The sequence below is a fragment of the Bradyrhizobium sp. UNPF46 genome (assembly GCF_006658625.1).
Classification (GTDB): Bacteria; Pseudomonadota; Alphaproteobacteria; order Rhizobiales; family Xanthobacteraceae; genus Bradyrhizobium; species Bradyrhizobium nitroreducens.
The window spans coordinates 1-115343 of record NZ_LFJB01000083.1 but is presented as its reverse complement, the minus strand read 5'-3'; the positions used below and the strand labels follow the sequence as shown (position 1 = coordinate 115343).

The window sequence follows — 115343 nt, the reverse complement described above, 5'->3', positions numbered from 1 at the left end:
GCGATAGGTCGTGCCGGGATTGAGCAGCATGTCGGCGATGCGCGCCACCGGAATGAAATCGGCGACGCCGTTGCGGCCCTGCCCGAGCGTCGGGCCTGGCACGTCGTTGACGCGGCGGCCGTAATAGCGATCGCCCCCAGCGAATAGGCGTAGCCGCCGCCGGCAAGGCCGATCTGGCCGAGGGCTGCCGCCAGCACCATGCCCATCCACACCGGCTGCTCGCCATGCTCGGCGCGCTGCAGCGAATGCGAGACGGTGATCAGCGCGCGCTTGCCGGCCGCGCGGCGCGCCAGCCTGCGGATCGTCTCGGCATCGACGCCCGAGATCGCGGCGGCCCATTCGGCATGCTTGGGCTGGCCGTCGCTCTCGCCCATGAGATAGCGCAGGAAGACGGGCCAGCCCTCGGTGTAGCGATCGAGGAAGGCCTGATCGTGCAGCCCCTCGGCAACCAGCGTGTGGACGATGCCGAGCATCAGCGCGGTGTCGGTGCCGGGCACGCAGCTCATCCATTCGGCGCCGGCTTCCACCGGCAGGTCGTCGCGCAGCGGGCTGACCAGGACGAAGTCGCAGCCGCGCTTGCGCGCCGCTTCCATCGCGCCGCGCTCGACGTGCTTGCTGATCGAGCCGCCGGCCACCATGGAGTTCTTCAGCGCCATGCCGCCGAAGGCCAGCACGATCTCGGTCTCGGTCGCGATCTGCTCCCAGGTGACGTTGCGCTTGGTGATGTCCTCATAGCCCGCCAGGATCTGCGGCAGCAGCACCGAGGATGCACCCGACGAGTAGGTGTTCACCGACCGCACATAGCCGCCCAGCGCGATGTTGAGGAAGCGATGCACCTGGCTCTGGGCGTGATGAAAGCGGCCCGCGCTCGACCAGCCATAGGAGCCACCGAACACGGCGCCCGGGCCGCGCGTGTCGCGGATACGGCCGAGCTCGTCGCCGAGCAGGTCGAGGGCCTTCTCCCAGCTGACGGAGACGAACTCGTCGCGGCCGCGGCGATGGTCGGGGCCCGGCCCGCGTTCGAGCCAGCCGCGGCGGATCGCCGGCTGGGCGATGCGTGCCTGGTGGCGGAGTGCGCCCGGAAAATTGCCGATGATGCCGTTGGGATCGGGATCGCCCGCATAGGCCCGGACCTCGAGGCCAGCTGTGCCCTGACGCGCGGAAAACACGCCCCAATGCGAGGTGTGCGGCTTGAAGCCGTCGGACAAGTCCAGACCGGGGTCGGGGAAGCCAATCGTGTCGTCCATGTCTGATCCTCGTTCCGGCGGCGGCCTGCAATCGGGGTGGTACTATACCGATCCGTTGCGGATATCGTCGAGATCAGCCTTGTCGGAAACGCCGGGCTGCCCCGCGCGGAGCCCGGCGGGCAGCCGAATCGCGGGGAACGAAGGCCCCGGCAGTTTCATTGATGTTGCAGACGGCATGAGCCGGCAAAGCTATTCGGCGCCGGGCAGCTCGTCACCGGTGGCCGCATCACTCGCCGACGCAGCAATCCACCAACAGCTCCCAGATCCGCTGCGCCTCGCCGCGCTCGTATCTGTCCGGCACCTTCTCCCCATTGCGTCGACCGTAGCCGCCGATGGCGCGGATTTCGCGAGGCACGATCCATCGCTCCGAGATCGGGTCGTACCATTTTCCAATGTTCAGCTCAGTCACGGCGATCAGCTCTCGGATATGATCAACGGTCGAGCGAGGCGCCTGCCGCGGCTTCGTGCGAGCCATTCGGCGAGGCGTCATCCAATTTACCAATCGTGAGCGCCCAGGATCGTTCCCCTCTTGGGCTCATCCCGGCCGGGCCGGATGCTGCGTGCGCGGATGCCGCTCGTGCAGCAGCCGCGCAAGCTCCTCACGCTCGGTCGCGCGTCTCTTCATGGCGGTCTCGAACAGCGCCTCCTGGATGTCGCGCGGCATGTCGCCCCACACATCCATCGCCGCGCGTCCGAGCAGGCCCGCAAGATGATCAACTCCAACACTCATTCGGCTCTCCTGGTCTCACCACGGAATGGAACAGCTGCCAGCGTGGAGCGTTCCAGTGCCATCATTGTGAAAAGGAGGCGTCCCTTATGGGTTTCTTCACCAAGGACATCAAAACGATGGAAGACCTGCTGCTGCATGGGCTGCAGGACATCTATTATGCGGAGCAGCAGATCCTGAAGGCACTGCCCGACATGATCGAGAAAGCGACCAACAGGGACCTCGTCGCCGGCCTGAAAGCGCATCTGGACGAGACCAACAAGCAGGTCGAGCGGCTCGACAAGGTGTTCGCCAAGCTCGGCAAGGAGCCCAGCGGCACGCAGTGCCCGGCGATCGACGGCCTCATCAACGAAGCCAACGCGACCGCCGGCGAGATCGAGGACAAGGCGGTGCTCGACGCCGCAATCGTCGCCAATGCGCAGGCCGTGGAGCACTACGAGATGTGCCGCTACGGCACGCTGATCGCCTGGGCCGAAGAGCTCGGCCACGACGACATCGTGCGCTTCCTCACGACCAATCTCAACGAGGAGAAGGCTGCCAACACCAAGCTGAACACGGTGGCGCTTCGCAAGGGTGTCAACGCCAAGGCGTCGAACGCAGCCTGATCGACGTGCGATCGACACGCGATCCGTCGATCGAGGTTGAGCTCGAGGACCTGGCGGCCCGGCGCGTGGGCCGCCATGGTCTATCGGACTAGACGGGGCCGATCTGCGGCGCCACGCCTTGCATGTCGCCCGATCGGCCGCGACGGTAGAGGTGCCCCGGCTCTGCCCACAAGAATCCATTCGAGAACGGGACACCGGGATAGGCCGCGGCAAGGCGGCGGTTGCCGCCGTCGGCATCGTCACGCCCGTTCAGCACATCACGAAAGATCCTGGCGATCTCGACCATGTCGCAATCCTGCGGCGACAGGCGCAGCGAGCCGACCTTGCTCTCGTGCAAGAGGCCGGCCTCCCCGAGCAGATTGGCGCAGGTGTGCGACAGGGTCTGCACGCCGTTGATGGTCAGGAAGTCCTGCTGCTCCAGCGTGTTCAGAAGCAGGCCATCCGGGTCCTTCTCGCAGACGAAGCGGCAATTGTCCTTGGCGAGCTTGTGCAGGCGCGCGTGATAGCAGCGGGCGGAGATGGCGAGCGGCACCCTGCCGAACGCAAACATTTCGGTCGTGACATCCGGAATAGCCTTCGCGATCGCCGCCACCGAAGCCAGCGGCAACTCCGGCGGCAGGCAGATGCGTTTCGCCCCGTGCGCAACGTGGAAGGCCGCGCTCGCCTCGTTGTAGATGTTGACGAAGGGCCCGATGGCGTGCGGCCGGCCCGCGAGCGCCCTGAGGCAGGTCAGATCATTCACCTCGACCATAGCGCCCTCGAGGGCAGCGAGCTCTTCGGTCTGGCGGCGCTCGCGCCGTAGCGAGATCAGGATCAGCGAGCCCAGCAGCACCTGCTTGCCTGCGTTCTGCAACCGCTCGACCACGGCCGGGATGTGGTCTGCGAAGAACGGGGAACGCTTCGAGCAGACGATCTCGCCCACGGATACGACGTCGAGCGGCGCTTCGTCGGCGATCCGAAAATAGAAATCGCGCCAACGCTCCGGCGCCCAATTGTACAGAACTGGACCGAGGCTGAGTTGCATCTTCCGGATCTCACATGTTCGACAAGATTAGCGCCAGGTCTTGCGATAGGCGCCGAGCGTGGAGGCCTGCCCTTCGGTGAACGGCTTCAGGCTCGCGATATCGGCCTCGCTCCCGCTCTCGAGTGCCGCGAGCGCATGACGGAAGTGGCGCACGACGCTTTCGACATAGGCGCGGCCGCGCTGGCGGCCCTCGATCTTGAGCGCGGTCACCCCGGCATCGCGCAAGCCCTTGAGCAGCGTCGTTGCGTCCAGGCTGACAGGGTCCTCGAAAATGTAGCCGGCGCCCTGCGCGGTCGAGAAGCGGCCCTTGCAGAGGGTCGGATAGCCCGCGGGCTCGGTCGCGGCGAACCGGTTGATGGCGAAGCCGCCGAGACTGGACTTGGTCCCCTCCGCCGTCTGTTCGTAAGTGACATGGCTCGGCGGGGAGCAGACGCCCTGCATGTTCGGCGATTTTCCGGTCGCATAGGAGGATAGCGAGCAGCGCCCCTCGGCCATCACGCAGAGGCCGCCGAACACGAAGACTTCGGTCTCGCAGGCGGACTCCCGGGTGATCTCGGCGATCTCCGGCACGCTCAGAACACGCGGCAACACGACGCGCTTTGCGCCGAAGGTTTCGGCGTAGAAGGCGATGGCATCGGGATTTGCGGCCGCAGCCTGGACCGAGACGTGCAGACGCTGGTTCGGATGGCGCCGCGCCGTGTAGTCCATCAAGCCGATATCGGCGAGGATCAGCGCATCGGCTCCGGCACTCACCGCATCGTCCACCGCGCGATGCCAGATCTCGACGGCGGAGGCGCGCGGGAAGGTGTTGATGGCGACCAGAACCCTCGCGCCGCGCCCATGCGCCAGCGCTATGCTCCTCCGCATCTCGTCGCGGCTGAAATTCAGTCCCGGAAAGTTGCGCGCGTTGGTTTCGTCGTTGAAGCCGCAATAGATCGCATCGGCGCCGGCGTCGATCGCGCTTCTGAGCGCCGCCGGCGTCCCGGCAGGACAGATCAGTTCCATCATCTCAACTGCTCGCTTGCCCGGACGAACCGATCAACTGGCCGCGGGCGGCTTCGAAGGCGCGCCTCACCGGCGCGCCCAGCGGACCGAACAGCGAGGACACTTCAGTGGCGAGATCGAGCTGGGCGTCGTCGATCGCATTGCGCAGCGCCAGCACCGCCTCGACATCGCCCTCGATGACGAGCTCGCGCGAGAACATCAGGGCATCGCCATCGACCCTGCCTTCGAGCAGAGCCAGCAGATTGACGAACGAGGCCGAGATCCGCGCATCCAGTCCCGGCGGCAGGTCTCGGACGACGGACAGGCGCGGCGGCGTCGCCTCGACCACGAAGGCAAAGGGCAGATCGATCGGCCTGATGCCGAACCGCGCGCGCGCGTGCGGGCCGAGCCGGTCGAATATCGCGGGGTTGCGCCGATGGATCCGCTGCAGGACGCCGCCGAGAACGAGCTGCAACGGCAGCAGAGGCAGGGGACGCATGGCCAATGCGACAAGCGGCGGAATCGTCGGCAACGGGCCGGGCGATGCGGCGGACGGATCATTCATGGCCGCACATCTGGACGGATTGCACGCCGCTGTATTTGAGCGGGAACAATGAAGAGCAAAATCAGGCCGGCTAGCTGTGATTTTTTGGGAGCCTGCTCAATTGCAACGTGATGTGCCGCGCTTTCGCGACCTGTCGGACTTCCTGCGCTTCATCGAAAGCCGGGGGCAGTTGCGACGCATTCGCGAGAAGGTCTCCGTCGTCCACGAGATCACGGAGATCCACCGGCGTGTGCTTGGGGCACACGGGCCGGCATTATTGTTCGAGCAGCCCGTCAAGGCCGACGGCCGCCCCTCGGAGATGCCGCTCCTCACCAATCTGTTTGGAACGGTCGAGCGGATCGCATGGGGGATGGGGATCGCGCCCGACCGTCTCGAGCAGCTCGGCGAGCTGATGGCCGAACTGCGCGCGCCGCGACCGCCGCACAGCATCAGGGACGCCTTCGACAAGCTCCCGCTCGCCCGCGCCGCGCTGGCGACGCGTCCGCGCACGCGCGCGGCCGCGCCGGTGCAGGATTGCGTCACGATGGGCCCCGACATCGATCTTGCGCGACTGCCGGTCCAGATCTGCTGGCCGGGCGAGCCGGCACCGCTGATCACCTGGCCGCTCGTGATCACCGTGCCGCCGGACTCCCCGACCGCCGACCAGGAGGAGAATGTCGGCGTCTACCGCATGCAGGTGCTCGGCCGCGACCGCGCCATCATCCGCTGGCTTGCGCATCGCGGCGGCGCTAGGCATCACCAGCAATGGAAGGCGATCGGGCGCGACATGCCGGTCGCGATCGTCATCGGCGCCGACCCCGCCACCATCCTCGCCGCCGTGCTGCCGCTGCCCGAGACCATGTCGGAGCTGCGCTTCGCCGGCATCCTGCGCGGCGAGCGCCCCGACCTAGCGCCCTGCCTCACCGTCCCGCTCGCGATCCCGGCCGAGGCCGAAATCGTCATCGAGGGTTTTGTCTCTGCGACCGAAACCGCACCCGAGGGTCCCTATGGCGATCACACCGGATATTACAATTCCGTCGAGGAATTCCCGGTGATGCGGGTGACGGCCATCACCAGCCGGCGTCAGCCCGTCTACCTCTCGACGTTCACGGGCCGGCCGCCGGACGAGCCGTCGCGGATCGGCGAGGCGCTCAACCGCCTGTTCGTGCCGCTGATCCGTCAGCAATTTCCTGAAGTGACCGACTGCTTTCTGCCGCCGGAGGCGTGCTCCTACCGGATCGCGGTCGCGGCGATCAGGAAGCGCTATCCCGGCCAGGCCCGGCGGCTGATGCTGGGCCTGTGGTCGATGCTGCCGCAGTTCAGCTACACCAAGCTCCTGATCGTGGTCGACGACGACATCGACATCCGCGACTGGCGGGCCGTGATGTGGGCGGTCTCGACGCGCAGCGACGCCTCGCGCGACCTCGTGACGCTCACCGACACGCCGATCGACTATCTCGACTTCGCCTCGCCGAAATCGGGGCTCGGCGGCAAGCTCGGCATCGACGCCACCACGAAGATTCCACCGGAGACGGATCGCGAATGGGGCATTCCGCTGGCAATGGATCCCGCAATCGTCGCGCGCGTCGATGCGATGTGGGCCAGCCTCGGCCTTGCCGGCACGGCGCTGCGCGCGCCGGTCCCGACATGAGCGGGCGGCAAGGCATCGTCGTCGGCATCAGCGGCGCCTCGGGCGCTGCGATCGGCGTGCGCATCGTCGAGCTGCTGGCGGGCAATCCGCACTACGCGGTCCATCTTGTGGTTTCGCCCGCGGCGGAGCGTACGCTAGCCGCGGAAGTGGGGCGCGATGCGCTGGCGCGGTTGCACGCGCTCGCTTTCCGCCATCACCTTCATTCGGACATCGGCACTGCGATCGCCAGCGGCTCGTTTCCGGTCGCCGGCATGATCGTCGCCCCGTGTTCGATCCGCACCCTCTCGGCCATCGCCTGGGGGCAGCTCGACAACCTTCTGACCCGCGCGGCCGACGTGCAGCTCAAGGAACGGCGCCGGCTGGTGTTGCTGGTTCGCGAGAGCCCGTTGCATCTCGGCCATCTGCGGACGATGCTGCAGGCAACGGAGATCGGCGCGATCATCGCGCCGCCGATGCCGGCCTTCTATCTCAAGCCGCAGTCGCTGGACGAGGTGATCGACCAGATCGCCGCGCGGGCGATCAACCTGCTCGACCTCCCAGAGCTTCGCGCACCCGCAGGGATCTGGTCCGGCCCGGGCGCCGAAAGCGTGTAGCCGGCGGCGCAGCTTCAGTCCCGGCCACATCGCCCGATCAGTTCACCTCGGCAAAACCGAGCGACGACTTCACACCCGGCGAGATCATCGAAGGCTGCCAGGGCGGCTCGAACGTCATGGTGACGTCGACCGTATCCACGCCCGGAACCAGGCTCGCGCTGTTGGCGACTCCTTCCTTGAGAAAGGACGCGGCGGGACAGCCGCGTGTGGTCGCCGTCATGGTGATGTGCGCGGCGCCGTCGTCGATGGACACATCATAGACGAAGCCGAGATCGACGATGTTGTGGCCGAGCTCCGGGTCGATCACGACCTTGAGCGCCTGCCTGATCCGGGCGACGAGGTCCTCATCATCGATCGTCATGCCTGCACCCTCACCGTCAGTTGATAGAATTCGTTCTGCGGCGTGAAGCCGCCGCGCCATTGATGGCCGCGCTTGGTCAGCTCCCGGAACAGGAAGACCGGCTCCCGGCTGAGCAAGGCGTGGAGCGTCTGGCCCGGTGCGAGCCGTTCCAGCGCCGCCAGAATCCGAACCATCGGCTCCGGCGGATCGAGGTCGCGATTGTCGAGACGAACCGCGGGCTCCGGCCAATCGTCATCGTTCGGCGCAGCAGAAGCTGGCCCGGCCGCTTCGACCGAGCCATCGTCCGGCATGAAGCGGATCTCCCATTCGCCGCCTTCGAGCTCGGCTTCCCGATGCGCAAAGCCCTTGCTCGCCATGACGTCGAACAGAGGAACCGGCTTGAAGGGCGCGTAGAGCCGCAGTCCCTCCCCGGGCGAGAGCCGCGCGAGAGCGGCCATGATGATCGAGAACGGCTCGCCGCCTGCGCGCAGGATCGGCCGGACATCGACGTCGATGAATTCGGTCATTGCAGTCTCCTTTCAATTCCGCGAGACCAGGAGGTGAGGCGCGGCTGCTCCCGTCGGCAGGCGCAGCGGCTCCGCCACGTCCGCAAGCCGCCTTGCCCTGATGAACTCCTCGCTCAGGCCAAGCGTAGCGAGCGTCACCACCGCCACGGCGAGACGGAAGCCGAGTGCCGCGTCGACCAAAAGCATCAGCGTCGCCATCCAGCTTCCGGCAAAGAACAGCACGAACCATTTCAACGCGCGGCGCTCGGCAACGAGATCCTGCACGCGAGGCGTCGGTACCCTGCCCATCACCGGACCGTAGGTCTCGAGCCAGGTCAGGAACGGCACGATCTTGTAGAGATTGGCGAGCACAAGGCCCGTGAGCCAGCCGAACGCGACCAGAAAGGCGAGCGCTCCGACATGGGACGCGAAAGAGCCGGCCGCAACGAACGCGGCACTGAGCATCGCTGCGGCGACGAAGCTCGCCAGCGCAACGAGACTCATGCGCGTGTTGAGCTCGAGCGCACGGCGCTTGCGGGCTCTGTAAAGGCCGAGCACGTCACGGCCGTAGGCGGCGAGCGACAGCAGCGCCGCTGCCGCCGCCAGCAGCAGCGTCAGATTGAGGCCCGTCATGCGCCAGAGTGCGAGCACGCCGCCGACCAACCCGACAGCCAGCGCTGTGATGCCGGCAAGCCAGGCGAGCCGGCCGAGTCGCGCATCGCTATCGGGCGCGAGCATGAACATCGCGAGCAGGCGATAGCTGACGCCCATGGCCGTGAATGTCAGCCATCCGCCAAGCCCCGCGAGCGCGTGAATCGGCACGCCCGAGACCAGCAGGTCCGGCCATTGCGCACCGATGGCAGTTCCGGACAGCACCAGCGAGAACAGGCCGCCGAAGCTCGCCGTGACGCAGATGCAGGCAAGCCCGGCTGCGACGAACCGCGCCGGCCCCGGCAAGGGGCGCGCCGACCAGAGCGTCATGCCGAGATTGGCAACGACCAGGGCGAAACCGGCGATCAGCAGGCTGGCGCCGACGGGAAGCAGCCAGCGTGGCCCGTTGAGGTGTCCGCCCAGTGTGAGAAAGCCTGCGAGCAGAACACTCAGGCCAAGCGTCAGCAGCACCAGAGCCGGCAACGTCCAGCGCTCCGCATAAAGCGGCCTTGCGACCAGCACCGGCACGAACTGGAACAGCGCGCCACACAGGGCCGTGCTCAACCAGCCGATGGTCACGATGTGAACGACGACGAGCGTGTCCGGACCGTCGATGTCGTGATTCGGAAAACCGAAGCCGGCGACGATCAACACTTCCGCGAGCAGCAGCCAGGCGATCGCGACCGCGAAGTAGCTGATAGCCCATCTAAAGAGGCTGGTTCCGATCACGGCTTCCTTCCCATCGCCCGCGCACGACGCCCCATGTCGGCACTCGACAACGGTAAGTGGCTGCAGTCGCTACCACTTTGTCGAGGCGCAAACTCCGGCGCCTTTCACGACAATGGGATCGGCACCGGCGCGGAGGCCCTGGAAGCATTGACGCAGCGCAAGAGAACGGCCCGCGGCGCTGATATTCAGACCTTCAATCAGCAGGGAATGGTCCGGATGACGCTGAAGAATTGGTGTGCGGTGCTGGCGATTTCGGCGGGTGCGGTGACCTCGGCGATGGCCCAATCCAGCCTTGCCCCCTCGCCGAATGCAAAACAGGATGCACCTCGTCTCGTCGAGGTCATGAGCATGGCGCAGCTTCAACACCTCAAGCTTTGGTATGCAGGCAAGGCGAAGAACTGGGACCTCGCGGCGTACGAGTTGCGGCAGTTGACCAATAGCCTCGCCGAAGCCGCGATATTCTACCCTTCTATTCCCATCAGCAATGTGACCACGATGAAGGAGCCGCTGCTCTCGGCCGCCGACGCGATCGCAGCGGGGGATGATCGCAAATTCGCCGTGTCCATGCGCGGGCTGACCGATGGCTGCAATGCCTGTCACAGCTCGATGGGCCGCGGCTTCATTGCCATCGGCGTGCCGAACGGCGGACAACCGCCTGCCAATCAGATCTTTTCGCCGTCTGGAGGCAGCCGGAAGAAGTGATGCGGCCTGCGCTTAACGCCTATTAAGCATTGCGCGGCGCCACCACCTGATCACGCCGGGTGAGACTGGATTGAGTTGCATCAACCCAGGGATCGAGCAGCCACGTACCTTGGCCTCGCCCCAGTGTCAGCGACAGCCGAGCCCTTGCATGATCGAACAATCTATCCCGGCCAAGGCTTTGGCCGCGGCGTTCTGGCAAATGCCAAAGGACGACCTCTATCGCGCGCTCGGTTCCGGCCCGGACGGCCTGTCGCGGGGCGAAGCTATCAGGCGGCTGGCGATCCACGGGGCCAACCGCGCCGACGCCCCGCAGAGCCGATCGGTCTGGCGCAAGCTCGGCCAGCGCCTCTGGAATCCGCTGATCGCGATGCTGCTGGCGGCGGCGCTCCTGTCCGGGCTGAGTGGCGACATCGGCAGCTTTGCCATCATCTCAACCGTGCTCTCGCTGTCCATCACGCTCGATATCGTCCAGGAACATCGCGCCGAGCTCACCGCCGAAGCTCTGCGGGAATCGGTTGCCATCCAGGCTGACGTCGTCAGGGACGGCAAGGACATGTCGATCTCGGTGGCGGCTCTCGTCCCGGGCGACGTCGTGAAGCTCCGGATCGGCGATCTGATACCGGCCGATGGCATCGTGCTCGATGCGCAGGACTTGCAGATCAATGAAGCCCTGATGACGGGCGAGCCGTTTCCGGCGTTCAAGACCGACCGCCCCTGCTCCGCGGCATTGCCGGCGGACGCCAGCAACGCTCTGTTCGCGGGAACCAGCACCGTCGGCGGAAGCGGCAGGATGCTGGTGGTGACGACCGGAGGCCGGACGCGCTTTGGCGCGATCGCCTCGGCGATGGCCGCCAACGCACCGCCGACGGCCCTCGAACAAGGTGTCCGGAAGCTCGGCCTGCTGATCCTTCGGCTGACGCTGTTTCTCACGCTTTTCGTGCTGATGGCTCATCTCGTCGCGCAGCGCAACGCAATGGAGTCCTTCCTGTTCGCGATCGCGCTCGCCGTCGGCTTGACGCCCGAGCTGCTGCCGATGGTGATGACGGTGACCCTCGCCCGCGGCGCCCTGCGCATGGCGAAGCGAAAAGTCATCGTCAAGCGGTTGTCGGCAATTCACGATCTGGGTGCGATGGACACGCTCTGCGTCGACAAGACCGGCACGCTCACCGAAGCAAGGATCACGTTAGCAGCTCATATCGAACCGCAGGGGCAATCGAGTGATCGGGTTCTGAGCCTGGCGCGCCTGAACAGCACGTTCCAGGCCGGCGTCAGAAGCCCGCTCGACGATGCGATTCTGTCAGCGAGCCGCGATGGTCTCGGCGGCTGGGTTCGGCTTGCGGAAGTGCCGTTCGACTTCGAACGGCGGTGCCTGTCGGTTCTGGCGGTCCGGAATGGCGAACACATGCTGATCGCCAAGGGAGCTCCGGAATCCATCCTGTCGCGCTGCGTGGCCGTGGAGATCGATGGCCTGGCTCATCCGCTCGACGCCGCCTGGCAACAGAAGATGGCCGATATCCAGGCGCGCTATGCCCGCGACGGCTTCCGGCTCCTTGCCGTCGCCATCAGATCCATTCCGGCCGCGCAGCAGACCATTGCCGTCAGCGACGAGACCAACCTGACCCTAATCGGCTTTTGCGTGTTCGCCGATCCGCCGAAACAGGATGCGGCTGCGGCCATCGGTGCGCTCAGCTCGCTCGGCGTGACCATCAAGATCATTTCGGGCGACCATGACGCCGTGGTCGCGCACGTCGCGCGCTCCGTCGGTTTGAAGGCAGACCGGATCATGACCGGCGCCGAGATCTCCGAGCTGACCGATGCCGCGCTCATCGCCCGGGTCGACCACGTCGACCTGTTTGCACGGATCGACCCAGATCAGAAGCGACGCATCATTGTCGCGCTCCGCCATCGCAATCACGTGGTCGGCTTCATGGGAGACGGCGTCAACGACGCCCCGGCGCTCCACGTCGCGCATGTCGGCATCTCCGTGACCGGCGCGACCGAGGTCGCCCGCGCGGCCGCCGACATGATCCTGCTGGCACCTGACTTGTCCGTGCTCGCGGCCGGCGTGCGCGAGGGCCGCAGGACCTTTGCCAACATCCTGAAATATGTCCGGATGGGAACGAGTTCGAATTTCGGCAACATGCTGTCGATGGCGCTCGCCTCGATCGTTCTTCCATTCCTGCCGCTACTGCCGCTGCAGATCCTGCTGAACAATCTGATCTACGATCTCTCCGAGATCGGCATCCCCTTCGATGACGTCGACCGTGAAGACGTTGCGCGGCCCGAAGCCTGGAACATGGCAAGCATTCTTCGCTTCACCATCATCATGGGAATTGTGTCGTCCCTGTTCGACGCCATCACTTTCGCCGTTCTCCTCAAGCTGTTCGATGCGGATGCGGCACTGTTTCAAACCGGCTGGTTCGTGGAATCGATCGCGACCCAGATTCTGGTGATCTTCGTGATCCGGTCGCGCAAATTGCCGTGGCGTGCGAACCGGCCCCCCAACATCCTGATCGCGACGTCCTTCGGCGCTCTGCTCGCCGGCGTGGCGCTGGCTCTCGGCCCGTGGCGCGGCGCGTTCGGCTTTACCGTGCTGCCCGCGGGACTGCTTGCGACGATCACCGCCATTGCCGCAGCCTATCTGATCTCGGCAACCATCGCGAAGCGGCTGGCGATCTCGGATCCGTAACGCCCGAAACCGAGGCTGGGTCACCCCAAGTGCCCCGGCCAATGCTCAGGTCGCGTCCGGATAGATCCGCTCTCGGTGGACTTCCCGGCCGCTTTCGTCGAGCACGACGATGCGGAGGCCCGGATGGCCTTTCGGCTTCTCCCGGCGCACCCGGTCGGCCAGATCCTTGCTATGCGCGATGGCGGCGCCGTCGCTCACGAGCTCCAGTCCGGATCTGTCCCGGACGGGCACGCCGTCCTTGATATCGAAATAATAGGTGCGCATGGACTCATTCCCGCGGTCTCGCGCGGCTCGGTTGAAATCATCATCCCGGAAATTGAGCGGCCGAAGCGGGGGATGATCCGCGGCGACGTCGGGAAACTGCATCTTAGGGAGGCAGGCATTTCGAACTCTTGACCCGGATCAAACACGGGAAAATTCGGCAAGTTTCCGACAGGGCCGCTCCAATCCTGCGGTATCATGACAGCGACTTCACGCCATCGCATGTCATCTGACGACGGAAATCATGCTGAACGCGCCCAGCGCCGTCAGGCGGCGACCTGCTCGCTTCCACCACCGCGCTTGCCGATCAGTGGCGCGAACTGCTCGGCCGTGACCGTTTCGTTCGCGATCAGCATCTCAACGCCGGCGTCGAGGTCTGCGCGCCGGCGCTGCAGGATCTCGCGGGCGCGGAGGTCGCCCTCCTCGACCAGATTGCGTACGGCGAGATCGATCTCGCGGCCGGTTGCCTCGGCCGCCGCGACGATCTTGTCCTGCGCCGCCATGAGAAACGCCTGCGGCTTGGCTGCATAGGTGCGTTGTCCCACCGTCTCGTCCATGCCGTATCTGGTCACCATTTCGATGGCGATCTCGGTCGCGCGTTGCAGATCATCGGCCGCGCCGGTCGAGATCGCCCCGTCGAAGATCAGATGCTCCGACGCGCGCCCTCCCATCAGCACCGCGATGCGGTTCTTCAGCTCCTCGACCGTCAGCAGGAACCTGTCCTCGGTCGGACGCTGAATGGTGTACCCTAGCGCGCCGATGCCGCGCGGAACGATCGACACTTTCTGCACGGGATCGACGCCGGGCAGGCTGGCGGCAACGAGGGCATGGCCCATCTCGTGATAGGCGACCCGGCGCCGTTCGTCCTTGCCGAGCACCCTGCTCTTCTTCTCGATGCCGGCGACGATCCGCTCGATCGCGGTGACGAAATCGTCGAACGTGACCTCCTCACCGCTTCGCCTGGTGGCAGCGATCGCGGCTTCGTTGATGAGGTTTGCAAGGTCGGCCCCGGTAAAGCCCGTCGTGAGACCCGCCACCTTGTCGAGGTCGACATCCTTGCTGATCCGGATCTTGGGGGCGTGCACCTTCAGGATCGCAACGCGCCCGATCTTGTCCGGCCGGTCAACCAGAACCTGCCGATCGAACCGGCCGGCCCGCAGCAGCGCGGGGTCCAGCACTTCGGGACGGTTGGTGGCCGCCAGCAGAATGACCCCGGCGCTGGGATCGAAGCCGTCGAGCTCGGACAGGAGCTGGTTCAGCGTCTGCTCCTTCTCGTCATAGCCGCCGAACGATTGCGGCCCGCGGCTGCGTCCGAGCGCGTCGAGCTCGTCGACGAAGATGATGCAGGGCGCTGCCTTGCGGGCCTGCTCGAACAGGTCCCGAACCCGCGCGGCGCCGACGCCGACGAACATCTCCACGAATTCCGAGCCCGAGATCGAGAAGAACGGAACCCCGGCCTCTCCCGCCACGGCGCGGGCCAGCAGGGTCTTTCCCGTTCCAGGCGGTCCGACCAGCAAAATCCCCTTGGGGACATGCGCGCCCAGGCGACCATAGCTTTTGGGATCCCTGAGGAACGACACCACCTCCTGGAGCTCGAACTTCGCCTCGTCCACGCCGGCGACATCGGCGAAGGTGACCTTGATGTCTTTCTCGACGTAAACCTTCGCGCGGGACTTGCCGATCGACATCAGCCCGCCCAAGCCCTGGCCGCCTCCGATGCCGCGGCCGAGCCAGAACCAGATCAGGAAAAAGGCTAGAAGCGGGAAGATCCAGGACAGCAACGTCTGCAGCGCGCCTCCGCCGGGGACGCCGGTCACACTGACGCCCTTCGCCGCGAGCTTGTCGGCCAGGGCCATATCGACCCGCGCGGTGATGAAGGCGGATTTGCCGCCCGGAAGCGGCTCTTTCAATTTCCCCTGAATCGTATCCGTGCCGACGGACACCTCGGCGACCTTGTCCTGGGCGAGCAGCTGCTCGAACTGGCTGTAGGGAATGGTTTCGGTCGAACTGTACGTGGCAAGGCCGAACTGCAGCATGACGAGCAGCAGACCACCCACAAGGATGGCCGCCATCGCGAGGCCCGGCTTCCGTGAACTTTGATCGGACTCCAACCTGCTTCTCCCATCACCATCAGCGCCAAGCCGAATGGTAATGAGGAACAGGCGGCGTCTGCTTGATTCAGCTCAACTGCGGCCAGCTCACATTCATGCGACCGGAACAGGGGCAAAGCCATGGTCTTGCCCCATTTCTTCCGAGATCCGCCATTCGGCGCGGCAGCCCGCGGCGTCAGGCGAAATAGTCCATGGGATGCGTGGCCGCGTCCTTGCGCCAGGCAAGGTCTGCGGCGCCCGCATTGGAGCCGAACGCAGACATCTCCTGCCGCATCAGCGCGAGCAGCGCCGGCGCCTGGTCCGTCCCCACTCCGTTCGCGACGTGGCCCGCCCAACTGTCCGGGCCGCTGCCCACCGCTGCAACCGGCTTGTCCGGCCCCATCATCGCATCCATCGCGTGCCAGAACTGCTCGCCGATGGAGGGCGCGGGATCTGCGGACAGGATCTCGAGCGCCGAGGCCAGCGTCTTGGCTGAGCTTGCGGCGTTCGGGTCGGCGGCGGGCGGTTGCGGCGTCGTCGCCTGTGTCAATACGGCATCGGCATAGTCCATCGTGTGTCCGTCGGTGCGGGTGTAGCTGCCGCGATTCACGACCACGGTGCTGCCGAACTCCCAGGACCCGTCCGTCGCCGACGCCGTCAGATCGATCGAGCGCACGCCTGCCGCGGCCAGCGACAGGATCTCGCCGTCCTCGACCGTGCCGTCGCCATTGCGGTCCTGCCACAGATTGAAGTCGGAGAAGCGAATGTCGCCGGCCGACAGCATTCCGTCGCGGTTGCTGTCGAAGGCGCGCAGCCCTTCGAGATCGGAACGGGCACCGGCCACATCGTCGGCGAAGCTCAGCTCCGAGATGCCGCTCACGGTACCGTTGCGGTCGCGATCGAGGAACAGGAAGGCCTCCGTGGCCCCGATCCAGCTGGTGTCGTCGGCGGTGCCGTTGCCATCGATGTCGAACCTCGCCGAGGACTGGTCGGCCGTCGTGGTTTCCACACCCCGCCCGTCGAGATCGAGGATGATCGGCGCTGCCAGCGTGACCGTTTCGCCGTTGCGGAAGATGAGCCTTTCGATGCTGGTGAGCGTGTCGACGCCGTCACTACCATTCGCCGTGGAATTGTCGGTGACCTGAACCGACCCGGCCGACGTGACGATCGAATAGGTCGACATCACACCGTTGTAATAGGCCGTGTCGGTGCCGTTGCCGCCGTTGATCGTGTCATTGCCGGCCATGCCCCAGAACGAGTCGTCGCCGTCATTGCCGTTGAGCGTGTCGTTGCCGATGCCGCCGGCCAGGCGGTTCGCGGCAGCGCCCCCGGTGATGACGTCGTTTCCACCGGCGCCATAGATGCTGTTCGGAGCGACCGCATCGCCGACCAATGTCTCGGAGCTGGCGGTCCCCACCACCCAGCCCTCGAAGGCGTTGGAGATGGTGAGGCTGACGGTGGCGGTCGCCGTGGCGACGCCATCGCTGATCGTATAGGTGAAGCTGTCGGTCCCCTCATAACCGAAATCGGGCGTATAGCTGACGCCCTGCCCATCGATGACGACAGTCCCCTTCGGCGGCGCGCCGACCGAGACGATGGTCAGATTGTCGCCGTCGACATCCGTGTCGTTGGCGAGCAGGCTTGCGCGCGCGATGGCGAGCGTATCGCCGTGGGTGACCGAGAACGGACCGTCATTGGCCGCGACCGGCTTGTCGTTGACGGGCGTGATCGTCAGGGTGAACACGTCGCTGGCCGTGAGCGAACCGTCGCTGGCCGTGACCTTGATATCGATCGCCCCATTGAAGTTGAGCGGCGGCGTGCCGGCGAACCTGGTGCCGGTCAGCGTCAACCAGGACGGCAGCGGGCTGCCATCCGCCAGCGTGGCGGTATAGGTGAGCGTATTGCCGTCGGGATCGGTGAAGCGGCCGGTCGGGATCGTGAACGAGACCGCGGCGTCCTCGGCCGAGTTGACGTCGGACAGCGGCACCGAAACCACCGGCGCGTCGTTCACCGGCGTGATGGTCAGCGTGAAGATGTCGCTCGCGGTCAGCGCGCCGTCGCGGGCGGTGACCTTGATGCTGACCGTGCCGTTGTAGTTCGCCGGCGGCGTGCCGGTGAAAGTGGTGCCGTCGAAGCTCAGCCAGGTCGGCAGCGCGGCACCCGTGGACAGCGTCGCGGTGTAGGTCAGCGCATCGCCGTCGACATCGGTGAAGCTTCCGGGCGGGATCGCAATCGCCAGCGGCGTATCCTCAGGTGAGGTCACATCGGGCAGCGCCACTGCCAGTACCGGCGCGTCGTTCTTCGGCGTGATGTTGAGGGTGAAGACGTCGCTGGCCGAGAGCGACCCATCGCTCGCGGTGACCCGGATGTCGATGGCGCCGTTGAAGTTGAGCGGCGGAGTGCCGGTGAACTTGGTGCCGGTCAGCGTCAGCCAGGACGGCAGCGGGCTGCCATCCGCCAGCGTCGCCGAATAGGTCAACGTGTTGCCGTCGGGATCGGTAAAGCGGCCGGCCGGGATCGTGTAGGAGATCGCGGTATCCTCCGGCGAATTGACGTCGGACAGCGGCACCGCGACCACCGGTGCGTCGTTCACCGGTGTGATGGTCAGCGCGAAGGTGTCGCTGACCGCCAGCGCACCGTCACGCGCCGTGACCTTGATGTTGAGCGTGCCGTTGTAGTTCGCCGGCGGCGTGCCGGTGAAATTCGTGCCGTCGAAGGCGAGCCAGGCCGGCAACGCGGCGCCGGTGGAGAGCGTTGCGGTGTAGGTCAGTGTATCGCCGTCGACATCGGTGAAGCTGCCGGGTGGAAGCGCGATCGACAGCGGCGTGTCTTCCGGTGACGTCACGTCGGGCAGCGGCACGGACAGCACCGGCGCATCGTTCTTCGGTGTGATCGTCAGGGTGAAGACGTCGCTGGCCGAGAGCGACCCGTCGCTCGCGGTGACCCGTATGTCGATAGAACCGTTGAAGTTCAGCGGCGGCGTGCCGGCGAACTTGGCGCCGGTCAACGTCAGCCAGGACGGCAGCGGGCTGCCGTCGGCCAAGGTCGCCGAATAGGTCAACGTGTTGCCGTCGACGTCGGTGAAGCGGCCGGTGGGGATCGTGTACGAAACCGCGGCATCTTCAGCCGAGCTGACATCGGACAGCGGCACCGACAGCACCGGCGCGTCGTTCACCGGTGTGACCGTCAGCACGAAGATGTCGCTGGCCGACAGCGCGCCGTCGCTGGCCGTGACCTTGATGCTGACCGTGCCGTTGAAATTGGCCGGCGGGGTGCCGGTAAAGGTGGTGCCGTCGAAGGCGAGCCAGGCCGGCAGCGCGGCCCCGCTGGAGAGCACCGCCGTATAGGTCAGCCGGTTGCCGTTGACGTCGGTGAAGCTGCCGGCCGGGATCGCGACCGAGACGGCGGTGTCTTCCGGCGAGGAGACGTCGGGCAGCGGGATCGCGACCACGGGTGCGTTGTTCACCGACGGGATCGTCAGGCGGAACACGTCGCTCGCCGTGAGCGACCCATCGCTCGCCGTGACCTTGATGTCGATCGCGCCGGTGTAGTTGGTGGGCGGCGTGCCATTGAAGGTGGCGCCGTCGAAGGCCAGCCACGAGGGAAGCGCGCTGCCGTCCGCCAGCGTTGCCGTCAGGGTCAGCGTGTCGCCGTCGAGATCGGCGAAGCTGCCGGCCGGGACCGGGATCGTGACGCGAACGTTCTTCGGCGAGACGATGTCGGCCAGCGGCTGCGCCAGCACCGGCGCGTCGTTCACCGGCGTGATGTTGAGGGTGAAGACGCCGCTGGCCGAGAGCGTGCCGTCGCTGGCGACGACCTTGATGTCGATCGCGCCGTTGTAGTTCGACGGCGGGGTGCCGGTGAATGTCGTGCCGTCGAAGCTGAGCCACGACGGCAGCGCGCTGCCGTCGGCCAGCGTCGCGGCATAGGTCAGCGTATCGCCGTCGACATCCGCAAAGCTGCCGGCCGGGATCGTGATCGACACCGGAGTATCCTCCGGCGACGACACGTCCGCCAGCGCCTGTGCCACGATCGGCGCATCGTTCACCGCTGTGATGGTCACGCGGAAGACGTCGCTTGCCGCGCGCGCGCCGTCGCTGGCCGTGACCAGGATATCGAAGCTGCCGTTGAAGTCGGCCGGCGGCGTGCCGGTGAAATTCGTGCCGTCGAAGGCGAGCCAGGACGGCAGCGCGCTGCCGTCGGAGAGCGTCGCCGAATAGGTCAGCGGGTCGCCATTGGGGTCGGTGAAGCTGCCTGCGGGAATCGCGATCGAGAGCGGCGCATCCTCGGACGAGGACACATCGGCCAGCGGCACCGACAGCACCGGCGCCTGGTTGACCGAGACGATGCTCAGCCGGAACACGTCGCTGGCGGCCAGCGTACCGTCGCTCGCGGTGACCTCGATGTCGAAGTCTCCGGCCGCGTTCTGCGGCGGCGTGCCGGTGAAGCGCGTGCCGTCGAAGCTGAGCCAGGCCGGCAGCGGGTTGCCATCGCTCAAGCGCGCGGCGAACGTCAGCGTGTCACCATCGACATCGGCGAAGGCCGACCTGTCGAGCACAATATCGATCGCCTCCCCTTCGCGGCCCGCCTGGTCGTCCAGCGGATGGTCCAGCACCGGCGCATCGTTGACCGGCAGCACGTTGAGCTGGAAGCCGGCGGAGGTCGACAGCGCGCCGTCGCTTGCCGTGATCGCAAGCGCCAGCGTGCCGTTGAAGTCAGCCGGCGGCGTGCCGATGAGGCGGCCGTTGGACACCGAGATCCAGGACGGCAGCGGCGAGCCGTCACCGAGCGTCACGGCGAAGGTCAGGGCATCGCCGTCGACATCGGCAAACGCGCCGGTCGGCAATGCGATCGAGAATGGCTGATCCTCGGTGACGTCGACATCGCCGATCGCGCTGACGATTGCCGGCGCGTCGTTGACCGGGGCGATCGAAACCAGCAGCTCGCGCACGGTCTGCGCGGTGCCGTCGGACGCCGCGATCTCGAGCTGGATCGTGCCGTTGAAGTTGGTGGGCGGATCGCCGCTCAGCAGCCGCGTCTGCGGATCGTATTGCAGCCAGGCCGGCAGCGCCGTGCCGCCCTTGCCGCGGATCTCGACCAACAGCGCGTCGCCGTCGACGTCGCTGACGAAGCCGGCCGGCAGGGTCACGCTGAAGCGCTGATCCTCGATCCCCTTGAGCACGGGTACCGTGGAGATGACCGGCGCGTCGTTGACTGCTGCGACATTGATGTTGACCCGCGTCGTCGCGGTCAGGCCGGTCGAATCCTCGATCTCGTAGTCGAACCACGCCGGACCGTTGAAATCTGCGCTCGGGGTGATCTGGAGTTGGCCGAAGCCGAGATCGGTGACCGTCACGCCAGAGGTCGCGACGATCCGGGTGAGCACGAACGCCTGCTGGTCGGCATCGCTGTCATTGGCCAGCAGCTGGCTCGCAAACAGCGTCAACGGCGAATCCTCGCGCATCTCGAGCGAGTCGGGCCGCGCGACAGGAGCGTCGGCGACCGGCAGCACGTTGATCGTGACCGTGGTCGAGACCGCGAAATCCTGCTCGTTCTTGACCGAATAGTGCAGCACCAGCTCGCCGTTGAAGTTGGCGGCGGGCGTGACGCGATACTTGCCGTTGGCGAGCAGTTCGGCGCCTTCGAGCCCGACGAAGGTCAGGGTCGATCCATCGGGCGTGACGTCGTTCGCCATCAGCGCGGCGGGATCGATGTCGATGAAACCGTCTTCGAGCACCTCGAAGCCGGCATCCGACACCGGGATCGGCAGCGGCACGTTGGGCGCGACCAGCAGCGTCACGAAGCCGACGCTGGAAGCGCCATGGCTGTCGGTGACGCGGTAGTGGAAGCCGGCATCGCCGATATAGCCGGCGTTCGGCGTGAAGACCGCGGTCGAGCCGACGCGAACCACCGTGCCCTGGTCGCCATCGAACACCTCGACGATCTCGAAGCTGTCGCCTTCGACGTCGCGGTCGTTGGCGATCAGTGCGGCGAAGTCGATCGTGATGGCCTGGTCCTGGGTCGTCCTGAACACACCCAGGGGATCGTTGGCCGTCCCGGCTCCGTCCGGATTGGCGATCGGCGCATCGTTCACGGCGGCGACGTTGAACGTCACGGTGCCGGTCGAGGTCTTGCGTCCGTCCGAGATCGTATAGCTGAAATTGACGGCGCCGCTGATGTTCTCGTTCGGCACGAACTGCCAGCGTCCGTCGGGCAGCTCGACGATGCGGCCGTTGGCGGCGCTGCGCGACAGCGACTGGAACGTGATCGTGTCGCCGTCGGCATCGCTGTCATTGCCGAGCAGATCGGCGGTGGTGAACTCGAACGGCGTATCCTCGACGGCCTCAAACACGTCGGTCGCGGCGATCGGCGTGCGGTTGGTCGAGGCGACGTTGATCGTGACCTTGCCCGTGCTCGAGCCGTTGGTGTCGTCGGTCACGATGTACTCGAACGTCGCGACGCCCTCGAAATTGTGGTCCGGCGTGAACACGATATGGGTGCCGTCGAAGCTGACGGTGCCGTGCGTGGCGTTGGCGACGTCGACGAAGCGGATCGGGTTGTTGTCGACGTCGTAGTCGTTGGCGATCAGCGTCGCCGGATCGATCAGCAGCGGTGTGTCCTCGATCGCCGCGACCGTGTCCTCGACCGTGGTCGGCGGATCGTTGACGGCGGCGACATGCACGATGGCCGAGCCGGTCGAGGGACCTTCGTGGTCGTCGGTCACGACATAGCTGAAGCCGTCATCGCCGGAGAAAGCATCCGCCGGCGTGTAGACGACGTAGGCCCCGGAATTGCCGTCGAAGCGCTGGCTCAAGGTCGCGCTCTGGCTGTCGCCACCGAGCGTCCGCGTGAAGCGGATGTCGAGGTTCGAAGCGAACGCCAGCGGGACGTCGCCGGAGAGCGCGCCGGTCGCGCTGTCGATCGTGAGCCAGCCCGGCAGTGCCGAGCCGTCCGCGAGCGTCGCGCTCCAGACCGCGCCTTCCAGCTGGCCGAGGCCGGCGGGCGGCGCGATATTGGCATGGGCGAGCTCGATGACGAGCGAGCCGTTGGCCGGCTGCCCCAGCGACAGGATGCGCAGGGCATCGCGATCGCGGTCGAAGTCGTTGCGCAGCAGGTCGGTCACCGCAAAGCGCGTGGTTTGTCCCTCGCGTCCCGTCAGATTGTCGACCGCTGTGTCCGGCCGCTCGCGCGTCGGCTTCACGTCGTAGAAGATCAGCGCCGGATTGGCGGAAACGCCGCCCTTCTCGTCGGTGGCGTCATAGCTCAGCACCACCGTGCCGTTGAAGTCGGTGGGAACGGTGACGTTGATCTGCCCGGGCGAGACGACCGTTGAGGCCGGGAACGGCGCAATCTTGAAAGTGTCGTCGACCACGGCTTCGGTGATGATCGACATCGCCGGATGACCGTTGCCGGCGGCGATATCGAGGCGGACCGGCACGGCGCCGACCCAGTTGGCCGGCGGCATGCCGGAGAAGGTGAAGGTGGCGGGGTCGAAGCTCAGCCAGTCCGGCAGCGGCGCGCCGCTTTCGCGGGTCGCGGTGATGGCACCGGCACCCTTCAGGTCGAGCGCAAACAGGCCCTGGCCCGCGAAATAGGCATCGCCTTCCAGCGCGTGGTTGATCGCCGTCATCTGGCTCGCGAGATCGCCATGCGGGTCAACGACGAACTCCAGCGTGAAGCCGCGATTACTCGACGCATAGGTCCCGTCGGGAAGCACGCGCGGCGCCGGCGTGAACACGACCTGCAGGCGCGCCAGCTGCGCATCCGCATCCGGCGCGAAGCCGCTCAGGCTGACCGTGCGCGTCGCGGCGTCGAAGGACAGCCAATCCGGCAGCGGGCGGCCGCCGATGATCGAGGCCGAAACCGTCCCGTTCTTGGTGTCGAGCAGCGCGAGCTGGCTGTCATAGGTGACGCCGGCCGGCAGCGCGGCCGGATCCAACGTCATGCTGTCGGTGAAGATCCCTGGATTGCCGCCGCCTGCGGCCGGATGCGAGAAGGTGAGCTGGACGCTAATCGGATCCGTCGTCCCCTCGGGCGGCGTTCCCGTGAACTGCAGCGTCTGGGCGTTGAAGCTGAGCCAGGACGGCAGCACGGAGCCATCGGCGAGCTTCGCCGTGACGGTCGTGTCCGCATCCAGATCCGAGGCATCGAATTCGTAGTCGACCGCGAAGGCGGAGCGAATCTCGTAACCCTTGAGGACATCGGTCCTGGCATCGAAGCCACCCGAGATATCGCCTGCCGTCAGCTCGAACCGGGTGTTGAAGATGCGTCCATTGGAGGGATCGCTCACCCAGACGTCGACGGAGAGCGGATCCATTCCGGCCGGCGGCGATCCCGCGAACCGCATGGTGGCCGGATCGAACTGCAGCCAGGACGGCAGGGCCGAGCCGTCGGCCAGGGCCGCGCTGACCGCGTAACCGGCCGACAGATAGCGGTGGTCGACCACACCGAGCACGGTGGAGCGCTTGAAGAACAGCACGTCGCCGTCGGCGTCGATGTCGTTGCCGAACGCCTCGCCGGGGATCACGAACAGCGGACCGTCTTCCAGGCCGCTGACATAGTCGTTGCGCAGGATCGGAGCTTCGTTGCGCGGCAGGACCGTGATCGCGACATAGGCGGTCGAGGTGCCGCCATGGCCGTCGCTGATCGTGTACTGGAAGCCGGCGGTGCCGTTGTAGTCCGGTGTCGGCCGGAACTCGATCATGCCGTCATCGCGCAGGCGGACCTTACCGCCATCGGCGAACCGGGCGATGCTGTCGAGCACCAGCGTGTCGCCGTTCTCGTCGGTGTCGTTGGCCAGGATCGTCGCCGGGTCGATCACGAGGATCTGGTCCTCGAGCGTCCGGTAGCCATAGTCGTTGTAGGCCTTCGGCGGGTCGTTGAGCGGCTTGACCTTGAAGTCGTAGGTCAGCGTCGCCGCGGCGCCGCGCGCATCGATCACGTCGTATTCGATGCTCGCCTGTCCGAGGGAGGCCGGCGTGAAGGTGATGGTGCCGGTCGCCTGATCGAACACCAGGGTGCCATTGTTGGCGGGGTTGTTGTCGAGACCGCCGTGCAGGCCGACGAAGGTGAAGCCGTCGCTCTCGATGTCGTAGGTGTTGGCCAAGAGGTCGGCGACCGTGACGGTGGTATCCTGGCCGAGACGGATCCAGCGATAGGTGTCGCGATCGCGCGGTGCGTCGTTGACGGGCGAGATCGAGATTTCGACCTTGGCGGTCGAGGTCGCGCCGCTGGCGTCGGCCAGCGTGTAGACGAACCCTGCCGCGCCGAAATAGTCCGGACGCAGCTTGAACTGGATGTAGTCGCCATCCAGCCGCGCGCTCACGTTGCTGGCTTCGAACTGGTAGTCGTTATCCTTGTAGCCGTCGATCGCCTGCCCGGACGTGTTGGTCAGCGGCGCGATCGAAACGATGTGCAGCCCTTCCAGACCGGCGTCGCCATCGACGTCGAAATCGTTGGCGAGCAGCGTGTCGATCCTGATCCGCAGGATCTGGTCCTCGACGCCATAGACCAGCGCATCATCGACCGCCGTCGGCGCGTCGTTGACCGGTGCGAGATCGACCTCGACCCGGGCCGTGGATTCGCGACCGAACTGGTCGCGGACGGTGTAGCTGAAGAAGGCATCGCCGTTGTAGTTCGGCGCGCCCAGGAACTCGATCTTGCCGTCCTCGCGTACGTGCACGGTGCCGTTCACGGCATTGCCAACGCCGGCGAGCGTCAGGTTGACCGCACTGTCGGCGTCGTTGGCGAACAGGGTCGCCGGATCGATCACGACCGGCTCGTCCTCGACGCCGAGATGCACGATGTCGTCGGCGGCATTGAAGCGGCCGAGCTGCTGCAGCTGATCGATGCGATCGCGATCCCAGACTGTGCCGTTAGCGAACACGATCTCCTCGATGCCGCTCTGGGCACCGAGGAAGTGGTCGGTCACGCGCACGGTGTCGACCAGGAAGCCGTCCTGCCGCTCGAATTCGAGCAGGAGGTCGTTGCCCTCGCGGATGACCGAGACGTCCTTCGGCGCGATCGCCGACGACAGCACCAGGCGGTCGGTGTCAGTCTCGGCCCCCTGCTCGGTGATGACGTCCTGGCCGTCGTCGAAGCCGAACACATAAGTATCCGAGCCGGCCCCGCCGGCGATGGCGTCGTTGCCGCGCAGGCCCTGGAACCAGTCGTCGCCGGCGCTGCCTGTGAACTGGTCGTTCCAAAGCGAGCCGACCACCATCTCGATCGAGGTGAGCTGGTCGCCCGCCGCCTCGCCGGCGGTGCCGAGGCCGGTCGCCAGATTGACCGCGACGCCCTCGTCGGCGCGGCTGTAATCGGCGATGTCGAAGCCGCCGCGTCCGTCGATGATGTCGGCGCCGCGGCCGCCGCGGATGCGGTTGTCGCCGGCGTCACCACGGATGGTGTCGTCCTGATACGAGCCCTGGACGATCTCGATCCCGGAGAAGGTATCTCCGAGCGCATCGCCGCCGCCGGCGGCGCCGTTGGCCATGTCGACGGTGACCCCTTCCGTCGACAGCGTGTAGTCGGCCGTATCGATGCCGTCGCCGCCGATCAGCTGGTCCGCACCGCGGCCGCCGATCAGGGTGTCGTCGCCGGCATTGCCGATCAGAATGTCGTTGCCGCGACCGCCCGACAGGATGTTGGCGAGCAAATCGCCTTCCAGCGTGTCGTCGGCGTCGGTTCCGGTCAGGTTCTGGATATTGGTCAGCACGTCGCCTTCGGCATCGCCGCCATGAGCGGTGCCTGACGCCAGCGAGATCGACACGCCGGTCGCGCCGAAGCTGTAGTCGGCCGTGTTGTTGCCGAGGCCACCGTCGAGCACATCGGCCCCCGCCCCGCCGGTCAGGACGTCGTCGCCCGCGCCGCCGAGCAGGATGTCGTTGCCGCCGCGGCCCTCCAGGATGTCGTTGCCATCACGGCCTTCGAGCCGGTTGTCGCCGGCATCGCCGCCGAGCTGATCGGCATATTGCGAACCAACCAACGCCTCGACGCCAATATAGACGTCGCCTTGGGCGTAGCCGCCCTGGCCGACGCGCGACTCGAGGTCGGCGCGCACCAGGAAGTCGGAGTTCTCGAAGCTGACGGTGTCGTAGCCGTCGCCGCCCGTGATGCGGTCGGCGCCGTCGCCAGCGTCGATCCAGTCGTCGCCGGCCCCTGCATCGATCTGATCGTCGCCGCTGCCGGCCTCGATCCGGTCGTTGCCGCCGCCGCCCAGCACGAAGTCGTTGCCGCCGAGCGCCTGGATCAGATCCGCGCCCTCGGTGCCGACGAGATAGTCGGCCTTCGCCGTCCCGCGCAGCAGGCCGTTATAGCTGTCAGCCACCGACGCCATCGCAAAGCCGGTGTCGGTCGCGCCATCGGTGTCGGCGATCCGGTACTCGACCGCGACCTGGCCGGTGAAGCCGGCCGAGAAATGCACGACGATGAACTTCTCGCCGTTCCAGTCGACCACCTCCGCGGTGCCGCGCGGCACGCGCTGGCCGAGCGCGAGCGCATCCGCGTCATAGACGCCGTCGACGCCAACGAAAGTCGGGCGGGCGCGGTTCGGATTGTCGAGATCGTCGTCGATCACGCCGTCGCCGTCGTGATCGGCCTGCTCGATGTCGTAGTCGTTCTTCAGGAGATCGGTGACACGCAACACGAGCGGCGCATCGAGCGGCGTGACAAAGCCCTCGTCCTGGCCGACGGTCGGATCGTCGTTGCTGGGGACGACGATGATGTCGACATAGCCTTCCGCCGAGCCGTCGGCATCGTCGGTCACCCCATAGACAAAGCCGGAGCTCTGGCTCGCGTCCCGGTTCGGCGTGAACACCAGGTTGCCGTCGGCGTCGAACTCGATGGTGCCGTTCAGCTTCTGGCCGGCATCGCCGCCGAACACCAGCGCATCCAGCGTCGTCGACAGCCGCCATCCCAGGAAGCGGAGCGGGTCGCGGTCCACATCCGTGTCGTTGGCGAGCAGCGTCGCAATCGGAATGACGGTCGGGATATCCTCGTTCACATAGATCACGTCGCGATGCGCGACCGGCGGCGCGTCGCCGACGTTCTCGAACCACATCGTGACGGTGGCGCCGTCGACCGCGCCCTCGTTGTCGCGGACGAGATAGCTGAACGACGCCTCGCCCCAGAAATCGGCATCCGGCGTGAAGATGATCGTGCCGTGATCGGTGACGGTGATGTCGCCATGCACCGCGTTGCCGGCGCTCTCGAACTGCACCGCGAAGCCTTCGGTGTCGCTGTCGTTCTTGAGCAGCTCGATGATCGGAATCTCGATCGCGTGGTCTTCCGTGCCGCGCAGGATCGGCAGGCTCTGGTCGGTGTAGCTGTCGTTGCGGGCATCCGGCAGGTCGTTGACCGGCTGATAGGCCAGCGTCGCGCGGGCCCAGGCAGTTCCGCCATGACCGTCGTCGACCTGATATTCGAACCAGGCATCGCCGTTGAAATTGGGCGTCGGCGTGAACAGGACTGTATTGTTCTCGAGCAGCACGGCGTTGCCGCCATGGCTGTTGCGGACGGCGGTGAGCGTCATCGTCTCGCCGTCGTGCTCGATATCGTTGGCGAGCAGCCGATCGGCGCCGATCACGATCGGGTTGTCCTCGCGGATCGGATCGCCGTTGTCGGTCGTCTCGAACCGATCGTCGTGCAGCTCTGGCGGATCGTTGACCGGCGTGACGGTGAAGTTGACCCGGCCGGTCGAGGTCGCCCCGCTGGGGTCCGCGACGATATAGTCGAAGTGCGCGTTGCCCCAGAAATAGGCGCGCGGGGTCACGTGGATCAGGCCGTCGTCGCCGATCGTCACGGTGACATCCGCGTTGGAGATCACCGACTGCACCGAGAGCCCGTCGTGATCGATGTCGCTGTCGTTGGCGCTCAGCGTGCTCGGATCGAGCGTGAAGGCGGTGCTTTCGAGCGTCGCGTCGACGGTATCGTCATGCGCCACCGGCGCATCGTTGACCGCGGTGACCTGGATCGTCACCTTGGCCTCGGCCCGGCCGCCTTCGGGCGTGTTCGCGACATAGCTGAACTCGGCGGTGCCGTTGAAATTGGCGTTCGGCGTGAAAGTGATGTTGCCGTCGCTGGCCAGCGCCACCGTCCCGTTGACGGCCTGATAGACCTGACCGACGATCATGCGGTCGCCGTCGAGGTCGTTGGCCAGGAGCCGCTCGACGCGGATCACCAGCGAGCCGTCCTCGGCGACGGTGAAGCCCGTATCCGGGTAGGCGGTCGCGACCGGGCGCACCTTGAGATCGACCGAGGCCGTGGCAAAGCCGTTATGGCCGTCGGAGATCGTGTAGCTGATCGAGGCGGAGCCGTAATATCCGTTGGTCGCGGTGTAGTGGATGTTGCCCTGGGCATCGATCGTGGCAACGCCGGAACTGCCGGCATCGACGCCGACGATGGTCAGCGCATCGCCGTCGGCGTCGAAGTCGTTGCGAAGCAGATCGGTCGCCTTGATGACGAGCTCGACGCCCGTCGTGACCGAGAAGAAGCCGTCCCCCAGGGCCGTCGGGGCGCGGTTGCCCAGCAGCTCGCGCAGGGTCTCCTTGGTCCAGACCACGCCGTCGGCGAAGACGTAACCCTCGATCCCCTTGGCATCGGTCGAGAGCGCATCGAACACGGTCAGGCTGTCGGCGCTGTTGCCGGTGAAGCGGATGACGACGGCATCCGAGCTGCGATAGAGCTGCTCGACATGGGCGTCCGTCGAGGCGAAGTCCGCAATCTGGATCCGGTCGGTGCCGCCCGTTCCGGAATCGACGACCGTGTCGTTGCCGGCTCCGCGCTTGAACTGATAGAGATCGTCGCCGGCCGCGCCCGAGAGCAGATCGTTGCCCGCCCGGGCGGCGAAGATGTCGTTGCCGTCGAAGCCGTAGACGTTGTCATTGCCGCTACCGTCGATATCCGACAGCGCGCGGGCGCGCATCGCGTCGCGATTCCAGACCGTGCCGTCGGCGAACCGGACCGACAGGCCGAACGCGGGATTGTTGGACGGACTGAGCGCGTCGGTCAGCACCACGCGATCGCCTGCACCCGAGAAAGTGAGCACGAGATCGTTGCTGTCGGGACCGGCGCGGACGGCGGAGACGATTTCAGCGACGTTGTAGTCGGTCAGGCTGAGGACGTCGGTGCCCTTGCCGACCGCGTTGATGCGGTCGTCGCCGTCGCCGCGGCGATAGAGATAGGTGTCGTTGCCGTAGCCGCCGTCGACGATGTCGTTGCCCTTGCCGCCCATCAGCGTATCGGCGCCGTCGGTGCCGATGATGATGTCGTTGCCGTCGGTGGTGAGGCTGGCGAGGATCGCCAGCTTCATATCGGCGACGGTGTACTGCGTGCCGTCGGCGAGCGCGATAGTCTCGACCCCGGCGGAGTTGGCGGCGAGCGCGTCGACGATGACGATCTGGTCGGTCGTCCCGGCAAAGCGGATCGCGACGTCGTCGCTGTCGGCGGCGATGCGGTGGAAGCTGATCTCCGCGGCGGTGTAGCCGCTGATCTCGAGCCGGTCGGCCGCGGACGACGCCTTGTCGTTGATGACGTCGCTGCCATCGCCGCGGGCGAAGCGGTAGATGTCGTTGCCGGCACCGCCGGACAAATGGTCGTTGCCGAGACCGCCGACCATGACGTTGTTGCCGGCATCGCCGGTGAGCACATCGTCGGCAAAGCTCGGCGCCCGCGCGATCAGATCGCTGGTTCCCCACACCGTGCCGTCGGCAAAACGGATCGATTCGATGCCGCCAGCGCCGAGCGCGCCTTCGATGGTGATGCGCGCGCCGGTCGACTTGACGATCAGCGTGAAGTCGGCCCCGTCCTCGCTCTGCGAGACCGTGATGTCGTCGGGTGCGATATCCGCCGCCAGCAGCAGCGTGTCGTTGCCGGCCGTATCGGCGATGCGGTCGTGGCCGCCATGGGCCGCGAAGCGGTAGGTGTCGTCGCCGGCACCGCCTTCGAGGCGGTCGTTGCCGGTGCCGCCGTCGAGATCGTCAGCTCCGCCATTGCCGATCAGCAGGTCATCGCCGGCGCCGCCAGCGAGCGTATTATCGAGCTCGTCGCCGCGAATGACGTCGTCGCCATCGGTCGCCGCGCGGGCGAGTGCGATCAGCGTCGGCGCGGTCCAGACCGTGCCGTCGGTGAAGGTGACGCGCGAGACGCCCATGCCCGGCGCCGCCGGAGAGCCGAGATCGACGCGGTCACCGGTGCCGATGATTTCGAGCACCAGATTGGCAGGCCCTCGCACGACACGGATGTCGCTCGCCAGGATCCCGGCCGCGAAGCTCAGCGTGTTGGTGCCCGATGCGTCGAGAATGACGTCCTGGCCGTCGCCGCGGGCGAACACATAGGTGTCGTCACCGCCGGCGCCCTGCAGCACATCGTTGCCGGTGCCGCCGATCAGCGTATCGGCGCCCGCGCTGCCTTGCAGGGTGTCGTTCCCCGCCTTGCCGTCGAGCGTGACGGAGTTACCCTGGAAGCTTGCGGGAACCGCGAGCACGTCGTCGCCGCCAGATCCCTGAAGGGATCGCGTGAGCACGTCGTTCCAGGTCCAATTGGTGCCGTCGGAGAAGGCGATCGTCTCGATGGCGCTGGCGCCGTCGAGCGCACCGGTTACGCGAATCCGGCCGCCCTCGTTGTTGACGCGCAATTCGACGTCGCGGCCGATCTGCACGACGCTGACGTCGGCGGCCGCGATGCCCGCGGCGAATTCCAGCCGATCCGAGCCGCCGAGGTCGGAGATGGTATCGCGGCCGTCGCCGCGCGCGAAGCGGTAGACGTCCGTGCCGGTGCCGCCCGACAGCTGATCGTCGCCCAGCCCGCCCTCGAACACGTCGGTGTCGGTCGTGAAGCTGCCGTCGCCATAGCCGGTGATCACGTCATCGCCGGAGCCGCCCGACATGATGTCGCTGCCGCCACCGCCGATGATCTGGTCGTTGCCTTCCTGGCCCGCAATCAGGTCGTTGCCGAGGCCGCCGTCAATCACATCGTTGTCGCCACCGCCGGCCAGCCGGTCATTGCCGCCGAAGCCGCTGATGACATCGTTGCCGCCATTGCCGAAGATGCGGTCGTCGAGCGCGCTGCCGTTGAGGACGTGGCCGGCATCGTCGTCATTGATGCTGATCGAATTGTCGATCGCGATCGGAACGCCGTCGAAATTGGCCGCGGTCAGCGTCGTGGCATTGACGCCGAGCAGGCGTACCAGCTCCTGGTCGGGCCCGGAACTGGCCCGCATCATGACGACCGCATCGCTGCCCGATTGCGCCAGGAAGATGCTGCCGCCCTCGAACGGATTGGGATTGCTGGTCATCAGGCGGATGACGTCGCCGCCCGCGCCCGCCTGGAAATCGGTGATGACGTCGGCGACGATGGGCGCCGCACCTTGCCGGACCGGCAGGTAGTAATAGGTGTCGCGGCCGGCGCCGCCGGTCAGCGTGTCGACGGAACCATCGGCGGAGATGTCGGCGAACTGATCGTTGCCGGCACCGCCCGACAGGATGTCGGCCCCCTCGCCGCCCTTCAGATAGTCGTCGCCGGCGCCGCCGGTGAGCACGTCATCGGCGGCAGTCCCGGCCAGGAACTCGCCGGTGACGGAGACGTCCTCGACCAGACGGGCGCGCACGTCGGCCAGCGACAGCGTGACGCCGTCGGCCACAATCTCGAAAGCGTCGACCAGATCGCTGACGCCACTGCCGAGGCCGTTGCGGACGACGATGCGATCGGCGCTTCCGGCGAAGCGGATGACCAGGTCCTGACCCACCGCGCCGAAGCGGATCTGCGACAGGCCATAGCCTTCGATCCGCAACGTGTCGTTCGTCGCATCGCCGCCGTCGGTGATCGTGTCGTTGCCGTCACCGGCGGCGAACACGTAGGTATCGGCACCGGCGCCGCCCGACAGCGCATCGTTACCGGGACCGCCGACCAGACGGTCGTCTCCCGTTCCGCCGTTGAGCGTGTCGTCGCCGGCGCCGCCAAGCAGCACGTCGTTGCCGCCGAGACCGGAGAGATTGTCGTTGCCGCCGCGCCCGTCGAGGCGGTTGGCGTCGCTGGTTCCGGTCATGGCGTCGGCGGCGTCCTCGCCGATGTACGACTGATCCCTCAGATCATTCATCGTCCAGACGGTGCCGTCGGCGAAGGCAATGCTCTCGATGACGTTGCTCGTGTTCGCGATCACATCGGTGAGCTTGAGCTCCTCGCCGGTGTCGCGAATCCGCAGGACGAAGCTGCGCCCATCCGGCGAGGTGACCTTGATGTCGCCGGGCGCGACGCCGGCGCCGATCTCGACGCGGTCGGTCCCGCCGGTGTCGGTGAGCGTGTCGCTGCCGTCGCCGCGGCCCCAACGGTAGACGTCGTCGCCTTGCCCGCCATTCAGCGTGTCGTTGCCGGTACCACCGACCAGGATGTCGGCGCCGTTCGCTCCGGTCAGGATGTCGTCGCCAGCTTCGCCGAGCAGCGTGGCTGCGCCGAAGGCGATCAGGCTGTCATTGCCCGCCCCGCCCGCGAGGGTTTCACCGTTCGTGGTGCCGAGAATGATGTCGGCGCCCGCAGTCGGCGTCTTCCAGCGCGCCGCGATGTCGGCGAAGGACCAGACGGTGCCGTCGGCAAAGGTGAATGTCTCTATGGCCCTGCCATCGCTGGCCGAGCCGTTGTTGATGGTGATGCGGTCGTCGCTGTTGCGGAAAGTGACGACCAGCGTCGAGGAATTGCCGACCAGCGCGACGTTGACGTCGGCCGGACTGATGCCCGCGCCGAATTCGATCCGGTCGGTTCCGTTCGCGTCGGTGATGGTGTCCTGACCGTCGCCGGCCGCGAAGCGGTAGACGTCGTTGCCCTGGCCGTCGACCAGATTGTCGTTACCCTTGCCGCCGACCAGGATGTCGTTGCCGGCATCGCCGTTGATGGTGTCATTGCCGCCATTGCCGTTGAGCGTGTCGTTGCCGTTGCCTCCGGAGATCACATCGTCTCCGGCACCGCCCCGGATGAGATCGTCGCCGTCGAGGCCGGACAGGACGTCGTTGCCGATCGCCGAGCTCGGAACGGCTTGCGCACGCGTGAGGCTCACATTGTCGAGGGAGGCGCCGACGCCGTCCTGGTTGCCGGTGCCGCGGAAGCTGAGCTGGTTGGTGCCGGCGGCTGCCGTCACCAGCACGCTGGAGCGCACCATCGCCGTGCCGGTATTGTTGAAGCTCGCGACCACCGTGCCGTTCCACAGCACGTCGAACGAGCCGTTCCAGTCCCAGGTGCGGTTGGCGTGGTCGAACTGCACCAGGAGCGTCTCGCCCTCGGTGAGGCCGGTCACGTCCTGGGCGATCTGTACGTTGGTGCCGCCGGAACCCGTCCCGTCGAGATCGAGCCAGTAATTGCCGTCGGTTGCGGTGACACCGTTGTAGCCGGACGTCATCTGCTCGATGCCCAGCGTCGTCCCCGGCTGCGTGCTGTTGATCCGGGCCCAGCCCGGCAACGTCGTCGCCGAATAGCCCCAGCTTTGCGGGCTGGCATCCGCGGCGAGCTGCTCGAAGCTGCCGTTGACGAGCAGGTTGGCGCCGACCGGCCGCCATTGGACCGATCCGCCGCCGTTGATGTCATCCGCGCCGGCCGTTCCGGTCAGGTTGTCGCTGCCGGCGGTACCGACCATCTGTGCGCCGGAGGCCGAACTCGTGATCGTGGGCCGGTTCGAATAGGTCAGGCGCGCCTCGATGTCGGCAGCGGTCCACACCGTGCCGTTGGCAAAACGAACTTGCGAGATCACGGCGTCGTGGGCGTAGCGCGAGACCCAGACCCGATCTTCACTGCCGGAAATGGACAGATAGTAATTGCCCGAGAGATTGGAGGCGTCCGACATGACGCTGACCTGCGCCGGGTCGATCGTCGCGTCGAACTCGATGACGTTGACGTCCGCGCCGTTCACCGAGTCGTAGATCCAGTCCTCGCCGAAGCCGGCAGAGAAGCGATAGGTGTCGCTGCCGACGCCGCCATATAGCTGATCGGACCCGGTCCCTCCGACCAGGATGTCGCTACCGCCGTAGCTGATGAGGCTGTCGTTGCCGCCGCCGCCTTCCATGACGTCGGCGTCGACCGAGCCGTACATGGTGTCGTTGGTGGCGCCTCCGATCATCGGAATGCCACCTTGATAGGGATGCTCGATCAGGCTCCAGCGTGCCCTGATGTCGTTCGAATTCCAGACCGTGCCGTCGGCGAACGCGATGTCGAAGTCGGCGGAGCCGAAGCCACCACCCCAGGTGATGCGGTTTTCGGTCCCCGCGACGCGCAGGATCACGTCGGCATAGGTGATGTCGCCGTTATAACCGGCCTCGTGCTCGATGATGATGTCGCTGGACGAGATCGAGGAGTCGAAGACGATGTGGTTGACCTCGGAACCCCACTCGTAGATCTGATCCTGGCCGAATCCCGCCGAGAAGCGGTAGGTGTCAGATCCCTGGTTGCCCTGCATCTGGTCGTCGCCGGTGCCGCCAACGAGGGTATCGTCGCCAATGGAGCCGTTGAGGATGTCGTCGCCGGCAAAGCCCATGATGGTGGACGCGACGCCGTAAGTGGCCTCGAGCTTGTCCCAGCCGCTGGTTCCGAGAACGTCGGTGCCCTGGTCGCCCTGCAAATTGACGCCCAGCCACGGCGCGGCGAGCGCGGCCATGTCGTCATAAGTCCAGATCGTGCCGTCCGCGAAATGGATCTCGGTGGACGCGTGCAGCCCGTTCAGCATGATCTGGTCGGTGCTGCCGTCGATCGTCAGCAGCATGCTCGGCGGGTATCCATCTCCTTCGAAAGTGAGATGGACATCCGCAGCTGCAATCGTCGCGTCGAACTCGATGACGTCGGTATCGTCTGCATAGTACGGCGTGACGTAAACCGTGTCAGAGCCGAAGCCGGCCGAGAAGCGATAGACGTCGTTGCCGTAGCCGCCGTCCAGCTCGTCGTGGCCGGCACCACCGATCAGGATGTCGGCGCCGTCTCCGCCTTGCAGGATGTCGTTGCCGGCACCGCCGACGATGGTTTCGTTTCCGGCATCGCCGTAGATTTCATCGTCGAAGGCAGTGCCGTTCAGCGTCTGATCGGTCGCGTCGCCCTGGATCAGGCTGCCCGGCATTGCCACCGCCGCCGCAACGAGCTGGCCGCGGGTCCAGATCGTGCCGTCGTCGAAACGGACTTCATCGACGCCAACGGTTTCATCGACGTAGCCGCCGCCGATGGTAATGGAATCGTCCGAGTTGATCGACCTCAGGATCAGGTCGCCGGACTGCGAGTAATAGACCGCGATGTCGGCGACCGCGATGGTCGAATCGAAAACGATCGCGTTCATCGAGATTCCGTCGCGGAAATCACTGACGTAGTCGTTGCCGAAACCGCTGGAGAACCGATAAGTGTCCGAGCCGGCATCGCCGATCAGCGAATCTCGGCCTGCGCCGCCATCGAGGATGTCGTCGCCTTCCGCGCCCCAGAGATCGTCGTCGCCCGCGCCCCCGATCAGCGTATCGTTGCCGCCTCCTCCCGCGAAGGAATCGTTGTACGACGTGCCGATCAGCGTGTCGTCCGAGATCGCACCCTGCACGTTGATGCCCGGCGTCGGCACCGCGGCGTTGATGATGTCGGCCAGCGTCCAGATCGTCCCGTCCGCGAAGCGGATGCCGGCAATGCTCTGGTAGGGGTCCGTCGCCAGCGTATAGCGGACTTCGATGACGTCCTCGGTGCCCTTCACGTGCACGAGCAGATCGTCGGTGAGGCCGCCGCCCTCGTACCGGTCATAGGGACGCAGCAGCTCAATGTCATCAGGCGTCAGGCTGGAGTCAAACTCGATCCAGTCGAGCCCGGTATCGCCGGTGTCGATCGTGTCGTGGCCGAAACCGGCCGAGAACCGATAGACGTCGGCGCCCGTGCCACCGGACAGGAGATCGTTGCCGGTCCCGCCGCTCAGCGCGTCAGCGCCGTCGCCGCCGTAGATGCGATCGTTACCCACGCCGCCGAGGAGCGTATCGTCGCTGCCATGGCCTTCGAGCAGGTCGTCCTTCGCCGATCCGTTCAGAGGGTTCGGAATCGGCATATCCGACGGGGAGATGGACCTGTCGTTGCTGTAGAGATCGACCGCGCGGGCCAGCATCTGCTGCCTGTCGAGGACGGTGCCGTCGGCGAAACGGATCTGTTGGATCGTATCGAGATCGGCGATCGTGATCCGGTCGTCGCTGCCGTTGAAGCGCAGCCGGGCCTGACCGAAATCGGAATTGCCGTTGCCGTCGGTCGAGACATAGGCTTCCAGCACGAAATCATCGATCGAGAGCGAGGAATCGAACACGATGATGTTATTGCTGCCGTTCGAGGTCGATTCGTCGATCGTGTCCTGGCCGAAGCCCGCGGAGAACCGGTAGGTGTCCGCGCCGGCACCGCCCGTCAGCACATCGTTGCCGGCGCCGCCGGTCAGGACGTCGCCATAGACGCTGCCCGTCAGCTGATCGTAGCCGCCGCGGCCATCCAACATGGCGCCGGTCGCATAGGCTGACGCATTGAGGAGTTCGGCGGCGTCGGTCCCGACGATGCCGTTGCCGAGCACCGCTCCGATCTGGGTCAGTCCGCTGCGGTCGTTGGCGTCGGCCAGAGCGAGCATGTCGGTGTAGTTGAGCGTGCTGCCGTCGGCGAAGCGCAGCAGCTCGATCCGGCTCCAGTCGGTATCGATACCTCGCTGGACAGTGATCCTGTCCTCGGTCCCCACGATTGCGATGATCAGATCCTGACCATTGCTGGCGCGCGTCAACGAGAGGTCGGCGGCGGTGATGCCGGCCCCGAACAAAATCGTGTCGTTGCCGTAGTTCCAGTCGCTGATGGTGTCCTGACCGTCACCCCGGTTGAACACATAGGTGTCGTTGCCGTTGCCGCCCCGCATCCAGTCGTTGCCGGTGCCACCGATCAGGATATCGTCGCCGTCGCGGCCATCGAGGATCGTATCGTTGCCGGCGCCGCCCGATATCGTATTGGCGAACTGGTCCCCGGCAAACGTGTCGTCGCCGCTGGTCGGTGTCAGCGAACGGTCAAGCAGCTGCGCATAGCTGAGCGTGCTGCCGTCGCTGAAGCGCAGCAGCTCGATCCGGCTCCAATCGGTATCGATACCGCGCTGGATCGTGATCTTGTCTTCGGTTCCCGCGATGGCGATGATCAGGTCCTGGCCGCTATTGCTTTGCGTCACCACCACATCCGCGGCCGTGATGCCGGCACCGAGCTGGATGGTGTCGTTGCCATAATTCCAGTCGCTGATGGTGTCCTGACCGTCCCCGCGGTTGAACACATAGGTGTCGTTGCCGCTGCCGCCGCGCAGCCAATCGTTACCGACCCCGCCGATCAGGGTGTCGTCACCTTCGCGGGCATCCGAGATCGTGTCGTTGCCGATCCCGCCCGTCAGCGTGTTGGCAAACTGGTCGCCAGCGAACGTGTCGTTGCCGGCCGTCGGCGTCAGCGACCGATCGACCATCTGCGTGTAGCTGAGCGTGCTGCCATCGGCAAAGCGCAGCTGTTCGATCCGATTGTAGTCGGCGCTGAGGCCGCGCTCGATCGTGATCCTGTCGTCGGTCCCCACGATGGTGACGATGAGATCCTGGCCGCTGTTGCCTTGCGTGACCACGACGTCGGCGGCCGTGATGCCGGCACCGAACTGGATGGTGTCGGTCCCGTAATTCCAATCGCTGATGATGTCCTGACCGTCACCGCGGTTGAACACATAGGTGTCGTTGCCGCCGCCGCCGCGCAGCCAGTCGTTGCCGGTCCCGCCGGTCAGGGTGTCGTTGCCGTCACGGGCATCCGCCACCGTATCGTTGCCGGCACCGCCCGACAGCGTATTGGCCGAATTGTCGCCGTTGAGCGTGTCATCGCCCCAACCGCCTTGAACGGGGGTCGCCCCAGTCGCGGTCAGGGTCTGGTTGGCAACCACGGTGAACGCGGCGCCGGCAAAGTTGACGCTGGTGAGGCTCGCCGGCGAGACGTTATCCAGTCGCAACAGCAGCCGCGCGTCGGCAAAGCTCTGCGTGCCCTGCTCCGCGAAATAGATCAGCGTGTCGGAGCCGGCCGCGCGCGCCAGCAGCGTCCCGGACATTCCCTCGGCGGTGGCGATGTTGAGACTGTCGCCAGCGTCACCGCTCTTGAAGTTGGTGACGACGTCGACACGGTCGCCCCAGCGCGACAGCGGCACGAACACATCGTATCTGTTCTGCGCGGCTGCACCGGCGAGTTCCCGCGCGAACAGGCCCGAGCCGATCTGCTCGATGGTCCCGACCGTCGACGGGTCGACGCCGGCCCCCTGCAGCGTGGTGACCGAGAGGATCTGGACCCGCTGGTCGTTGGTCGCACCGCCCGTGGCCGCGCCGAAGCCGTACCACACGTCGGAATCGCCGCCGAACAGGCTGCCGACGACATCATAGGTCTTGCGTCCGATCAGCGTGCCATCGACGCTGTAGCTGAAGGTCTTGCTTGCCGCATCCCAGCTGATGACGACATCGTGCCAGGCTGCATCCTCGAGCTGGCTGAAGTCGTGCCGGGGATCGAAATTGTCGTCGCCGGCCTGGCCATTGACAACGAACTGGCTGAAATCGGTCGCCTGTCCCCAGGTGTCGAAGATGATGCCGAACGAGCCGGAGACCAGGGTGCCCATCCCGCCGCCGCCCGACCCCGTCAGTTCGGCCGCGCTCTTGTTCTGAACGGCGAAGGAGAGGCCGTCGGCGCCGCCCTCGTTGGCCCCGAAGAACATCTTCGTGGTCCAGACCACGTTCTGCGAGAGGTCGATGCTGCCCCAGACCGCGCCGACCCTGCTGCCGGCATCCGGCGTCAATTGATAGGTGCCGCCGCCGATCTCCGAGGCCGAGCCGACCACCGCAAGGCCGGTGACCGGCCGCGAGACGGAATCGTAGCGGGCAAGGCCGACGGTCGAGGATCCCAGCGATCCTCCACCGCCGGGGCCCGACCCTGCGCCCGCGAAAACCGGGTCGGCGAACGGATCGGCCGAAGGATTGCCTGGATGCAGCACGTGCTCGGCTGCATCCGGCGTCAGCGCGCGCGAGAGCAGCGTCGCCGCACTCCATTGCGTGCCGTCGTTGAATCGCACGACGTCGATCGGCGGGGCACTTGCAATGGCCTGGCCGACGATCGTCAGCCGGTCGTCGCTGCCGACGAAGCGCAGCACGATATCGTTGCCGTCCCTGACGACGACGACATCGCTCGGCGCGATCCCGCTGTTCAGGCGCAGCGTGTCGCTGGAGCTGGTTGCATTGGATGCTTCGCGGATCGTGTCGCGGCCATAGCCGCGTCCGAAGACGTAGGTGGTGTCGCCGATACCGCCGGCGAGCACATCGTCGCCCGCACCGCCATCGAGCGTGATCGCGACGTCGAGCTGCGGACCGAAATCGATCGCGTCGGCGCCCGCGCCGGTCGACGCCGCCGCATGCGAGACGATGTCGGCGAGCTGCCAAACCGTGCCATCGGCGAATTCGAACTGCTCGATCCCATAGTCGGTCGCGCCGCTCCCGGCGCGGAACATGTCCTTGAGCGTCAGGCGGTCGTCGCTGCCGACGAGGCCGATCACGAGGTCGTTCGGACCGACCGAGAGGAAGCGGATATCGCTCGGCAGGATGCCCGCCGCGAAATGGACCTTGTCGACCTTGGACGCATCGGAGATCTCGACATCGGCGATCGTGTCCTGCCCGTCGCCGCGGGCGAAATAATAGAGATCGGCGCCGCTGCCACCTTCGAGCAGATCGTCGCCCTTGCCGCCGGTGATGACGTCGGCGCCCCGTCCGCCTTCGATGTGGTCGTTGCCGAGACCACCGGAGATGACCGAGCCGATGTCGGGATTGGCGAGATCGGAGGGAACGATGACGTGATCGTCGCCGTCGGTCGATGCGATTGCGGCGGCAAGCGCCCGGTAGCTGAGGCTGCGGCCGTCGGCAAAGACCACCTTCGCGATGACCGGATCGATGTCGCCGGCGGGATCGACCAGCGTGACGCGATCGTCGGTGCCGCTGATCGACAGCACGATATTGCCATCGGCATCCCGCGTCGTGACGATGTCCTCCAGCGCGATACCGGCTCCGAAGACGAGCGTTCCCTTGCCGTCGGCCGAACCGTTGCTCTCGATGCGATCCTGCCCGTCGCCGCGTCCGAACCGATAGACGTCGTCGCCGCCGCCGCCGATGATGACGTCATCGCCGGTGCCGCCGCTGAACGTCTCGCTGCGCGCGGAGCCGACGATACGGTCGTCCTGCCAAGTGCCGACGTCGGCCGCCATGTCGCGGAGCTGGTCGAGTGTGAACGAGGTGCCGTCGCTGAAACGAACCGCGTCGACGCCGTTCCAGCCCCAGACGTAGCGCAGCACGATCTGATCGGTCGAATCGGCAAAGGACAGCACGAGCTCGTTGCGCGCCGGGTCGATCTGCGAGACGCGCAGCTCCTCGGGCCGATACCCGGTGATGGCGAGCGTATCGTTGCCCGAGCTGTCGTCGATCACGTCGCGGCCGTCGCCGCGCGTGAAATTGTAGGTGTCGTCGCCGGCCCCGCCGCTCAGCAGGTCGTCTCCCGCGCCGCCGGCAATGACGTCCGCGCGGCCGCTGCCGACGACGATGTCGCTTCCCGCGCTCGCCTGCCCGGCAATTGCCGCCTGCACCAGCGCGGCCCCGTTCCAGGTGACGCCGTTGGCGAACTCGATGTTCGGCAGGCTGCCGTTGCCGAGCGCACCCCGGACGATCAGCTGGCTTCCCGACGAGAAGGAGACGACGAGGTCGGTCGAGTCGGTCGCGACGAGCCTGACCGTGGCATCGCTGGAGGCGTAGGCCTCGAGCACGACGGTCGCGCTGGTCACGCCTGATGGCATCTCGACACTGTCGATGCCTTCCGAGGCGCCGATGACGACGCGCGAATCCTGGGCCAGGATGAGGCGGTCATGCCCGGCACCGGGATGCAGGCTGCTGGCGGCCGGCAGCTCGCGGAGGTCGACGAGGTCCTGGCTGGCGTTCGACAGTCCGTCGCGGATGATGCCGCGCACGTCCTCGATCGACAGCGTGGTGCCGTCGGCGAAGACGAAACTCTCGACCGGCCGCGCGCTGTAGCCCGACAGGATGGCGAGCCGGTCGGTGCCGTTGCCGATCGAGATCAGCAGATCGCCGTCGATATTGCTGAAATGGACGAGGTCGGAGGTAATGCCCTCGCCAAACACGACCTTGTCGACGCCGCCGGCGTCGTAGACGCTATCACTGCCGTCGCCGATGCCGAACTTGTAGGTGTCGTTGCCGAATCCGCCCTCGAGCGCGTCCTGGCCGGCCCCACCCGACAGCGTATCGTTGCGGTTGTCGAAGCCGATCAGATGGTCGTCGCCGGCGGTGCCGGTCAGCATGCGGTCGATGATGGCTTCAATGGACAGAATCCGCCCGTCGGCGAACTCGAACTGCTCGACGCGGCTCGTCGACAGCCCGTCGACGATGGTCAGGACATCGAGGCCGCTGCCGAGATCGATGACGAGGTCGTTGCCGTTGCGGCTGACGACGATGTCCTCGAAGCGGACGGAGGCACCGAACACCACGCGATCGACGATGCCCACCGTATCAGGCCGCTCGATGATGCGGTCGAAGCCGTAGCCGGCCGAGAACGCGTAGGTGTCGGCGCGGTTGCCGCCGTACAGCGTGTCGTCACCCTGCCGACCATCCAGCACGTTCTCCTGATCGAGCAGGCCCGTGATGATGTTGTCGCCGCGGTTACCCCCGGCGATCTGCAGCAATTGCTCGACGTCCGAGATCTTGATGGTCGAGCCGTCGAAGAAGCGGAACAGCTCGACGCCGTCCTCGGCGTCGCGGAACTGGTTGCGGATGCGCAGCGTGTCGGTGCGGCCGGTGATCGAGATCAGGAGGTCGTCGCCGTCCTTGGTGAAGACGACGTTGTCGCGGGTGATGCCGCCGCCGAACTGAACGACGTCGTCCACCGGCACGTGCACGCCGCGCCGGTCCGACCAGCTCGCGCGCACGCGGCGGTCGATGATGACGTCCTGGCCGTAGCCGGCGTCGAACTTGTAGGTGTCGCCGCCGTCGCCGCCGATCAGCGTGTCGTTGCCGCCGCGTCCGTCGAGCGTTTCGGCGAAATTCGACCCGGTGATGGTCTCGTCGCCGTTGGTCCCGACGAGGTCGATGTCCTCCGGGTTGACGTCGAGGAACGAGACCGTGCGGTCGGTGAAGACCAGGCTCTCGACAGCATTGGTCTGGCCGTCGTCACGGACATACTGGTTCTCCAGCACGAAGCGCTGGCCGGTGGCGCGGACGGTGATGATGAGGTCGAGCGCGGTGCGGGAGAAGTCGACGTCAGTCGACGCGATGCCGGAGAGAATGACCTGATCGTTGCCGGAGCTGTCGAGGATGGTGTCGTTGCCCTCCCCGAGCGCGACGTAATAGACGTCGTTGCCGCCGAAGCCGACCAGGCGGTCGTCGCCGGCGCCGCCGTCGATCGAATCGGACAGTTCGTCATAGCCGTAGATCGTGTCGTTGCCGGCGGTCTTGGCGATGTCGATGTAGTGCTGGGCCAGCTTGAAGCCGGTCCACACCGTGCCGTCGCCGAACTTGATGTCCTCGATGACGTTGATGAAGCCGAGGATCGGAACGGTTGCGAGGAAGTCCTGCAGCACGATTTCGTCGGTCGTGCCCTTGATGCGCATGCGCAGCGTGTCGCTGGGGCCGTCGCGCAGGAAGTCGAGGTCGGTCCAGCGGATCTCGTCGACGAATTGCAGCTTGTCGTGCTGCGGCGGATCGAACAGGCCGGGAATGGAATTGTCGAGCACGACGTCGCGGCCGTAGCCGCGGCCGAAGATGTAGGTGTCGTCGCCCTCCTTGCCGGACAGGAAGTCGTTGCCGGCGCCGCCGTCGAGCGTGTTGGCATTGATCATGCCGTAGATCGCGTCGTCATTCGCGGTCTTGGCGTTCTCCAGCACCTTCTGCACGATCTGCGTGAAGTCGAGGCTGGAGCCGTCGTCGAAGACGAAACGCTCGATCAGGTTCGGCGCGACATAGTCGAGCCCGTCGCTCGAGCCGAGCGCGTCGGAGAACAGGCCGAGCCCGGTCTTGATGCCGGCGAACTGGCCCTTGATGACGAGTGTGTCACCGGTCGGCTGACCATTGTCGTCGAGGAAGACGATCTGCAGATCGGGGCTTTCGCCGTCGCGGATCAGCTTCAGATTCTCCAGCTTGATGCCGCCCTTGAAGCTGAGCACGTCGATGCCGGCCTTGACCGGCCCGAACGAGAAATTGCCGAGGTCGTCGATGACGTCCTGGCCGTCGCCGGCCTGGAAGACGTAGATGTCCCCGCCGGCGCCGCCGCTCATGTAGTCGTTGCCCTTGCCGCCCCAGAGGATGTCGGCCGAGCCCGAGCCCATCAGGCTGTCGTTGAACTGGCCCGCGGCACGCTCCCGGTCGAGCACCTCCATCGACATGCGGAAGCGGTCCCAGGCGACGCCGTCGGCGAACACGATGGCGCTGACGCCGGAATCGGCCCGCTTGCCATTGCTGAGGAGTTCGTTGTTCTCGCCGAGAAACTGGTCGGTCAGGCGGATGGTGTTGGTGCGGCCGCGGATCTGCAGGATCAGATCCTCGCCGTCGCGGATCGCCTTGACGTCGGTCGACAGCACGTCGGTGAGACGCAGCTCGTCGCTGTCGCCAAAATCCTTGTCGTCGATGACGTCGTCGCCGGAATTGCGCCCGACGAAATAGTAGTCGGCGCCTTTGCCGCCACGCAGGGTCTGGTTCCCCGCGGTCATGTAGAAATAGTCGGTCGCGTCGGTGCCGTTGACAATGGTATCACCGGCAGCATGCGTGATGATGCGCTCGTCGCTGATCCCGAGCGCATGCGCGACGCCGCGGATGTCGAGATCGACGCCGACGGTCTCGAACGCCGGCAGCATCATCTGCATGATGAAGGCCTGGTTGACCGCGAGCGTGGAGCCGCCGAGATTGCCTTCGCCGGAGGGATGATAGTCCGGATAGACCTGCGCCAGGATGCCGTTCCACTGCGCGAGGTAGTCGAACACGGCATCGCCAGCGTTGCTGGCCGGCGCGCCGGCGAAGATCGCCTCGAACATCGGGGCGAGCTCGCGGTTGGTCGTCGGCTTGTAGCTGTCGGAGGCGAGATCGTAGCTGACGCCGCGGAAGAAGTCCTTCAGGCCGCCCTGCATCGCGATGCGCACCGCATAGCGGCGCGAGGTCGCGATGTACTCGGTCATGACCGGCTGCAGCATGTCGATCATGGTGGCGATGCCGGAGACGTAGTGCGCCGGATCTGTGGACAGATTGGCGCTGCCGCCGGGGCCGACCGCATAGGCGATGTGGCCGGTCGTATTGTCGAGCTGCGCCGTCAGCATTTCGGGGCGGAAGTCGATGCCGCCGAGCGAGGTCGCGAAGTGGAATTGCGCTGGCGTCAGCATCTCGACGCGGTAGGTGGAGTCGTCGGTCGAATTCACCTCGTCGAGCGTAGCGAAGTCGATCGCGTAGTTGCGCAGGTTGAATTCCCGGGAATCGCCGGTCTTCCATTCCAGCTGCAGCGCGCGGTCGAGATTGCGCGCCCAGACGTAGAACGTGCCGTCCTGGTCGGTCACCTTGACGGTATAGTCGACCGCGATCCCGTCGGTGAAGCGCACCCCGATCTTGTCGACGGGAAGGTTGGCATAGGGGTTGAAGCCGAGCTGCTCGGTCCGCCACGCGGTGCCGGTGGGATGGGCGAGCGCGAGGATGGCGTCCTTGCTGGCGTAGCTGGTGGCGGCATCGGAGGCGAGCTTCCAGCTGCCGTCGGCCTGCTTGATGCCGTAGTCGAGGATGACGGCGCGCCCGTTGACGACGCTCATCAGATAGGGCGCTGCATCGCGATCCGTCAGCGCAGCGTCGCGGTCCGACGGCGACCAGGTCTGCTCCACGCGCCAGCTCGCGCCGGACGCGGCCGCCTGCGCCAGCACGTCCTGCATGGTGGCGCGCGCGATCGGTTGGCCCTGCGCGTCGAGCACCGGCGCGCCGGAGGCGAGCCTCCAGTACCCGCCCTGGCCGTCCTCGACATAGACGCCGCGGTCGAGCAGCACAGCCTTGCCGGCAGCATCCGTGCCGACCAGCACCGGCGTCAGTTCGCGCGTCTGTTCCAGCGCCTCGCCCCAGGCGCCGAGCACGTCGCCGACCTGCGCCACCAGCGTGCGCAGCTTCGGCGTCGTCATCGCCGCCGCCGTGGAGCTCACGAGCTCGCCGAACGCGATGTCGTTGGCGGCGGCGACTGCAAGGTTGGTCACCCGCCCAAAACCCTTGACGTCGAGCGTCGAGCTCGACTGCCAGGCCGCCCGGCCGGCCTCGCCGGCATATCTGGTGTCGGTGTCGTTCGAGGCCAGGATGGCGTCGTACATGTGCCTGACGGGACCGCTCTGGAAGGTGACGTCGCCGACGCCGGTCAGGTGCGCGCCGTCGGGCGTGGTGATGTCGATCGCGGTGGCGCCGAGATCGATGCTGATGATGCCGAGCTGATCGAGCGTCTTCAGCTCGCCGGCATCGGTGATGCCGTCGCCGTCGAGGTCCTGCCATACCCTGAGTTCGGACCACAGCACGTCCGCAGCCGTGATCTTGCCGTCACCGTTGGAATCGAGGGTAGCGAGCTGGGCAAAGCCGGATTGCCCGACCCCGCCGAACATCTCCGAGATATCGTCGATCCCGCCATTGCCGTTGAGGTCGCGGACCAGGAAGCCGTCGTTCCCGCTCAGCCAGCCGGTGCGCTCGGCGAACAGGTCGTGGTCGACGTCGAAATAGACCTGGCTGACTCCGAGGTCGGTCGTCTCGATACCGTTGCCATCGAGGTCGATCACCAGCGGATCGGCGCCGTCCGCCCATTTCACGCCCTTCGCGAACCGCGCCGCGGCGGCACTAAGGGTCACGGCCTGATCGATCAAAGTGTTGCCGCCATATTGGGCGGCAATGGCAATGCCGTACACCCCGAGCAGCGGCTCGAGCAGCGTCATCAGATCGGCGATCGGATTGGGCGCCTTGAACACCATGCCGAAGGTGCCCTGGCCCGTGAGTTCGGCCTGCTGGAAACCGATGTAGCTGCCGACCAGATCGAAGTTCTCGATCTTCATCCAGCCCTTCAGGATGCCTTGAGCATCGAGCGCCTGCTGCGCCTTGTAGGCGTCGCTCGCGGTGCCGCCGATGACAGCCGTGAACAGCTGGTCGAACTGGTTGGTAACGTACATGTCCAGCCCGCCGCGGGAATTGGGCCGGAACGCATAGGTCATCCACGGAAGCAGATGATCGAAATAGATCGACTTCGCCGGATCGTATTTGCCGCCATTCGCAGCAGCCGTAGCCAGGAAATTGGTGTAGCCGACGACGGCACCAACGCCGCCGAATGCCGCGAGCCCTGCGATGCCGCCTTCGGCATTTCCCCCGGTGAGGGTCAGTCCATAGAACTTGAGCACGTCATGGTGCTGCGCGTCCTTGACGATGGTGTTCGCCGAGTACCAGATATCGTCCGCGTTGGCCTGCGTATCCTCGACCTTGGTTGGTGTCGTTTTGGGGGATCCATCCGGATTGAGGACGGGATTTCCGTCCGCGTCGAGAACGGGCTTTTCGTATTGGCCGCCGACCGTATCCCCCCAGATGACGCCGCCCATCGAGGTGTTGTAGATCCAATCGCGGCCAAGCCCGCCGGCCGTCACGGCGCGGTCGCCGCCGAGAGCAATCACCCAATCGTTGCCGGTTCCACCATCCAGCGTCATTCTCAGATCGGTTTTTGCGACACCATTCTCTGGATGGGCCGGATCAAGCGGCGAGCCAGCCGCGATGAAGGTCGCCTTCCCACCCGCGAGGATGTCGTCCCCAGCCCCACCAAGCGCCGTCGTCGTATTCCTTACGTAAAGTTCGTCGTTTCCGCCTTTGGCGTCGATGTAAGCGTTGTTCTTGCCGTAGAAGCGGTCGGCCATTTCGCTGCCGTCAAGCCTGCCCGGCAGGACAGGATCGAGTGAATCGACCAGATACTTTGTGAAGAGGGATTGATCTCCTCCGGAGCCTGCGAAAACTGGCGCGCTGAAATCAACGTCCATCGCATTGGCAACAATGCGCAGGACGATCTGAACATTTTTCTCGAAATTCTTGGCAAATTCCTCGATCGTAGCTCCGATCTTGGGGATGACGACGGCAAGATCGGCCGAGATTTTGCCGATCAAGTCGGCGCCGCTCTTCACCGCCTCATAGAGGCCGTACGCGGCTAGGCCGGCCTCGGCGAACATGGCGACAATCGCCGCAAGCTCAGGCCCGACGAGCACCGTCAGGACTGCCGTTCCAACAGCAAACGTTCCGATGACCAGAGCGGCGCCCATGACCGCCGTCGCGCCAAATTCCTTGACCAGATCGTCGAACGGTTGCCAGTTGTCCGCCGTCAGGCCGAGCTTCAATGCATCATAGGCCTTATCGAGAAACTCGACTGCCGTTCCAGCGATCTGCAGACGGATACCGGTTATATGAGTCTGGAAGGTCTTCGCGATCTGCCCAACGGCAGTCTCGCCATAGGCCGAAAGAGTGGCGGCGAACTTGCCGCCGTATTCTTGCATCAGGGTGAAGAGCTTGGTGATCTTGTCCGAGAACTTTACAAGATCCTCCTCTGTCAGCCCACGACCGGAGCCAGACTCATCGGCACTGAACGCCGCGGTCACGACGTCTGCCATCTGGAGTATAGAATTCGGAACTTTGAAATAGGATGTCTTGACGTCGGAAAGCAGACCAATAATGGCGTTGGAAATATGTCCCGCCCGATCGAGAGTGCGCCCATCGCTCGTGCCGGCTTTGACGAGCTTTTCCATGAAAGTGCTATAGGACTTATCATTTATCATGCCCGCGGCACGCAGATTGTCAGCGAGCGCCTGTGCCGCCTTGTAGCGGGCGTCGGAGTTGCCGAGGCTCCCTCCGTCAACGATAGTCCTGTTGAGGGTGTCCGCGAAGCTCGTCAGCTTCTGAATCTTGGCCGTGTCCGGGCTTACCGGATCGAAGAGCCTGTATTCCTGATATGCAGCGAGCAAATCAGCGCCGCTACTGAGTGAACCGTTGACTGAAAGTGTCGCTCCGTTGAAGACCACCCTTCCTTCCGAAACACTCTTCGCAAAGTATAAAAGATCGTTGACGGCGAGACGTTCGTTAGCGGCCGAATAGCCTGCGGCCGCTATTGCGCGCAGGCTCTGCAGGAAGAAGTCATTGTAGCCCGGATGATTTCCGTAGTGCAGGCTTGTGCCCCACCCCGATGCGGTCAACACGTCCTTGAACGCTTGGCCCGCTCCTGCAAACAGAGCTTGCATCGCATCGCCCGAGGGTAGGGCAATCTTATTGCCCCACATTTCAAGCGAAATTCCGCTTCGACTCAGGAGCTGCCCGAATTGACCAAAGATTTCTTCTGGAATCAGATGATGAATCTGAAAATTGAAGAAACGGAACGGAACAAGCGTCGACTCCGAGCCCATGATCGCCCCTCAATCTTGATTCACACGATGGTGCATTTGGCTCGCCGCACATTGCGGGTGAGCTGGGCGGCTTTCAGCGCCGCTTCGAGCGGACCGCTCAAGAACAGTGCCCCGTCAAGCGTTGCGTCGGTCCAGAGATCGCAACCTTCAAGGGCGGACGCACTGACCGCAATCTCGTTGTCTTTGGGGTGACTAACCATCCACTTGTCCTTCGGCCAAAGCTCTGGATGGTTAAATCCACCAGTGGAGCGGTCGGGCCGAAAGGCCTGCTTTTGACATCCGAGATTGAGAAAATACCAATCACCCGGCACCAGTTCTGTGCGGTTGCCCTGGTAGAGTTCGATCTTTGACAAGCCGCCCTTTCCAAGGTCGAAGCCGCCCAGCACATTCGCGAAATCGGAGGACACGACGATGAATGCATTGACGCGAAAGAAATGAGGCAGCTTCTCAAACCGGAGTTCCTTGTACCTCGGGTGAGCTCGCTTTGGACGCTCCGCCTCCGTCAATGTGCCGCCGGCCTCGTGCTTGCGCATCAGCTTGTCCAGACGATCCATTTCTTCTCGAAATTCGGTGTCTTTCCAGTAGTCCTTGCCCTCGTCATCCGGATTCAGGTTGAATTTCGATATGTTCGAGGAATCCAGAAAGCAGTCGCTCACCCAGACTGTTTCGGTCGCACTAGTCATTTCTATCTCGTCTCTCTTGAGAGGATGGGCCTTGATAGTGCACGAACCGATCTTCCAAAGCGACCACGCTCAGGCAAGAAGCTAAGGGACTATTCTGCCCCCGCCTCCCCCACCGGCCGCACCTTCATCTTCTCCAGCACCGCCGGATCGACCAGCTGGCTCACGATCGGATGGATCCGCACCGGCTTGTCCTTCACCACCTGCTTGAAGTTCGCGAGCACGGCGGTGGCGACCTTCTGCGAGGGGGCGATGACGTCGAGCAGCCAGGTGGTCTCGCCGCTGGTCCAGTCCTCGGCCTTGAGGCGGACCGGAAACACGCGGGCCTGGATCTGCTCGCGGATCTTGGCGTCGACCTCGTCGGAGACGCTGGCCCAGATCGCGATGCCGGCGGTCTCCTCGACCTTGCCCTCGCCGCCGGCCTTGGCGATGGCGATGCGGTCGCGCGTCATCGGCTCGACGACGAGGTGCATGACGTCGGCCAGGGTCTGGTTGCGGTAGCGCGGCAGGTTGAGCATGGCGAGGACGACCTCGCCGACGCCGGCTTGGATCCGCATCTTGAACGCGGCAATTTGCGCCAGCACTTGCGGATCGAGCGCGCGCTCTTTCGCATCCGTCGGCCCGGCCGCAGCCCCGCCCTTGATCCCGTTCAATGCCGGCTTGGCGGCGGCCGCCGTTTCGTTCGCGCTCTTTGCCATGGCTCTCGCTCCCTAGTTTCGATCCGCCCAACGGGCGCATTGCGATCATGAGGAGTGAGCCTGCCGTGGCGGCCTGCAGCCCCGTCAGGGCCGCGTGTCTGCCGACGCAAAAAGACCGGTCATCTGCATACTACCCGCTCCGGTTGCACAAAAGTGCAATACGAGAGAGCGGATGTATAGTTCTGCCGCAGATAATCGGAAGCAGCCCCACTGCCCTCCTTCGGCATTCATAGAACGTTAACCCGCATACAACTTCAAGACGAAATCGCGATACGCCCAAAAAAATGTTTCGCGATGTGTCCGTCCGTTGCGATCGGCAACGATCGAAGTTTCGGAGAATGGAACTCGGCGCGGTTTCAGGAGATTGGCGGCGGACTGCTCAGCGCACATCGGCAAGGCGCGCTGCAAGCGAGCAACGGCCGCGAACGACACTGCGGCGTCACCGTGCCGTCATGCAAACGAGCCGGTCGCCGATTTGTATTCGGCGACGGAGACTTGGCTGCCATGGCTCGACGCATGCCGTGCGCGTCGGCTACGAGCCTATGATGTCAATTATCCAGCAAGCTCGCTTGGTCACCGCTCCCTCCCGGCCTCATCCAGCGACTGGGTGATCGGCGACAGCAGATACTGGATGATGCGCCGCTCGCCGGTCTTGATCTCGGCCTGCACGGAGAGGCCGGGGCCGAGCATCTGCTGGCGGTCGCGGATGCGGATGCTGGTCTGCAACAGGCGGATGCGCGCGGCGTAGACGAGGCCGGGCTGGACCGGCCGTCCCTTGTCGTCGCGCTGCGGCTGGCCGTTCGATTGCGACAGGTCGATCGCATCGCGGCTGATGCTCTCGACGATGCCCGGCACCAGCCCGTAATCGGTGAAGGGAAACGCCTCCAGCTTGACGCGGACCGGCTGGCCCTCGCGGACGAAGCCGATGTCCTTGTTGAGGACCTGGGCTTCGACCTCGATCTCGGCGCCGTCGGGAACCACGGTCATCAGCGGCTGGGCCGGCTGCACCACCCCGCCGATCGTCGCGACCACGAGCTGCTGCACCGTTCCGGCGACGGGCGCGCGCAATGCCAGGAACTCGCGCCGCCGCGTGGTCTTGCGCAGATCTTCGGCCGCGAGCTGCGCCTTGTCACGGGCCTGGACCATCTCGGTGACGGCGGTCTTGCCGAAGGTCTCGCGCAGCTTGCGGATCTCGGCCTCGAGCGCCGTCATTGCGGCGCGCGCCCGCGCCACATTGGCGAGCTGCACGTCGACGTTCTGGACGTGCTCAATGCGCTGCTGCTCGTATTCGAGCAGCCGCAGCCGCGCGAAATTGCCCTGCTCGGTGAGCTGCCGGCGCGCCTCGAGCGATTGATCGACGAGCGGGAGCGTGAGGCGCAGCTTGTTGATCTCGACCTCGGCGGAGGTCAGCTCGGCGGCGCGCTGCGCGATCTGCTGCTGCAGGCTGGCGACCTGCGCCTCGTATTCGGCGATGCTGGCGCGGACATATTGCTCCTCCACCGCAACCATCGCCGCCGGCGCGTCGTCAGGGGCGACGAAGCCGGTCGGCCGGCCGTCGAGATAAGCGAGGAGAGCTGCGTTGCGCGCCTGGATCAGCCTGGAGGCCTGCAGGTTCTGGCGCGCCTGCGCCTCGTCGGCGGTCGCGAGCGTCGGATCGAGCTCGACCAGGAGCTGCCCTTCCTCGACGTGCTGGCCGTTGGCGACATGGATGGCGCGCACCGAGCCGATCTCCATCGGCTGGATGGTCTTGACCTTGCTCGACGGGATGATCTTGCCGCTCGCCACCGCGACGACGTCGACGGTGCCGATGACGGACCAGACCAGCGCGGCCGTGAAAAAGCCGCAGGTCATCAGCAGCAGCATGCGCAGGCCCGGGCTCGGCGGCTTCTCCATGATCTCGAGCGCAGCCGGCAGGAATTCGTGGTCAGAGCGCGGCCGCCGGTTGCGGTCGGCCTCGTTCTGCATGGTCCAGCTCGCCCGCAGCACGGCCCAATGCCGGGCGAGGGTCGGGAAGCGCTCGGCGACCCAGGCCGTCACGTCGAGCGCCCCATCTGCTTGGTGTAGAGCTGGGCATAGCGGCCGCCCGAGCGCAGCAGCGTCTGGTGATCGCCGGTCTCGGTGATCTCGCCGGCTTCGACCGTGACGATGCGGTCGCACTGACGCACGGCGGAGAGGCGATGCGCGATGATGATGACGGTCCGGCCACGGGCGATGCCGGCGAGATTGTGCTGGATGATCTCCTCACTCTCGGCGTCGAGCGCGCTGGTCGCCTCGTCGAGGATCAGGATGCGGGGATTGCCGATCAGCGCCCGCGCGATCGCCATGCGCTGGCGCTGCCCGCCCGAAAGGTTGCCGCCGCGCTCGTCGATCACCGTGTCGTAGCCGTGCGAAAGGCCGAGGATGAACTCGTGCGCGCCGGCGAGCTGAGCGGCGGCGATGACCCGCTCCATCGGCATCGTGGTGTCGGCCAGCGCGATGTTCTCGCGCACCGAGCGGTTGAACAGGATGTTCTCCTGCAGCACGACGCCGATCTGCCGGCGCAGCCAGGCCGGGTCGACCAGCGCGAGATCGACGCCGTCGACCAGCACCCTGCCCTGCTCGGGAACGTAGAGGCGCTGCACGAGCTTGGTCAGCGTCGACTTGCCCGAGCCGGAGGGGCCGACGATGCCGATCATCTCCCCCGGCTCGATTGCGAGCGTGACGCCACGCAAGGCTTCCGGCGCATCGGGGCGATAGCGGAAACGAACGCGATCGAAGCTCACCGCGCCCTTGATCGGCGGAAGGCTCGCCCGGTTGGGATTGTGATCGGGTTCGGCCGGCGCGTTCAGGACGTCGCCGAGCCGGTCGACCGAGATGCGCACCTGCTGAAAGTCCTGCCAGAGCTGGGACAGCCGCAGGATCGGCTGCGCGACACGCCCCGAGAGCATGTTGAAGGCAACCAGCGATCCGACCGAGAGGTCGCCGGCGATGACCGCTTTCGCGCCGAAGAACAGGATGGCGACCGTGGTCAGCTTGGAGACAAGCTGGATCAGATGGCTGCCCCAGTTCGCGAGCGTTGCGACCTGAAACCCGGTGCTGGTATAGCCCGCGAACTGCTTCTCCCATTTCGCCCGCATCTGCGGCTCGACCGCCATCGCCTTCAACGTGCCGATGCCGGTGACGCTTTCGACCAGGAAGGACTGGTTCTCCGCGCCGCGCTTGAATTTTTCGTCGAGACGGGCACGCAGCGGCGGCGTCACGATCACCGAGATCGCCACATAGAGCGGGATCGACAGCGTGACGATCAGGGTCAAGAGCGGACTATAGGCATACATGACGCCGAAAAACACGATGGTGAAGAACAGATCGATCACCACGGTGACGGCATTCGAGGTCAGGAACTCCCTGATACGATCGAGCTCGCGCACGCGGGCCACGCTGTCACCGACGCGGCGTGCCTCGAAATAGGACAGCGGCAGGTTGAGCAGGTGCCGGAACAGCTGCGCCGAGAGCTCGCTGTCGACGCGATTGGTGGTATGGGCAAACAGCCAGTTGCGCAGCGCCGACAGGCCCGTCTCGAAGATCAGCACCGCCGAAAGCCCGATCGCCAGCACGTCGAGCGTTGTCAGCGACTGATGGACCAGCACCTTGTCGATGACGAGCTGGAAGAAGATGGGCGAGATCAGCCCCATCAGCTGCAGGAAGAACGACCCGATCAGCACGTCGCGAAGCGGCCCACGGTATTTCACGAGCGCCGGAATGAACCAGCTGATGTCGAAGGGGCGCGTCGCCCCTGCCATCAGCTCGCGCGTCGTCATGAGAAGCAGCCGCCCGGCATACCGGTCGCCGAAATCCTCCGCCGTCCACACTTCGGGACGCCCGCCATTGCCGCGCTGGACCAGGAAGCGCGATCCGGCCTCCTGCTGATCGACCTTGAGCAGAACGAGGGCCTCGCCGTCCTGCAATTCGGCGAGCGCAGGCAATGGAACCTTGTGAAGCGCTTCAGCCGCCGCGGGCTTCACCTTGGCGACGATCTTCAGGCGCTTGGCGATGCGGGCGAGATCCTCAAGCCGATACCGCTCGCCCGGCGAGCCATGGTCATGGGCGATCTGGCCGGCGTCGGCGGGGACACCGAGGAATTTAGCGACCAGAATGAAGGAAAGCAGCGACGCCGAAAGTTCAGGATCATTGCCGCTCGTGGTGTCCGCGGTCTCGTCCGGCGCTTTCGCAATCGCAATGGTCATGACCCAAACTTCAAACCCGGCCGAAACAGGCCGGGATCCCAACCGGGAACCACGCAGGATTTGCCGGGTCCCCCAACTCGCACAGCAGATCGAGACAACAACTTAACCACGGACTACACGATCGCTTACATCTAACGTTGTTCAATGGGCAAGCCAAGCCCCCCTTCGTCGCTCCCGACGAAGGTCTTGTGTCGATCGCCCGGGGCCAATCGACCGCGCGCTTCGGACAATCCGCTTCGGGTTTCTTCAGCAAGCACCATGTTGCACGGAGGCGAACAGGCGATCGGGGTCGTCGTCCAACCGGGCCGGCATTGTCCGGACGGCGGTTCTTCCCGGCCGCAGCGCCTGTCCTGGCGCCGGTTCGTCAGCTCGACGCGCTCACCGTCTTCGACGTGATCCGCTTTCGAAACAGGATCGCCGTGTCGGCGAAGCTCGCGACATAGTCGTGGCCGCGTGCAAAATTGCGCAGTCGGGCCGCCACGACGGCGTCATCGGAAAAGCGCAGACCTTGCAGATACTCCAGCGCCTGCTCCAGCCCCGCCGCCACGAGGAAATTCCGCTGGGACCGCAGCTTGCGGACGAAGAACTCGAAGACGGTAGTCTCGGTCTGGCCCGCTTCCAGATAGGCCTGCACCATGTTCAGCTGGTACAGGTCGGTCAGGAGCGCACTTGGCGACATATCCATGGGCAACCCAGGGGATCAGGAGGCTGGTGTCGCCATCTTCCTGGCCGGGAACCGCTTCAAGATTGCGATGACCTCCTCGTCGCCGACCTGAAGAAAATCACGGTAGTAGTAACCGATCGCGCCGAAGTCCCGTGGCGTATCCAGGCAGACGATCGCGTCGACCTCCCCGTGCAGTCGCTGCAACGATTCCAGTGGCGCCACCGGCACGGCGAGAACCAATTCTTTCGGCTCCCGCTTTCGCAGCGCACGGATCGCTGCGAGCGTCGTCGCCCCCGTCGCAATGCCATCATCGACGATGATCGCGGTCTGCCCTTTAATCTCGGACCGGACGCGATCGCCCAGATAACGTTCGCGCCGCCGCTCGATCTCAGCAAGCTCCTCCTTGCAGACCGCGTCGAATGCATCCTCACTCACGCCAGCCAATTCGATGACGTCCTGGTTGCGGACGATGAGCGGCTGCGTCCCGTCCACCACCGCTCCCATCGCAAGCTCGGGCTGCATCGGCACGCCGATCTTGCGGACAATAACCAGGTCGAGAGGCGCTTCCAACCGTTCGGCCACCTCTGCCGCAACCGGAACGCCGCCGCGGGGCAGCGCCAGGATAACCGGATGGCGGCTCCTGTACTTCACCAAGGCTCTCGCCAGCTGACGGCCGGCATCTTCCCTGTCCTGAAAGAGCATATCGGCGGACCCGCTTGAATTTCGGCCAGACTATTGCGTCGCCGCTCTGGATCGTTGATCGACGTCAAACCGTCTCGCTGCTCGTTTGGCAATAGGCGGCTATGCTGGACCGCCAGAACGAGCTTTCGACCGGGGATGCCGAGAACGACAGCGTCTCTGCCCTTGCTCGCAAGGTGGCATTCCTGAGCCTCCCCGAGACCTACACCCCCGCTCCTGGTCGCCTCCAGGCACGCGAGAGCCATATGTCCTGGGTCTTCATGAACGGCGCGAGGGTGTACAAGCTCAAGAAGCCGGTCCGTCTTCCCTATCTCGACTTTTCGACCCTGGCGCGCCGAAGGACGGCGTGCATGGCGGAAGTCAATCTCAATCGCCGGCTTGCACGCGACGTTTATCGGGCGTCGTACCCTTGACTGAAAGTGCCTCGGGGTACGCGATCGATGGTTCCGGTCCGGTGCTGACTGGCTCGTCGTGATGCGCAGGCTCGACGAGGACGAGACGCTGGAGGCCAAGTTGCGCAAGGGAAGCGCCCGGCGGGCCGATGGACGCAATCGCCTCGATGTCGTCCATGGTCGCATCCGATTCGGCTTGCTCGTCGAAGACGAATCTTGAGCTGGCCATCAGATACATCTGCGAATGTAGGGCCGGTTGATCTCCCACAATTCCTCGAGCAATCCTCGGGCCGCGTCCTCGGAATTGATTACGGGATCGACCAGCAATGCCTGCAGTGCAAGCTCCTTCGAGCCCTGCATAGCCGCCTCAACGGCCAGCTGTTGAACGTTGACCTGGATGGCCATCAGCTTGCTCACCGCATCTGGCAACGGTCCGAGGGAGACGGGGTGAACACCCGCCGCGTCTGCAACAAGAGGCACCTCGACCGCTGCGTTGGCGGGCAGATTCGGAATCACGCCCTGGTTATAGACCACTCCCGACTCGATCAGCTGTTTCCGGTCATGCAGTACAGAGCAAATGATCGTCGCGGCCCGCTCACCAGAGGGCTGCAACCACCAAGGCGGCATCGCGACTCGACCGGCAAGGACTTCATCAATCAATTGCAGGAGCTTCGCGCGTTCGCGGTCGTCCCAATCGAAGTTGTAGCCGTCCTCTCCCCCCTCCCATCCGAAGGAGAAATACTCGCCGACATGACTATCGCCGCAGCCTAACCAGTAGCCGAAGGCGCGCAGCAGCTTGCGGGTCAGCGGCGCAACAGACTCCTGAAGCCTCTTTTCCTTCTCTTTGAGCTGGGGATAGAGATCCGCGCCCGTGTCGCGATCGCGAATGTGCAGGAGACACTGGAAGTGGTTCAGGCCGGCGCCCCAGACGTCCACGCGCTCCTCAGGCAAGCCGAGGATCGACGCCACCTGCGCACGAGCCAGGAAAATGCCGTGGCACAAACCAAGGCTCCGGATCTTGGTATGCTGCCCCAGCGCTAGGACGATCCGACTTTCCGGGTTTGAGAAATTGATGAACCACGCCTCCGGGCAGCGACGCTCCATCTCCCGAACGAAATCGAAAACAACCGGCAGCGTTCTCAGGGTGAAGAACAAGCCGCCTGGTCCACCATTTTCCCCCAGCGTGTGGCGAATTCCATACTTGCGGGGAATCTCGAAATCCAGTCGCCAGAGCCGATTGCGGTCAATCGCGGTCGAATGAACGACAAAATTGGCACCATCCAGCGCCGCACGCCAGTCCGTCGTCGACTCGATCTTCAGCCCTGCCCCAGTCCTCTCATTGACCAGCCGCGCAACGCGCTCGGACCGGCCCAGCCGCTCGGCATCTCTGCCAACAAGAACCAGTTGGCTACCCGTCAGATCCGGCGTCGAGAACAAGTCCCGAAACATGCTCATGCCAAACGATGCGCTGCTCGCGCCTAAGAACACGATCTTGGTCACAGCAGACATGACTGTTTCCCGGTCTCGTTCGGAACGCTTCGGTGCTTCAAAATTGCATCTCTGCCGTATCCGAAGTTGAGAAAGATCAATTGCGGAGGCTTCCGGCAGCTGACCTGCGGCGATGACCGCCGGCAAGCAAATCCGCGCCGTATCGACCATGTGGAAAGCCTGCGATCAGTGCCATTCAGCGCCATCCGATCCATTGATCGGCTTGATGTCGACGACGTCTCCATCACGCACATGGCCCCGGATAGCCTCGACCTCAGCGGAGTTGATTTCAAGAAGCCACTACTTCCACTCCTGGGGATGTCCCTCGGGAGCGCGCCGGCCGCATACCGGTATTTTGCCAGCGCCCCCATGGCCCGTTCCATCGCGCTGCCGTCTTTCAGTGTTACAATGCACCTCATCGCGAACCTCGTCCGCTTCAACAGGCGGAAAAGATTCCGTCGCCATCGGGCCTCGCGTTGACAGGGATCAAACTGGAGCTGAGAAACGCGAAGTCTGACGCCAAGCCGATAGTGGCCGCCGCTTGCTAGACCACGCGAACCGTACCAGTTTCGGATCAGAAACAACGCATTGGAACGGCAAGATAGCGAGTTTCTTATGGCGATCGAGCCGTTGCTAGCTGTAGAAGATACCTCCGTCCACGTTGAGAGCCTGGCCGGTCACAAACGCAGAATCATCAGACGCGAAGAACGCCACGGGCCCGACGACGTCCTCCGGCTGCCCGAGCCGGTGCAGGTCCGTGACCTTCTCGAAATAAGCGACCCGCTCGGGATCGCGAAGATTGTTCATCCCCATCTCCGTCATGATGATGCCCGGGCATACGGCATTGACCGTGATGCCGAAGCCTCCGAACTCCATGGACGAAACCCGGGTGAAGCCGACCACGGCCGACTTCGACGCGGCGTAGTGGGACTGTCCCTGACCGCCCGTTCGAGCCGCGAGCGAGGCGATGTTGACGATCCGCCCGTATTTGCGCTCCTTCATGTGCGGCACCAAGGCCTGGGTCATCTGGAACACGCCGCGCGTGTTGACGGCGAACGTCTGATCCCAGGTCTCGGTGGTCAATTCGTCGATGGTCGCCAGCCTGAGTATTCCCGCATTGTTGACGAGGACGTCGACGTGCCCGAGACCCCGGACCGCCTCAGCCACGGCTCGCCTGCAATCGGCGGCGTCGCTGACGTCACCCAGCACCGGGATGCAGCGGCGGCCGAGCTCCTTGACCTCCGCAACGGTCTCGAGGAGGACCTTCTCCTGGGCCGCGATGTCAGTCAGCGCGAGATCGTAGCCGCGCCTGGCAAGACCAAGCGCTATCGCGCGACCAATTCCGCGGCTTGCTCCGGTCACGATCGCATGTCGGGCCATGTTGCGTTCTCCCCTGGTGTTCGGATGAATGTTTCTTGAGGTGTGAATGGATCAGACGCGAGCGGGCTTGCGGACCGGGAGGCTGTTCATGGCTTTCACGGTCTCGTCGAACGACACGAGATTGGCGCCCGAGCCCAGGCCCGTCGCGACGATCGCGGCCGTCGCGGTCGCGAGCTTGGCGCAGTCGAGCAGGTCCCAGTTGCGCGCGAGACCGGCGATGAAACCGCCCGTGTAGGAATCGCCGCATCCGGAGGTATCGCGGACCGCGACCTCGAAAGCCGGCACCGTGAATTGACGTCCGTCACGTGTCATCACGAAAGAGCCATCCGCGCCGAGAGAGATGGCGCAGGCCCCCGCTCCCCTCTCGATGAAGAACCGCGCACACGCGGCGGGATCATCGGTCCCGACCATGGCATTGGTCTCGTCGATGCTCGGCATGAAGAAGTCGACGTAAGGCAATAACGGCTCGACCAGCGCCAGCGTTTCGCCTCGCGCCTGGATCAGATCGAGCGTCGTCGTGCAGCCGGCCGCTTTTGCGTCCCGCAGCAAGGCAACGGATGGCGCTCCGTCCATCGCAAGCAGGGAGCCAACCCCGCCGAGGTGCAGAATCTTGCTCCGGCAGGCGGCCACTTGCGTTTCGGGCGCGATCCGCCAGCGGGCGGACGCACCCCTTGCGTGCATGACCGGACGCGATCCGTCGGGCCGGATCGGCAGGATCGTGGCCGAGGTCGGACTGCCGGCCATCCGCTCCATGAGGGAGATGTCGATGCCTTCACGCTCCAGCGCGTTCAGCATCCAGTCGGCCTTCTCGTCGGAGCCGACGGCGCCGACCGCGAGCGCCTTCAGACCGAGACGCGCGCAAGGGACGACCGTTCCGCCGGCAGTGCCGGCGACTGCGAGCCGAATTTCCTCGATCAGCAAGCGGCCGCCACCGGGCGGAATCTCGGTGACCGGGACCCCCAGAATATCCAGAATATAAGTGCCGCAGACGCTGACGTCGTGAGTGTTTGCCATGAGTTCTCGCAGAAAAGTGGTTTGAGCGGATTCATCTAGCCCAGTTGCGGGGATATCTTGAGCGTGCCGTCGTTATCGCGCAGGCCGTACTGTCCCCATCGCTTCAGGATGCTGTCGATTTCCTCGTCCGGCAGCAGCGGAGGAGAGCCAAGCTGAAGACAGCCGTGATACTGCTTGGCGAGCACCTCGACCTCCACCGCAAGCCACATGGCCTTGCGCAGGTTGGGACCGATGCAGATCAGCCCGTGATGTGCGAGCAGGCAGGCGCGGCGATAGCGAAGCGCGTCAAGGGCCGCCTGCGACAGCTCGGCCGTTCCGTATTGCGCGTAGGGCGCGCAGGGGATGTCGTTGCCGCCAGCCGCGGCGATCATGTAATGGATCGCAGGGATCGAACGATTCATGATCGCGATGATGGTGCAGAAGATCGGATGGGCGTGAACGACGGCGCCGACCTCCGGCTTCGATCTCAGGATGTCGAGGTGAAAGCGCCATTCCGTCGACGGGACGTTGCCGGCCGGCGCGGTCCATGAGCCATCCCACTTCATGGCCACGATGTCCTCGGGCTTCATGCGGTCGTATGGAAGGCCGGACGGCGTGAGCAGGATGCCGTCGCCGGTTCGGACGCTGATATTTCCGGACGTCCCCTGGTTGATGCCTTGCGCCGCCATCTCGCGACAGGCGTCGATGATGGACTGACGAAGCTCGAGCTCTGCTTCGCGTCTGGTCATGTGCTGCCCCCACTCTCGTTCATGCAATTGCTCCGCGCTGGACCTGCCGGTCGACCAGCAGCCACGTGGTTCGTGCGATCGCCAACACCTCCTGGTCCGAACTCAGCAAGGCGCTCTCGGCAAAGAGCTTGCGGCCCTCCCGCCCGGTCGGCCAAGCCGCAACCACACAACGATCGCCGGGGCGTGGCCGGCGATCGACCCGCGCCGCCATGCGTCCGAGCAGGGCCGTCTCGTCGCCCTTCAATCCCAGGTGACGGGCGCCCACGCTGCAATAGCCGGTCGGACAGTCGAGAGCGGCCCAGACGAATTCGGGCGCGACATGGCCATCGTCGCCGGACAGGCTGCCGTGAGGTATCCAGGACGCCGCGAACACCACGGGCTTGCCCGGGACTGCTCCCGCCCGCAGCGGACCTGCGAAGATGCGCAGACCATCGCCGTGGCCGCGCGCGGGGCCACAGACGAAGCATGTCGGCAGGTCGTGAGTTTGCTCGTCGTAGGGTGTTCTGGCGACGGCTTCTTCCGCCGCCTCGTAGCTCACCTCGGGAATATCCCGAGCGTCTATCCTCGTTGCGGACGCGGTCGCGAGCAGCCTGTCGTTCTCGCGCAACTCGATCCCGCCGTCGGCCCCCGTCAGGACGTCGAGCGGCCGCTCCAGCGGCGGCGGCGCACGCAACGTGACTTCGGCGTCTCCCGCGACGTGCCTTGCGAGACATCCGCATACATAGCCTCCGTTGCCGGAGTTCGGCGGTCCCCGGAAGCGTCTGTCGATGACAAGCGATACCATTGCAGTCTTCGTCCGAGGCGTTCAGCGGCCCATCGCGAAGAACTCGTCGTTCGGACGCATGCTGGCGACATTGGCGAGGCGGTTCGACATGCCGAAGAATGCGGCGATCGCGGCAATGTCCCAGACGTCCTCCTCCGTGAATCCGTGTCCTTCGAGATCCTCGATGTCGGCGTCGTCCACCTCATAGGCGCGCGCCGAGACCTTCATCGCGAAATCAAGCATCGCCCTTTGCCGCGCGGTGATGTCGGCCTTGCGATAGTTGACGGCGACCTGGTCCGCGATCTGCGGATTCTTCGCCCGCACGCGCAGGATGGCGCCGTGTGCGACGACGCAATAATGGCATTGATTGGCGCTGCTGGTCGCCACCACGATCATCTCGCGCTCGGCCTTGGTGATCGGGCCGGGCTTGTCCATCAGCGCGTCGTGATAGGCGAAGAACGCGCGAAACTCGTCAGGGCGATGCGCGAGCGTCAGGAAGACGTTTGGCACGAAACCGGACTTCTCCTGAACCGCCTCGATCCGCGCGCGGATATCAGGAGGGAGTGTCGCGATATCGGGGACGGGAAAGCGGCTGATGGCTGGCGCAGACATATTGCAAGCTCCTTTAGACTGCCGCGAGCGCGACAAGCATTTCCTGGTAGGCCTCGAACGCATCTCGCCGGTCGGCGGCGTGAGGCTCGACCCGTACGAGGCAGGTGTGGGCCGAACAGCCCTGGCCGAATTGAGACGTGCCGATGTCGAGCGTGAGCACGTTCGGATTGCCGGCAACGTCGAGGCCGCTATTGCCGGTCGGCGTGAACCAGGCGCCGGTCGGGAGCACCAGCACGCTCCGGCGAACCTTGTCCGTGACCTCGGCCGTCGCCAGGCACTCCCCGCGGCCGTTCCAGATACGGATCGTCTGACCATCGGCGATACCGAGAGCAGCCGCGTCGTCGGGATGCAGGTGAGCCCGTTCACGACCGTTGCGCTTCATGGCCCTGCTCGATGCGCCGGTCTCGAGCTGGCTGTGAAGACGGCCGACCGGCTGGTGCGAGATGAGGTGCATCTGGCCGGCAGCGGCGGCGTTGCCGAGCCATTCGGCCGGCTCGATCCACGCCGGATGCGAGCGACAATCGGCATAGTCCAGCCTGGCCAGAGTCTCGCTGCCAAGCACGATCCTTCCGCTTTCGGTCCTGAGTGGATGAGCCTCCGGCTCGTTGCGGAAGTCGGCGAGGAACGTGTGCTCGGCCTTGACCGGACAGCGAGCATAGCCGGCTTCCCAGAACGCATCGAAATCAGGCATCGTGAAATCGAAGCGTTCCAAGGCGTCGCTGCGGCAGGCCTCGTAGAGATGCCGGACCCAGCCCATCTCGTCCCGGCCCTCGTTGAAGCGATCGGCCACTCCGAGCTTGCCTGCAATGGCGTCGAATATCTCGAAGTCGGAGCGGGATTCGCCCAGCGGCTCGATGGCCTGCTTCATCGCCAGGATGAAGTCGGAACGCCTGTTGCCGGCAAGATCGTTGCGCTCGATCGACGTGGTTGCCGGCAGCACGATGTCCGCGCGCTGAGCTGTCGCCGTGAACATCGGATCCTGCACGATGATGGTCTCGGGCCTCGTCCAGGCGTCCGACAGGCGATTGAGATCCTGATGATGGTGGAAGGGATTGCCGCCCGCCCAATAGACCAGCCGCGTATCGGGATAGGTGCGGATCTCGCCTTCATAGCTGAATGGCCGGCCGGGATTGAGCAGCATGTCGGTGATCCGCGCCACCGGGATGAAGCTGTCGATCGGTCTGGTCAGTTGCGAGATGGCCGGAGACCGGGCCAGGTTGAGCGGCGCTCCCACGCCACCCAGGGAGGCGTAGCCGTAGCCGACGCCGCCGCCCGGCAGTCCGATCTGGCCGGCGATCGATGCAAGTCCGAGCGCCGCCCAAAACGGCTGCTCGCCGTGATGAGCGCGCTGCAGACTCCAGCTCACCGTCAGCATGCTGCGCGTGTCGACCAGGCGCCTTGCGACCTCAGCAATCTGGCTCGCATCGAGCCCGCAGATGCCGGCGGCCCACGCGGCGTCCTTGCGCACGCCATCGGCATGGCCTTCGAGATAGCGAAGCAGGCGATCCGCGCCGCTGGTGCAGCGCGCCAGGAAATCCCTGTCGTGCCGGCCCGCTTTCACGATCTCGCCGGCAAGGCCGAGCATCAGCGCAGTGTCGGTGTTCGGGCGGATCGGCCACCATTCGGCATTGACCCAGTCGGGCAGATCGTCCTTCAGCGGCGAGACATGAATGACCTTGACGCTGCGCGCGACGATTTTCCTGAGATAGGTTTCAAGCCGGTGGCTGCCGATTCCGCCGGCCTCGTTTTGCGCGGTTCGAGGCGAGAGCGCGCCGAACACCACCAGCGTCTCGGTGTGCTGCGCAATCGTGTCGAGCGTATTGGCGCGGCCGCCGCACGCATCGTCGCTGCCCAGCGTGTGGCGCAGGATCACGGGACCTGCCGCGATGGAATAGGTGTCGACGTGCCTGGTGAAGCCGCCAACCAGATTGAGCATGCGCTTCAGAAGCGACGAGGCATGGTGCAGGCGGCCCGAGTTGGTCCAACCGTAGGAGCCGGCGAATATCGACGCGTTGCCGAAGGTGCCGGCCACGCGGCGCACTTCATCCGCGACCAGCGTCGTTGCCTCGTCCCAGCTGACCGGCACGAACTTCTCCCGGCCGCGGCCTTGGCGATCGCTCTTCTCGCGCTTGTCCAGCCAGCCGGATCGGACCATCGGTCGCAGCACGCGGCGCTCCGGGTTGGCCCATTCGGCAACCGAATGGATGATCGGGGAAGGAGCCGGATCGTGCTCGAACGGCTCGACGCCCACGATGCGATCATCCTCGACGAGGATCGTGTACGCACCCCAATGGCTGCAATGCGGGACCCGCTTGACCTCGCTCATGCGTCGACCGTCCCAATCTCGCGCCGCATCTGCGCGGCAAATTCGGGATAAGTCTCGGCGAGTTCGTCGAAAACGCGGCCACGGAGCAGATCGAGCGTCGCGCGATCCGGCTGCGCAGTCTGCGGCGGCTCGGCGTCATGGGTGAACCGAAAGCCGGTCGCCTCCTCGATCTCCGCGAGATCATGTCCGGGATGGACACTCTCCAACTCGAAACCCGGCCGCGTCTTGTCGAAGCGGAAGAGGGCTTTGCCCGTCAGCAGGGCGATAGGACCGCCACTCCGGAACACCCCGTCCGGACTGACACCGGGGGCACTGATGAAGTCCACCTTCTCGACGAAAACACGCGGCGTATGCTCCTCGCGGAACAGGATGACGCGCGGTACGACGAAATAGAGATAGGCCGACCCGAACGAACCGGGCCAGCGCACGCTCGATCGCGGATAGTCGCCGGCGCCGACGAGATTCACGTTGCCGAAACCGTCGATCTGGCCACCACCGAGGAAGAACGCATCGATCCGACCTTGACCCGCGCAATCGAATAGTTCCGCCGAACCGTTGGTGAAGAAATTATGCTCGACGGAGCCGAGGATGGAGATGCGTGGGCCGACCGCGCCCTCCGCTTCCTTCATTGCACGCAGCAGCATCGCGCCGGCCGCGGGAATCGGAGACGAGGCGCCGACCGCGACATGCCTCACGCCATCGAGCAGCCGCGCGATCGTGCAGATCAGCACTTCGCGAGGGAGAACCTCGGCCATCACGCTGACTCCATCTGCGCCTGGCCCATATAGGTGGCGAAACCGTCAGCCGTTCGCGCGGCCTTCGCGTAGCGCGCGATCTCCGCGCTGTCGGTCGGATACTCGCCCCACAGGCCATAGGGCCACGCCCCCTTCGGAGCAAGCGCCACCGCCGTGACGTAGAGCGCGGGGAGCACGCCGGCAGCGGTCATCTCGTCCGCAAGCAGATTCTCCTCGACGATGCGCTCCACCGTGACGAGAACGAGCTGGGAAGCGTAAGCCATTGCGGCAAGCTCGCGCCGCCGTCCGATCCAGACGTTGCCGAAGCGATCGGCCATCGGCACGTGGAATATCGTGACGTCGGGCTTGATTGCGGGAATCAGCACAATCGGATCGCCGCCGTCCGCCAGCGGATTGTCGACGACGCGCCAGTCGTCGCGATGACGGAGCAGATCCGTTCCGATCAGCCCCCGCAGCGGCATGAAGGGGCTGCCCTTCTGGGCAGCCATCAGTCCGGCATGGATGGCGGGACACGTCGCGTCCTTCAATCGGATCGCGCCTTCCTTGACGGCAGCGTTGAACCGGGGGGCGCCACCCGCTTCGCCCAGCGAGACGGCGCTGGTCTCGACCGAGCGGACCAGACCCGCGCCGACGAGCTGGTCGACCTGCAATCCGCCGGTCGGCACGCACACGAGATCGAGATCGCCCGCGCCATGCTCGATGATCGGCCGCGTCATGGCCATGGAGACGCCGGCGTAATCCACCGGCAGCGCCACGCGCATGCCCGGCTCGATGTGCTTCGCCATTGCGCGAGGCTCGCTCAACACCACCATCCTCCCAAAGATTGTTCTATATTGTAGAACGCTATTCCAAATAAATGTTAGACGGATTTGAACGCGACTGTCAATCTCGCTTCACCGGATAGGCCTTTGTTTGCAGGGGATGTCGCTTGCGCACACGATCGCAGCGCGCGCGGCTTCGTCGCGGCTGAACGGCGCGACTTGACAAGTGCGCGCGCTGCGCCAACAATAATTGGAATAACGTTCTACAATATAGAACAAATGGGAGGAGAAGAATGGGTGAGCCCGCGGCTCTGCGCACAACGCGCTCCGGCGATGCAGGCGCTCGGACGTCGCCAAGCGGCCTCCCCCGCGAGCGTGGCACCATCGGATCGAGCATCGCCGTCCGCGACGCCGTGAAGCGATACGGCAGCTTTCACGCCGTCGACCGGATCAGCATCGACATCGAGCCGGGTGAATTCATCACGCTCCTCGGCCCTTCGGGCAGCGGCAAGACCACACTGCTCAACCTCGTGGCCGGATTCCAGAGCCTCGACAACGGCGAGATCCTCGTCGACGGCAAGCCCGTCCACAACGTGCCCACGCACAAGCGCGGCTTCGGCATGGTCTTCCAGAGCTACGCACTGTTTCCCAACATGACGGTGAGCCAGAACGTCGCGTTTCCGCTTCGCATGGCGGGCGTCGACCGGGCAACCACGGACCGACGCGTCGCCGAGACGCTGGAGATCATGCGCCTGACGGAGCATGCGACGAAGTCCCCCTCGCAGATGTCGGGCGGGCAGCAACAGCGCGTCGCGATCGCCCGCGCCATCGTCAGGAGGCCGAGGGTCGTGTTGATGGACGAACCGCTCAGCGCCCTCGACCGGCGGTTGCGCGAGTCGATCCAGATCGAGATTCGCGATCTGCACCGGACCATCGGCAGCACGATCCTGTTCGTCACCCATGACCAGGGCGAAGCCCTGACCATGAGCGACCGCATCGCGGTGCTCAACGCAGGCAAGATCGTCCAGATCGGCCGCCCCCTGGACATCTATCGACATCCCACCGATCGCTTCGTCGCCTCATTCATCGGCGAGAGCAACCTGATCGAGGCCGAGATTCTGCAGAAGCGCGGATCGACGCTGACGATGAAGAACCGCGCGGGATACGTGTTCAACGCCGAAAGCCGCGACACGATCGACGTCGGGCGCGCAACCGTGCTGGTGCGCCCCGAGCGCATTGCCGTGTCGAACGAGCCGACTGCGAATTCCACGCCCGTCAGCGTCACGTCTGCGATCTTCCTGGGCGAGATCTTGCGGATCGAAGCTCACATGGAGGGCGGAGAGCCACTCCTGATCAGGTGCACCGACATGGCGGACCGGCCACTGCCCTCCGTCGGGGATCGCCTGCACGTGAGCTGGGGTGCAGCGGATTGCTGGGTGCTTGCATGAGCTCGGCATCGATCAGCGTCCAGGCGCACCGTCCTGCGGGGCTTGATCTCGTCAGGAGATTGAAGGATCCGGCGCTGCTGCTGCTGCCGGCGCTTGCCTTCCTGGCCTTCATCTATCTCCTCCCGCTGATCGATCTCATCCGCATCAGCGTCAGCGGACCATCGTGGTCGTCGTATTTCGCGCGGGTGTTCGCGATACCGCTCTATTGGGATTCGCTCGTCCGCACGATGCAGATCTCGGTGACCGTCGCAGGCCTGTGCCTGCTGTTCGGATATCCGACCGCGCTGCTCATTCACCGCAGTCGCGGCATTGCCCAGGTCCTGATCGCGACCGCGATCGTGCTGCCCTATTTCATCGCCATCCTGATCCGGACCTACGCCTGGATGGTCCTGCTCGGCCGCAACGGGCCGATCAACAAGCTGCTGGTCTCGATCGGCATCTTGAGCGAGCCGGTGCAGCTTCTGTTCAATCGCGGCACGGTGCTGCTCGGCATGACCGCGGTGCTTCTGCCGCTGATGGTGCTGACGATCTATTCCAGCGTGGCGCGCCTCGACCAAAGCCTGACCCGCGCCGCGCTTGCCAGCGGCGCCGGTCCCATTGCAGCGTTCTGGCGCGTGATGCTGCCGCTGACCTTGCCCGGGATGGGCGCCGGCTTCCTGCTGGTCTTCGTCGCCGCGATCGGCTTCTTCATTACACCGACCCTGCTCGGGGGACCCGGCGATCAGATGTTTGCCATGCATATCACCCAGCAGGCGGACTCGGTCACGTCCGAGGGATTCCTGCAAGCCTTGGGCGTGGTGCTGCTGACGATCACGCTGGCGGTGGTCGCGGTGGCCGGACGTTTCCTCGGCTTCGAGTTCATCTGGGGCGGCCGCAAGCTGACGGAGGCCGCGCCGAGAGCCACGGACCGCCACACGGGCGATGCCGGCCGCCACAGCTTCGGCGCCTCGGTTGCCGATGCGATCGGCTGGCCGCTCCTGCGGCTGTTCGGGCGCCTGCCGGCGAGCTGCGGGACGTGGACCGTGCGCCTCATGGGCGGCATTGTCATTGCCGTTCTCATCCTCCCGATCATCGTGGTGATGATCATCTCCTTCAGCAGCGCGAGCTATCTGACCTTCCCGCCGCCGGGATTCTCGCTGCGCTGGTACGAGCAGTTCTTCTCCGATTCGAACTGGATGCGGGCGTTCTGGACATCCTTGGTCGTCGCGGCGATGTCGGCCGCCATCGCGATCGCGCTGGGCGCCTCGGCGGCCCTTGGCATCGTCAGGAGCAACATTCGCGGCAAGTCAGCCATCATGCTGCTTCTCGTCAGTCCGATCATCGTTCCTCCGGTCGTGCTCGGCCTGTCGCTCTACAGCCTGTTCCTGCGTTTCGATCTCGTCGGCTCCGTCTTCGGTCTTGCCGCCGCGCATGCGATCGGCGGCCTTCCCATCGTCGTGGTGATCCTGTCCGCCTCGCTTCAGGGCGTCGATACCAGGCTCGAACAGGCAGCCGCCGTCCATGGTGCGTCGTCATCGACGGTGTTCCGCCTGGTGACGCTGCCGGCCATCATGCCGGGCCTCGCCGCAGCGACGTTCTTCGCCTTCCTGCATTCGTTCGACGAACTGGTGCTGACGCTGTTCCTGTCGAGCGCGCAGCTGAAGACGCTTCCGCTCATGCTGTGGGGCGACGTCAACTATCGGCTCAACCCCGTTCTGGCCGTGGTCTCGACGCTGGAGGTGCTGCTGGTGGTCGCCGGGCTCGTCCTTGCACGCCCCGTTCTCGCGACGTCGCGGAAGGCGACGTCACAATGATCGATTTCAACTGGAGGAAAGAGAAGATGCTGGGAATGAAACGCTGGCGGCTATCCGCTTCCGTACTGGCCTCAGCCCTGTTCGTCGCGATGGGAACGGGTCTGGCTCAGGCTCAGAGCAACGTCGTGATCATGCAGGATCCGGGCGGCGGGTATGGCGATGCATTGCGCAAGGTCATGTACGACCCGTTCGAGAAGGAGACCGGCATCAAGGTCGTCACAGTCCAGGAAGCCCGTAGCGGCCCGCGCATCAAGGCTCAGGCCGACGCCGGCAAGGCCCAATGGGACCTGACGTTCATCTTCGACCAGGAGACGAAGCTGCTCGGCGACTGCTGCCTGGCCGATATCGACTATTCCAAGCTGTCGGACGGCGCGAAGCAGACGCTGGCAGCGATGCCGGACAATCTGAAGCGCAAGAAAGGCGTGGCCCTGCAGGTGATCGGCGTCGGCCTCGTCTACAACAAGGACAAGTACAAGGGCGAAAACGTACCGACGAGCTGGGCCGACTTCTGGGACGTGAAGAAATTCCCCGGCAGGCGCTGCATGCCGGCCTGGCCGCGTTTCGTGTTCGAAGCGGCGCTGATGGCCGACGGCGTCGAGAAGAGCAAGCTCTACCCGCTCGACATGGAGCGGGCGCTGAAGAAGGTCAAGGAGATCAAGCCGCACATCGCCAAATGGTGGACGACGGCCGCACAGCCGCCGCAACTCCTGCTCGACGGCGAGGCCGACATGTGCATGGCCTACACCGGCTCGATGAGCAAGCTCGCCCTGGAGGGCGCTCCGATCGAACTGACCTTCAACCAGGGCTTCGTCTACTACGACTTCTTCTCGATCCCCAAGGGCGCACCGAACTACGACAACGCGCTGAAACTGCTGTCCTGGCGGCTCGAGCCCAAGCGCGCGGCACAGCTGACGTCGACCTTCCCGGTCGCCCTGCCCTCCCGGGTCGTGTTCGAGGCCGCCACCGACAAGAAGCTCGCCCGCTACTGGGCCAACAACCCGGACAACATCTCGAAGGCAATCGAGTGGAGCCCGGATTACTGGGGCGGGCCTTCGCCGGCCGGAAACTCCACCAACGAAGAGTACGGGCAGGAGAAGCTCAACGCCCTGCTGGCCCAATAGGCCGGCTGATCGGCCCCGATCCGAGGAGGATCGGGGCCGATCCCAAACGCGGGCTATTGCCGATCGCGCGGCCATGCTAGATCGAGTGAAAGATCATCCTATTTTGGCTGGTGGATGGACAAGGCTTTTACCAAGGGACTGCGTCTCCTAGAAGCACTTGCTCTGAGCGAGCAGCCCCGCGGGGTCACGGACCTCGCGAGCGAGCTGAAGCTCACCAAGAGCAACGTGCATCGGCTGCTGACGACCTTGCAGTCCCAGGGCTATGTGCGCCAGATCCCCCCGCACAGCACTTACGAGCTCACGACCAAGATCTGGGCGCTCGGCAGCCATGTCATCCACCGGATGGATCTCATCAACGTCGCGCGGCCGGCAATGACCAAGCTCGCAGAGATCACCGGCGAAACCATTCACCTCTCCGTGCTCGAAGATACCGACGTCGTCTATGTCGACAAGATCGAAAGCGCGCACCATATCCGCGCCCATACGAGCGTGGGAATGCGGGCACCAGCCTTCACCATGGCGACAGGGAAGGCGATGCTCGCACATGTGCCTGATGACTACCTGGAACGGTTCCGACCGCATCTCAGGCGCTACACGGAGACGACGCGAACGACGATCGAGGAGCTGCGCGAGGACATCGAGTTGGCACGCGCGCAAGGCTACTCCTCCGTGCTGCACGGCGAGTGGCGAGAGGGCATTGCGGCCTGCGCCTGTGCGATCCTCGGTCGCTCCGGCGAACTCGTTGGAGCGATCGGCATGTCCGGGCCCGATACGCGCATCAAGCGCAAGCAGATCAGGGAGTATTCGGTTCACGTGATGGAGGCTGCCCGAACCATCGGCGCAGCCCTTGGCTATTCCAACAGGCCGACGGCGTACCCCGCCGTGAGAGGTGATCCTGCGCCTTCACATCAATCACGACGCGCCCCTTGATCTTGCCGGCCACGACGTCGGCAGCAAGCCGCGGCAGAGCGAGAGCGGCGCGGTGTATGGCAGACGGCTCATTCCGCTTCAAGCCTATGAAAGGTATTTTCCGATCTCTGCGACGGCGCTATGGGTCAACCACAAGGCGCGTCCGTCCGTCGGTTCCGACCACGAGGAGAACTTGGCAATCACAGTATGATTGGATCGATCGATGAACAGGTTCTGGCCATGGACACCCATGGCGAACAGCACCTGGCACCGTTTGAGCCACGCCAAGAATTAGGTTTCGTTCCCAATAATGATCGATCTGCCCGCGGTGTGGGCAGAGCGGTTCGAGCGCATGTCAGGGATCCCAGTCTCATCCGCGGCGATAATGCGCACCTGCACGTCCTTCGGCTTAGCTAGATAGGGCGACGACGTGACCAGGAGGTCTGCGCCGGCCTCTGCATAGGCTGCAGCATTCGCGGCATTGACGCCGCCGGCGGCAGCGATCACGGGGCGTTCGCGTGCATAGGCCATCGATGCCATGCGCTTGACCAGCGCGGCGATCTCGGCCGGTGAAAACTTCTCCGCCTGGATCACGTCGAAACCGGCAACCGCCCCGGCAAGTGCAGCGTCGACCGTCTTCACCTCGATCACAAGCTTCTTCTCCGGCGCGGCCCGTCGCAATCGTTCGACCGCCTGAAACAGCGGCAGCTTGCCGAGAAAGGCGCGGTGCTCGGGAAACACCAGCACGGTCTCGGACAGGCCGAGCCGATGCATCACGGCGCCGCCCGCCTTCACCGCCGCAACCGCAAAGCGCTTGGTGCCCGGCACGTTCTTGCGCGTGCAGGCAACCGGAATCTGCGGGGCGACTGCCCTCGCGGCCCCGACAATGGCGCGGGTCTCGCTGGCAACACCCGACCAGATTTCGATCAGGGTCTGCGCGACCTTCCAGCTCCGCAGCAGGCTGGCGGCCGGACCACGCGCCTCCAGGATCGGCGCGCCCTGCTCCAGCGTCGCACCGGATGCCGCGAACAGCTCGACCTCGCAGCCGGCCAGCGCGACGATCGCGGCGGCATCCTCGGCGAGCGCCAGCACCATCGGCGCGCGCGCGGCAAACTGCATGACGCCCCTGGCCGCGCCGATCCCGAGCGCCTCGGTGGTGAGATCGCCGTAAGGCACGTCGTCCTCCAGCAGACGCTCGAGCTCGGCGCGCGATGCAACGGTTGCCATATCGTGCCTTCCCTTCGTTGGTGTCGGCTTGCCGACGCGTTTGTCGCAAATCCGACAGGGATCGTCGGTCCCGCTGCCACACGGGGCAGCAAGTTCTGCTATTGCCGCTGATTTCTGCAAGGCGCGCACCAGACTCCGGTCGCCGTATCCGGCACGCCGATTGCTGAGCCCTCATGGCCGCCGCCTCGCGACGAACAGGCTGACGCGGAGGCGGTTACCGTCCGCTGGAGTTCATCATGAAACTGTTTCGCACGATCGCCGTCGCCGCAGGCTTACTGCTCGCAACCACCACCGCACAAGCCGCGCAGACCAATGTTGCCGTCGCCGCCAACTTCACCGATGCCGCCAAGGAGATCGCCGCCATCTTCAAGCAGAAGACAGGACACGAGGCGGTGCTGAGCTTCGGCGCGAGCGGCCAGTTCTACACGCAGATCACGCAGGGCGCGCCATTCCAGGTTTTCCTGTCCGCCGACGATTCGCGGCCGAAGAAGCTCGTCGAGGACGGCCTTGCGGTCGCGGACAGCCGCTCCACCTATGCGATCGGCAAGCTCGTACTGTGGAGCAAGTCGCCGGGGATCGTGACCGGCGAAGCGACGTTGAAGGCTGCGTCCTTCGCAAAACTCTCGATCTGCAATCCGGCCGCGGCCCCTTACGGCCTGGCCGCCGTGGAAACCATGAAGTCGCTGAATCTCTATGACACGCTGAAGCCGAAGCTGGTGCAGGGCGCGACCATCACCCAGGCCTATCAATTCGTCGAGACCGGCAATGCCGAGGTCGGCTTCGTCGCGCTGTCGCAATTGACCGGCAGCGAGGCCGGCTCGCGTTGGGTGGTGCCGCAGGCGCTCTATAATCCGATCCGGCAGGATGCGGTCCTGCTGAAGACCGGCGCCGGCAACGAGGCCGCCGCAGCGTTCATGACTTTCCTGAGGGGGCCCGAGGCGCGCGCCGTCATCGAGAAATACGGCTACGCGCTGGACGGACAGAGCTGACGCGCATGGAGGTCTGGTCAGCGGAGATCCGCCAGTCGGTGCTGCTCACGATCGAGCTCGCGACCATTTCGACCGCGATCCTGCTGCTGCTGGCCACACCGCTCGCCTGGTGGCTGGCACGCGCGCAGGGCTGGTGGACCGAGATCGTCGCCAGCGTGGTCGCATTGCCGCTGGTGCTGCCGCCGACCGTGCTCGGCTTCTATCTGCTGGTGCTGCTCGGTCCGGACGGGCCCGGCGGATGGATCGCACAATTGTGGGGCGGGCGCACGCTCGCCTTCACCTTCGAAGGCCTGGTCATCGGCTCGGTGGTGTATTCGATGCCTTTCGTGGTGCAACCGATCCGGAATGCCTTCACTGCCATGGGCGAGCGGCCGCTCGAGGTCGCCGCGACCTTGCGCGCCTCGCCCTTGCGGACGTTCTGGACCGTCGCCGTGCCGCTGGCGCGGCCCGGCTTCCTGACCGGGGCCGTGCTCGGCTTCGCGCACACTGTCGGCGAGTTCGGCCTCGTGCTGATGATCGGCGGCAACATTCCCGGCCGCACCAAGGTGCTGTCGGTTGCGCTCTTCGACTATGTCGAGACCTCGCGCTGGCGCGAGGCGAGCATGCTCGCAGGCCTTATGGTGATCTTCGCATTTGCCGTGATCCTGACCATGACGCTGGTCGACAAGCGCGCCGCGAGGGCTGCGGCATGAGAACGTCCAAACCCGGGCGCATCAACGCCGGCTTCCGCGGCCGGCTCGGCAATTTCGTGCTGGATGCCGAACTCAGCGTGCCCGCCACCGGCGTCACCGCGATCTTCGGTCCGTCCGGCTGCGGCAAGACCAGCGTAGCGCGCTGCATTGCCGGCCTGCAGCATATGACTGATGGTTTTTGCGCGGTGGACGGCGACGTCTGGCAGGACCATCATTCGTTCCGACCGGTGCATCGACGACCGATCGGCTATGTGTTCCAGGAAGCGAGCCTGTTTCCGCACCTGTCGGTGCGCGGCAATCTGCTGTTTGGTGCGCCGAAGATCGCAGGCGCGCAGATCGGCTTTGACGAGGTCGTAGAGCTGCTCGGCCTTGTCGCCCTGCTCGACCGTTCGCCGGACCGCCTCTCCGGCGGCGAACGGCAGCGCGTTGCAATCGGCCGCGCGCTGCTGTCACAGCCGAAACTGCTGCTGATGGACGAGCCGCTCGCGGCGCTCGACCGCGCCACCAAGAGCGAGATCTTGCCCTTCCTCGAGCGGCTGCACGATCGCCTGTCGCTGCCGGTATTCTATATCAGCCATGACATGACGGAGATCGAACGCTTTGCCGATCATCTGGTGCTGATGGAACAAGGCCGTGTCGTCCGCGAAGGCCCGCTGCATACCCTCCATCCAATACCGCTGGCCGGACGCACTGGTCGGCATGGAGATTGCTCGCCAGGACGGAAGAGCGTAGGAAAACCGACAAGGATGCCCTCCATGCCCACCGACCTCCACGACATCGACCCGAATCGAGTCGCCGCAATCCTCTACCGCGCCCAGCACGACGTCGACACCTTGCTCGCCGACTTCGCCGAAACTCTGGTGCGATCGGGCGAGCGGATCGGCGGAATCGTCCAGCGCAACGTCAAGGACGGCGCCGGCTGCCAGGTCGGCATGCAGGCGATCGATCTCATGACCGGCCGCGAGATCTCGATCCGCCAGCCGCTTGGCTCGGGCGCGATGGCCTGCAAGCTCGACGCCGCGGGACTGGCCGAAGCGGCGGTAGCCGTCGCCCGCGCGATCACGGCGGATGTCGATCTCGTCGTAATCAACAAGTTCTCCAAGCAGGAGGCCAGCGGCGGAGGCCTGCGCGACGAGCTGGCCGACGCGATCGCCGCCGGCATCCCCGTGCTGACGGCGGTGCCGGAAAAATGCCTGGACGCCTGGAACGATTTTACCGGCGGGATCGGCACCAGCCTGCTGTGCGAACGGAGCGCGATCGAGGGCTGGTGGCAAGACATGTCGTCGCGCATGAAGCGGGCGCGCCTGCCCGCCGATGCATCTGCGGCGCTACTTACCGATCATCACGTCGGATGACTTGATCACGGCCGAGACGGCGTCGCCTACCTTCAGGGCGAGGTCGTCCACGGCCTCGTTGGTGATCGCGGAAAATACGACCAAGCCCGGCGCGAGCTCGATCTTCACATGGGCCGTCGTCGTGCCCTTGGTGACGGCGACGATTCGCCCCGGGAGAATGTTGCGGGCGCTGAGCTTCATGACGGGTCAGCCGAACTTGAACAGCACGCCGTAGCCACCGCGCGGATAGCTCCACTCGATATCGCCGCTCTCCTCGCAGATCACGCGGCAGGTGCCGCACTCGATGCAGCCGTCGACGGTGATCTCGACCTGCCCCTTGTCGTTGAGCTCGTAGCAACGTGCCGGGCAGGCCTTCAGCATGCTGAGAAGCTCCGGCGACGGTTTGGTGTGCGGCCGCACCTTGATGTGGGCTCGTCCGGCATCGACCAGATAACGATTGTAGAACAGCTTGTCCTCGACACGCACGGATGGCTCGATCGACATGGTTTGGTCTCCGTCGTTGATGGTCTATGTGCTCGTCTCACCGCCAGGCGCGCGCGAGGCGGAAAGCGTCGCCGAACAGCCCGCTCCATGAGCGCGCCTTGATGAACGATCTGAACGTCGTCTTCTCCTTCTCCACCTTCGGCGTGCCGTCGACGCGAAGGAAGTTCTGCATCGCCCTGGAGACGAGTTCGGGATAGGTCAGGAAGAAGCTCTGCGACTGGGTGTGCATCAGCGCCGGCATGTCCTTGTACTTCTTCAGATCCTTGATGACGAAGGACTGGTCCAGCATGGTCTTGTAGAGCGACAGGTTGTCCGCCGTCATCGGATCCTTGCGCGACTTGACCTGGAAGATCGCCTCCGCCGCGATTCGGCCCGACGTCATCGCAAGGTTCGAGCCTTCGCGATGGATGGCGTTGTTGAGCTGGGCGGCGTCGCCGACCACGACCCAGCCTTCGCCGTAGAGCTGCGGGATCGCCTTGAAGCCGCCCTCGGGAATGAGATGCGCGGCATATTCCTTCACCTCGGAGCCTTCGATCAGCGGCGCGACCGACGGGTGCCGCTTGAAGCGGTCGAGCAGGCCGTACGGCGTCTCGCCGGTGCGCTGGAAATCGGAGACCAGGCAGCCGATACCAAGCGAAATGCACTCCTTGTTGGCGTAGATGAAGCCCATGCCGGTCATGCCGCGGGAAATGGTGCCGGCGGCTTCGATCACCACGCCTTCGTCACCTTTGAGGTTGAAGCGGGCCTCGATGGTCTCGCGCGGCAGGAAATGCATCTCCTTCACGGCAAGCGCGACCTTGTCGGGCTTGGGCCGCTCGCGCAGGTGAGCGCGGGTGCCGAGCAGGCCGTTGACGCCTTCCGCCAGCACCACGACGTCGGCGTGGATCTCGCCGTCAGCGCGGTCGGTCCGCACGCCGATCACCTTGCCATAGGCGTCCTGCGCTAGCTCGGTCACCGTCGTCTCGCACAGTACGGTGGCGCCGGCCTCGCGAACCTTCTGCGAGAACCATTTGTCGAACTGGGCGCGGATGATGGTGTAGCGGTTCGGCTTCTCCTCGTTGAAATCGTCGGAACGATAGTGCAGACCGGTGTGCGACCGGTCGTCCATCATCCAGAAGCGCTGCTCGACCAGATGCCGCTCCAGCGGCGCATCTTCGCGGAAATCGGGAATCAGCTTCTCCAGCATGTCGGCATAGAGGATCGCGCCCTGCACGTTCTTCGAGCCGGAATATTCCCCGCGCTCGAGCTGGAGCACCTTGAGCCCGCGCTGGGCCAGCGTGAGCGCCGCCGCGTTGCCGGCCATGCCGGCGCCGACGACGATGGCATCGAATTTCTCCTCGATCATGGCGGGTTCTCCCTGTTCTAGCTTGCGATCCGGTCTCGCGAATGCGGTGACAGCCGGGCGCGGAACGCCGCGGTCAGGGCGGGAAGCAGCCGGATGGCGTCGGTGACGATGCCCATATGGGCGAAATCGAAGATCGGCGCGTTCCTGTCAGTATTGATGGCGACGATGAGATCGGCGCCCTCGACCCCGACGCGATGCTGGATCGCGCCGGAAATGCCGGCGGCGATATAGAGCTTCGGCCGGATGGTCTTGCCGGTCTGGCCGATCTGCCGGTCGGATGTGACCCAGCCCTTCTGCACCAGCGGCCGCGAGCAGCCATATTCGGCGCCGAGGACGGTGGCGAGCTGGCGTACCAACTGGAAATTTTCCGGCGAGCCAAGCCCCAGGCCGCCGGCGACGACGACGTCGGCATAAGCGAGATTGGATTTTGCGGAATCGCGATCAGGCAGGAACGACAGCACTTTCGTCACGATGTCGTCCTCGACGAGGCCGAGCGGATGGCTGACGATGCGGCCGACCGGACGCACGACGCGCTCCGGCATCGGCATCACGCGCGGGCGCACCGTGGCCATCTGCGGCCGGTAGTTCAGCGTGTAGATCGTACAGAGCAGCGAGCCGCCAAAGGTCGGGCGTGTCGCGGCGAGTGAGCCGTCGGCATCGACATCGAGCTCGGTGCAGTCGGCCGTGAGGCCGGTGAGCAGCGTCGTCGCCACCGAACCCGCGAGGTCGCGGCCGAGCGTGGTGGCGCCGAGCAGGAGGATCTCCGGCTTGTAGGTGTTGACAACGTCGGTCAGCGCCTTGGTGTAGGATTCGTTGCGGTAGTCGGCGAGCAGATGGTCGGCGACCATGTAGACGAGGTCGGCGCCGTAGCAGAAGGATTCCGCGGCCGCGCTCTGTGTCGCCTCGCCTTCGGGTCCGATCACGACGGCCGCAAGGTCGACCTTGAGCTTGTCGGCAAGCTTGCGGCCGGCGCCCATCAGCTCCCAGGAGACGGGATGAACCTGGCCACGCTCCTGCTCGATAAAGACCCAGACATGCTTGTATGCCTTGAAATGCTCCGGCAGCTCCTTCTTGGTCGCGGCGCGGCCGGCGGCAGGAGCTGCGGTTTTCGGTGCGGTGCCCATATGCTTGCTCCCTCTCGCCTCAATAGCCGCGCGCCAACGCCGCGAGCTCGGTTTCGAGTGCCGGCTGGCGCTTGAGGATGGCGTCGATCAGCGCCTCGGCCGGCTGTTCGCCCCCCTCGATCAGTTCCGCCTTCTCGCTGCGCGCCGCGGGCGCGAAGACCCGCTTGACGATGGTGGGTGAGCCGCGCAGACCGCATTTCGAGATGTCCTCGACGCCGGCATCCTGAGCGCTCCATTTCACGATCGGCGCGCGCGCGGCGCGCAGGGCGTCCGCCATGGCGCCGCGCCGGATCTGGTTGGTCGCCTCCAGCATGGTGACGAGGCACGGCAGCCTGGTGCGCAACAGCTGGACGCCGCCCTCGGAACGCCGCTCGGCGTCGATGGTCCGGGCCGTCAGATCGAGTGCGCTGATCTTGGCGACATAGGTCAGCTGCAACAGGCCAAGCCGCTTGGCGATGCCGGGGCCGACCTGCGCAGTGTCGCCGTCAATGGTCTGCTTGCCGGTGAAGACGAGATCGGGCGCACCGAACTCGGTCGAGATCTTGCGGATCGCCGTTGCCAGCGCATAGGTGGTGGCCAGCGTATCGGCGCCGGCGAAGAATCGATCAGTCAGCAGCACGGCGCGGTCGGCGCCGAAGGTCAGCGCCTTGCGCAACGAATCCTCGGCCGAGGGGGGCCCCATGGTCAGCACCGTGACCTCGCCGCCGAACTGGTCGCGCAGCTCGAGCGCGGCTTCGAGTGCGAACAGATCATAGGGATTGATGATGGTCGGCACCCCCTGGCGCATGATGGTGTTGGTCACGGGATGCACGCGGATCTGCGCAGAGTCCGGGACTTGCTTGATGCAGACGACGATGTGCATGTGCTTCTCCAGGACTCGTCTTCAAAATTCGGTTCAGAGCAGGAACAGCAAGTGTCGTACCAACTGCGCGAGCGATGAAAAACGGATGTCGATGCAGCGACTTAGAAGAGCGACGGTATCGCTTGCATCCGCCTTAGGCAGTGGAGCCGACAACGCTGCTGCGACACGCGTCGCAAATGCGACAGAACACGGCTTCACTTCAGCGTGCCGATCTGCACCAATGTCGGCGTCTGCTTCGGCCGCGGCGCGACGGCGTCCTTCAGGACCTTGAAGACGCGCTGGTCGATCGGCGTCGAGGCGACGAAGTCCGCATAGGCGCGCTCCAGCACGGTCTTGCACCGTTCCGCCACGGTTTCGTCCGCTATTCCGGTAAAATCCTCTCCGGCGAGGTACTGACCCATGCGCCGCAGGATATGCAGCCGTGCCACGTTGACGATCTTCGGATCGTAGTCGACGCCGAGCAGCGCGAAGAACTCCTCGGCGGCAGAGGCCTTGTTGAGTTGGGTGAGAATTCCATCAGCCATTATCGGTCTCCATCGGGCTCTGCGGTACCATGCACGCAGTGCTCTGCGGCGCGGGGGCGCCGGCATCCCTGGCGCGCTTCTGCATGTGGGTGAGCCGTGCCTCCAGAAACTCGACACGGTCGAGCAGCACGGCAATGGCATCGCCGACGGGGTCTGGCATCAGATGATGATCGAGGTCGATCCGGCCGACGACACGGCGATGACCGAGTTGCGGGCGCACGACGCGCGCGGGAATGCCGACAACGGTGACATCTGGCGGGGTGCTGTCGATCACGACCGAATTGGCTCCGACGCGCGAGCCGGCGCCGACCGTGATCGGCCCGAGGATTTTTGCGCCCGCCCCCACCACGACGCGATCTTCCAGCGTTGGATGGCGCTTGCCGGGGAACCACGACGTGCCGCCGAGCGTGACGCCGTGATAGAGCGTCACGTCGTCGCCGATCTCGGCGGTCTCGCCGATGACGACACACGCGCCGTGGTCGATGAAGAAACGCCGGCCGATGCGCGCGCCGGGGTGGATGTCGACATTGCTAGCAAAGCGTCCGAACCAGGACAACAGCCGGGCCGGGAAGCGCCAGCCGCCGGTCCAAAACCGGTTGGCGATCCGGTACCAGATCACGGCATGAATGCCGGGATAGGTCAGCAGCGTCTCGAGCTGGCTGCGCGCTGCGGGATCGCGCTGGCGCACGCAGCCGATGTCCTCTCGGATCAACTTCAGCAAGGACGGCTTAGCCGGTCCGGGGGGCGACGGCTCAACGAGCGGAATGTCGACGACACAGGCCATGATACCCTCACGCGCAATTGAGGAGAGAACGCTCGCGCACCTCGCGCCAGATCGCCGTCACCGTCTCCCGGCCGACGGCGCCCTTGTGCTCGACGGCGTGCTGGCGAACGCGGGCGAGCACAGTCCTTGCCTCTTCCGCATTGACGGACAGCTGTAGCTCGGCGAGCAGCGCGGTAATCGCCGCGAGGCCCGAATGCTTGCCGATCACGATGCGGTTGGAGCGGCCGAGCAGCCGCGGATCCAGCGCCTGATAGGTGCGCTGATCCTTCAAGAGGCCATCGACGTGAATGCCGGACTCGTGGGTAAAGACATGCTCGCCCACGATCGCCTTGTTGAGCGGGATGGCGCGCGCGGCCGCAGCAGCAACCACGGATGCTACCTTCTCCAGTTCGGACAGCACCACGCCGGTATCGCAGCCATAGAGTTGCTTGAGCGCGACCGCGACCTCCTCCAGCGGAGCATTGCCGGCCCGCTCGCCAAGACCGATCACGGTGACGGAAGCGTGCGTGGCGCCCGCCTTGATCGCGGCCAGCGTATTGGCGGTCGCAAGGCCGAGATCGTCGTGACCGTGGAACTCGAGCTCGAGATCCGTGGTGGCGCGAAGTGCCGCCAGCAAGGCGAAGGCGGCATCGGGGTCGAGCACGCTCAGCGTGTCGGCGATACGGAAGCGTCGCGCGCCCGTGGCCTTTGCGACTGCAATCAACTCGGCCAGGAAGCCGACATCGGCGCGGGAGGAATCCTCGCCGCCGACGGCTACGTCGAGGCCTTTGTCGCGGGCATAACCGACCACCCGCCTGACCTGCTCCAGCGCTGCCGGCCGGCCGCCGCCAAGCTTGGCGGCAATCTGCACGTCGGAGGCCGGGATCGAAACATTCACCATGGAGACGCCGGCTTCGATGGCCGCATCGACATCCGATGTCCGCATCCGGCACCAGCCGATTGCGGTCGCCGACAGGCCGGCCTCGACGATGGCGCGGATCGCGCTCACTTCGTCGTGGCCCATGGCAGGCGTTCCGGCTTCGATCTCCGTGACGCCGGCCGAGGCCAATGCGCGCGCGATCGAGACCTTCTCCGCGGTGGTGAAGGCGACGCCCGGCGCCTGCTCGCCGTCACGCAGCGTGGTGTCGTTCAGGACGACGTGTCGGGGCCGACCGCCATCCAGCCGCTTCGTCGGGTCGGAAAACACCATCCGCGCACTCCAATCATTCATTCCGATCAGGAATTCAGCAACCCTCGTGCCATCAGCAGATCGACCGCCAAGCACTTGAAATCCATCGACTTATCGGCCGCGCGAGCTTTGTCGCAAATGCGACAGCGTCGGACAGGCGACGTGTCAGATGTCGGCAGACTTGCGGCGAATATGGATGATGATGTCGAGCCGCGAGATCTCGTGACCCGGCAAAGGCTCGGGCATCTGCTGGAGGAGAAGCGTCTCGGGGACGTCGATCAGCGTGTCCTCGCCGTGAAGGTAGAAATGCGGATGAACCGTCGTGTTGGTATCGAAGAACGAGCGCGAGCCATCCGGGCCGATGCGGCGCAACAGTCCGGCTTGGGTGAACTGGTTGAGCGTGTTGTAGACGGTTGCCAGCGAAAGCTGGATGTTCGCCTCGACCGACTCGGCAAACAGCGTCTCCGCGGTCACATGACGATGCCCCCGGCCAAACAGCAGTTCCGCCAGCAGCACACGCTGGCGCGTGGGGCGCAGGCCTGCATCACGCAGGCGGTGGAACGCCGAGCATTCGCCGTGACGGAGTTCGCGTTGCGCGGGCGGCTCCAAACCCAATGCATCGATAACGGATAGTTCCGGATACGCGTCCATGATCACCTTACGCCGTCGACATGATCGCTGGCGCCGCGCAAAAATTCCCGGCGACGCTCGGCCATGCGGCTCTCGCCGCTCTCCTCGCCGAAGCAGAGCTCGAAATCGTTGCATTGCGTGCAGACCGGCGTCGTGCACATCACGAAGCCGTCGTCCTCGCAGAGCATGCGGTAGAAGAAGCGTTTCCAGCGCATGTTCTTCGTGTTGCGGCTCGCCAGCGGCGCAAAATGGCGCATCAACAGGCGCGACAGCTCCGGCCGCTCGCGCAAGCCGAGATCTTCCCAGAGATGGTTCGGCTCCATCGCGCGCCGCGCCACCATCGCCGCCAGCCAATGGCCGACCTCGCCGTCGGTCGAGCGCTGCGCGCGCAAGAGATCGCGCACCATCATCGTCTCGTCGTCGATCTCGGAGACCGGCCTCGGCATCCAGGCGAAGGCACGGACCGTAGCCAACGGAAAATGGCGGGCGAGCAGATTGTTGAATTCCTGTTCCGAAAGGCCGGCGCGCTCCGCGATCGATCCGCCGTCCATCACTGCAGCGGCCAGGATCGAAGCCAGCACATGACGGTCGAAATCATCGTCGGCGCCGATGTCGGCTTCAGCCGGATCGCAGCCGGTCAGCAGGCGGTAGAACTCTATTCCCACATGCGGCCCATCGTTGTCGGACCCTGCCGGGAGTTGCGCCGTCGCTTCGATCGTCCTCGCTTGCACCGCAATCACGAAACGCTCCGCCGGTTATGCCGCAGGGGTCCTCGACATGTGCCGGCCTCCCCGATACGGGAGGCCGGCAGGATGGTCAGGCCGACATCGCGGCGAGCTCGGCGGCGGACTTGCCGATCTGGCTTTCGTCAACCGCTTTCATGATGCCGTGCTCCATCAGCATGTCCTCGAGCTCGTCCATCGTGATCGGAGTCGGGATGATGCCCTTGCCGCCGTTGTTGTGGATCTTGGCCGCGAGCTTGCGGTAGTGGTCGGCCTGCTGCGATTCGGGGGCATATTCCAGCACGGTCATGCGGCGCAGCTCCGCGTGCTGCACGATGTTGTCGCGCGGCACGAAATAGATCAGCTGGGTGCCGAGCTTCTTGGCCAGCGCCTCCGCCAGCTCCAGCTCCTTGTCGGTCTGGCGCTCGTTGCAGACGAGGCCACCGAGCCGGACGCCGCCGGAATTGGCGTATTTCAGAATACCCTTGGAGATGTTGTTGGCGGCGTACATCGCCATCATCTCTCCGGACATCACGATGTAGATTTCCTGCGCCTTGTTCTCGCGGATCGGCATCGCGAAGCCGCCGCAAACGACGTCGCCGAGCACGTCGTAGGACACGTAGTCGATGTCCTCATAGGCGCCATTCTCTTCCAGGAAATTGATCGAAGTGATGACGCCACGGCCAGCGCAGCCGACGCCCGGCTCCGGACCGCCGGACTCGACGCAGCGGATGTCCCTGTAGCCGACCTTCATGACGTCCTCGATCTCCAGGTCCTCGACGCTGCCGGCGTTGGCCGCGAGGCTGAGAATGGTGTCCTGCGCCTTGGCGTGCAGGATCAGGCGGGTCGAGTCCGCCTTGGGATCGCAGCCGACGATCAGGATCCTGTGACCCATCTCGGCAAGCGCCGCGAGCGTATTCTGCGACGTCGTCGATTTTCCGATACCACCCTTGCCGTAAAACGCGATTTGTCTCAGTGAAGACATGTTGCTCTCCATCAACCGATTGCCAATGACTCCGCGCTTCTCGCGCGAGATTGCTTCTCTCTCAGAAGCGTGGGCCCGCGGGGTTCGGGAAGGAGAACATCGCTCGCCAGCGGCGTCGGCGTGCTCTCAGCCCTCACTCGTTGTTGCTGCATCCAAATAGCAACTGGCGTGCCATTCGCTGCGAGCGCTCTAAGGCGCTGATCACGCTCGCGAAATATTTCGATGCGAGCGGCCGACAGAAGCTGTGTCGAACCCTACAGAGGTACGGCTACTGTCAGAAACCGGACAAGAATCTCGGCGATGGCGGTGCAAATGCACCGCGATATCGGCGGCGCGGATGCGGAACGGAAATTGCTAACTCCCATGTCGAAGCGATGTGAGGAGAAGGACAGATGCAGATCGGTGTCGAGACAGCCAAGGCCGTCGACCAGCGGCGCGTGTTCGTGGTCGACGAGGATGAGATCACCCGCGCGGCGCTGCAGTTCATGCTGCATGACGAGATCGAGACCCACGAGCTCGCGACGCCGGAGGAGGCTTATGAAAAGGGCGTGGACTGGCTGAAGCCCGACGTCGTTCTGCTCGGCGTCTCGTTCCTGAAGGCCCGCGGCCCGGCTTTGATCGGCGAGCTCGGCGCGCAATTTCCTGGCGTGCGCGTTCTCGTCGTCACCGACAAGTCCGACGAGACCACCGCTGTCGAGGCCATGAAGGCGGGCGCCGCCGGCGCGGTGGTGAAACCGCTGACGCTGGAAGGCGTGCGCAAGAAGGTCGACACCATCCTCGGCCGCGGCGGTGCCGCACCGCTGGTCCAGCTCAGCATGATGAAATAGGAGCGCAGGCGTGGCAACCGTGCTGTTCTACCAGAAGCCGGGCTGCGGAACCAACGCCCGGCAGATCCGCGCGCTGGAAGCCGCCGGTCATCAGGTGGTCGCGAAGAGCTTGCTGGCCGAGCCCTGGACTGCAGCGCGACTGCGCGCCTTCTTCGGTGCGACACCCATCGCGTCCTGGTTCAACCCGGCCGCGCCGCGCATCAAGTCCGGCGAAGTGAAGCCGGCGGAGATCGACACGGCAGACGCGATCGCATTGATGCTCGACGATCCCCTGCTGATCCGGCGTCCGTTGATCGAAACCGATGGCGCAAGATGCGCCGGATTCGACCGCGAGCCGGTTCCGTCATTGCTCGGCGGCGAGCGTGGCGACCTTCAGGGGTGCACGCGGCCGGAGGCGATGCCGCGTTGCGCGGAGGCATAGTGTCACGCGATCTTTCCCTCTCCCCGTGTGGGAGAGGGAGGCTCGCCGCGTCGTGGCGAGTCGGGTGAGGGGTTGTCTCCACGAACGCCTAATACGGTTGTGCGCGCGGAGAGAACCCCTCATCCGGCGCTTCGCGCCACCTTCCCCACAAGGGGAGAAGGAAGAATGCATCATTCAGCTCCGCGCCAGCACCATGACCAGGCGATCGACGCGGCGGCCCTGCTTCAGGTGCTCCTCGACGATCTCGTCGATGTCCTCCGGCGTGGTCGGCCGGTACCAGACACCATCGGGATAGACGACCATCAACGGACCCGCTCCGCAGAAGCCGAGACAGCCGGATGCGGTGAAACCGATGTCGGTGAGCCCTTTCGTCTCGATCACCTTGCCGAGCCGCTCCCACAACGGGCCGCCGCCGGCCACGCCGCAGCTGCCGCGCGGGTGGCCCGGCGGGCGCTGGGTGTGGCAGGCGAAGACGTGATGGCGATAGAGCTGCGGCAGCTCGAACTCCTCGGTCATGCCGTCGCTCATGATGCCGCCACCGCGACGCCCTTGTCGTTCAGCACCGCGGCCAGCTCGCCCAGCTTGAACATCTCGCGCACGATGTCGCAGCCGCCGACGAACTCGCCCTTAACGTAGAGCTGCGGAATGGTCGGCCAGTTCGAGAACGACTTGATGCCGTCGCGGATCTCGGGATCGGCGAGCACGTTGATGCCGGTGAAGGGCACGCCGAGGCCATTCAGGATCTGCACGACGGTGCCGGAGAAGCCGCATTGCGGCGCGGCCGGAACGCCCTTCATGAACAGCACGACGTCGCTGCCCGCGATGATGTCCTTGATCCGTTGTTCGGTCGGTTCACTCATGCCTTCGTCCTTCCTTGTTCACTTCGGCACCACCGTTTCGAGCGCGAGCGCATGCAGCGCCTCGCCCATTTGTCCCTTCAAGGCGGCGTAAACCATCTGGTGCTGCTGGATTCGGCTCTTGCCGGCAAATGCCTGCGAGACGACGCGCGCACCGTAATGATCGCCGTCGCCAGCGAGGTCGGTCACGATCACATGGGCGTCCGGGAACGCTTCCCTGATCAATTGCTCGATGTCCGGTCCCGCCATCGCCATGTCGCACACTCCTGCTCTGCGAACACCTCCATGCAAGCGTCAAACCAGTTTCGGAACCCGTGTTTTCCGAGGGACTTGCACACCTCGGCGCCGGCAACATGTCCGACTTCCGACAACGCCGCGCGTGTCCATGTCGATGACGTGACGAACCCCGATGGCCTCGCCCCGGACGCGACGACGACGGCTCGCGACGCCTCGAATCGAAGCACTTTCGCAGCGTTTCTCGTCCGGCCCGGCTTTTGCTTCGTAGGGATGCGCCCGTATTCCGATACGCAAGACGAGGAACTCAGATTGTCCCATACAGATTCCGGCGGCCTCGACGTTCGGTGCCGCATCCCGACGACGGAGAGTGGCGTATGACGGCCGTCCTCGTCGATTCCGACGGCATCAATTTCGGTGAGCTCGCACCCGAGATCGACTCGCTGCTGCAGCAGGGCGTCATCAGCTATCGGCGCGACCCGCTCGAAGCCGACCGCATCTTCCGCCAGGCGCTGGAGGCCGCGCCGACGGAGCTCGCGGTCTATTTCTGCCTCTACAAGACCCACACCTATCGCGGCCGCCTCGACGAGGCCCAGAGCATCGCCGAGCGCGGATTGCGCGAGGCCGCGTACCAGGCCGGCTGGAGCCGCGATTGGCGGAGCTGGCAGCCGCAAGCCGAACTGCCCGAGGGTGCCGGCCGCTTCGCGCTCTACACCTTGAAGGCGCTCGCCTTCATCCATCTGCGCAAGGACGAACAGATACAGGCGCGCGAGATGCTCGCGGCCCTGCGCCGGCTCGACCCCACCGGTGCGGTGGGCTGGCCGGTCGTCGCGGCGCTCGCCGAAGGGCTCCAGTGAGGTAGCGATGACGACCATAGCGCTTGCCGACACCGATACGCTGATCGCCGGCATCATCGCCGCGCTGCGGACGGTTCACGATCCCGAAATCCCCGTGAACATCTACGACCTCGGCCTGATCTACCGGGTCGAACCGAAAGACGGCGGCCTGGTCGACATCGACATGACGCTGACCGCGCCGGGCTGTCCGGTCGCCGGCGAGATGCTGTCCTGGGTGGAGAAGGCGGTGAGCGAAGTCGGCGGTGTCGAAAAGGTTGCGGTGCAGCTGGTGTTCGATCCGCCATGGGATTCGTCGCGGATGACCGACGACGTCAAGCTCGAGCTCGGCCTGCTCTAGGAACAACCGGAGACCATCGGAGAGGAGAGGATGCAATGATCGAACTGACCGCCAGCGACGGAGCGAGTTTCTCCGCCTATCGTGCCGAGCCCGCAGATACACCCAAGGGCGCCGTCGTCGTCCTCCAGGACATCTTCGGCGTCACGCCGGAGATCCGCAAGGTGGCCGATGCCTTCGCGGCCAAGGGCTATGTCGCGATCGCACCGTCCCTGTTCGAGCGGGTCAGGCCGGGAGTCAGTCTTGCTCACGATCAGGGCGGCAAGGCCGAGGGCGCCGCCATCAGCGCGCAGATCGGCAACGAGCAGGCGATCTCGGACATCCAGACGACCGTCGACGCGGTGAAGAACGCCGGCAAGGTCGCGGTCGTCGGCTATTGCTGGGGCGGCGACCTCGCCTACAGCGCGGCCAACAAGATCAACGGCATCGCCTGCGTGATCGGATATGACGGCAGCGGGACCGTCGCGGACTATCGCGAGAAGCGCAAGGTCCCGACGCTGCTGCATTTCGGTGCGAGCGATCCCGAACTGCCGCTGGAGGCCATCACGCAATTCCGCGCCTGGCGTCCCGACGTCAGCGCCTTTACCTATCCCGACGCCGCCCAGGGGTTCAGCTGCAACGAGCGCGGCAATTTCCGCACGAAGGCGGCGGAGAAGGCGCTGGAGCGGACCCTGTTCTGGATCTCGCAATATGTCGAAGGACAGCAGCCGATCCCGTTGAAGAATGCCGGCGCCTATGCCCAGGCCAAGACCGAGAAAAAGAAAAAGAAGAAGGACGACGACGATCTCGGACCTCCGATGGATTGAGGGAGCCGCGCCAGATGCTGCCGACCACCATCCTCATCGACGACGCGCCGCGCTGCGTGGTGCGGCCGACCGACACCAAGGACCTCAACCGCTTCCTCCGCAACGGCAAGGAATTCCTGCTGGCCGAGCGGCCCGAGGGGAAGATCACGCATCGCGCGGCGAACGAAACCGAGATGGGCAAGTGGCGGAGCGGCCTCGCCCTGCACAAAGCGTGGGGCGGCGCCGAGGAGGAGTTCTTTGGCTTGCCGCTGTCGGACTGACGCTACGCCCCTTCAGCCGTGCCCGCCGCGCGCATCGTGCGGATTGCCGGCCTGGTTGCGCATCCAGTCGGCAAGCCTGGTGAGCGCGGCATCGAGGTCTTCCCGCGCCGCTTCGTCGACCACAGTCTCCGCCAGCGCACCGCGCATGCACAGCAGCCACGCATCGCGCTCAGCGCTGCCGATCGGAAAACCGATGTGGCGCTGGCGGAGCCGAGGATGACCCTTCTCCGGCGAATATAGCTTGGGACCGCCGGTCCATTCGGTGAGATAGCGCTTCAATACCTGCTTGGTCGATGTGAGGTCGTCCGCATGCATGGCGCGAATGCCGATCGCGTCGGGAGCCTCGTCCATCCGGCGATAAAAGCTCTCCACAAGGCGGTCGATCACCACAGGCCCGCCGATCCGCTCGAACATCGAAACAGTGACCACGGTATCGCTCATGCCGATCCCTTCCGCTATGCGCCTACTCGTCCATGCTCGGCGACAGGATAACTTCCGCCGGCGCCCCGGGGCCTTGATCGGCGACAAATTCCAACCCCGACACGCGCGAAAGTCCGTCGCCGCTTTCCATCAGCACCACAGCGTCCTCCGGCAGTTCCTTCAGTCGATCGAGCAGCTGCGCAACGGTCACACTCGCTTCCCCCGCTAATCCGGATGGATCATGATCTCCATGGTCTCGTCATGGTCGTCGAAGGCGCTGAACGGGCGGTCGTCCTCGACCAGCCGCTCGCCGCATAGGCAAACTTCGCCGTCGACCACGGCCAGCGCGATCGGCTCCAGATTCTTGCCGCTGCAGGGCCCGGCGATGCAGAGCCCGCTGTCGATCTCGAACGTGGCGCCGTGACGGCCGCATTTCAGGAACGCGCGATCCTGCGTGAAGAAGTCGCCACTGCCGATATTGAGCCAGACCCCGTCATGCGGGCAGGCGTTGACATAGCCGACATAGGCGTTGTCGTGGCTCCGGATCACGACGATCGGGAACGGACGGCTCTCGCCGGATGCATCAAGGCGCGACAGGCTGAATGCCTTCGCGCCGCCGCGCTCGATCTCGTCGCTCGCACAGATGACGAATACGTCGATCTCTTCCGACCCCATGACGCGCTCCTCCGGCTGGTCAGGCCGCGACCGGCGCGGCCGCCTGCTTCAGCGCCGTCAGTTCCTCGCGCGTCAACCGGAACACGCCCCGCCCGCCCGCGAGCGTCTGGTAGACGTCGCCGGCCTTGTCGCTGAGAAAGTTGAACCAGGCCTGCGGCGTGAGGCCGTCGGGCCGCTCGCTGATCTCGACCACGGTGCCGTTCGGCGCAAACCGCGCGTGAAGAATGACGTTCTGTTTATCCATCGGTCCGCTCCCGCGTTCAAAAACCCGACGAGAAGCCGAGCAGCTCGATCTTGACGTCCTCGGTGCCGAGCACGGTGGCCTGGCAGGCGAGCCGCGACTTCGAGCCGACGCCGACGATCGAATCGAGCTTCTCGTTCTCGAGCTTTGCGATCTTCGACAGGCCCTTGCGCCCCTCCTGCACGAAGATGTGGCACGAGCCGCATTTGGCCTGGCCCTCACATTTGTGAGGTATCGCGATCTCGGCGCCGAGCAGCGCGGCGAGCAGCGTTGTGCCTTCGGCAACCTCGATGATCTTGCCTTCGGGCATCACGGTCAGTGTGGTCATGATCTTCATCCTCCTTGTTGTGCGTGTCGGTGGTTCAGTAGATTGCCGCGCCGGCGCCCACGTTGATCGAGGCGTCTTTCATGGTCTCGACGATGAATTCGATCTGGCTGTCCGTGAGATGGGTATGAAACGGGAGCGCGATGGCGCGATCGGCGATCTTCTCGGTCACCAGCAGATCGCCGCGCCGGTAGCCGAGATCGAAATAGTGCCGTTGCAGGTGCAGCGGATGGCTGTAGGCGGCGGCCTCGACCTGCTCGACCCGGAGATCCTCGGCGATGGCATCCCGGCTCGAGCGGGTGAAGCGGGTGCCGAGATGCACGAGATAGAGGAACCAGTTCACCTCGGTCACATCGGGCGCGACATAAGGCGGCTTGATGCCCTCGAAGGACTGCACATGCGTTGCATAGAGCTGCTCGACCAGCCGGCGGCGCTCGATGATCTCGTCGATGCGCTCGAGCTGGGCCAGCCCGAGCGCAGCCGCGAGATCGCTGAGTCCGGCCTGATAGGGCGCGGCCGAACCGACCACAACCGAAGAGCGCTCGCTCAGCCGGTGCGAACGGTGACGCCGCAGCGTCACGGCAAGGTCGATGTCGTCGGTCACGACCATGCCGCCCTCGCCGCAGGTCAGCAGCGACGGCTGCGCGAAATCGAACACGGCGACGTCGCCGAAGCTGCCGACCAGCCTGTCCTTGTAGCGCGAACCGATCGCCTCGGTGGAATCCTCCAGCAGGACGAGACCATTCCGGGTCGCGATGTCGCGGAGCTCCGACCAGGGCGCCGGGTGGCCATTGGTATTGGCCGCGAGAATGGCCCGCGTGCCCGGCGTGATGCGCTCCTCCACTTTCGCCGGCGCCAAATTGCCGGACCAATAGTCGATATCGGCAAACACCGGCCGTGCGCCGGCAAGGCTGATCGCATGTGCGGCTTCCCGGAACGAGTAGGCCGAGGCGATGACCTCGTCGCCGGCGCCGATGCCGTAGGCCTTCAGGGCGAGCAGCAGGCCGATCGTGCCGCTCGGTACCGCGACCGCATAGGCGCGGCCGACATAGGCGGCGAAGGCCTCCTCGAACGCTCCGGAAAGCGGACCATTGGAGAGCCGCGGCGAACGCAGCACGGCATCCACCGCCCCGATCTCGGCCAGGGTGACGTCGGGGTCGGACAGCGGAATGAAGTCATGTCCGGCGTCGACCGGTGCCTCGGCGGCCTCCGCCACGTCGTCATAGACGAGAGCCGGTTCGGTCATGGCTTGACCGCCCGCTTTGCCAGCACGATCCCGGTCGCGCGCGCCGGATCGTCGGTGATCTGGGCGCAGTGATCGGCGCTGTCGAGCAGATGCAGGTCGAACGCCCCGAGGCTGCGGTACGGCGTCTCCGTCACGTCGGAGGCGTCGCAGCGGATCCAGGCGAGGTGAGGAAATCTCTGACGAAGGGTCGAGAACACCTGTGGTGCCACGTCCGGCGCGGCGAGCGTCCGCTCGATCTCGGTCAGTTCGTGCATTGCCAGAGCCATCCCGCTCCCCCTACTGCCAGAATACGCGTTCGGGATCGGCGTTCAGCACATCCGTCACCGAGGTGAGCCGCTGGTGTGTCGAGTGCAGCATCCAGACGCCCCGTTCGTGATCCTTGCGGAGCAGATGCCAGGTTGCGCTCGCGCCATCGTAGTGCAGCAACGCGATTTCGATCACGCCGCCTTCGGCATCGATGTTCCGCGAGCAGCAGGGGCTCTGGATCAAATAGCCGCCAGCGACACCCTCGACGTTCGGCGAAACATAGCGATAGCGCTGCCGCGCTCTCAACGCGCGCTCGATTCGCCTGCAATCGAGCTCGTTCGGATGTACCGGCATGGCGGCATCGATTCGTCTGAGGACCGCGGCATTCATCGTGGCATCTCTACAGCGGACTGATTTCTTCTTCGAGGCAGCCGACCACCAGGCGCTCGCCGAACTCGACGAGATAGATCGGGAGATTGGCGTCGGTATGCCGGCCAACCTGCACGATCTCCCCGGTGTGGCCGACGCCGACGAGCAGGCCCTCGGCCGGCGCGTCGGGAAACGAGCCGTCGTTGTGCAGGTCCACCGCAGCCTTCACGCGCTGGCCCCATTGGTACTTCGGCAGTTTGGGCTCGATCATCATGATGCAGCCTCCGGCAGCGGAATGTCCTCGACCGCGTCGCGTGGGGTGACGGGGTCGAGCTCCTTGCGCTTCATCCCGACGCGGTTGCCGCTTTCGAGGAATTCGACGCCATAGATGTAGAATTGCTGCAGGAAGGTGCCGATCGAGACCACGTAGCCAATCTCGCCCTTCTTGGCGAGGATATCGCCGATCTCCTTGCCGGCATAGGTGCCGTCATTGCGGATAGTGCGCTTGGCCCGCACCTTCTCGCCGAAGCTGAAGAAGGGCGGTGCCGTCAGTTCGACGACGTCGCTGTCGCGGACGATGTTGCTCATGCTTATGTCCCCGTTCCTCGTTCGAGCCGCACGGCGATGCGCGATCGCGCGACCTCGCGCACCAGGCTGTCCTGATCCTCGACGAGCGCCGTTAGCTCGCCGGTCGGGGCGCGGCTCGCGACCTCGTAGCGGATGCGCCAGTCCGGATCACGGCGCATGAGCGCCAGACGCTCGGGCGACAGGCGCTGCGCGACCTCGAGCCGCACAGCCGCGTCGCGGTCATTGATCATGCCGAGCAGCCATTCGTCCGGAACACGCCGGGCGACGACGCGGCGGACCTCCGCCTCCTCGTCATTGATCATCCGGCTTAGCAGAAGCGGCGACAGCCTGCGCGCGACGACCAGGCGCACGTAATAGTCCTGGTCGCCAGCCATCGGCAGCAACTCGTCGCCCTCGATCAGCGTCGCAACCCTCATCCTCACCTCGCGATGCGGATCCTTGCGCAATTGCAGGGCGTAGCGCTTGGGCAGGCGACGAACCACGTTCCAGCGCACGGTCTCGTCGGCGTCGTCGAGCAGCGGCGGCAGCAGGAACAGATTGGCGGATCTTGCCGCGATCGCGCGGACCTCGAAATGCGGATGGCCGAGATAGCCGTCGGCCAGACCGGGATTCCAGTTGAAGAACCGGTCGATCCGGCGGGCATAGCGATCGTTGACGCAGGCGTGCCGAATCCGGCAGCCGCCGGTACCGTTCAGCGCCAGATGCGCGCATCCGGCGCAATCGACCTGGTTGCCCTGCCAGTCAAGGGCTTCATCGATGTCGTCACTCATCATCCTGCCCCATCCGGTCGAGCACGCCCAGGAGGACCTTGGCACCGATCTTGTCGGTGGGATCGAGATCGAGCAGCTTCTGCACCGCGATCCGCCCCTCTTCCGTCTGCCCCAGGCGCATCTGCAAGTAAGCGTAGCCCTTCAGTGAGAACAGGAAGAAGCGCGCGAGGATGTCTTCATAGCCGCCAAACTCGGCGTCGTCCGCCCGAACGCAGCGCCAATCGGCCGGAAGGCCGTTCTCCTGCGCCGCCTTGAGCAGACAACGCCGGGCAACATCGAGCGCCTCGGCGAGACGTCCCTTGTAGAAATAGAATCGATAGAGGCCGATCAGCACCGCGGCGTGGCCGGGCGCGAGTGCCTCGGCTTCACGCAAATGATGCTCCGCGATGTCGTCCAGGTGATAGGACAGACCGGCCTCCCACAAATGACGCTCGGCCTCGCTCGGCAGGCCGCGGCCGAGCAAGGCGCTGGTGACGAGCGCCTCGTTGATCTCGACTTGCGGGCTGACGAAATTGTCGGGCATCATTTGCGTCTGCTCAATGGTGGCTGCACGAAACCTGCTTCGGATCGTGGAACACGAGCCCGGTCTGGGTCGGCGTATCCGCGAAGTCGATGGTCACGCCGTCAAGCAGCAGCCGGCTTTCAGCCGGCAGGAACAGCTTAACGCCGTCGCGCTCGACCACGGCATCGCCGGCCCTGGGCTCGGCGAGCACGTGTATGTCGGCGGCAAGGCCCGAGCAGCCGCCGGGACTGACGGCAAGACGGAAGCCGCTGCCCGAGCCGCCGTCAACGCGGAGCATCATGCGCATGAATTTCTGCGCCGCCGGTGTGATCGTGAAATTCATCTCTTTCCTCCCTCAGACCGGTGCCTGGTAGCGCGGCAATGACGTGTCGATGACGCAAGTATTGTCGACCGGACACACCGCCACGCATTGGGGCTCGTCGAAATGGCCGATGCATTCGGTGCATTTCTTGGGATCGATCACGAACGTCCCGCCCTTCTCACGGATGGCGACGTTCGGGCATTCCGGCTCGCAGGCCGAGCAGCTGGTGCACTGCGAGGCGATGATCTTGAACGGCATCGAACTCTCTCCTCAAGCCGCCGAGATCAGCGCGCCCTGGCGGATGGCGGCATCGCCGCGCTCCACGTGCGCGATCTCGCCGCCGTTGACCTTGTCGAGATAAGCCTTGAACCAGGAGATCGCCGACTTCTCGATGAACTCATGGGCGTATTGATCGACCGGCTCGATACCCGCCTTGATCAGGTCGCCCTTCGGGCAGCCGCCGATCTTGGCGACGAACACCGCGTGGCAATCGTTGATGGCACGGATGATCGTCTCGAGACTGTCTTCTTCTCCGTAGCCACCCTGGCAGTAGAGGTCGACGCGGCGATGACCGACGAATTTCGCGCCTGCCGTGGAGAGCTCGTAGACTTGGAATTCCTTGGCGTGACCGAAATGCTCGTTGATCAGGCCGGAACCCTTGGTCGCGACCGCCACCAGCACCTTGATGTCGCTTGAAGCACCAGCGAGCTCGGCAAGCTCCTCCTGCTTGGCCGTGACCTTGGCGACACGCTCCTCCTCGACCTTGGCCTGATAGGCCTTACGGGTGTCGGCGTCGTACTTGACCTCCATCGCCATGATCTTCTCGGTGGTGAACTCGGCGCTGCGGTCTTCGCCAAGCAGACCGACGGCGTCGGCGCGGCACTGGCGGCAATGCCGCATCATGTTCATCTCGCCTTCGCAGGAGTCCTGAAGCGCCTTCAGCTCCTGTGCGCTGGGGCCACGTTGCCCGTTCAGGCCGAACACGGTGCCGTGCTCGGGCGCGGAAATCAGCGGCATGATGTTGTGCAGGAAGGCGCCCCGCGACTTCACCGCCTTGTTGACCTCGACCAGGTGCTGGTCGTTGATCCCCGGGATCATCACCGAGTTGATCTTGCAGAGGATGCCGCGCTCGGTGAGCATCTCCAGCCCCTGGAGCTGCCGGTCGGTCAGGATCTTGGCGGCCTCGTAGCCGGTGTAGCGCTTGTGCTTGTAGAAGATCCAGGGATAGATCTTCGCGCCGATCTCCGGATCGACCATGTTGATGGTGATGGTGACGTGGTCGACATTGTACTTCGCGATGGTGTCGACGTGATCGGGCAGCATGAGGCCGTTGGTCGACAGGCACAGCTTGATGTCGGGCGCCGTATTGTAGATCAGCTCGAAGGTCTTGAAGGTCTTGTCCGGATTGGCCAGCGGATCGCCGGGACCGGCGATGCCGAGCACGGTCATCTGCGGAATGGTGGAGGCGACCGCGAGCACCTTCTTGGCGGCCTGCTCGGGCGTCAGCTTCTCGCTGACCACGCCGGGGCGCGATTCATTGGCGCAGTCGTATTTGCGATTGCAGTAGTTGCACTGAATGTTGCAGGCCGGCGCGACCGCGACATGCATGCGGGCGTAGTGGTGGTGCGCCTCCTCGCTGTAGCACGGATGGTTCTTCACCTTCTCCCAGATCTCGGTCGGGAGGTCGCCCTGCCCCGCCGACGATCCGCAGCTCGCCTTGCCGCTGCCGCCGGTGGTACCGCAGCCCTTGTGCTCGGCGATGGCCTGCATGATTTCGCCGACATCGGCGACATTGCTGCTGCTCGCGTCGTGTTGCGCTGAAACGTCCATGTGCTCAATTCTCCTTGCAAGCCGAACAGATTTTGCGGGGCTCGGATTTCGAGAAGCGTCCTAAGAGTCGTTCTAGAAAGGTATTAGCAACCCACATGCCATCGTCGCGTCCGCGACTTTCTTCGTTCGCTTCAATGAGTTAGCGGACTCACGGAACAGTGTCGGATTGCCAACGCGTGTTGGAAAGGTGACAGACCCGACATCGTCGACAGGATGCATCGATGCACGCGCGATCTCCGCGCGAAGATCGTTCGCGCGGAGATCGTCAGATCGACAAGTCGAGAGGATCAACCCGCCAGCACGATCTCGACTGCGCGCGCGAGCGGGATCGCAAGCGGAGTCAGGCACTGGCTGACCAGGAAGCGCAGTTCGTTCTTCGACAGCGCGTCGGGCTCGACGACGGCGTAGTGGGTGTCGCTCGAACGCTTCGAGACCTGTCGCGCATAGGTGCGCAGCAGTTGGTCGTTGAAGCGGCAGCCGAGAAACAGAAAGCTCCGGCCGGTGCGCCGCACCTTCACCTCTTCCGGGATCGGCGTCTGGATGTCGATCTCGGTCAAGACTTCGACATAGTCGGCGTCGGAGATCAGAAAATTCTTCGCCGGCGCGACGCTGCCATGGGGCTTGTAGAGGATCGTGGTCCAGCCCTTGGCTTGCGCGCGATCGACCTCCTGGCCGCTGGCATCGTAGAACCGGTACCAGCGGTCCTCGCCGATTCCGGCGCGAGTGATGCCCTGGATCTCGCCCCAGTCGCCGCGCCCGGCGAGCGCGCTCCGCATCGCGCCGTCATACCAGCTGTCGACGATCAGCGGCAGCGCCAGGGCGCCGAGGTGGCGATGCAGCGCCGTCGGCGCGACCGGGTTGGCAAAGGCGTCCGCCATCAATGCGGTCACGGTGGCGCGGTGCCTGGTGCTCTCGATGTGCTGCGCGGAGGCCCAGGCATTGCCGCGGGCGCGGCGCGGCAATGCCACCTTGGTGCCGAAGAAAGCCGCCAGCGCTTCCGGATTCATCGGCGCCGTTGGGGCGGCGAGCTCGGCTACGCCGGGTCCGAGATAGGGAATGACAGTGCCGCCGCGCAGCCGCGCGACGACGTCGCGAAGGACGGCCTCCGCGTCGGCGGGGGTGGCGAAGTCGATCTGCGGGACCGGCGCGTTCATCACTCGTCTCCCTCGCCGCCGCGCTTCTTGGCGTTGATGGTGATCGGCAGATTGGTATCGGCGGCCATCTGCGGCAGGTCGAGCACCCAACCATTGGCGATCTTGATCCAGCCGCCCCACAGGGTCTCGTGCTCAGATTCCACGATCGGCTCCTCGAGATCCTTTTTCGGCACGTAGATCGACAGGCCGGTCTCCGGGGAACGGCGAATCATGACTTTCATAGACTCATCTCCGCTGGACGAGAGGTGTCGCTCGCGCGCTCTTGCCACGAAGGAGACAATGCTCTCAGTTTGGACAGGATCTCCGGCAGCACCTGCAGGACTCGGTCGACTTCGTCGGCCGTGGTCTCGCGGGACAGGGAGAAACGGATCGCGCCGCGCAGCGCCTGCGGCGGCACATGCATCGCGCGCAGCACGTGCGAGGGCTCCATCGAGCCAGAAGCGCAGGCCGACCCCAGCGAGGCGGCAATGCCGGCGCGGTTCAGATGATGAATGATCGCCTCGCCTTCGAGATGCTCGAATGCGATGTTGGACGTATTCGGCAGCCGGCTCTTGACGTCGCCCAGCACCATGCAGTGGCCGAGCTGCAGAATGCCCTGCTCCATCCGGTTTCGCAGCACGGAGACCGCGGCCCGCTCCTGCTCGAGCTGGCTCGTGGCGAGCTCGGCCGCCTTGCCGAAGCCCACGATGCCGGGAACATTCTCGGTGCCGGCGCGACGGCGGCGCTCCTGCGGACCACCGAGGATCAACGGCTTGAATTTCGTTCCCTTGCGCACATAGAGCGCGCCGATCCCCTTCGGACCGTGCAGCTTATGGCCGGAGAGCGAGAGCATGTCGATCTCCGCGGCGCTCAAATCGATCGGAACCCGTCCGGCCGCCTGCACGGCGTCGGTGTGAAACAGCGCGCCGGCTGAACGGGCCATCTTGGCCAGGAACTCGACCGGGAAGATCGTGCCGGTTTCGTTGTTGGCCCACATCACGGAGGCGATCGCAGTGCGCGGACCGAGCGCGCGCCTGTAGGCCTCGATGTCGAGGCGGCCGCGCCTGTCGACGGGAATGAGATGGCTCCTGATGCCGCGGCAGGCGAGATCCTCGATCAGTGACAGCACCGCCGGATGCTCCACCGCGGTGGTGACGATCTCGTCGCGCCCGTCCTGCACGGCGAGCGCCGACTGGATCGCGGCGTTGTCGGATTCCGTACCGCCCGAGGTGAAGACGATCTCGTGATCGAACGCGGCGCCGATCAGGCCCTGGACGCTGCGCCGCGCCGCTCGCACCGCCTGGGCAACGTCGCTTCCAAACGCATGGGCTGAGGACGCATTGCCGAACTGCTCGGCGAAGAACGGCAGCATCGCCGCAACGACGGAAGGATCCGTGCGGGTCGTTGCGTTGTTGTCGAGGTAGATCGGCCGCACGGAATCCCTCTCTCGCTGTCGCGCCTGCTCAGTGACGGGGCTTGGCCGCTCCGGCAACGGGAATCAGGCGAACGAACTCGCCGAGTCGTTCGATCAGGCGCGCCTGGATGCCCTCCAGCGTCGCGCTGGCGAGCTTGCAGAACACGCAGGCGCCGGTGAGCCTGACCATGATCTTGTTGCCGTCGATCTCGAGCAGCTCGCAATCGCCACCGTCGCGCTTGAGATTGGGTCGAACCTCATCGAGCACCGCGCGGACGATCTGCTCGCGGCCCGAGGGTTCGGCGGCCGGCGACTGTTTCAGGTGTTCGGATTCGACGAGCATTTCAAATTCTCTCTGTAACGGATCGGATCGACGGACGCAGCTCAGCTGAACGACTTGCCACAGGAGCAGCTCGACTTCGCATTGGGATTGTCGAAGGTGAAGCCAGACCCCTCCAGTGCGACGACGAAGTCGATCGTGGTGCCGTTGAGATGCTCGTGACTCGCATTGTCGACGAACACCTTCACGCCGCCGCGCTCGATCACGGTGTCGTCTGGCTTGGCCTCTTCGGCGAGGCCCATCATGTATTTGAAACCGGCGCAGCCGCCGGTCTCGACCATGATGCGCAAGCCGCTCGCCGGCTGCACCCCGGAGGAAATTGCCGTCTTCACTGCATTCACCGCGCTGTCCGTCAGGTTGATCATCGCTCGCCCTCGCTGTCTGGGTCTGTTGCAATGAGGATCGCAAGTCCCGTGCCAGAGCGCATATGTCTGAAACCGCTACGTTTTCGCCCGGCGTACACCTGTTGCCTTTGCGACGCTTGTCGGGTTTGCGACAGGCGGTCGTGGCGAGCCGGGACAAGCGGAACGGCAACGTGATACCAGACAGCACGCCGCGACCACACCGAGCGGCGCGGATTCCCGCCGCATTCACACTCTCGGCGCATGCACGTGCGGTCGGCAAACTCCTTGCATAAGGACCATCGAAACCTTCGCGCCGGCCGACAGCCGCGCGGCAGATGAGACGAGGAGAGATTTCATGACGTCGATCGACAACACCGCCCTTGGCCGCCTGGACAAGGAGGGCCGGCTCCTGAACGCGGTGCTGAAAGGCGATACTACCAAGCCAGGACGCTTCGGCTTTCGCGGCGACATCGCGCTGAAATTCCAGGCCCAGGTCGCCGACGAGAAGCGTCCGCCGGACTATTCGCTCGAACAGGTGCTTACCGTGACGCAGGAGGGCGAGCAGACCATTCCGGTGCTCGCCGGTTACTTGCATTCCTTTGCCTATCTGGCCGACGTCGCCAAGGTGCTCGACGGCGCGCTCAGCCCGAAGGGCAGCTATTTCATATTCTGCAACAACGTCGATTTCCTGGCGAAATACCGCACCAAGATCGGCGACATCGAGTTCCGTGTGCTGCCGTGCGATGAATCGACGGTCTGGAAGGAGATGATGGACCTCGCCGGCGTCGACAAGAACGACATCAAGAAGCTCGATACCGCCGGCAAGCTCGACTATCTGCTCGATGCCGCCAAGGATCTCGACGCATCCTACACCGAGATTTCCTATGAGGAGGGACTTGCCAGGATGGAGCCGGTGAAAAATCGCAACGAGAATCGCCCGGTTTGACGCAGCCCGCGTCAGGCCTCCTCGCGGGCCGCTTCGTCATCCTCCTCCACCAGCCTCACACCGGTGACGCAGATGTCGCCGTCAAGCACGGCAAGCGCAATCGGCGTCAGGCTTTCGCCCTTGCATGGCCCGTCCACGCAATGGCCGGTGCCGAGCTCGAAGGTGGCGCCGTGCTTGCCGCACTGGAGCCTGGTGCCATTGCCATCCAGGAACTGGTTGCGCTCCCAGTCGAGATTCACGCCGCCATGTGGGCATCGGTTGAGATAGCCGAACACCTGCTTGCCCCAGCGCACGATCACGATCGGCCAGGGCCGCGGCGCGCCGTCGTCACCGACGATCATGAGATGAAAGCCGATCGCCCGCTGGCTCGGAATGTCGTTGAGGGCGCAGATCGCGTAGGCGGTATTGTGGTCCATGCTGTCCTCGAATGCGGTCGACGGCTTGCCGAGGCTTTGCAAGAATCGCGCTAGACGCACGACAGACAGCCAGCCCGCTGACATGTCCGGAATCCGACACTCGGAGGCTTTCCCCGTGGCGCGGGTGTATTGTTCACGCGGCCTTTGAGGGCAGGTCGCAGGGTATTTCAGCCGCATTCGACGATCCGGCGCACAGCTCCGCGTGGCACGGAAATTGATGTTGTTCATTCAGGCCCGTTGGCATGGAGAATGACATGAACGTTGCATCGGAATTTGCCGCCTGCTCGGAAGACGAGATCAAGGCTCTGCTCGATGGCGGCACGCTGACCGTCTACTCGGTCGCGCGCCCGATCACTGCCGATCGCCCGGTCGATCGCAGCGGCGTGCTCGCCGCGTTCAGATTCGCGAGCCCGGCTTTCAGCGGCGACGGCAGCGTAGGCCTCGCGGCCAATCCCGTGCCGGCGAGCAGCGTCGGCACGCCGGGCTTTGCCCGCGCCTCCAAGGCCGACGGCACCGTGGTCGCAGACTTTTCCGCGGGCCCCGGGCCGCGCGAGATCAAGTTCGCGGAGGTCTCCTGCTCGCAGGGCGCGCCGGTGAAGATCACCGCATTCAAGTTCATCGCCGAAGGCGGCTGGCCGGAGCGGCCGGACTATTACGATGCGCATCCCCGACCCGGCTTCGCCATGCCGATGGTGCCGTGATGCCCGTCTTGGCCGATGAGCGCCTCCTGTCCGACGGCGACAGGTTCGAGTTACGGATTGGCGCCGATCGATCGACCTTCGTGCTGCGGTCAAAGTCCGACTTCTTCACCGCCCGCCTCGAGGGCGAGCACGCTTCACGCTTCGAGGCCGACTATCGCGCCGTGCGGCAGCGACATCCTGCCTTGAAGCCCGACCAGGCGCTGGCTCAACTCTGGGACAATGACGGTTACATGTGGTACGCGGCGCAGGAGGCCGATTGACGATGGCTATACTGGTCAAGACCACGCAGGACGGTCGCAGGCTCGAGGTCGTCGGGCTCGCCATCACGCTGGGCGGCAGGCTCGAAGCCAACGAGCTGATCGAGGTGAAGGATCATCCCTATCGCCGCGCGATCCGCACCGCCGCACCGGAAGCGACCCACATGGCGGGCCGCGTGCCCCTGACGCCGGCGGAAGCCGAGATCGTGCTCACCGCGTTCAAACAAGCGGAAGCCGACATGCTCGCCAATCCCGTCGCCATCCACGAACGCTTCCGCATCGCTGCGATGATGAAGGCGCGGGAACAGGGGATCGAGTAAGGCGGATCGCTGCGTCCCCGGCGCGTCAATTCAACGCGTGCCGGCGCCAGCGATAGTTGCCGGCCTCGCCGACTTCGAACATGGTACCAATCCCGGGATGGCGGACGGGCTCGCCGGAATCGTCAGGTTCCAGGTCGTGCTCGGCAATGCTGGCGACATAGGGGATCTCGTCGTCATCGGCGAACAGCCGGTAGACCAGACCCGCCGACGTCCCGTCGGCCGGCGGTTCGCCATCCGTGCCGGCGAAGGACGTGTCGACGTCGAAGATGACGCCGCGCATCGCATAGAGCCGGTGACGGATCACCTGGCCGATATTGTATCTGGCGAACCTCGTCTTGCTCATCGCGGGTCCGCCACGGCAATCAGGCGATCGCGGGGGCGTGGGTCTGGCAGTTGGTCGGGCAGACCCGCGCGCAGGCGCCACAGCCGATGCAGGCGCCGTCGTCGTTCATCACCATGACCTTCTTCTCGACCTCGTCATCGTCGTCATCGAGATCGATCATCTCGCCGTCCTCGTTGAGGCCCTTGAGCGTCATGACCTCGCGGCCGCAGACCTTGTAGCAGCGGCCACAGCCGATGCACTTTTGGGCATCGATCGACACCAGATAGTCCGGCTTCCAGTCGCGGCCGTCGCGGGTTGCGTAGGACATGGTCGAGATCCGGTTATGCCTTTTCCAGCAACTTGAGATCCTCACGCTTGCGCTCGAGCTCGGCGAAGGCATCGTGGGCCTTCTGGGCCACGTTCAGGATCGAGGTCCAGTTGATCGGAAGCTCCTCCGAGAGATCGTGGAGGTCCATCTTGGCCTGCGTGGCCTTGGCCGATAGCTTCTTGATCTCGGCCTTCAACGTTTCAAGATCGCTCATGCTCGAACCTCAGTAGTTTGCAACATCGGGAAACTTGCGGATCATCTCGACCCCGCCCGCGACATATTTGTCGCCTTCGGCTGCGAGCTTGCCCAGATTGTCGAACCCGAAGCGGTGCACGTCGCGGAGCTGCTTGTTGACGACGATGAGGCGCCCGCCGATCAGGACCATGCGGCCGAAGCCTTCATGATGCATCTTCAACATCGGCGAGATCATCACGCCGGTCTCCTTCTCGATCAGCAGCGCGACCGCGTTGAAGAACAGCTCCATCCGCCAGATCGTGTCCGGATCGGGATCGCCAACGATCGGCAGCGCGCGGCGTTTCTCCTTGTCGAGGATGTAGGGCTCCAGCAGGTCGAGATCTTTCTTGCTCTCCCAGGCGCCATGGGTGTCCTGGGCCCGCCAGACCTTGATGAGCTCTTTGACGAACGGCGCCTCGGTCGCGTTGTCCGATTGGATCAGTTCAGCCGCGTCAGTCATGCCGGTTTCCTTCAATCTTCGAAATCAAAGCTGCGTTCCTGTCCCTTGGCCAGCACCTTGCGCAGCCACGGCGGTGGCGAGCCCTTCAGCACGTCCTCGAGCTTGACGCAGAGGTCGTCGATCGCCTCGGGCTGCGCCACCTTCATCGGATGGATGTTGTTGGCGACGACCCGCGCGGCGCCGGAGCCACCGATCGCCGCGACGTAGAGGATGGTGCAATCCTTGATCGCCTCGATCTTCGGCGCGAGCTTGTCCTCGTTGCCGTCCTCCTTGAGGTCACCGTCGAACTGGATCGCCTCGACGAAGCGATGGCCGTCCGGATTGACGTCGTAGATGGCGATGTTCTTGGCCCAGCCGAAATGCGCATCGACGCGCTTCAGGTCCTGGGTGGCGAAGGCAACTTTCATCGATCTGATCCCTCTTCTTTCAGTGCAGCTGTGGCGGGACGACCTGAAGGCCGCTGTCGGTGGTCCGCCAGGTGTCAGGAGTCGGCTGATGGTTGGCCTCGCGGTCGGCGATGACGAGATTGGCGAGATCGAAGATCAGATCGCGCGTGCCGCGGTAGCCGACCGACATCTGATGCCCGGCGCCGAGCCGGTCGAACATCGGGAAGCCCGCCCGATAGAACGGGATCTTCAGGCGCGAGGCCGCCTGGCGGCCGTGCGAATGGGTGATGAGGAGATCGCAATCACGCGCCTTGGCGCGCTCCTCGAGGTCTTCGAGATCGCCGATCAGGACCTCTTGCGTCTTGACGCGTTCCAGCACGGGCGAGGCCGTGGTGGTGACCACGGCCTCGACCTCGGCGCCCATCTCATGCAGCATACTGGAGAGATCGAACAGCAGGTCCGGCTCGGCGCCGATCGCCAGCTTGCGGCCGCCGATGTGAAAATGCGCATCCAGCATCGCATCGGCGAGCTGGCCGCGCTGCCGGCGATACTTCGCCGGGACCGGCCGCCCGCTGATCTCGCTAAGGAAGGCCATGAACTCGTCATTCGGGATCAGCCCGCAGAGCCGCTCGAACAGCCGGAACGGCACACCGGTCCTGGCCTGCATCGCTTCCGCCGCACGCTTCATCTGCGCGCCGATCGCGATCGTCCAGGCGGCCTGCCCCATGGTGGCGATCTCGTCGACCCCGATGCCGCCGATCGTGGTCGGCGTGAACTCGTCGGGGATGTGGCCGTCGAGCGAGCCGGCAAGGTCCGGCAGGAAGGACGGCTTGAGCCCGAAGTCCTCCAGGATCGTGCGCAGTTCGTCGAGATCGCCGGGCGTGAGATGGCAGCCTGTCAGGATGTTGACGCGCGCGGGATCGCGCACGGCTCCGGCGTCGACCGGGTCCACGAGCACCTCGACCATGCGCGCGACCGTCTTCTCCCAGCCGTCCTGGAACGCGTCCTTGAAATCGGGCGTCGAGACGTAGACCAGCGGGAGCTTTTCAAGTTGCGGATGTCTCTGCCGGATCAGGCGGATGAAGCCCTCGACGTCATCGCCCTTGGTCTCGGTGACACCGGTCGAATTGATGCCGATGATCTCCGGCTTGGTGCGATTGTGGATGTTGAGGATCGCCTGCTCGACATTCTCATAGCCGCCGAGCACGGTCGCGACCTCGCTCATCGCGGTGGTCTGCATCGGCACCGCTTCCTTGAAGTGCCGCACGAACAGCGTCAGGCCGAACGAGGTGCAGCCCTGCGAACCGTGCAGCAGCGGCATCGCGCCGCGTAGCCCCATGAACGCGAACGAGCCGCCGATCGGCTGGCTCATCTTGAGCGGATTGACCGAGCAGGCCTTCTTCGAGGTGGTGACGATCGCCATCCGACCTACTCCGCCGCCTGAAGCAGCGGCGCCAGCCGGGCCGCCAGGATGTCCTCGAGCCGGCCCTTGCAGGCTCCGCAGCCGCCGGAGGCGTTGGTGTGTTCCTTCACCCCATCGACGGTGGTGAGGCCATGCGCGGTGATGGCGTCCTCGATGCTGCCGAGGTCGACGGTCTTGCAGAAGCAGATCTTCTTGGCCCGCCGCGTGGTTTCGGCCAGAGACGGATCGGCGGCGATTTCGGCGGCCTGCGCGTCCATCTGCGCCATGGCCTTGGCCTGCCAGGTCTCGCCGCCATCGTCCCACGGCGCCGGCTTGCGGAGCTGCGCCCACATCGGGTTGTAGAGTGCCTTCTCGATCTCCTCCATCAGCTTGACCATGCCGATGTAACCCATATAGCCGTGGCAGCGCTCCTGGTTGATGTCGAGCCAGGGCATCGCGGCCTTCAGCGCGACGAACTGCGACTTGCCGCCCGACAGCATGATATCGGCGCGCGCGTCTTTCAGCATCTTGTACATTTCGCGCGGCGTCATGTCCTCGATCATATGGGCGTCCTGGCCCATCAGCTCCTTGATCCGCTCCTTATCCTCCTTGGTGGACTTCTTCACGGACGTGCCGACGATCTCGAGCCCCGCCTCCTGCAGCGCGGCGACCACGGACCACGATTTCACCCCACCGGTGATCAGCAGCACCTTCTTGTCCTTGAAGCGCGGCTTGAAGCGCTCGATCGCCGCCCAGGCCTTGGCTTCCTCCCGCGCAATAACCGCCTCGGTGCGATCCCTCAACTCGGCCGGCGCACCGCGCTCGATCAGCAATCGCGCGATCTCGCGCAGGGAATCGCTGGAATCCTGGATGCCGTAGAACGATCCCTCGAAATAGGGGATGCCGTAGCGCTCCTCCATCTTGCGGGCGACGTTGATCATCGCCTTGGAGCACACCATCATCGCGGCCTTCGCGCGATGCGAATAGGCGAGCTCGCGATATTTGCCGTCGCCGGAGATGCAGGAGAGGATGCGGATGCCGAGCTCGTCGAGCAGCGGCTTGATCTGCCAGAACTCGCCGGACAGGTTGTATTCGCCGATGATGTTGATGTCGTAGGGCGTAGTGTAGTCGGGCTCTTCGGTGCCGATCACGTGCTCGAGGAGCGCCTCGCCGGCGAGCTTGTTGCCGAGGTTCTTCGGGCCGACGAAACCCGGGGAATTGACCGGGATGACCGGCTTGCCGAACTTCGTCGCCGCCGCCTTGCAGACCGCGTTGATGTCATCGCCGATCATCGCGGGCACGCAGGTCTGGTAGACGAAGATCGCCGGCGGATCGTACTTCTCGAAGACCTCCTTGATCGCCTTGTAGAGCCGCTTCTCACCGCCGAACACGATGTCGGTCTCGTTCATGTCGGTGGTGAAGCTGCGCCGCCAGAGATCGGAGCCCGACGAGGCGCTGCCGCGATTGTCCCAGGAATTGCCCTCGCAGGCGATCGGGCCGTGGACCAGATGCGCAACATCGGTGAACGGCTGGAGCGCGATCTTGGCGCCGTCGAAAGCACAGCCGCCGGCCGCGCCGCCCGGCTGGAGCTGTTTGGTGCAGCCCTTCTTACGCTCGGCCTCCGTCTTGTTGGCGTTCTTGCCGCAACCCGGCTCGTTGAAGACGTCCTGGATGGTGGCCGACAGCGAGCTCATTCGTCTCTCCCGTTCTTGGACCCGCTGCGCGAGCACGTCGCCCCGCAGTCTCGATCGCTCTGGCTAGACTGGTCGTCTGCCGCCGCCCGCAAATGAGGCGGCGGCAGGTCTCCCTCGCATCAACGGATGATGTCGAAGCTGTAGTCGGTCTTGGCGGGAACGTTGGTGTTCTTGTCGATCTCGTCGAATATCTTGTCGAGAATCTTGACCAGAACGTTCATCCCGCCCTGATAGCCCCACACCGGATAGCGATGGTGATGGTGGCGATCGAACACCGGGAAACCGATGCGGATCAGCGGCGTGCCGGTGTCGCGCTCCAGATACTTGCCGTAGGTGTTGCCGATCAGGAAATCGACTGGCTCGGTGAACAGCAGCGAGCGCATGTGCCAGAGATCCTTGCCGGGATAGGCATGGCAATTCTTGCCGAACGGCGAGCTCGCGAACAGTGCGTCCATCTTCTCCGCCCAGGCCTTGTTGCCGTTGGTGGAGAGCACGTGGGTCGGCTCGGCCCCGAGCTCGAGCAGGAACGCCGCAAGTCCGTAGCAGAGGTCCGGATCGCCGTAGATCGCGAACTTCTTGCCGTGGATATGCGCGCTGGAGTCGGCCATGGCGTCGACGAGACGGCCACGCTCCTGCTCCAGGGCCTTCGCGATCGGCTTGCCGGTGATACGCGACAGCGTCATCAGAAAGTCGTCGGTGGCGCTGACGCCGACGGGATGGTTGAAGGCCGCAACCTCGTGACCGTGCCCCGCGATGAACGGCAGCGTCTTCTCGGTGCAGTATTGCTGCATCGAGATGGTCGCCTTGGCGTGGATCGCGTTCGCGGCGTCCTCCAGCGTGGTGCCGCCGTCATACATGCGGAACTCGCCGTCGGTCGGGGTGTCGAATACGTCGCTGTTGTCGGCGAGGATGGTGTACTCGATCCCCATCAGTTCGAAGATGCGCTTGATCTCGCGGATGTTGCCGACGGTGTAGCCGTCGAAGCCGCCGATGAAGTTGACCTTGCCGTTCTCCTTCCGCTCCAGCTTCGGCGCAGTGCCGGCTTTGCCGTCCCAGAAGTGCTCCAGAATGCCCTTCAGCGCATTGTCATAGCCGGTGACGTGGCTGCCGACGAAGGCGGGCGTGTGGGCGAATGGAACGTCGAATTCGGCCGGGACCGAGCCCTTCTCCTTGGACGTCTTGATGAAGGCGTTGAGGTCGTCGCCGATCACTTCCGCCATGCAGGTGGTGGAGACCGCGATCATCTTCGGCTTGTACATATTGTAGGTGTTGGCGAGCCCGTCGATCATATTGTTCAGACCGCCGAACACGGCCGCGTCTTCCGTCATCGACGAGGAGACGCAGGAGCTCGGCTCCTTGAAATGCCGCGACAGATGGCTGCGGTAGTAGGCGACGCAGCCCTGCGAGCCGTGCACGAAGGGCAGCGTGCCTTCGAAACCGACGGCGACGAACACCGCGCCGAGCGGCTGGCAGGCCTTGGCGGGGTTGACGGTCAGCGCTTCCCGGGCAAAGTTCTTCTCACGATATTCGGGCGTCTTGGCCCATTCCCTGATCCGCTCGACTTCCACCGGATCGTGCGGATTCTCGAACAGGGCTTTCTTGTTGGCCAGCATCTGCTGGTATTCCGGACCTCGGAACAGCTCGAAGTGATCGAGCACGTGTTCGGCATTCTGTGTCATCGTGGCACCCTTGTTGGATTCGTGTTCGATCGCCTGTCCTGGCTCCTCCGCAAGCCGGAGGAGCCAGAGCTTGCTGTTATTCCGCCGCCATCAGGCTCGGCCGCGGGGCATCCTTCCAGGGTGCCTTGGTCTTCTTCCAGATCGGGGAATTAATCGCCATGTCCATGTCGCGGGCGAAGATCGCGAACCCGTCATAGCCGTGATAGGGACCGGAATAGTCCCAGGAGTGCATCTGCCGGAACGGCACGCCCATCTTCTGGAAGACGTACTTCTCCTTGATGCCCGAGCCGACGAGGTCGGGCTGGATCTTCTCGACGAAGCGCTCGAACTCGTAGCCGGTGACGTCGTCATAGATCAGCGTGCCGTCCTTGACGTAGTGCTGGGCGGTGCGCTGGTAGTCGTCGTTGTGGCCGAACTCGTAGCCGGTGCCGACCACCTCCATGCCGAGGTCCTCATAGGCGCCGATCACGTGGCGGGGTCGCAAGCCGCCGACGAACAGCATCACGGTCTTGCCTTCCAGACGCGGGCGATATTTCGCGATCACCGCATCCATCAGCGGTTGGTACTTGGCGATGACGCGCTCGGCGCCTTCCTTGATCTTGTCGTCGAAGAAGCTGGCGATCTTGCGCAGCGATTCCGCGATCTTGGAGGGACCGAAGAAATTGTACTCGCACCAGGGAATACCGAACTTCTCCTCCATGTGGCGGGAGATGTAGTTCATGGAGCGGTAGCAGTGCAGGACGTTGAGCTTCGCCTTGGGCGTCGCTTCGAGCTCGGCGAGGCTGCCATCGCCCGACCATTGCGCGATCACGCGCAGGCCCATCTCCTCGAGCAGGATGCGCGATGACCAGGCGTCGCCGCCGATGTTGTAGTCGCCGATGATCGCGACGTCATAGGGCGTGGATTCGAACGTGGGCTTGGCTTCCGGCGAGACCTTGTCGAAGATCCAGTCCCGCACCGCGTCGTTGGCGATGTGATGGCCCAGCGACTGCGAGACGCCGCGGAAGCCTTCGCAGCGGACCGGAACGATGGTCTTGCCGTCGTACTCCTTGGACTTCACCTTCGACACCGCCTCGATGTCGTCGCCGATCAGGCCGATCGGGCACTCCGACTGAATGGTGATGCCGTGGTTGAGCGGAAACAGCTCCTGGATCTCGTCGATGATCTTGGCGAGCTTCTTGTCGCCGCCGAACACGATGTCCTTCTCCTGGAAGTCGGAGGTGAACTGCATGGTGACGAAGGTGTCGATGCCGGTCGTGCCGATGTAGTAGTTGCGCCGGGCCGCCCAGGAATACTGGCCGCAGCCGACCGGGCCGTGGCTGATGTGGATCATGTCCTTGATCGGACCCCACACCACGCCCTTGGAGCCGGCATAGGCGCAGCCGCGAATGGTCATCACGCCGGGAATGGACTTCAGGTTCGACTTGACTCCGCAATCGGACTTGCCGGCTTCGTGCACGTTGAGGTGCTTGGCGCGGCGCTTTGCGGTCTTCTCCGGATAGACCTTCAAGACCTCGTCGATCAGTTGCTTGTTGCGGGCCTTGATCTCGGCAACGCTCTCGGTGGTTGCTAGGCTCATACGAATATCCCTCGGTTATCCCTGTGTGAACGATCGGACGCCTCAACCGGCGCGCCGCTCTCGCGATCTCTCCGCGAGGTCGCCTTGCACAAGGACTTTTGCAACGAGTGTGCCAGCGTCTCCGCACGTCGAAAACCGAAGCGATTGGAGACAGATAGCTTGGAAGCTTTCGATTGTTGCAAACCCGACATCGCATCATGTCGACATGCGCGTACGCGGATGGCTGTCCGGAACGAAACAATGCGCCGCTGCCGGACGGCATCGAACATGCATTTTCCTGCACGGAGACATCGATCGGGCCGCGGTATGGAGCTTGCTTGATGCATCTCACCAACGCATCGAGGCGAACATGCCGCTTGAAACCGCTTCCCGACCGACACCGATCGAGGACATCACCGAGAACTTCTCACTCCTCGAGGAATGGGACGACCGCTATCGCTATGTCATCGAGCTCGGACGCGAGCTGCCCGCCTTTCCCGAGGCGCAGCGCACGGACGCGAACAAGGTGCAGGGCTGCGTCAGCCAGGTCTGGCTGGCAACCACCGTCGAGCATCGGAACGGACGGCCGCTCCTCACCTTTGCCGGAGACAGCGACGCCCATATTGTCCGCGGCCTGGTCGCGATTCTGATTGCGCTCCTGTCGGGCCGATCCGCGGCGGAGATCACCGGAGAAAATCCCCTCGCCTTGTTCGAGCGGCTCGGCCTCGGCGAGCACCTGACGCCGCAACGCTCGAACGGCTTCCGGTCGATGGTGGTCCGGATGCGGGCGGATGCGGCAGCCGCGTTGGCGGAGGCCGTCTGAAGCCCCGGGAGGGATCGTCAGCCGACGTCGAACGCCGTTCCGATCCGGACCATCTCGCGGCCGCGCATGATGACGAACACCGCTCGGGCCACGAACTCGACCGTGTAGTAAACCTCGCCAAGAAAGCGCCAGCTCTCGCGGACGATGCCGGCGTCGCCGGGATGCACCAGCGGCTCGCCGATATCCTTGTGCGGATACATGCCGTCGTTCCTGATCAGGGCCGCGGCGCGGACCGGCTCGCCGGGTGAAAACTCGCCGGTGAAGCGCCGTTCCATGTTTCGCGCCATCTGGCGCTGATGGGCATCGCAGACAACGCGGGCGACGGGCCGCGACTCGGCGGGCCGTCGCCTGGCGGCGATCTGGTCACTCATGAGAACAGCTCCTGCGCCCTGGTCAGGGCCTCGGCGAGCGCGTCGACCTCGTCCATGGTGTTGTAGAGTGCGAACGACGCACGGCAGGTCGCGGTCACGCCGAAGCGATCGAGCAGCGGCATCGCACAATGGGTGCCAGCCCGCACCGCAACGCCGGAGCGGTCGATGACGGTCGCGAAGTCGTGAGCATGGGCGTTGTTCATCTCGAATGACACGACCGGCCCCTTGTCGGCGGCCGTCCCGATGATCCGCAACGAATTGATCCCGCGCAGCCGCTCCTGGGCATAGGCCAGCAGGCTGTTCTCGTGCTTGCGGATCCGCGCCTTGCCGATGGATTGGACATAGTCGATGGCGGCGCCGAGGCCGATGGCCTGCACGATCGGCGGCGTTCCGGCTTCGAAGCGGTGCGGCGGCTCGCCATAGCTGACGGCGTCGCATGAGACCTCGCGGATCATCTCACCGCCGCCATTGAATGGCGGCATGGTTGCGAGATGCTCAAACTTGCCGTAGAGCGCGCCGATTCCGGTCGGTCCGTAGAGCTTGTGTCCCGTGATGGCGTAGAAGTCGCAGTCGATATCGCGAACGTCGACGTCCATGTGGACGGCGGCCTGGGAGCCATCGACCAGCACGGGAATCCCGCGCGCATGCGCCAGGCGCACGACCTCCTTGACCGGAACGACACTGCCCAGCACGTTCGACATTTGGGTGATCGCGACCAGCCTGGTCCGTGCGTTGAGCAGCTTCTCGAACTCGTCGATCAGGAAATTGCCGTGGTCGTCAACCGGCGCCCATCTGATCACGGCGCCCTGGCGCTCGCGCAGGAAGTGCCAGGGCACGATGTTGGCGTGGTGCTCCATGATCGAGAGCACGATCTCGTCACCCTCGCCGATCCGCTCTCGGCCAAAGGTCTGCGCCACAAGATTGATCGCCTCCGTCGCACCGCGGGTGAAGATGATCTCCTCGCGCCGCTCCGCATTGAGGAACCTGGCGACCTCGTCGCGCGCGCCCTCATAGGCCTCCGTGGCCGCATTGGCGAGGTAATGCAGGCCTCGATGTACATTGGCGTATTCGCTGGTGTAGGCCTCGGTCAGCCGGTCCAGCACCGCTCTCGGCTTCTGGGCCGAGGCGGCGTTGTCCAGATAGACCAGAGGCTTGCCGTGGACCTGCATCGACAGGATCGGAAAGTCCTGACGGACACGATCGACGTCATAGCTTCCGTTGCTCACTGCCGGATGCATGGGATCATTCCCGCCCCTTGAGCCAGTCGAGCATCCTGCCCGACAGCGCCTCGCGCAGATCGTCGCGCGCGATGGCATCGATCACCTCGCCGACAAAGGCCTGGATCAGCAGCGCTTCGGCCTCTTTTTCCGGAATACCCCGGGCCATCAAATAGAATTTCAACTGGTCGTCCAGCGCGCCCGTAGTGGTTCCGTGCCCGCACTGCACATCGTCGGCGAAGATTTCCAGCTCCGGCTTGCAGTTGGCGACGGCCTCGTCGGACAGGAGCAGCGCCCGCGCCATCATCCTGGCGTCCGTCTGCTGTGCACCCTGCCGCACCGTGATCTTGCCCTGGAAAACCGCGCGCGCCTCGTCGTCGACCACGGCCTTGAACACTTCCCGGCTCTGCGAGCCGGCTGCAACATGATCGACGGTGAGCGTGATGTCCGCGTGCTGACGGCCGGCCAGAAGGCTCGCCTGGTGAACATTGGCGATGGTCCCCTCGCCTGCAAGCTTGAGAAAGAGCTGGTTGCGCACGACGGCGCCGCCGGTGACAAGGCCGAATTCGCTGTAAACCGCTTCCGCCCCGATCTCGGCCTGCAACGTTGCGATATGCAGCGCAGCGCCGCCTTCCGAGGTGACCTTGACGTGGTCGAGCCGGGCACCATCTCCGACGATCGTCCGAAGCGCGGTATTGACCTGATAGTCGGACCGATCCGGCCCCTCATGCGTCTCGATCAACGTGACGCCGGCGCCGGCCCCAATCTTCAGCGAAGACCGCGTGAACATCGCGGCAGGTGTGGCGGCCGTGGTCACGAACGCCAGATGGATCGGCCGCGTCACGACTACACCGGGATCGATCGCGATGATCACGCCATCGGCGGCGAACGCTGTATTGAGGGCGGTGGCTACGTCGTCTCCGCCGTCCAGCACGCCGTCCGCATCATCCGCATCGAGTCCGTTGACGGTGGCACGGATGCTGACGCCGGGTTCGAGATCGGCGAGATCCGACAATTCGGGCACGAAGGCGCCGTTCACGATCAGGAGCCGGCGAAAGCCGAGATTCGCAAAGGCAGCAGTGGCAATGCCCGCAGCCTCCTTGGCCGTTGCGTCGGGCCGCGACGCCAGCGGCTTGGCATCGCGCACCAGGCGCCGAAGGTCGGTATATCTCCAGGCCTCGACGCGGGAATGCGGCAGGCCTTGCGCCACGAAGCGTTCGAAAGCACCGCGCCGGACCGTCTCTATGTTGCGCCCACCGGGCAGACTCGCGCATGAGGCCGCGAACAGATCGGCCAGGCCGATCTCGGCGGCGGTCTTGACGGGACGGATCTCCGCATTCATGGGATCACGCTGCCTCGCTCTGATACTGCGCGTAGCCCGTCGCCTCGAGCTCCAGCGCCAGCTCCTTGCCGCCGGTCTTGACGATGCGGCCCGCCGACAGCACATGCACGACGTCGGGCACGATGTAGTCGAGCAGCCGCTGATAATGCGTGATGACGATCATGCCGCGATCGGCGGCGCGCAGGCGATTGACGCCGTCGGCCACGATGCGCAATGCGTCGATGTCGAGACCGGAATCAGTCTCGTCGAGCACACAGAGCTTCGGCTCCAGCAGCGCCATCTGAAGCGTCTCGTTGCGCTTCTTCTCGCCGCCGGAAAAGCCGACATTGAGCGGGCGTTTCAGCATCTCGGGATCGATGCTGAGCTGCTTTGCCAGCTCGCGCACCCGCTTCAGCACGTCGGGAGAAGACAGCTCCTCCTCGCCGCGCTTCTTGCGCTGGGCATTCAGCGCCGTGCGCAGGAACGTCAAGGTGGCGACGCCCGGGATTTCGAGCGGGTATTGGAAGGCCAGGAACAGTCCCTTGGCAGCCCGCTCGTCGGGGTCCATGGCGAGCAGATCCTCGCCGTTGAAGGACACCTCTCCGCCGGTGATTTCGTAGCCCGGCTTGCCCGATAGCACATAGGACAAGGTCGACTTGCCGGCGCCGTTCGGGCCCATGATGGCGTGGATCTCGCCCTTGTTCACAATGAGGTCGAGCCCGTTGAGAATCTGGCGACCGTCGATCTCGGCCTTGAGCCCGCGGATTTCGAGGAGCGCCGTCATCACAAATCTCCCTGCTTGTTGGGTTCGAAGATGGTCATCCGACGCTCCCTTCCAGCGAGATCGAGATCAGCTTCTGCGCTTCCACCGCGAATTCCATCGGCAGCTGCTGCAGCACGTCCTTGACGAAGCCGTTGACGACGAGGCCGACCGCTTCTTCCTGGCTGAGGCCGCGCTGGATGCAGTAGAACAGCACGTCCTCGGAGATCTTCGAGGTCGTCGCTTCGTGCTCGAACGTCGCCGAGGAGTTCTTGGCCTCGATATACGGCACGGTGTGCGCGCCACATTTGTCGCCGATCAGCAGCGAGTCGCAGGCGGTGAAGTTGCGCGCGCCGGTCGCTTTCCGGTGCGCCGTCACCAGTCCACGATAGGTGTTCTGCGACTTGCCGGCGGCGATGCCCTTGGAGATGATGCGGCTCGACGTGTTCTTGCCGAGGTGAATCATCTTGGTGCCGCTATCGACCTGCTGGAAGCCGTTCGAGATCGCGATCGAATAGAACTCGCCGCTCGAATTGTCACCGCGCAAGATGCAGCTCGGATATTTCCAGGTGATTGCGGACCCGGTCTCGACCTGAGTCCAGGAAATCTTGGAGCGGTCGCCGCGGCAGTCGCC

General features: G+C 64.9%; 101 protein-coding genes and 1 pseudogene (1 of these 102 running past the window's edge). 24 read left to right on the top strand and 78 right to left on the bottom strand.

Annotated features, from left to right (window positions below):
- From UNPF46_RS38580 to UNPF46_RS29735, 3 genes and pseudogenes are all read right to left on the bottom strand, one after another.
- A pseudogene (locus tag UNPF46_RS38580) lies at positions 1–1247 on the bottom strand (molybdopterin guanine dinucleotide-containing S/N-oxide reductase) (it extends 1074 nt beyond the left edge of the window).
- A gap of 226 nt (positions 1248–1473) precedes the next feature.
- A complete protein-coding gene (locus UNPF46_RS29740; RefSeq protein ID WP_142252364.1) occupies positions 1474–1656 on the bottom strand; it encodes a hypothetical protein in 183 nt (60 codons plus the stop codon).
- Between the two features lie 126 nt (positions 1657–1782).
- Complete coding sequence (locus UNPF46_RS29735) at positions 1783–1977, bottom strand: hypothetical protein (RefSeq protein ID WP_142252363.1); 195 nt, start codon at positions 1975–1977, stop codon at positions 1783–1785.
- Positions 1978–2063: 86 nt separating this feature from the next.
- Here UNPF46_RS29735 and UNPF46_RS29730 point away from each other — a divergent pair, with 86 nt between their 5' ends.
- A complete protein-coding gene (locus UNPF46_RS29730) occupies positions 2064–2579 on the top strand; it encodes a YciE/YciF ferroxidase family protein (protein ID WP_142252362.1) in 516 nt (171 codons plus the stop codon).
- A gap of 88 nt (positions 2580–2667) precedes the next feature.
- Here UNPF46_RS29730 and ubiV read toward each other — a convergent pair whose 3' ends face one another.
- From ubiV to ubiT, 3 genes are read right to left on the bottom strand one after another with little or no spacing between them, the layout of a single operon-like run.
- Positions 2668–3603, bottom strand: a complete 936-nt coding sequence (ubiV, locus tag UNPF46_RS29725; RefSeq protein ID WP_142252361.1) for a ubiquinone anaerobic biosynthesis protein UbiV — start codon at positions 3601–3603, stop codon at positions 2668–2670.
- Positions 3604–3630: 27 nt separating this feature from the next.
- Positions 3631–4608, bottom strand: coding sequence for a ubiquinone anaerobic biosynthesis protein UbiU (gene ubiU, locus UNPF46_RS29720; protein WP_181770175.1), 978 nt, complete (start codon positions 4606–4608; stop codon positions 3631–3633).
- Positions 4609–4612: 4 nt separating this feature from the next.
- Positions 4613–5152 carry a ubiquinone anaerobic biosynthesis accessory factor UbiT gene (ubiT, locus tag UNPF46_RS29715; RefSeq protein ID WP_142252359.1) on the bottom strand — a complete coding sequence of 180 codons (540 nt, stop codon included), beginning with the start codon at positions 5150–5152 and terminating at the stop codon, positions 4613–4615.
- A gap of 100 nt (positions 5153–5252) precedes the next feature.
- On the opposite strand from ubiT, the gene UNPF46_RS29710 reads away from it, so the two are divergent.
- Positions 5253–6782, top strand: coding sequence for a UbiD family decarboxylase (locus UNPF46_RS29710; protein ID WP_142252358.1), 1530 nt, complete (start codon positions 5253–5255; stop codon positions 6780–6782).
- Positions 6779–7375 carry a UbiX family flavin prenyltransferase gene (locus UNPF46_RS29705; protein ID WP_142252357.1) on the top strand — a complete coding sequence of 199 codons (597 nt, stop codon included), beginning with the start codon at positions 6779–6781 and terminating at the stop codon, positions 7373–7375. Before UNPF46_RS29710 ends, UNPF46_RS29705 begins: the two co-directional genes overlap by 4 nt.
- Positions 7376–7412: 37 nt before the next feature.
- Here the strand turns inward: UNPF46_RS29705 and UNPF46_RS29700 are convergent, their stop codons facing one another.
- From UNPF46_RS29700 to UNPF46_RS29690, 3 genes are read right to left on the bottom strand one after another with little or no spacing between them, the layout of a single operon-like run.
- Positions 7413–7736 carry a metal-sulfur cluster assembly factor gene (locus UNPF46_RS29700; RefSeq protein ID WP_100178730.1) on the bottom strand — a complete coding sequence of 108 codons (324 nt, stop codon included), beginning with the start codon at positions 7734–7736 and terminating at the stop codon, positions 7413–7415.
- Positions 7733–8242: a DUF2249 domain-containing protein gene (locus UNPF46_RS29695; protein ID WP_142252356.1), complete on the bottom strand. Its 510-nt coding sequence runs from the start codon at positions 8240–8242 to the stop codon at positions 7733–7735. The genes UNPF46_RS29700 and UNPF46_RS29695 overlap by 4 nt, the downstream gene beginning before the upstream one ends.
- Positions 8243–8254: 12 nt before the next feature.
- On the bottom strand, positions 8255–9601 hold the full coding sequence (locus UNPF46_RS29690) for a hypothetical protein (protein ID WP_181770171.1): 1347 nt from the start codon (positions 9599–9601) through the stop codon (positions 8255–8257).
- 33 nt (positions 9602–9634) lie between these two features.
- Between UNPF46_RS29690 and UNPF46_RS29685 the strand changes: the two genes are divergently transcribed.
- Entirely contained in the window at positions 9635–10303 is a 669-nt protein-coding gene (locus UNPF46_RS29685) for a hypothetical protein (protein ID WP_349628184.1), read from the top strand.
- A gap of 148 nt (positions 10304–10451) precedes the next feature.
- Entirely contained in the window at positions 10452–12992 is a 2541-nt protein-coding gene (gene mgtA / locus UNPF46_RS29680) for a magnesium-translocating P-type ATPase (RefSeq protein ID WP_142252355.1), read from the top strand.
- Between the two features lie 45 nt (positions 12993–13037).
- On the opposite strand, the gene UNPF46_RS29675 is transcribed toward mgtA, so the two are convergent.
- The 3 genes from UNPF46_RS29675 to UNPF46_RS38575 all read right to left on the bottom strand — a co-directional run bounded on the left by UNPF46_RS29675 (position 13038) and on the right by UNPF46_RS38575 (position 48023).
- The gene (locus UNPF46_RS29675; RefSeq protein WP_100181337.1) at positions 13038–13256 is read right to left on the bottom strand and encodes a DUF6894 family protein; all 219 of its coding nucleotides are present in this window, start codon (positions 13254–13256) and stop codon (positions 13038–13040) included.
- A 263-nt stretch (positions 13257–13519) separates the two neighbouring features.
- Entirely contained in the window at positions 13520–15364 is a 1845-nt protein-coding gene (gene ftsH / locus UNPF46_RS29670) for an ATP-dependent zinc metalloprotease FtsH (RefSeq protein WP_142252354.1), read from the bottom strand.
- A gap of 175 nt (positions 15365–15539) precedes the next feature.
- On the bottom strand, positions 15540–48023 hold the full coding sequence (locus UNPF46_RS38575) for a tandem-95 repeat protein (protein ID WP_283811682.1): 32484 nt from the start codon (positions 48021–48023) through the stop codon (positions 15540–15542).
- Between the two features lie 75 nt (positions 48024–48098).
- Between UNPF46_RS38575 and UNPF46_RS38380 the strand changes: the two genes are divergently transcribed.
- Positions 48099–48395, top strand: coding sequence for a hypothetical protein (locus tag UNPF46_RS38380; protein WP_246668756.1), 297 nt, complete (start codon positions 48099–48101; stop codon positions 48393–48395).
- A 434-nt stretch (positions 48396–48829) separates the two neighbouring features.
- Here the strand turns inward: UNPF46_RS38380 and UNPF46_RS29660 are convergent, their stop codons facing one another.
- The 16 genes from UNPF46_RS29660 to UNPF46_RS29580 form a co-directional block, all read right to left on the bottom strand.
- Entirely contained in the window at positions 48830–49492 is a 663-nt protein-coding gene (locus tag UNPF46_RS29660) for a hypothetical protein (RefSeq protein ID WP_142252352.1), read from the bottom strand.
- Between the two features lie 89 nt (positions 49493–49581).
- The gene (locus tag UNPF46_RS29655) at positions 49582–50187 is read right to left on the bottom strand and encodes a toxin-activating lysine-acyltransferase (protein ID WP_142252351.1); all 606 of its coding nucleotides are present in this window, start codon (positions 50185–50187) and stop codon (positions 49582–49584) included.
- 573 nt (positions 50188–50760) lie between these two features.
- The gene (locus UNPF46_RS29650; RefSeq protein ID WP_100178724.1) at positions 50761–52224 is read right to left on the bottom strand and encodes an HlyD family type I secretion periplasmic adaptor subunit; all 1464 of its coding nucleotides are present in this window, start codon (positions 52222–52224) and stop codon (positions 50761–50763) included.
- Positions 52221–54410 carry a type I secretion system permease/ATPase gene (locus tag UNPF46_RS29645; protein WP_100178723.1) on the bottom strand — a complete coding sequence of 730 codons (2190 nt, stop codon included), beginning with the start codon at positions 54408–54410 and terminating at the stop codon, positions 52221–52223. The genes UNPF46_RS29650 and UNPF46_RS29645 overlap by 4 nt, the downstream gene beginning before the upstream one ends.
- Before the next feature lie 364 nt (positions 54411–54774).
- Positions 54775–55095 carry a hypothetical protein gene (locus tag UNPF46_RS29640; RefSeq protein ID WP_142252350.1) on the bottom strand — a complete coding sequence of 107 codons (321 nt, stop codon included), beginning with the start codon at positions 55093–55095 and terminating at the stop codon, positions 54775–54777.
- 15 nt (positions 55096–55110) lie between these two features.
- On the bottom strand, positions 55111–55776 hold the full coding sequence (locus UNPF46_RS29635) for a phosphoribosyltransferase (RefSeq protein ID WP_142252349.1): 666 nt from the start codon (positions 55774–55776) through the stop codon (positions 55111–55113).
- 363 nt (positions 55777–56139) lie between these two features.
- A complete protein-coding gene (locus UNPF46_RS29630) occupies positions 56140–56343 on the bottom strand; it encodes a hypothetical protein (protein ID WP_142252348.1) in 204 nt (67 codons plus the stop codon).
- A gap of 50 nt (positions 56344–56393) precedes the next feature.
- Positions 56394–57674, bottom strand: a complete 1281-nt coding sequence (locus UNPF46_RS29625) for a family 4 glycosyl hydrolase (RefSeq protein ID WP_142252347.1) — start codon at positions 57672–57674, stop codon at positions 56394–56396.
- 612 nt (positions 57675–58286) lie between these two features.
- Complete coding sequence (locus tag UNPF46_RS29615; protein WP_142252346.1) at positions 58287–59033, bottom strand: SDR family NAD(P)-dependent oxidoreductase; 747 nt, start codon at positions 59031–59033, stop codon at positions 58287–58289.
- A gap of 51 nt (positions 59034–59084) precedes the next feature.
- Positions 59085–60047 carry a carbohydrate kinase family protein gene (locus UNPF46_RS29610; RefSeq protein ID WP_142252345.1) on the bottom strand — a complete coding sequence of 321 codons (963 nt, stop codon included), beginning with the start codon at positions 60045–60047 and terminating at the stop codon, positions 59085–59087.
- Positions 60048–60082: 35 nt separating this feature from the next.
- On the bottom strand, positions 60083–60775 hold the full coding sequence (locus UNPF46_RS29605; RefSeq protein WP_142252344.1) for a class II aldolase/adducin family protein: 693 nt from the start codon (positions 60773–60775) through the stop codon (positions 60083–60085).
- 19 nt (positions 60776–60794) lie between these two features.
- On the bottom strand, positions 60795–61448 hold the full coding sequence (locus UNPF46_RS29600) for a hypothetical protein (RefSeq protein ID WP_349628183.1): 654 nt from the start codon (positions 61446–61448) through the stop codon (positions 60795–60797).
- A 132-nt stretch (positions 61449–61580) separates the two neighbouring features.
- A complete protein-coding gene (locus UNPF46_RS29595) occupies positions 61581–62150 on the bottom strand; it encodes a peroxidase-related enzyme (RefSeq protein ID WP_142252342.1) in 570 nt (189 codons plus the stop codon).
- Positions 62151–62163: 13 nt separating this feature from the next.
- On the bottom strand, positions 62164–64476 hold the full coding sequence (locus tag UNPF46_RS29590) for a molybdopterin-dependent oxidoreductase (RefSeq protein WP_142252341.1): 2313 nt from the start codon (positions 64474–64476) through the stop codon (positions 62164–62166).
- Positions 64473–65231: a CoA transferase gene (locus UNPF46_RS29585; RefSeq protein WP_142252340.1), complete on the bottom strand. Its 759-nt coding sequence runs from the start codon at positions 65229–65231 to the stop codon at positions 64473–64475. Before UNPF46_RS29585 ends, UNPF46_RS29590 begins: the two co-directional genes overlap by 4 nt.
- The gene (locus UNPF46_RS29580) at positions 65231–66016 is read right to left on the bottom strand and encodes a CoA transferase subunit A (protein ID WP_210248354.1); all 786 of its coding nucleotides are present in this window, start codon (positions 66014–66016) and stop codon (positions 65231–65233) included. Before UNPF46_RS29580 ends, UNPF46_RS29585 begins: the two co-directional genes overlap by 1 nt.
- 269 nt (positions 66017–66285) lie before the next feature.
- Between UNPF46_RS29580 and UNPF46_RS29575 the strand changes: the two genes are divergently transcribed.
- The 4 genes from UNPF46_RS29575 (at position 66286) to UNPF46_RS29560 (ending at position 71284) form a co-directional block, all read left to right on the top strand.
- Positions 66286–67440: an ABC transporter ATP-binding protein gene (locus UNPF46_RS29575; protein WP_142252338.1), complete on the top strand. Its 1155-nt coding sequence runs from the start codon at positions 66286–66288 to the stop codon at positions 67438–67440.
- Positions 67437–69233 (top strand): ABC transporter permease subunit, encoded by a 1797-nt coding sequence (locus UNPF46_RS29570; protein WP_142252337.1) that lies wholly within the window; start codon positions 67437–67439, stop codon positions 69231–69233. The genes UNPF46_RS29575 and UNPF46_RS29570 overlap by 4 nt, the downstream gene beginning before the upstream one ends.
- A 26-nt stretch (positions 69234–69259) precedes the next feature.
- Positions 69260–70354, top strand: a complete 1095-nt coding sequence (locus tag UNPF46_RS29565) for an extracellular solute-binding protein (RefSeq protein ID WP_100181333.1) — start codon at positions 69260–69262, stop codon at positions 70352–70354.
- A gap of 114 nt (positions 70355–70468) precedes the next feature.
- Positions 70469–71284: an IclR family transcriptional regulator gene (locus UNPF46_RS29560; protein WP_142252336.1), complete on the top strand. Its 816-nt coding sequence runs from the start codon at positions 70469–70471 to the stop codon at positions 71282–71284.
- Between the two features lie 270 nt (positions 71285–71554).
- On the opposite strand, the gene modD is transcribed toward UNPF46_RS29560, so the two are convergent.
- Positions 71555–72490 (bottom strand): ModD protein, encoded by a 936-nt coding sequence (modD, locus tag UNPF46_RS29550; RefSeq protein ID WP_142252334.1) that lies wholly within the window; start codon positions 72488–72490, stop codon positions 71555–71557.
- A 236-nt stretch (positions 72491–72726) separates the two neighbouring features.
- Between modD and modA the strand changes: the two genes are divergently transcribed.
- From modA to modC, 3 genes are read left to right on the top strand one after another with little or no spacing between them, the layout of a single operon-like run.
- Entirely contained in the window at positions 72727–73479 is a 753-nt protein-coding gene (modA, locus tag UNPF46_RS29545; RefSeq protein WP_142252333.1) for a molybdate ABC transporter substrate-binding protein, read from the top strand.
- A gap of 5 nt (positions 73480–73484) precedes the next feature.
- Positions 73485–74171, top strand: a complete 687-nt coding sequence (gene modB / locus UNPF46_RS29540; RefSeq protein WP_142252332.1) for a molybdate ABC transporter permease subunit — start codon at positions 73485–73487, stop codon at positions 74169–74171.
- Positions 74168–75526, top strand: a complete 1359-nt coding sequence (gene modC, locus UNPF46_RS38375) for a molybdenum ABC transporter ATP-binding protein (protein WP_142252331.1) — start codon at positions 74168–74170, stop codon at positions 75524–75526. Before modB ends, modC begins: the two co-directional genes overlap by 4 nt.
- Here the strand turns inward: modC and UNPF46_RS29530 are convergent.
- The 11 genes from UNPF46_RS29530 to nifH form a co-directional block, all read right to left on the bottom strand.
- Positions 75500–75706, bottom strand: coding sequence for a TOBE domain-containing protein (locus tag UNPF46_RS29530; RefSeq protein WP_080136000.1), 207 nt, complete (start codon positions 75704–75706; stop codon positions 75500–75502). The genes modC and UNPF46_RS29530 overlap by 27 nt on opposite strands.
- 6 nt (positions 75707–75712) lie before the next feature.
- Positions 75713–76009 (bottom strand): ferredoxin family protein, encoded by a 297-nt coding sequence (locus UNPF46_RS29525; RefSeq protein WP_100178704.1) that lies wholly within the window; start codon positions 76007–76009, stop codon positions 75713–75715.
- 37 nt (positions 76010–76046) lie between these two features.
- Entirely contained in the window at positions 76047–77354 is a 1308-nt protein-coding gene (locus UNPF46_RS29520; RefSeq protein ID WP_100178703.1) for an FAD-dependent oxidoreductase, read from the bottom strand.
- Between the two features lie 17 nt (positions 77355–77371).
- Positions 77372–78478: an electron transfer flavoprotein subunit alpha/FixB family protein gene (locus tag UNPF46_RS29515; protein WP_142252330.1), complete on the bottom strand. Its 1107-nt coding sequence runs from the start codon at positions 78476–78478 to the stop codon at positions 77372–77374.
- 19 nt (positions 78479–78497) lie between these two features.
- Positions 78498–79340, bottom strand: a complete 843-nt coding sequence (locus tag UNPF46_RS29510; RefSeq protein ID WP_142252329.1) for an electron transfer flavoprotein subunit beta/FixA family protein — start codon at positions 79338–79340, stop codon at positions 78498–78500.
- Positions 79341–79534: 194 nt separating this feature from the next.
- On the bottom strand, positions 79535–79864 hold the full coding sequence (nifW, locus tag UNPF46_RS29505; protein ID WP_100178700.1) for a nitrogenase stabilizing/protective protein NifW: 330 nt from the start codon (positions 79862–79864) through the stop codon (positions 79535–79537).
- Positions 79857–80648, bottom strand: coding sequence for a serine O-acetyltransferase (gene cysE, locus UNPF46_RS29500; RefSeq protein WP_100178699.1), 792 nt, complete (start codon positions 80646–80648; stop codon positions 79857–79859). The genes nifW and cysE overlap by 8 nt, the downstream gene beginning before the upstream one ends.
- A gap of 7 nt (positions 80649–80655) precedes the next feature.
- Positions 80656–81837, bottom strand: coding sequence for a homocitrate synthase (gene nifV / locus UNPF46_RS29495; protein WP_100178698.1), 1182 nt, complete (start codon positions 81835–81837; stop codon positions 80656–80658).
- 144 nt (positions 81838–81981) lie between these two features.
- Entirely contained in the window at positions 81982–82467 is a 486-nt protein-coding gene (gene irr, locus UNPF46_RS29490; protein ID WP_100181332.1) for a Fur family transcriptional regulator Irr, read from the bottom strand.
- A gap of 2 nt (positions 82468–82469) precedes the next feature.
- The gene (locus UNPF46_RS29485) at positions 82470–83186 is read right to left on the bottom strand and encodes a nitrogen fixation protein NifQ (RefSeq protein ID WP_100178697.1); all 717 of its coding nucleotides are present in this window, start codon (positions 83184–83186) and stop codon (positions 82470–82472) included.
- Between the two features lie 76 nt (positions 83187–83262).
- Positions 83263–84153 (bottom strand): nitrogenase iron protein, encoded by an 891-nt coding sequence (nifH, locus tag UNPF46_RS29480; RefSeq protein WP_100181331.1) that lies wholly within the window; start codon positions 84151–84153, stop codon positions 83263–83265.
- Between the two features lie 392 nt (positions 84154–84545).
- On the opposite strand from nifH, the gene UNPF46_RS29475 reads away from it, so the two are divergent.
- Together UNPF46_RS29475 and UNPF46_RS29470 are read left to right on the top strand one after the other, a co-directional pair.
- Complete coding sequence (locus tag UNPF46_RS29475; RefSeq protein WP_100178696.1) at positions 84546–84980, top strand: response regulator; 435 nt, start codon at positions 84546–84548, stop codon at positions 84978–84980.
- Positions 84981–84990: 10 nt separating this feature from the next.
- Positions 84991–85401, top strand: coding sequence for an ArsC/Spx/MgsR family protein (locus tag UNPF46_RS29470; protein ID WP_100178695.1), 411 nt, complete (start codon positions 84991–84993; stop codon positions 85399–85401).
- Between the two features lie 174 nt (positions 85402–85575).
- Here UNPF46_RS29470 and UNPF46_RS29465 read toward each other — a convergent pair whose 3' ends face one another.
- The 3 genes from UNPF46_RS29465 to UNPF46_RS29455 are packed head-to-tail and all read right to left on the bottom strand — an operon-like array spanning position 85576 to position 86513.
- A complete protein-coding gene (locus UNPF46_RS29465) occupies positions 85576–85929 on the bottom strand; it encodes a (2Fe-2S) ferredoxin domain-containing protein (protein WP_100178694.1) in 354 nt (117 codons plus the stop codon).
- Positions 85926–86261: a Grx4 family monothiol glutaredoxin gene (gene grxD, locus UNPF46_RS29460; protein ID WP_100178693.1), complete on the bottom strand. Its 336-nt coding sequence runs from the start codon at positions 86259–86261 to the stop codon at positions 85926–85928. Before grxD ends, UNPF46_RS29465 begins: the two co-directional genes overlap by 4 nt.
- An 18-nt stretch (positions 86262–86279) precedes the next feature.
- Positions 86280–86513 carry a BolA family protein gene (locus UNPF46_RS29455; RefSeq protein WP_142252328.1) on the bottom strand — a complete coding sequence of 78 codons (234 nt, stop codon included), beginning with the start codon at positions 86511–86513 and terminating at the stop codon, positions 86280–86282.
- A 356-nt stretch (positions 86514–86869) separates the two neighbouring features.
- Between UNPF46_RS29455 and UNPF46_RS29450 the strand changes: the two genes are divergently transcribed.
- From UNPF46_RS29450 to UNPF46_RS29435, 4 genes are read left to right on the top strand one after another with little or no spacing between them, the layout of a single operon-like run.
- The gene (locus UNPF46_RS29450) at positions 86870–87349 is read left to right on the top strand and encodes a hypothetical protein (protein ID WP_100178691.1); all 480 of its coding nucleotides are present in this window, start codon (positions 86870–86872) and stop codon (positions 87347–87349) included.
- Positions 87350–87356: 7 nt separating this feature from the next.
- Positions 87357–87686, top strand: a complete 330-nt coding sequence (locus UNPF46_RS29445) for a DUF59 domain-containing protein (RefSeq protein ID WP_100178690.1) — start codon at positions 87357–87359, stop codon at positions 87684–87686.
- Between the two features lie 35 nt (positions 87687–87721).
- Positions 87722–88489, top strand: coding sequence for a dienelactone hydrolase family protein (locus UNPF46_RS29440; protein ID WP_142252327.1), 768 nt, complete (start codon positions 87722–87724; stop codon positions 88487–88489).
- A gap of 14 nt (positions 88490–88503) precedes the next feature.
- The gene (locus tag UNPF46_RS29435) at positions 88504–88749 is read left to right on the top strand and encodes a hypothetical protein (RefSeq protein ID WP_100178688.1); all 246 of its coding nucleotides are present in this window, start codon (positions 88504–88506) and stop codon (positions 88747–88749) included.
- A gap of 12 nt (positions 88750–88761) precedes the next feature.
- Here the strand turns inward: UNPF46_RS29435 and UNPF46_RS29430 are convergent, their stop codons facing one another.
- From UNPF46_RS29430 to UNPF46_RS29340, 20 genes are all read right to left on the bottom strand, one after another.
- Entirely contained in the window at positions 88762–89190 is a 429-nt protein-coding gene (locus UNPF46_RS29430; protein WP_100178687.1) for a group II truncated hemoglobin, read from the bottom strand.
- 22 nt (positions 89191–89212) lie between these two features.
- Entirely contained in the window at positions 89213–89380 is a 168-nt protein-coding gene (locus UNPF46_RS37745; protein WP_174719064.1) for a hypothetical protein, read from the bottom strand.
- A 14-nt stretch (positions 89381–89394) separates the two neighbouring features.
- The gene (locus UNPF46_RS29425; RefSeq protein ID WP_142252326.1) at positions 89395–89844 is read right to left on the bottom strand and encodes a Rieske (2Fe-2S) protein; all 450 of its coding nucleotides are present in this window, start codon (positions 89842–89844) and stop codon (positions 89395–89397) included.
- Between the two features lie 19 nt (positions 89845–89863).
- On the bottom strand, positions 89864–90088 hold the full coding sequence (locus tag UNPF46_RS29420; RefSeq protein WP_142252325.1) for a hypothetical protein: 225 nt from the start codon (positions 90086–90088) through the stop codon (positions 89864–89866).
- Between the two features lie 16 nt (positions 90089–90104).
- Positions 90105–90413: a 2Fe-2S iron-sulfur cluster-binding protein gene (locus UNPF46_RS29415; protein ID WP_142252324.1), complete on the bottom strand. Its 309-nt coding sequence runs from the start codon at positions 90411–90413 to the stop codon at positions 90105–90107.
- 34 nt (positions 90414–90447) lie between these two features.
- Positions 90448–91656, bottom strand: a complete 1209-nt coding sequence (locus tag UNPF46_RS29410) for a DegT/DnrJ/EryC1/StrS family aminotransferase (RefSeq protein ID WP_100178686.1) — start codon at positions 91654–91656, stop codon at positions 90448–90450.
- Positions 91653–91922 (bottom strand): DUF6129 family protein, encoded by a 270-nt coding sequence (locus UNPF46_RS29405; RefSeq protein ID WP_142252323.1) that lies wholly within the window; start codon positions 91920–91922, stop codon positions 91653–91655. The genes UNPF46_RS29410 and UNPF46_RS29405 overlap by 4 nt, the downstream gene beginning before the upstream one ends.
- 10 nt (positions 91923–91932) lie before the next feature.
- Entirely contained in the window at positions 91933–92292 is a 360-nt protein-coding gene (locus tag UNPF46_RS29400) for a DUF3024 domain-containing protein (RefSeq protein ID WP_142252322.1), read from the bottom strand.
- Between the two features lie 10 nt (positions 92293–92302).
- Positions 92303–92542, bottom strand: coding sequence for a nitrogen fixation protein NifZ (locus UNPF46_RS29395; RefSeq protein WP_100181328.1), 240 nt, complete (start codon positions 92540–92542; stop codon positions 92303–92305).
- Positions 92542–92859 (bottom strand): nitrogen fixation protein NifZ, encoded by a 318-nt coding sequence (locus UNPF46_RS29390; protein ID WP_100178683.1) that lies wholly within the window; start codon positions 92857–92859, stop codon positions 92542–92544. The genes UNPF46_RS29395 and UNPF46_RS29390 overlap by 1 nt, the downstream gene beginning before the upstream one ends.
- A gap of 2 nt (positions 92860–92861) precedes the next feature.
- Entirely contained in the window at positions 92862–93629 is a 768-nt protein-coding gene (locus UNPF46_RS29385; protein ID WP_142252384.1) for a 4Fe4S-binding leucine-rich repeat protein, read from the bottom strand.
- Positions 93622–94152, bottom strand: coding sequence for a tetratricopeptide repeat protein (locus UNPF46_RS29380; RefSeq protein WP_100181327.1), 531 nt, complete (start codon positions 94150–94152; stop codon positions 93622–93624). The genes UNPF46_RS29385 and UNPF46_RS29380 overlap by 8 nt, the downstream gene beginning before the upstream one ends.
- A gap of 13 nt (positions 94153–94165) precedes the next feature.
- Positions 94166–94474: a HesB/IscA family protein gene (locus UNPF46_RS29375; protein WP_142252321.1), complete on the bottom strand. Its 309-nt coding sequence runs from the start codon at positions 94472–94474 to the stop codon at positions 94166–94168.
- 12 nt (positions 94475–94486) lie between these two features.
- Entirely contained in the window at positions 94487–94711 is a 225-nt protein-coding gene (locus UNPF46_RS29370) for a 4Fe-4S binding protein (RefSeq protein ID WP_100178681.1), read from the bottom strand.
- Positions 94712–94723: 12 nt separating this feature from the next.
- Positions 94724–96283: a nitrogenase cofactor biosynthesis protein NifB gene (gene nifB, locus UNPF46_RS29365; RefSeq protein ID WP_100178680.1), complete on the bottom strand. Its 1560-nt coding sequence runs from the start codon at positions 96281–96283 to the stop codon at positions 94724–94726.
- Between the two features lie 287 nt (positions 96284–96570).
- Entirely contained in the window at positions 96571–97437 is an 867-nt protein-coding gene (locus tag UNPF46_RS29360; RefSeq protein ID WP_142252320.1) for an SIR2 family NAD-dependent protein deacylase, read from the bottom strand.
- Positions 97437–97658, bottom strand: coding sequence for a putative nitrogen fixation protein NifT (gene nifT, locus UNPF46_RS29355; RefSeq protein WP_100178678.1), 222 nt, complete (start codon positions 97656–97658; stop codon positions 97437–97439). The genes UNPF46_RS29360 and nifT overlap by 1 nt, the downstream gene beginning before the upstream one ends.
- Positions 97655–98851: a cysteine desulfurase NifS gene (nifS, locus tag UNPF46_RS29350; protein ID WP_142252319.1), complete on the bottom strand. Its 1197-nt coding sequence runs from the start codon at positions 98849–98851 to the stop codon at positions 97655–97657. The genes nifT and nifS overlap by 4 nt, the downstream gene beginning before the upstream one ends.
- Before the next feature lie 28 nt (positions 98852–98879).
- Positions 98880–99173 (bottom strand): NifU family protein, encoded by a 294-nt coding sequence (locus UNPF46_RS29345; RefSeq protein ID WP_100178676.1) that lies wholly within the window; start codon positions 99171–99173, stop codon positions 98880–98882.
- Positions 99174–99214: 41 nt separating this feature from the next.
- Positions 99215–99535: an iron-sulfur cluster assembly accessory protein gene (locus tag UNPF46_RS29340; RefSeq protein ID WP_142252318.1), complete on the bottom strand. Its 321-nt coding sequence runs from the start codon at positions 99533–99535 to the stop codon at positions 99215–99217.
- 334 nt (positions 99536–99869) lie between these two features.
- On the opposite strand from UNPF46_RS29340, the gene UNPF46_RS29335 reads away from it, so the two are divergent.
- Positions 99870–100460, top strand: a complete 591-nt coding sequence (locus UNPF46_RS29335) for a hypothetical protein (RefSeq protein ID WP_142252317.1) — start codon at positions 99870–99872, stop codon at positions 100458–100460.
- An 11-nt stretch (positions 100461–100471) separates the two neighbouring features.
- Here the strand turns inward: UNPF46_RS29335 and UNPF46_RS29330 are convergent, their stop codons facing one another.
- On the bottom strand, positions 100472–100876 hold the full coding sequence (locus UNPF46_RS29330; RefSeq protein WP_142252316.1) for a Rieske (2Fe-2S) protein: 405 nt from the start codon (positions 100874–100876) through the stop codon (positions 100472–100474).
- Positions 100877–101130: 254 nt separating this feature from the next.
- Between UNPF46_RS29330 and UNPF46_RS29325 the strand changes: the two genes are divergently transcribed.
- The 3 genes from UNPF46_RS29325 to UNPF46_RS29315 are packed head-to-tail and all read left to right on the top strand — an operon-like array spanning position 101131 to position 102154.
- Positions 101131–101577 (top strand): hypothetical protein, encoded by a 447-nt coding sequence (locus UNPF46_RS29325; protein ID WP_142252315.1) that lies wholly within the window; start codon positions 101131–101133, stop codon positions 101575–101577.
- Positions 101574–101837 (top strand): hypothetical protein, encoded by a 264-nt coding sequence (locus UNPF46_RS29320; RefSeq protein WP_430649775.1) that lies wholly within the window; start codon positions 101574–101576, stop codon positions 101835–101837. Before UNPF46_RS29325 ends, UNPF46_RS29320 begins: the two co-directional genes overlap by 4 nt.
- A 2-nt stretch (positions 101838–101839) precedes the next feature.
- Positions 101840–102154 carry a hypothetical protein gene (locus UNPF46_RS29315; RefSeq protein ID WP_100178673.1) on the top strand — a complete coding sequence of 105 codons (315 nt, stop codon included), beginning with the start codon at positions 101840–101842 and terminating at the stop codon, positions 102152–102154.
- Positions 102155–102179: 25 nt separating this feature from the next.
- Here the strand turns inward: UNPF46_RS29315 and hspQ are convergent, their stop codons facing one another.
- The 9 genes from hspQ to nifD all read right to left on the bottom strand — a co-directional run bounded on the left by hspQ (position 102180) and on the right by nifD (position 110238).
- A complete protein-coding gene (hspQ, locus tag UNPF46_RS29310; protein WP_100178672.1) occupies positions 102180–102497 on the bottom strand; it encodes a heat shock protein HspQ in 318 nt (105 codons plus the stop codon).
- 19 nt (positions 102498–102516) lie between these two features.
- A complete protein-coding gene (fdxB, locus tag UNPF46_RS29305; RefSeq protein ID WP_100178671.1) occupies positions 102517–102804 on the bottom strand; it encodes a ferredoxin III, nif-specific in 288 nt (95 codons plus the stop codon).
- Positions 102805–102817: 13 nt separating this feature from the next.
- Positions 102818–103018 carry a CCE_0567 family metalloprotein gene (locus UNPF46_RS29300; protein ID WP_142252314.1) on the bottom strand — a complete coding sequence of 67 codons (201 nt, stop codon included), beginning with the start codon at positions 103016–103018 and terminating at the stop codon, positions 102818–102820.
- Positions 103019–103027: 9 nt separating this feature from the next.
- Complete coding sequence (locus UNPF46_RS29295; protein ID WP_142252313.1) at positions 103028–103498, bottom strand: NifX-associated nitrogen fixation protein; 471 nt, start codon at positions 103496–103498, stop codon at positions 103028–103030.
- Positions 103499–103509: 11 nt separating this feature from the next.
- The gene (gene nifX / locus UNPF46_RS29290) at positions 103510–103905 is read right to left on the bottom strand and encodes a nitrogen fixation protein NifX (protein WP_100178669.1); all 396 of its coding nucleotides are present in this window, start codon (positions 103903–103905) and stop codon (positions 103510–103512) included.
- 19 nt (positions 103906–103924) lie between these two features.
- On the bottom strand, positions 103925–105307 hold the full coding sequence (nifN, locus tag UNPF46_RS29285; protein WP_142252312.1) for a nitrogenase iron-molybdenum cofactor biosynthesis protein NifN: 1383 nt from the start codon (positions 105305–105307) through the stop codon (positions 103925–103927).
- 5 nt (positions 105308–105312) lie between these two features.
- Positions 105313–106980: a nitrogenase iron-molybdenum cofactor biosynthesis protein NifE gene (nifE, locus tag UNPF46_RS29280; RefSeq protein WP_142252311.1), complete on the bottom strand. Its 1668-nt coding sequence runs from the start codon at positions 106978–106980 to the stop codon at positions 105313–105315.
- Positions 106981–107099: 119 nt separating this feature from the next.
- Positions 107100–108659 carry a nitrogenase molybdenum-iron protein subunit beta gene (gene nifK, locus UNPF46_RS29275; protein ID WP_100178666.1) on the bottom strand — a complete coding sequence of 520 codons (1560 nt, stop codon included), beginning with the start codon at positions 108657–108659 and terminating at the stop codon, positions 107100–107102.
- A 76-nt stretch (positions 108660–108735) separates the two neighbouring features.
- The gene (gene nifD / locus UNPF46_RS29270) at positions 108736–110238 is read right to left on the bottom strand and encodes a nitrogenase molybdenum-iron protein alpha chain (protein WP_142252310.1); all 1503 of its coding nucleotides are present in this window, start codon (positions 110236–110238) and stop codon (positions 108736–108738) included.
- A 349-nt stretch (positions 110239–110587) separates the two neighbouring features.
- Here nifD and UNPF46_RS29265 point away from each other — a divergent pair, with 349 nt between their 5' ends.
- Entirely contained in the window at positions 110588–111040 is a 453-nt protein-coding gene (locus UNPF46_RS29265) for a SufE family protein (protein WP_142252382.1), read from the top strand.
- Between the two features lie 17 nt (positions 111041–111057).
- On the opposite strand, the gene UNPF46_RS29260 is transcribed toward UNPF46_RS29265, so the two are convergent.
- The 5 genes from UNPF46_RS29260 to UNPF46_RS29240 form a co-directional block, all read right to left on the bottom strand.
- Positions 111058–111411 (bottom strand): nitrogen fixation protein NifZ, encoded by a 354-nt coding sequence (locus UNPF46_RS29260; protein WP_246668755.1) that lies wholly within the window; start codon positions 111409–111411, stop codon positions 111058–111060.
- Positions 111408–112649, bottom strand: a complete 1242-nt coding sequence (locus UNPF46_RS29255; protein ID WP_142252309.1) for a cysteine desulfurase — start codon at positions 112647–112649, stop codon at positions 111408–111410. The genes UNPF46_RS29260 and UNPF46_RS29255 overlap by 4 nt, the downstream gene beginning before the upstream one ends.
- A 4-nt stretch (positions 112650–112653) precedes the next feature.
- Positions 112654–113970: a Fe-S cluster assembly protein SufD gene (gene sufD, locus UNPF46_RS29250; RefSeq protein ID WP_100178662.1), complete on the bottom strand. Its 1317-nt coding sequence runs from the start codon at positions 113968–113970 to the stop codon at positions 112654–112656.
- A 4-nt stretch (positions 113971–113974) separates the two neighbouring features.
- Complete coding sequence (gene sufC, locus UNPF46_RS29245; RefSeq protein ID WP_100178661.1) at positions 113975–114733, bottom strand: Fe-S cluster assembly ATPase SufC; 759 nt, start codon at positions 114731–114733, stop codon at positions 113975–113977.
- Positions 114734–114767: 34 nt separating this feature from the next.
- Positions 114768–115343, bottom strand: a 576-nt coding sequence (locus UNPF46_RS29240; RefSeq protein ID WP_181770034.1) for a SufD family Fe-S cluster assembly protein, incomplete at its 5' end; no start/stop codon positions are given.

Coding starts and splice junctions, on each gene's coding strand:
- UNPF46_RS29735 (WP_142252363.1), bottom strand. CDS start 1,977: ATGAGTGTTGGAGTTGATCATCTTGCGGGCCTGCTCGGACGCGCGGCG.
- UNPF46_RS29730 (WP_142252362.1), top strand. CDS start 2,064: ATGGGTTTCTTCACCAAGGACATCAAAACGATGGAAGACCTGCTGCTG.
- ubiV (WP_142252361.1), bottom strand. CDS start 3,603: ATGCAACTCAGCCTCGGTCCAGTTCTGTACAATTGGGCGCCGGAGCGT.
- ubiU (WP_181770175.1), bottom strand. CDS start 4,608: ATGGAACTGATCTGTCCTGCCGGGACGCCGGCGGCGCTCAGAAGCGCG.
- ubiT (WP_142252359.1), bottom strand. CDS start 5,152: ATGAATGATCCGTCCGCCGCATCGCCCGGCCCGTTGCCGACGATTCCG.
- UNPF46_RS29705 (WP_142252357.1), top strand. CDS start 6,779: ATGAGCGGGCGGCAAGGCATCGTCGTCGGCATCAGCGGCGCCTCGGGC.
- UNPF46_RS29700 (WP_100178730.1), bottom strand. CDS start 7,736: ATGACGATCGATGATGAGGACCTCGTCGCCCGGATCAGGCAGGCGCTC.
- UNPF46_RS29695 (WP_142252356.1), bottom strand. CDS start 8,242: ATGACCGAATTCATCGACGTCGATGTCCGGCCGATCCTGCGCGCAGGC.
- UNPF46_RS29685 (WP_349628184.1), top strand. CDS start 9,635: ATGTCGGCACTCGACAACGGTAAGTGGCTGCAGTCGCTACCACTTTGT.
- mgtA (WP_142252355.1), top strand. CDS start 10,452: ATGATCGAACAATCTATCCCGGCCAAGGCTTTGGCCGCGGCGTTCTGG.
- UNPF46_RS29675 (WP_100181337.1), bottom strand. CDS start 13,256: ATGCGCACCTATTATTTCGATATCAAGGACGGCGTGCCCGTCCGGGAC.
- UNPF46_RS38575 (WP_283811682.1), bottom strand. CDS start 48,023: ATGGCAGACGTCGTGACCGCGGCGTTCAGTGCCGATGAGTCTGGCTCC.
- UNPF46_RS38380 (WP_246668756.1), top strand. CDS start 48,099: ATGTCCCGCCCGATCGAGAGTGCGCCCATCGCTCGTGCCGGCTTTGAC.
- UNPF46_RS29660 (WP_142252352.1), bottom strand. CDS start 49,492: ATGACTAGTGCGACCGAAACAGTCTGGGTGAGCGACTGCTTTCTGGAT.
- UNPF46_RS29655 (WP_142252351.1), bottom strand. CDS start 50,187: ATGGCAAAGAGCGCGAACGAAACGGCGGCCGCCGCCAAGCCGGCATTG.
- UNPF46_RS29645 (WP_100178723.1), bottom strand. CDS start 54,410: ATGACCATTGCGATTGCGAAAGCGCCGGACGAGACCGCGGACACCACG.
- UNPF46_RS29640 (WP_142252350.1), bottom strand. CDS start 55,095: ATGGATATGTCGCCAAGTGCGCTCCTGACCGACCTGTACCAGCTGAAC.
- UNPF46_RS29635 (WP_142252349.1), bottom strand. CDS start 55,776: ATGCTCTTTCAGGACAGGGAAGATGCCGGCCGTCAGCTGGCGAGAGCC.
- UNPF46_RS29630 (WP_142252348.1), bottom strand. CDS start 56,343: ATGGACGACATCGAGGCGATTGCGTCCATCGGCCCGCCGGGCGCTTCC.
- UNPF46_RS29625 (WP_142252347.1), bottom strand. CDS start 57,674: ATGTCTGCTGTGACCAAGATCGTGTTCTTAGGCGCGAGCAGCGCATCG.
- UNPF46_RS29615 (WP_142252346.1), bottom strand. CDS start 59,033: ATGGCCCGACATGCGATCGTGACCGGAGCAAGCCGCGGAATTGGTCGC.
- UNPF46_RS29610 (WP_142252345.1), bottom strand. CDS start 60,047: ATGGCAAACACTCACGACGTCAGCGTCTGCGGCACTTATATTCTGGAT.
- UNPF46_RS29605 (WP_142252344.1), bottom strand. CDS start 60,775: ATGACCAGACGCGAAGCAGAGCTCGAGCTTCGTCAGTCCATCATCGAC.
- UNPF46_RS29595 (WP_142252342.1), bottom strand. CDS start 62,150: ATGTCTGCGCCAGCCATCAGCCGCTTTCCCGTCCCCGATATCGCGACA.
- UNPF46_RS29590 (WP_142252341.1), bottom strand. CDS start 64,476: ATGAGCGAGGTCAAGCGGGTCCCGCATTGCAGCCATTGGGGTGCGTAC.
- UNPF46_RS29585 (WP_142252340.1), bottom strand. CDS start 65,231: ATGGCCGAGGTTCTCCCTCGCGAAGTGCTGATCTGCACGATCGCGCGG.
- UNPF46_RS29580 (WP_210248354.1), bottom strand. CDS start 66,016: ATGGCGAAGCACATCGAGCCGGGCATGCGCGTGGCGCTGCCGGTGGAT.
- UNPF46_RS29575 (WP_142252338.1), top strand. CDS start 66,286: ATGGGTGAGCCCGCGGCTCTGCGCACAACGCGCTCCGGCGATGCAGGC.
- UNPF46_RS29570 (WP_142252337.1), top strand. CDS start 67,437: ATGAGCTCGGCATCGATCAGCGTCCAGGCGCACCGTCCTGCGGGGCTT.
- UNPF46_RS29565 (WP_100181333.1), top strand. CDS start 69,260: ATGCTGGGAATGAAACGCTGGCGGCTATCCGCTTCCGTACTGGCCTCA.
- UNPF46_RS29560 (WP_142252336.1), top strand. CDS start 70,469: ATGGACAAGGCTTTTACCAAGGGACTGCGTCTCCTAGAAGCACTTGCT.
- modD (WP_142252334.1), bottom strand. CDS start 72,490: ATGGCAACCGTTGCATCGCGCGCCGAGCTCGAGCGTCTGCTGGAGGAC.
- modA (WP_142252333.1), top strand. CDS start 72,727: ATGAAACTGTTTCGCACGATCGCCGTCGCCGCAGGCTTACTGCTCGCA.
- modB (WP_142252332.1), top strand. CDS start 73,485: ATGGAGGTCTGGTCAGCGGAGATCCGCCAGTCGGTGCTGCTCACGATC.
- modC (WP_142252331.1), top strand. CDS start 74,168: ATGAGAACGTCCAAACCCGGGCGCATCAACGCCGGCTTCCGCGGCCGG.
- UNPF46_RS29530 (WP_080136000.1), bottom strand. CDS start 75,706: ATGAAGCTCAGCGCCCGCAACATTCTCCCGGGGCGAATCGTCGCCGTC.
- UNPF46_RS29525 (WP_100178704.1), bottom strand. CDS start 76,009: ATGTCGATCGAGCCATCCGTGCGTGTCGAGGACAAGCTGTTCTACAAT.
- UNPF46_RS29520 (WP_100178703.1), bottom strand. CDS start 77,354: ATGATCGAGGAGAAATTCGATGCCATCGTCGTCGGCGCCGGCATGGCC.
- UNPF46_RS29515 (WP_142252330.1), bottom strand. CDS start 78,478: ATGGGCACCGCACCGAAAACCGCAGCTCCTGCCGCCGGCCGCGCCGCG.
- UNPF46_RS29510 (WP_142252329.1), bottom strand. CDS start 79,340: ATGCACATCGTCGTCTGCATCAAGCAAGTCCCGGACTCTGCGCAGATC.
- nifW (WP_100178700.1), bottom strand. CDS start 79,864: ATGGCTGATGGAATTCTCACCCAACTCAACAAGGCCTCTGCCGCCGAG.
- cysE (WP_100178699.1), bottom strand. CDS start 80,648: ATGGCCTGTGTCGTCGACATTCCGCTCGTTGAGCCGTCGCCCCCCGGA.
- nifV (WP_100178698.1), bottom strand. CDS start 81,837: ATGGTGTTTTCCGACCCGACGAAGCGGCTGGATGGCGGTCGGCCCCGA.
- irr (WP_100181332.1), bottom strand. CDS start 82,467: ATGGACGCGTATCCGGAACTATCCGTTATCGATGCATTGGGTTTGGAG.
- nifH (WP_100181331.1), bottom strand. CDS start 84,153: ATGTCTTCACTGAGACAAATCGCGTTTTACGGCAAGGGTGGTATCGGA.
- UNPF46_RS29475 (WP_100178696.1), top strand. CDS start 84,546: ATGCAGATCGGTGTCGAGACAGCCAAGGCCGTCGACCAGCGGCGCGTG.
- UNPF46_RS29465 (WP_100178694.1), bottom strand. CDS start 85,929: ATGAGCGACGGCATGACCGAGGAGTTCGAGCTGCCGCAGCTCTATCGC.
- grxD (WP_100178693.1), bottom strand. CDS start 86,261: ATGAGTGAACCGACCGAACAACGGATCAAGGACATCATCGCGGGCAGC.
- UNPF46_RS29455 (WP_142252328.1), bottom strand. CDS start 86,513: ATGGCGATGGCGGGACCGGACATCGAGCAATTGATCAGGGAAGCGTTC.
- UNPF46_RS29450 (WP_100178691.1), top strand. CDS start 86,870: ATGACGGCCGTCCTCGTCGATTCCGACGGCATCAATTTCGGTGAGCTC.
- UNPF46_RS29445 (WP_100178690.1), top strand. CDS start 87,357: ATGACGACCATAGCGCTTGCCGACACCGATACGCTGATCGCCGGCATC.
- UNPF46_RS29440 (WP_142252327.1), top strand. CDS start 87,722: ATGATCGAACTGACCGCCAGCGACGGAGCGAGTTTCTCCGCCTATCGT.
- UNPF46_RS29435 (WP_100178688.1), top strand. CDS start 88,504: ATGCTGCCGACCACCATCCTCATCGACGACGCGCCGCGCTGCGTGGTG.
- UNPF46_RS29430 (WP_100178687.1), bottom strand. CDS start 89,190: ATGAGCGATACCGTGGTCACTGTTTCGATGTTCGAGCGGATCGGCGGG.
- UNPF46_RS29425 (WP_142252326.1), bottom strand. CDS start 89,844: ATGGGGTCGGAAGAGATCGACGTATTCGTCATCTGTGCGAGCGACGAG.
- UNPF46_RS29420 (WP_142252325.1), bottom strand. CDS start 90,088: ATGGATAAACAGAACGTCATTCTTCACGCGCGGTTTGCGCCGAACGGC.
- UNPF46_RS29415 (WP_142252324.1), bottom strand. CDS start 90,413: ATGACCACACTGACCGTGATGCCCGAAGGCAAGATCATCGAGGTTGCC.
- UNPF46_RS29410 (WP_100178686.1), bottom strand. CDS start 91,656: ATGACCGAACCGGCTCTCGTCTATGACGACGTGGCGGAGGCCGCCGAG.
- UNPF46_RS29405 (WP_142252323.1), bottom strand. CDS start 91,922: ATGGCTCTGGCAATGCACGAACTGACCGAGATCGAGCGGACGCTCGCC.
- UNPF46_RS29400 (WP_142252322.1), bottom strand. CDS start 92,292: ATGAATGCCGCGGTCCTCAGACGAATCGATGCCGCCATGCCGGTACAT.
- UNPF46_RS29395 (WP_100181328.1), bottom strand. CDS start 92,542: ATGATCGAGCCCAAACTGCCGAAGTACCAATGGGGCCAGCGCGTGAAG.
- UNPF46_RS29390 (WP_100178683.1), bottom strand. CDS start 92,859: ATGAGCAACATCGTCCGCGACAGCGACGTCGTCGAACTGACGGCACCG.
- UNPF46_RS29385 (WP_142252384.1), bottom strand. CDS start 93,629: ATGAGTGACGACATCGATGAAGCCCTTGACTGGCAGGGCAACCAGGTC.
- UNPF46_RS29380 (WP_100181327.1), bottom strand. CDS start 94,152: ATGCCCGACAATTTCGTCAGCCCGCAAGTCGAGATCAACGAGGCGCTC.
- UNPF46_RS29375 (WP_142252321.1), bottom strand. CDS start 94,474: ATGAATTTCACGATCACACCGGCGGCGCAGAAATTCATGCGCATGATG.
- UNPF46_RS29370 (WP_100178681.1), bottom strand. CDS start 94,711: ATGCCGTTCAAGATCATCGCCTCGCAGTGCACCAGCTGCTCGGCCTGC.
- nifB (WP_100178680.1), bottom strand. CDS start 96,283: ATGGACGTTTCAGCGCAACACGACGCGAGCAGCAGCAATGTCGCCGAT.
- UNPF46_RS29360 (WP_142252320.1), bottom strand. CDS start 97,437: ATGAACGCGCCGGTCCCGCAGATCGACTTCGCCACCCCCGCCGACGCG.
- nifT (WP_100178678.1), bottom strand. CDS start 97,658: ATGAAAGTCATGATTCGCCGTTCCCCGGAGACCGGCCTGTCGATCTAC.
- UNPF46_RS29345 (WP_100178676.1), bottom strand. CDS start 99,173: ATGCTCGTCGAATCCGAACACCTGAAACAGTCGCCGGCCGCCGAACCC.
- UNPF46_RS29340 (WP_142252318.1), bottom strand. CDS start 99,535: ATGATCAACCTGACGGACAGCGCGGTGAATGCAGTGAAGACGGCAATT.
- UNPF46_RS29335 (WP_142252317.1), top strand. CDS start 99,870: ATGACGTCGATCGACAACACCGCCCTTGGCCGCCTGGACAAGGAGGGC.
- UNPF46_RS29330 (WP_142252316.1), bottom strand. CDS start 100,876: ATGGACCACAATACCGCCTACGCGATCTGCGCCCTCAACGACATTCCG.
- UNPF46_RS29325 (WP_142252315.1), top strand. CDS start 101,131: ATGAACGTTGCATCGGAATTTGCCGCCTGCTCGGAAGACGAGATCAAG.
- UNPF46_RS29315 (WP_100178673.1), top strand. CDS start 101,840: ATGGCTATACTGGTCAAGACCACGCAGGACGGTCGCAGGCTCGAGGTC.
- hspQ (WP_100178672.1), bottom strand. CDS start 102,497: ATGAGCAAGACGAGGTTCGCCAGATACAATATCGGCCAGGTGATCCGT.
- fdxB (WP_100178671.1), bottom strand. CDS start 102,804: ATGTCCTACGCAACCCGCGACGGCCGCGACTGGAAGCCGGACTATCTG.
- UNPF46_RS29300 (WP_142252314.1), bottom strand. CDS start 103,018: ATGAGCGATCTTGAAACGTTGAAGGCCGAGATCAAGAAGCTATCGGCC.
- UNPF46_RS29295 (WP_142252313.1), bottom strand. CDS start 103,498: ATGACTGACGCGGCTGAACTGATCCAATCGGACAACGCGACCGAGGCG.
- nifX (WP_100178669.1), bottom strand. CDS start 103,905: ATGAAAGTTGCCTTCGCCACCCAGGACCTGAAGCGCGTCGATGCGCAT.
- nifN (WP_142252312.1), bottom strand. CDS start 105,307: ATGGCGATCGTCACCACCTCGAAGAAGGCCTGCTCGGTCAATCCGCTC.
- nifE (WP_142252311.1), bottom strand. CDS start 106,980: ATGAGCTCGCTGTCGGCCACCATCCAGGACGTCTTCAACGAGCCGGGT.
- nifK (WP_100178666.1), bottom strand. CDS start 108,659: ATGACACAGAATGCCGAACACGTGCTCGATCACTTCGAGCTGTTCCGA.
- nifD (WP_142252310.1), bottom strand. CDS start 110,238: ATGAGCCTAGCAACCACCGAGAGCGTTGCCGAGATCAAGGCCCGCAAC.
- UNPF46_RS29265 (WP_142252382.1), top strand. CDS start 110,588: ATGCCGCTTGAAACCGCTTCCCGACCGACACCGATCGAGGACATCACC.
- UNPF46_RS29260 (WP_246668755.1), bottom strand. CDS start 111,411: ATGAGTGACCAGATCGCCGCCAGGCGACGGCCCGCCGAGTCGCGGCCC.
- UNPF46_RS29255 (WP_142252309.1), bottom strand. CDS start 112,649: ATGCATCCGGCAGTGAGCAACGGAAGCTATGACGTCGATCGTGTCCGT.
- sufD (WP_100178662.1), bottom strand. CDS start 113,970: ATGAATGCGGAGATCCGTCCCGTCAAGACCGCCGCCGAGATCGGCCTG.
- sufC (WP_100178661.1), bottom strand. CDS start 114,733: ATGACGGCGCTCCTCGAAATCCGCGGGCTCAAGGCCGAGATCGACGGT.